Raw genomic sequence first — 115343 nt, 5'->3', positions numbered from 1 at the left:
AATTCAACGTGCAGATTATCTGGTTGAGCTTATTGGAAAACAAGGTATTATTGCGACTATGACGGATGCTAAGCGGGTCTTTTTAACCTTTTATTGTTTGATTGCTAGTACACGCATACAGCAAGGGTTTGAATTTAATGTTGAACCAGCATGGCAAGCAAAACTTGGCGAATATCAGTCGCAAATAGAACAAGTACAAGCACAATGGCCTAAAGGCATGTTGCCAATTAAGTCGGACGAGATTGCCTATTTATGTCAGCTATTAAATATTTTGGGCTGGGAAAAAGCACCTCATCAAAATGTTGATTTATTGCCAGCTGATTTTAAAAAGCGGGTCTTGGCGATTTTGCAGTCATCGTTTAGAAAACATCAAGAACCGGTGCAATTAAATCTAACAGATAGTCCAATTCTTGGAAAATTATGGAAACTTTGTCAACGTTATTACTACGATGATAATATCGTCTTAGATGGTTTTTTCAGTACTAACTTGAGCGTCTTTGAAGAAAACTATTACGAGTTGTATCAAGGTTGTCTAAGGTTTATTGATACGTTGGAAGAAGAACAGTTATTGAAGAAAGTGAAAAACCATAAGACCTTTATCATGGAGCTTGTCATGATTGCGTTGAACAATTTGGATTTTAAAGCACTTGTCCCAAGTATTACGGTAACCGTTAACTTTTCACTAGGAATGTCGTATAATCGGTTCATTGAATCTAATTTACGGGCATTGCCATTTAATAATATTCAGATTAATAATCAATATTCAGAAGAAACGGATATTTATTTATCGGATGTTTTGAGTCGACATGTCCAATCCGACTACATTATTTGGAATAGTCCGCCAAATGCAATTGATTGGGAAGTATTCGGTAATTTAGTGGCACGGATTAAGGAGGCTAAACGATGCGATTAAACTCATTATTGTGGGTGACCCCAATGGTTTTTTCAGCAGTCGCTTTTTTTAATCAGGTTGATACACAAGCCAGTCCTAATGCCGGGATGATGGTTGAAGTTGCGGCAGATAGTCAAGGCTCAGATGGTGATAAGGATAGTGTGAGTGTCGGCTTTTATCGAAAAAAGCCCAAAAAGGATCAGCACTACTCGCTTTTGAATACACCGGTCGATTATGCGCCAACGAGACAGCAATTGAAGCATCTGCCAGTCTATTTTCCACCAGTTGACGTTGAGAATTATTATTTAGGGCAACTTTATCGGAACATTTCCGGGACGTTAATTTTTGGTGGGCGTGTCCCATCACGGACATTATTAAAACGACCATTAAGTGAATAATCGTGTTAAGAAAAAGCTAGTCCATATCGGGCTAGCTTTTTTTGATGTCAAGTTAAGCGGTTTTAATCCGCATGATAATCAATGACCTTAATAAATTTAGAAAAGATTTTTTAAATATTTATGCATATTTTATGTAAGGTGTTTTTGTCACAAATTACGCGTATTTAACAAACATCCATTATGTAATCTTTATTTTTGATAGCTGTTAGTAACGCTAATAGGTAAAAAAATTAATCATAACAGGTCAAATCGGTATGGATTTAAAACGGTTTGTGAGACTAAAAACTAACTAGTTACCCTGGACAAGTAGCGTATCAAATAACCACATAAAAACCTTGATATAATAATGTTTTCATAACTTTTTCAACTTGCGTTACACGATATATTATTATAAACTTTGTTCGTATTAACAGTTGTCAATTTAAATGCACACTAACGAAATTAATTAAAACTGATGATATATTTTGGAGGAGGAATGAAGTTTGCGTAAAAACTTAACGGCGTTGATAGTCGGATGTATGACATTAATCGGTTTTGTTTATTTTCAGGTGAATATGAGTCAAGCCGCCAAAGACATTCAAAAAAGTGAGACGCAAATGTCTTCGAATAAGCAGTCGGCTAGTCAACAGTCTTCAAAAAAGGAGAGCGTGATCCAAAAGAAACAACCTTTGGAACCAATTCAACCATTGAGAACAATCGCGATTGATGACGGTATTCATAATTGGCAAGAGGTTTCGCAAGCAACAATTGAATCGATTCCAGTAGGTGATAAACAGACGCTAAACTATACGTTTGGTAATGATGATGGCACGCTAGAGGAACAAAAAAGTGCTGACAGTTCAACCTTGACTAAGGGATGCCGCCTAAGATGAATATCTTTTTAGTGGATAATGGCCGTAAAATACCGTTTTCTTATTTTCCGGCCCGTGGCTTAACCAGTTCGTATGATTATGCATTAACCAAGGAAAAGGATCAAACCGGTCAATCGATTGGTGATACGTCGATTAGTAGACATTTTAATTCGTTTAAGGTATACCGTGGAACGGATTCAAAAGGACAAGCAGTATTGAAGGCTGAAGGACAAGTGCAGTATCTGATAGATACCTATCAAGTTGAATTAGTCCTACGACCATCGCTGAAGAAGCCAGTCATTCAACAAGAGTTGTATATTGCCAATGATAGTTATCTTTTACCAAGAGAGGCAGGCATCTTTTTTGCAAAAGATACTGCTTTAAATGGTAACGATGGCGCCCCAGTTTACGCCCAGGCAGATAATGCGGGATTATCTATTGCAAATGATGGGTATAAACTCTTCATGAATATGAATACGGCAGATGGGCCACTTCATTATATGGCAACCGATTTTTCTAAAAGTGGATTGGCATATGATTCTTCAAACTATGATTATCGACATTATCGACCAGCTACTTTTAGTGGTGTGGGGCTTGAGGCGGATAATCTTGCTGAAGGTGGCACCGATCAGATTGCTGGTGCTGAGGACGCCACCAAGATTTTGATTCATAAAAAGCAAGTGGCATTAGACAAGCAAGTCCGCAATGAAACGATGGGTGAAAAAGACTATCAAACAACAACGACGGTTCATCCAGATGACACGATAGATTATCGCATCCGTTTTTCAGCAGATGATAAGATGACTGACAAAATATCGACAACTGAGTTACAAGATACGTTACCTAAAGGTTTAACGCTGGTCCCTGATTCTATTTTGATTAAATACAGTGACGGAACGAGTGAAAAGGCGAGTGACTTAAAGGCTGTTAAACTCCATGCGTTAACTGCGGGACAGCATGCTGATATTGAATATCAGGTGAAAGTCGCCCATGATCAGATACCAGATATCGATTTAAAAAATACAGTCACTTCCAAAACGGCAATTGCTGATAGTACAACGGTTTTAAGAGGCGCAACTGATGCGACCGTTAAATCAGCTAAACCGGCTAAGGGGCAAATTACTTTCCATTATATTGATTGGGCAACAGGTAGTCCGATTGGCGCTAAAGCGGTGACGGTCAAAGGATTAATTGGTAAGCCAGTTTCTGAAGCGACACTCGCTGATGTCAGTGGGCATCAAGATCCTAACCAAATTCGACCAGCAAATATTTCAAGCTATGTCCCAGTCGACTATACGGACCAAGCGGATTTGAGCACGGCTAAGTTCTACCGGATTAAGGATGTTGATCCGCTAATTACTGCCACGCCGCAAGATTATACGTTCCGTTATGAACGTTCTCGCCTAGCGATGACGGTACCGGCTGACATGAACTTTAACCCCACTTCTGATACGCAAGCGGAACGGACGTATTATCTACCAGGACAACGTGAAGGTGATAAGAAGGTGCCGTATGGGGTTGAAGTTTCCGATTATTGGGGTATTAACGACTGGCAATTAGGTGTCTCTCAGACAACGCAATTTACCGGCCAATATACAGACCATTATCAAAAGACGCGGGATGTTCAACTAGATAATGCGCAGCTTCAATTTAATAATGCTAATTTCAAGCTCGTTCAAACTGATGGCAATAATAGTCAGCAAAATAACGATCAGATTGAAAGTATCGCGGCGTTCAGTTTGATCCCAGGTGATAAGCCCAAAACGTTAGTGACCTACCACAAACGTGGGCAGTATCGACATCAACAAACTGATAATAAGGGGAACCTAACCTATGATTTACCAGGTTATTCGATCTATCAGTACCGCTTTGGCGATCCCCAAACGGCCGATTATAGCATCGGTCTTCACGTCCCACAAACAACCAAACGGTATCAAACGCATTATCAAACAACCCTAAAATGGCATTTAACGGTTGCGCCATAATGTGATTAGACATTGCATTTTATGCAGTGTCGATACATAGATTTTTAGAAAGAGAATAGAGGAAAGTTAAATTGAAAAATAAAAAGCAACAGGTATTAGCATTAAGCCAATGGTATTTTGAAACGAGTGTTATTTCGAAGCAATTAAATAGTTTGTGTCGGACGCGCTGTATGACGTTTGAGCAGTTCTTATTTTTAGAACAACTTGTGCAATATGGGACGCAATCACCTAGCGAATTGGCGGTTAAGTTTAATACATCGGGTCCTATTGTGACTCGAAAGCTCAATACGTTAAAGGATAAAGGTTTGATTAAAAAGACTCGTGGGACACGATTAGATCAGCGAGTAGTTAGTATCTCAATGACAGAACAAGGAAAAGTACTCTACGACCAATTATCTGCAGAATTAGCAAGTTGGTACCAACAACAACAGGCCACAGAAACTGCGACTTTTAAACGTTTCTTTCTAGTTGGCTAAATTAGAATTAATCAAAAGGGTGACAACAAAAGTGATTTTGTTGTCACCCTTTTTTGCTAGGTGGCGTGCCGCTTTTATAATCGGTTATTTTTTGTTATATTGAGGTTAATAAGCGAAAGTAGGTGACTGTGATGAGAATCGTCGTAATTGGTTCAGTAGCAGCAGGGACGAGTGTTGCTGCTAAGGCCCGGCGGAACAATGAGGATCACGAAATTGTGGTCTACGAAAAAGGAACCGATATCTCGTATTCAGTTTGTGGCATGCCATTTTATCTCGGGGGTGAAGTTGAAGCGCTCGATGACTTAATTCCGCGGGACGCATCTTGGTTTAAAACCCGTTTTAACGTTGATATTATAACGGCCACAGAAGTCGTTTCAATTGATGAGGTCCACCAAACGCTACTGGTCAAGCATTTACCGACTAATGAAATTGTTGAAGATCACTATGACAAGCTGGTTTTAGCAACCGGTGCAGCACCACGCGTGATCGCACCATTTGATCAAGGTTATGACAATGTTTTTACACTGCATCATATGAACGATACCCGTGCAATTGATGACTATCTCAAAACGAAATCTATTTCCAATGTGCTTATTTTTGGAACGGGGTATGTTGGTCTTGAAATGGCGGAACAATTCCATCGACGGGGATTATCAGTGACCCTTGTGCAACGCAGTCGGCAAATCATGACCAATTATGATGGCGAAATCGCGTATCGCGCCGAACAAGTGATCCTTGAAAATGGCGTGAATGTCATTAAAGGCGTGACGACTGAGTCACTGGAAGTCGAAGAACAACGAATTACCGCCGTGAAGTTGAGTGATGGCACCCAATTACCAGCCGATTTAGTACTATTGGCAACGGGGGTTATCCCACAAACGCAATTAGTCCATCATATGGGAATTGCCAAGGGGACCTCTGGCGCAATACAAGTGACCGATAGAATGCTAACCTCGGTCCCAAACATCTATGCGGTGGGGGACGTTGCCGAAAGCTTTTCCTTAATTGACGGGTCACCACTTTACCGACCAATGGGCTCAACTGCCAATAAGATGGGACGGATTGCAGGGGATGCAATGACTGGTGGTGCATTAGCACATCGCGGTATTTTAGGCACTGGTATTGTCCGGTTATTTGATACGACAGTTGCCCAGACTGGTTTTACGGAAAAGGTCGCACGGGCAAAAGGTTATGAAATCGATGTGTTATACAATATCAAACCGGGACATGCTGATTACCTAAACGGCACGGAAAATGTCATCAAAGCAATCACCGATCATCAAACAGGACGTTTACTTGGCGCACAAATTATCGGGCAAGATGGTGTTGATAAGCGAATCGATGTCTTTGTGACGGCCATTTCGTTTGGCGCCAAAGTGGCTGATTTGTTCCACCTCGACTTAGCCTATCAACCGCTCTACGCAACAACTAAGGATCCAGTGTTGTATACGGGGATGGCGTTGGAAAATGCGCGCAACGGCAGACCGTTATTATCGCCAATCGAACTCTATCAACAACTAACCATGGGGGATAGTCTGCAGGTGATTGATGTCCGTTCGCAAAAACAATATGAACAACAACATATCGAAACAGCGATCAGTATGCCCTTAGGTGAAATCAGAAAACGAATTGCTGAATTAGATCCTACGATGCCGACAGTTGTTTATTGCAACAAGGGTGTTACGGGGAATGCTGCGCAAAACTTACTATTAAATATGGGCTTTGAGACCGTTTATAATCTGAGTGGCGGTCATAAGAATTACCAGTTGGTTAAAACCTACTTACAACAAAACGGATAATATCAAAGGAACCTGTCGGATTAAGACACGGTTCTTTTTTTATCGGTATAGTTCGAAATGATTAACTAATGTGATAATCATTGTTGCCAACCGCGCTATTATACAAGCGTAATCGTTAATTATGCTATTTAAGATATACATAAAATATACACCTTTGGTATATAGCTGTAATTTAGGTTTGATAGAATCGAAGCTAAGACAGATATAGGAGGCAGTAATGGTGAAAATGAAACGCGTATGGCAATTTGGGGCAGTGAGCTTAGCTAGCATGGTGTTGTTAGCAGGCTGTTCATCGAAATCAAACAAGGAAGGTCAAGCAACGGCGAGCACAGGGGCAGTTGGTCTTTCCGTGAAGAGTGGGGTCTATGTGGTGCCCGACGGTAAAAAGGCGAGTGACAGTAAGAAATATTTGGCTTTAAACATCAAAATTGATAATAAAACCAAAAAGGCCCTATCAGTATCATCATATGACATGAGCTTATATGATAAAGACGGTAATAAAATGGCCGATACCAGTGTCTACGATGATGATAATGGGTTCCAAGAATTAGAAAGTGGTAATATTTCTGGTGGTAAGAGTACAACCGGCTATGTTGTTTTTAACGTTCAAAAAGGCCAAGAATATGAATTGCATTATAAGGGTAACGATGGCGAAGAAAAGCAAAAAGATGTGAAGGTCAAGATTGATGCCGACAAGTATCCAGATCATACCAAACAAATGACGAAACTCGCTAAGGAATATGTCGACCAAGTTTTCTTAGGCACTAAGGCTGACGATAAAGCGGCCTTAACGAATGATTTACAAAAGGAGCATGACGATTTTAAAACGGCTTTTGCAGAAAGACTAGGTAAACAGTTTGATAATTACAAACCATCAACTGCAGAATTACAAAAAGTGGTCACTAGTTTCAACCAAATCAATGCCAAAAAAGCAACTGTTGAATATTCGGTCGCTGAGATGCTTCCTAAGGCAGCAATCATTTACGTTAAATCGGAAGTGATTAACTTCGATGATGTTGATTTCGAAGCAATTATTGATGATTTTACGGATAAACATGAAGATAAGTATGATGATTATGAAAAAGCGACACAAGATGCCGAAAAATATCTCTTGCAACAATTACCAACCAAATTCGAAAGTGCCAAAGTCAGCACACCAGAATATATGGATGGTGAGGGGTATAAAGTTAAGTTAGTCAAAGAAAAAGGAAAATGGACTATTGATAGCGAAGACAGCTCAGACAACTATGATTTTGGTGAATTGCAAACAGCCTTTATGGGTGGCTTAGATGACTAAAATGAAAGCCGGCTGGAAAAAGATTCTTTTTCTGGGCGGCTTTTTGCTAACGATTGTTTTAGCGTCGGGTTGCTATTGGCGTTATCAATCACTACCGGCGCAGATGGCACGTCTAGAAACGGCAGTCAATAAGCACCAATGGACGGTTGTTGAAAAAATGATACCGCGGTTTGCAAATGGTCGTAAAATTTCTAAAGAAAGTTATCAATTATTTGAAGTACAACTAACAACCAAAAAAGCAAAACAGGTTTTTATGCAACAACTGACAAAACCGACGGCTTATCAGATAGAAAATAAGACGAGCTGGTTCAAACCAAAGAAGTTTTTACCACAAGCGCGCTATCTAAGTTGGTCGGCAAGCGATGTGCCCAGTAAAACGACCACCTATATTAGTGGGCAAAATCAGTTGTGGCAATTATCTAACCAAAGCCATCAGACGCAGCAGGCTTATTTCCCAGGACAATATCAATTGGATTTGACAATCAATAATCAATGTTATGGGAAAGTCACGCAACACCGCCAAGTTAACCTGAATCAGCACAACTATCAACTGAAATTAACGCCCGATTATTTTATAAACCAACCTGATTTTCAAAATCACCGATTAGCTGACGTATTGACCTATTATCAATCGTTAAATCAAAGCATCAATCAGCAATTAGATTTCAGTCACTTGGAGGGTGTAACCGCCAAGGATCGTGCGGAGGTTGCACAGGTATTTGCTATGTTAAAACCAAATCTAAAGGCCTATCAGCAACAATTTCAAGAACTAGCGATGAACGTGGATTCGTTAAAGATAGATGGTGGACAAGAACCTCAAGTTACCTTTGATTTATATATTGATTTAAAACAAGCCGTTCAAGTGATAGCAAAAACGACTCTTGAATTAACCAATGATGATTGACAAAATGCAACGGTCACGATGCAATACAGTACGGATGAAAAGCAGTGGTTGATACAAACGCTCGATTTTGAAACCTACGAGCAAGCACCAAGCGAGTGGGTGCATAAACGACAAGTTCGGTTGAAGCAACCTAATCAGGCTAATTGGCAGGCAAATCAACAACAGGAAACCTAACGTTGGTATTTATATAGGAAGAAAAGTAGTCGTGTAGACAAAGTATGCCTTGTTAACGCGGCTTTTTTTAATGGGGAAAAGTCATGAACAAGTTATCCACCGACTAAGAGGCGGTTGTGGGTAATCAGTGCATAAATACATGTAGAGTAACCAATAATATGCAATTATTTGACCAAAAATGGTCTGAAAGATAATAAATAATAGTTAAAAAATGATGATGAAATTAATGACGACTTATTTAGCGACATAAGTTAACACGGTTGAATAGTATTGATGAATTACTTTAATGACTAGACAATCTTATGAGAGCGGGATTTGTAGCGGTTAACATTTTTGGGAAATGGATGAAATCATTTAATTCGTTAATGATTATGTTTGCTAAAAATGTATTTTTTACTCAAAAAGAATATTTATGCAAAAAAAGGTTTGGAAATGTATATTAAGGCAAAAATCAGAACTAGAAACCGACTGTAGATTAGAATTAGATAATAAAAAGGGGAATTTTGAATAAGAAATTCAATTAAAGACAATTATTTTAAAAAAAATGAACTTTAAGACGGAATGAATATAATTCACAAAAGAGTTTATCAGCAACAAATATAAAGTGCATGAACTAAAAATTGGTTCGCTTAACATTGTATATATAGTTACTGTTTAGCTGTGTTAACTGTATTGGGATAGTATATCGTTTTTTTAATTAACCGTATTCATTGCTGATTTAATAAGTTATTTCAGAGGTGGTAAACTGCATAAATACTTATTGGTGGGTAATAACTTGCATAAAACCCACTTGCAATCAATTAAAATATATTATAGAATTCATTTGTAGTTACATAGTTTATATTTTATGTTAGAAACCATGAATAGTATTAATGATAATCTTAATGATAGTCATATAGTGGTTTTATTTATACATAATTCTTAATTGGATGATATCTAATGAATATGAGTGCTATAGGGATAGAAAATTTTAAATATTCTCGATAGTCAATGAACGAGAGGAGATTTTTTTATGAAGAAGTTAACGACGTGTATAATGTTAGGCGTTATGTTAGTGTGCTTGTTTATTATTCAGAGCAGTAATGTAATCGCAGCGCAACAAGATGTTCCTAAGGCAAGTACAAGTCTAAAGTCAGAATCAAAATTAAAATCTAACTCAAGTTCAACAAAAGACACTAGTGAAATTGTTAGCTCTAAATCAGTATCGAATTCAACTTCGAGTTCAACTTCGAGTTCGAGTGATGAGGCGGAGTCGAGTACAAGTTCGAAATCCAGCAGTAAGTCAACCGAATCGGTTCTTGTTCAATCGAGTTCATCAGGAAAGTTACCTAGTATCGAGAGTGTTAAGGAAGCTAGTGAACAATTAGTTAACGGTAAAAGCACAAGTAAAAGTGTAGGGGTTTCACCAGATGGGTTCAATGATGGTATTACGGATTGGAAGGAAGTGCCACAAAATACCATTGAATATTTACCATTAGATGATCCAGGCGTTAAGTTGGGATATACCTTTGGGAATTCTGATGGGTCACTTAAGAGTGAATATAATTCTAATGATCCAGCGCCTACGACACGTGATTATGTGGATCCTAAGACAAACGTGTTCATATTAGCAAATGGAAAAATTATTAATGGGTTCCATAAAGGAAATCAAGGACTGACTACCTCGTATGGTTACGCTTTAACAACGGAAACAAGTAATCAAAAACAAATTTTAGCTGAGACATCTATTCCTTATTTAATGGATAAAGGTTTTAAAATTTATGACGGAACCACGAGTTATAATAAGCCAGCCTTGAAAGCTGTCGGAATCGCAACTGTAAAAGGTGTCAAACTAAAAGTGGAATTCGTCTTACGCCCATCAGAGGAACAGCCCGTCATTAAACAAGAAATGTATCTTCAAGACGTTGGTACAGGTAATGAAACCGTCAGAATTTTCTACGCAGAAGATACGGAACTTGATGATAATCAAGGACCTGATATCTATGCACAAGGTAACCGAAATGGGATGTACATGACGGAAAAAGGTTACAAATTCATTATGCAAGATAAAATAGCCGATGGACCGGATCATTATCAAGGTATCCATTACCAAACCGCGGGCGCACAGATGGATACGCAATCAAAATATGGGATGGCAGATTATACCTATTATGGATCGTCACTGGGTGGAGCGGATTTGAGTCCGTTTACGGTTGATGAAGGAAGTCTTGTTGCTGGTGCTGGTGATTCTGCGCTTGGCGCGATGTGGGAACCACAAACTTTAGATGCTACTAAGGTCTATCATTATCGTAATGATGTTGGGTTCTTTAATGAGGGTGTGGTTGTGCCGGAAGCCGTAGTGTCATACACAAATAATACGACTACTGATAAAAAGAATCATGTCTTGGATGAGATAACGTTAAATTTTGCAACTCATAATATTGGATTCAAGAGTGTGTGGGATAACATCACAATGACCGCAACGATTCCAGCAGGATTAACAGTAGATCCTAAAACTATGAAAGCTAAATTGAATGATGGTTCGGAAGTTAATGTTGATGTTAAGAGTTATAACGCCTCTACTCATAAAATAACTTATAAGTTACCTAAAGATTTAGCGGATAACGAATGGACCACAGTATCGGTTGACACGAAAATTAATAGTAAGGCCTCTAATAAGACCTTACAGCCAAGCATGGTATCTCAAGGCGGTAAAGCACTTTATAACAAGGCGTCAGCGCAGACAGATATTCCAGTAGAATTGGCACCAACTGTTATTGATAAAACGGTTCGTAATGAAAGTGAAAAAGAAACTGAATATCAGGATACAACGCAAGTTCATGCACGCGATGTTCTAGGATTTAAGCTTAAGTTCACGGTTGATGAGAAGAGTAGCACTATGAAAACAACAGCTCTACTCGATGAAATGGATAAGAAATTGGAATTGGTTAAAGAAACTGGTAAGAAGCCGATTAAAGTTGATTATTCTGATGGGACGACAGCGGAGTTTGATAGTTTAGGGAGCATGACGTTAAAACAAATGGAGCCAGGAGATTCCGCGACGATTACTTACAAAGCGAAGGTTATGGATACCGCTATTGAAGGTGATATTTTAAGCAATAAGGTAACAACGCTTAGTGAATTGCCTGATACAAGTACTACAGCAAGTGAATCTGAAGTTAGCATGGAAACGGTGAAGCCAAAAGACAGTAAAGTGCACTTCGAATATATTGACCGTGCAACTGGAAAAGCTATTAATGATCCAATCACTGTTCAGGGTAAAATTGGTGAACACGTTTCAACCGGAACAATTATTGAAGGTGATCTTAATGGAAGTAAGGATGTAAATAAGATTCGACCAGCGTATATAGAAGGTTATACACCTGTCGAATATACAATTGATGCCAATACAGCGCCTGAAAAATTACTTCAGGATATTGACCCCGCGATTGCAATGGATGAGGTAACCTACAAAATTTACTACGAAAAGGCGCGTTTAGGATTCACAGCGTTACCTAAGAAAATGTATTTTGGTAAGTTCTACGATACTAAGATTGACCGTACTTTCTATATGCCAGCACCTAAAGATCCTGCACCAAAATCAATGAAATATCAGAAAACACCATATAGTGTTGAAATCTCTGATTATTGGGGAATTGATAGTTGGGCGCTAGATGTTAAACAGGTTGGTCAGTTCCAAAGCGATTACAAGGGTGATTCTAATACACCAAGTAAACACGTTGAATTAGAAGGTGCTCGACTTCAATTTAGTAATGCGAAATTTTTGATGACGCATTCTGAAGGGAAATCGACGGAAGGTTCAGGTAAAGGTGATAAGACTGAATCCCTAGATCATTTCAATCTAGTTCCTAATGGCACACCAAGACGCCTTGTAACACATAAAAAAGAGGGCCAATTCTTGCACAAGGATAACACTAATGGCTCTGTTGCAGATGACGGTACTGATAATAGAGTAACGTATGATCGCCCTGGATATGCAGTTTATAAGTATCAATTTGGTGATGAAAAAACAGCGGATTACAGTATTGGATTGTTTGTACCAGGAGCAACGAAGCGATATAACACGACTTATTCGACAACCTTATTATGGAATCTAACGGTTGCCCCATAAAGCACATTTTATAAAGAAGAGGATGTTGAACTGTGAAAATGAAAAGCATAGCATTTGGCCTTTTAGCCGGTTTAGTCGGCTTAGGCTTACAAATGCATTCTGTATCAGCGGCGACTGATGAACAATCTGATTTTGAAATCCAAAGAATTCCGGTCGAAACGCAAGTTAATAATGACGTTAATTACTTCGATATGCAGATCCAACCGGGTAAGAAACAAGTCATTATGATGAAGGTTAAGAATTATACGGATCATAAAGTGAAGGTTAAATCAGAACTCAGAAATAGTATGACGCAAGTCGGTGGGGGCGTTAACTTCGTTTCTACAGCTAAGGGTTTGGATGAAAGCTTGAAATATCCACTAACAAGTATTGGGCATGTTGATAAGAAGGATCGTGTCATCACCCTTAACCCATTAGAAACAAGAACAGTTTCGGCAACGATTAAGATGCCAAGTGATGGTTTCCGCGGGTTAGTCTATGGGGACTGGCATTTCCTTGAAGAAACGACAAGTAAGAGTAAAGATTCTCATGTTTCTAGTAATTACGCCTACTCAATGGGGATTGCCCTACGTGGCGCTCACTACAAGGTTTATCCAGAGTTGAAGTACGACAGCGTTAAACCAATGCTTTTCCAAAAACATGCGGCAATGTCAATTAATCTTCGGAACACGCAACCAATGATGCTCCAAAATGTGCAAATGAAGGCCGTTATCACCAAACAAGGTGTCTTTTCACAAAAACGGATTTTTAGCGTTAATAATAGTAAAATCGCACCAAACTCAATTGTGACATTACCGGTTCAATGGCAATTTGATGAATTGAAACCAGGTAAATATAAGGTTCAAGTTCAGGTCAAAGGTGAAAATGACTGGAACAAGTTACCAATGACTTGGAAATTCATTAAGAATATCAAAGTGGATAAGAAAGCCGCTGATAATATCAATGATAAGATTATGCGCAAACCAATCAATAAGTGGTTCTACATTAGTATGGCAACTGGTGGGTTGATGCTGATTTCACTTGTTGAGTTACTGAAATTACTATTAACGGGAAGTAAATAATATGTCATGGCTTAACGGACGGAAGAATAGTTGGCTAATCATTGCTATTTGTTTCATAACGGCCGGTTTATTGTTACAACCGATGAGTGTCGAAGGGAAAAAGGCCAAGTATAAGTCGCCAGATGAAGATCCGGTAACTATTACGATTTTACCTAAATTACCGAATGATAATATTGGGGGGAAATATCTCGGTTACTTCAATTTGCCTCAGCAAAAGAAGCAACAACGTGTGGAAAAGATTAATGTTTTTAATCCAACCAACCAGACAATTAGACTCAAAATTAAGGTCGTAGATGCCGCAACCAATAATAATGGATCAATCGACTATACAAAGGCGCGTCAACCTGAAAAGGGCTTGTTGAAACAAGCTGGGAGTCAAGTAATTGAGGTCCCTAAGAGTCTGATGATTAAACCACAAGAAAGCATCGATATCCCGATTAAGATTGATAAACCAACTGCCTTTAGTGGGATTAAAGCATCAGCGATTCAAATCTTAGCGAGCGATGAAGAAGCTAGTCAGGCGGCTGTTCAAAACGAGTATGTTTATACAATCGGAGTGCTGCTTAATGGTCGTAGGTTAACGAAGAAGGATGTTCAACCGCTTAAGATAGATCAGATCGATGTTCAAAAATCTGGTGATCGAGCAACGGCAATTAAATTCCATTTTGAAAATCAGATGCCGATGTATCTCAAGCAAATGAATTTGAAGACGACGTTAGTAAATCAGAAAGTAGCCTTCTTTAAATATGAAAAGTACCAAAAGGATATGAAGATTGCGCCTAGTTCTAAATTTACCGATAACTTAGCCTTAGGGGGCAAGCGATTGGTGGATGGTTATTATCGCTTAACCGTTGAGAATCAAAACGACGAGTATCAGAAAAAACAAACGAGCTATGTGCGGATTAAGAACAATAAGATTGAATTTATCCAAAAGAACACTTACCAAAAAGAACAACAACAATTCCTACGATGGCTTGCTGCTGGGATCACCGCGCTAATCATTATCGTGATTGGTACTTGGGTGATGATTAAACGAAAGAAGGCAAAATGATGAAACGCTTATGGATAACGAGTTATGTTAATCAAACCAATTATCGCAAGGTTAAGTGGGGCATGATTGCACTCACCGTTGTGTTAGCAGCTGCATTTATCGTTAGCACGTACTTTGCAATTCGGGTTTACCAAGACTTCAATAGTTTCACAACGATTACGATGAATTAGTAATCACTATAAAGACTGATTGCGCTGGCCGAATCACTAATGGTTATCAATCATAGTGTCATTTTAAAAACGACGCCTGGCAGTAATTGGTTTGTGGGAAAATCAATTGCTGATCAGGCAAACTAACTTACTTTGTTTATAATCTTAATCGCAAGATTAAGCTATAAAAAACCGCGGTGCTTGCATCGCATCTATATAAATTCTAGGGAGGAATTTCATATGAAATTTACGAAATTAACAAGTGCTGCATTAGCCGGCGCAACAGTATTAAGCATTTTGGCTCCAGCGACAACAACATTTGCCGCAACTCATGAAGGTGGCGTCATCGATAATGGTGGGACACCATTAGCACAAACTGACAAAACAGAAGTTGGTATCTCATTCGGTGATAACATCGATAACGGGAATACTGGTTTCTTACGCCTTCAAAAAGTGCCTAAGGTTTTAGATTTTGGTAACCACGCAACTTTTGACAAAGCATTCACAACATTCACAGCCGATGGTAAAAACTACGCCAATGACAAGAATAACCAACATGCGTCATATGACAACTCAGTTGCTAGCAAGACACCACTCTTAAATGCTGGTAGTGATACAGCGCTTAACGAAGTTGCTAACAAAGCATGGGTCACAGTTGTTGATAAACAAGTGACACGTCAACATGCAGACGGCATGGATGCTGCCACAACTCAAAAAGCTGGGGATTGGGATTTAAAAGTATCAACTGCTGAACCATTGAAAACGACAAGTGGTCAAGAAATTGATGGTGCTAACCTCTTATTCAAACATACTAAATATGCATTGACATCTGGTGTTTATGAACTAACAAACTCAGATCAAGATAAGACTTTTGCGAAAGATCTTGCTGATTATAAAGCAAGTATCGCAACACCACCGGCTACTCCTAAAGCCGACGGTGATGATGGCGATGGTGATGGTGGCGATCCAGCGCCAGCACCATCAGCTGGGGATGTTGCAATCAATGAAACTGCTAAAGATGCAATCACAGATACATTCTCATTATCACTAGCAGCACCAACAAGTAAGTTGGATACTGCAGCCGGTACAGTAGGTAAAGCAGATACTGATACAGGTACAGGTGCTAACGTCTTCGCATGGGCACCAGAAGATATCCAATTAGTTATGCCAACAGATGCTGCAGTTGCAAATGCAATCTACAAGACATCATTAATATGGACATTGGAAACTGGTAAATAAGTATTTAGGTGCAACGAGCTAATATTAGCTCGTTACACATACATAGATGAATTAAATTCATCGATAGTTTAACTTGGGAGGAAGTGGCGACATGGATTATTTGAGCCAGTGGTATATTGAATACCGATCAGTGTCATCTAACTTGAATGCGATTTGCCATAAACACGATATTAGTTTAGAACAATTTTTATACTTAGAAAGACTTGTTATGGAAGGTACCCAATCACCGAGTGAGTTGGCAATGGTATTTAAAATATCGAGTCCGATTGTGACCCGTAAGTTAAATGTCTTGCAAGACAAAAAAATGATTGAAAAGCTACGTGGCGAACGCCAGGACCAACGCTTAGTCAACATTACAATTACCGATGAAGGTCGCAAGATCTACAAGAAGGTTAATCGCGATATTACCGAATGGGAAGAGCACCGTCAAAGCACGGCGGTTCCAACTTTGGGTCGTAGTTTTCTTGGACAACAATAAGAATAGACTGGAAATAGGCGACTGCGAAATAGCGGTCGCTTATTTTTTTGGACTAATCCAGTTGACCGTTACAAATGAACGTGTTAAGTTAATGCTATTCAATAAAATCATTGATTATCGGGAGGGATGGATAGTGGAAGAACAGATATTACAATATCGAGATGCCGTTTATGAGCAAGTCGTCAAGGTAGGGAAATCATTAGGGAATGTGACGCGCTTGCGGATACTAGATTTATTGGTGCAGGGTCCCAAAACGGTTGAAAATTTAGCCAATACGATTGGGTTAAGCGTTGCGACAACGTCACGCAATTTACAGATTTTGAAGAAGGCGCGCTTGGTTGAAATTGAACGACATAAAAATTTTGTAACCTACCGCTTAACGTCAGATCAGATTAAGCAGCTTATATCGTTATTAGTCACGGTCGCAGAACAGTCACAGCCTGAATTGGCAGCCATTCAGACAACGTTCAAGCAACAAACTGGTTCACCACAGGCGTTAACGATTTCGGCGTTAAAAGCGAAATTAACCGCTGAATCAACGTACTTAGTTGATCTTAGACCCAATGATGAGTATGAGACGCAACACTTGCCGGGAGCGCATAATATCCCATATGATGAGTTACCACAACATTTAGCCGAATTACCGCAAGATAAGGAAATTGTTGTCTACTGTCGCGGTCGGCTATGTGCTTATGCCAATGTCGCTAGTCAGGCGTTGCATGATGCGGGTTTCAAAGTGGCGACCTTTAATCAATCGGTGTGGGAATGGAATCAGTTGATGAGTTCCTAAAGTTGACTTACAAAAAGTAAGATGATATATTATGAGTATCAATTCAACGGAAACGTTGATTAACTTTTGAAGAGGAAGGCGATTGTGATGACAGCACAAATTTTAAATGAAGCCAATTTTAACGATGAGATTAAAGAAGGGGTCACACTAGTCGATTTTTGGGCAACGTGGTGTCCACCATGTAAGATGCAAGGACCAATTGTTGAACAGCTAGCAGATGATTATGCAGGAAAGGCTAAAATTGCCAAAGTTGATGTTGATCAAAATCAAAATTTGGCAGCGCAATTTGGCATTCAAGCCATTCCAACCTTATTAATCATGAAAGACGGTCAATTACAAGAACAACTAGTTGGGTTGCAACGTAAAGAAGCATTAGCGACAAAACTAGATGCCACATTAGCATAAATAAACATTTAAAAAGGATGACGGCGAAGGTACTTTGCTGTCATCCTTTTTTATTTAGTAGTAAGTTCTAAAATTAATTCGAGCAGAAAAAACTTAAAGCAGTCTCTTTTAATGCTAGTAGCTTTTTGGGGAAGGTATTGGATCAGCAATAATCCTACCTAATAGGACTATTGCTAACTAATTTATAAGAATATATATTTTATTATAAAAATGTCTATTATAAATATAACAGAGTATAATATATATAAACTAAGGAGCTTAGTTAAGCATTTTAGCCAAAAATTAATATAATGGGGATAATTACTATGAGTTCAAATAATAATATAGTTAATAATATCGGAGAACAAATTAAACAATTAAGGCAAAGTAAAAAAATAAGTGTAGAAAAATTATCAGAATTATCAGGACTAAGTTCACTAACTATAACAAAGATAGAGAATGGAAAATCGAATCCAACAATAAATACTTTATGGAAGTTAACAAAATGTCTAGAAGCCCCACTAATGTCTCTATTTAAAAATAGAGGAAGTAATGTCGTTTTTTCAACTGAAAATCATGGTTATTTTTTAGAAGATGAAAATCACAAGTGGGAAGTCGAACCAATTGTAGGTCAATTTGATTTCGAGGTATATAAAGTTCGGCTAAAAGCTAATAGTAAGTATTATCTAGATAGCCAGACTTCTAATACTTTAGAGGTGATAACTGTACTATCAGGGACATTAAATCTTAGAGTTGAGCATGATAGTTATATTGTTCATGAACACAATACAATTTACTTCATAAATAATAATTCGCATGAGTATATTAATGATACTAATGAAGATATTTTGATGAACATAGTTGTAAAATATGAGAACCTATAATATAATATGCAATTATATACTATAATATATAATTGCATATTTTGGAGGGTTCATATGAGAGAGAGTACAAGAGAAGAGTGTAGAGGTAACTGTATTACTTCTAGGAATTATATTTGTCGCAACAAATTTAAGAGCACCATTAACTGCAGTTGGCCCTTTAACAGGTTTAATTAAGGACAATATTGGTATTTCTGGAACTATTGCGGGATTTTTAACGACAATTCCGTTATTGGCTTTTGCTATTTTATCACCAGTGGCACCCAAAATAGCTGAAAAATTGAGTCTAGAATATACTATTGGTTATTCTACAATCGTATTAGTTATAGGGTTATTTATTAGATCAATTCCCCAAACAAGCACTTTATTATTTGGAACTATTTTAGTAGGTAGTGCAATTGCCATGTGTAACGTATTAATTCCAAGTTTAATAAAAAGAGAATTTAATCATCGCTTAGGCCTAATTACTGGTATTTATTCAATTAGTATGAATTTATGTGGGGCAATTGCATCTGGAGTTAGTTTTCCATTAGCTAATAATCTAAATCTAGGTTGGAATAATTCACTTAGGATTTGGCTTATTTTGGCTTTAATTGCTTGTATCGCATGGATTCCACAATTGAAAAGACATGATAAACCAGATAAGATAGAGGAATTACCTATAGAGAATAGTATTTGGCATTCAAAAACTGCGTGGCAAGTTACTATATTTATGGGCCTACAGTCACTAGTATTCTACGTGTTAGTCGCGTGGTTACCTGAAATGCTTATTCAAAAGGGATTCACTGCAGAACAAGCTGGTTATTTATTGTCAATGATGCAATTATTTTTATTACCATTTACATTTATAATTCCAATTATTGCTGGGAGGGTCAAAAGACAGAGTAAAATTGCCATAAACACATCAATCCTAATGTGTTTATGAATTAGTGGGCTTTTTATAAATAATACTATTATTATAGGAATTGCTTTTATTGGAATCAGTGGTGGCTGTGCATTTGGACTATCAATGATGTTTTTTAACCTAAAAAAAGAAATGCAAGAGAAGGGGCAGAACTATCAGGCATGGCTCAATCAATTGGTTACTTGTTAGCTGCAATTGGCCCAACTCTCTTTGGCTTTATGCATGATATGACTCATAATTGGAATGTATCATTAATTATTTTAATTGTGACTGCTATTTTATTAGGGGGATTTGGATTCTTTGCTGGTGAAGATAAATATATAAATTAAAATTATGACAGATGTTTTTACCAAATAAATAGAAACGTTAGTATGGGTAACAAATACCCCAAAAGTTAAAGTAAATAGTTAGTTGTCTTTTCTAGGTGGCACATTGTCGATATTTTATCGGCGATGTGCCGCCTAGTTTCATTTTTTTAGGAAAAAATAAACCACACCTTTTAGGTGCGGGAGTTAGAATTAGCTTCAGCATTAAAAATCCCTTTCGCTATAGAGAATGGCTACCAACCAAATCTAAAAGCGAAAGGGATTTTTATCATGTCTCAAGTAAAAGACGATAGTAGTTTAGCAGCACATACCAGATGGCAGTGTAAGTATCACATAGTGTTTATCACAGACATATTTTTAGGAATTGATTCTTTTGTTTAGTGTAAGTTATTCTGAACGAATTAAAATCGAAATTTTTTGTGAGCTAGAACTGTCCAATACTTAAATAGAATAGGTTAAAGTACATTAGTGCTCAAAATATGACGACTATGTTACTCAGAATTAACCGAACTTTGATTGAAGCGCTTAACCGAGGCGATATTACCAGATTATGTTGACTAATTTATTAAAAAATTTAGATCAAATTTGCAATCTATCTATTTTAAATAATCCGTCATGACTGCTTTAAAGAAGTCGATGTGTTTGAGGTACATTTCTTCGTCAACGTATTCGTCGATCATATGACTGGTATCATTGCCGGGGCCGACAACTGCCACTGGTAAGTTGGGGTTATTCTTAGCAAAGTGGGCGGCATCAGTACCACCAGCAACGTGCATCAGTGGATAAGCTTGGGATAACTTTTGTGCGCCGATTTTTTGAACACTTTGAATGAATGGTGCCTGTGGATTACTTTTAACCGGTGGTTGGTTATTAATGACAGTTAATGCTAAATTCATGTCTGTTTGTTGGTTAAGTTCAGCAATAATGGCATTGAGATCGGCAATGACTTGGTCGCCAGTTAATGCGGGGGTCGTGCGAACGCGGCAAGTGAGTTCTGCGTGACCGGGGACCGAATTAATTTGTTCACCACCATTGATTAAGGTTGTGACGGGAACAATATCGCCGAGGACATCATCGATGGGATGCTTTTGATCGAAGTATTGTTTTTGTCGATTGTAGTAGGTGAGCAAATGGTCAATTGCGTTAATACCGAGTTCGGGCATTGAACTGTGGGCTGTTTTACCAGTCGCCGTCACTTTAAAATCAAGGGAACCGTTGTGGGCGAAAATCAGAAAATGTTGTTCATTGGTTTGATTAGCTCTGAGTAGTTTTTGGACGATTTCTGTGGGAAATTTGTCGCTACTGTTTGCCAAGGCTTGTTTATCAACGCCAGATGGTTCGGCAACTAATAAGGCTGTCAAATTATCGGCATAACCTTGGGTTGTTAAAGTTTGGGCACCAGTTTCGTTCTTTTCTTCATCGACTGTTGCAAGGAGTTTGATTTGACCATTTAATGGGACATTTTCATCGTGTAATTCGATCATTGCAATCACAAGAGCGGCCAGTCCAGATTTCATGTCAGTTGCACCCCGACCGAAGAGTTTACCATCGCGAGCGGTTAGGGTGAAGGGATCACTCGTCCATTTGCTGCGATCGCCGATGCTGACGACGTCCATATGACCAGTCACGCCGAGGACTTTGTCGGTTGCTTCACCTAGATAGGCCACTAAGTTTTCGCGGCCTGGTTTAGAAGCCACTTTTTCAGTCTGGATACCGTGTTGTGTGAATAGATCGGCTAAGTAGTCGGCAATCACACCTTCTGCTTGGTCTGTTGTATCAATTGAGACCAGTTTTTCTAAAATTGCGATTTTTTCAGTTTTTTTCATCATCAAAAGACCTCCAGATAAGATTCAATATGCATTATAGAGCCCGTATTTAGGGAAAGCAACGGACATAAATTAAGAAATTCTGCAAATAAAGTGCATATTGAAAAAGCCGTCACAGTTAATGTGACGGCTTTTTGTTTGTCTGATCTGTGAAGGCTTCTTTAAAAAACTGACCAGCACTCGAGAAGACTTGGCCTTTTTTCCAGATAATGTTCGTATTGACGGTTAGTGGTGGATTAAACGGAACGAATTTTAAGCCGTTGTCCTTAGTATTGATAATGCCGTCGATGCACAATGCGGCGCTGTTACTGGTTTTGACCAATAATGAGGCGTTATATAAAAGCGTATAGGTTCCGACAATATCAAGTTGATCAAGGTTAGCACCAAACCAATTACTAATTTGTTGACGGACGAGGGATTGTCCCGAAATTAATAAGGGATATTGCGCCAAGGTTGCTGCATCAACGGTCGAGTGCGCCGCGATTGGGTGGTCGTCGGCAACCAGTACGCCCCAATGGTCTGATACGGGTAAGCGGACGAATTCATAGCGCTGCTTATCAACCGGATCAATGACGAGCCCAAAATCGAGCAAGCCTTGATCAATCCGTTCTTTAACCTCATCGGCAGTGCCGCTGAATAATTGCAGAGTGATATCAGGGTAGCGTTGACGTAAATCATTGATAATCATCGCGATTAATTGAAAGGCCTGCGTTTCACCGGCGCCAATGCTGATGGTCCCACTGACGACCTGATTATGCGTTAAGTTATTTGTCGTTGTATCAACTAAAGATAAGATTTCGCGTCCGCGTTTTTGCAGGTAAATGCCATCGGTTGTTAATGTGATTTCGCGATTGCCACGGGTGAAGAGTTGAACGCCTAATTCAACCTCCAAGTCCTTAAGTTGTTTAGAGAGCGTGGGCTGTGATAAGTGGAGGACCTCAGCAGCCTTACTGATTGTTTTCTCCTGGGCAACGGTTAAAAAGTAATTTAAAACACGTAAATCCATAATACTTCTCCTATTGATAAAAGTTATAGCTAGCTATTCGATATGAGTATTAGTCATTGTTAGTTTAGCGAAGTATACTGAAAACAGCAAGTAAAGAAGCGCGCTAAAAGGAGGTAATCAAGGTGGACTACTCATTGCGAACGAGAATTGCGAATCAACCGATTTACCATGATTCGGAGTTGCTTAAAGAAATTCATTTGGTCAAAGGCAATAATGAGCGATTAGTGATGGAAATGAATACAGGCTATCACGATGCAGCCGAAGTACGGGCGTATTTAAAGTGTATTACGGATCAAGAAATAGATGAATCAGTGACAGTGTCATTACCCTTTTATACGGACTACGGTAAACATATTACCTTTGGTAAAGAGATTTTTATTAATAATAATGTTCTATTCGTTGATTTAGGTGGGATTACGATTGATGATCACGTGTTGATTGGGCCGCGCGCCTCATTAATTACCGTGAATCATTTGGAAAATCCAGCCGATCGGCGTGGGTTATTCGTTAAACCAGTTCATATCAAACAGAACGCATGGATTGGCGCGGGGGCAACAATTCTCCCCGGTGTGACAGTCGGCGAAAATGCGATTGTGGCTGCCAACGCAACGGTCACCAAAGATGTACCAGCTAATATGATTGTCGCCGGCACACCGGCAAAAGTCATTCGTCAAATTAAAGCAGAAAAGGAGTTTTAACATGTCAATTCAAAATAAAGTCGTTATCATTACAGGTGCCTCATCAGGTATCGGAGCAGCAACTGCCAAATTATTAGCAAGCAAAGGGGCCAAGGTTGTTTTGGCCGCTCGTCGCAAGGATCGGCTCCAAGCCTTAGTGGCAGAAATCGGGGAAAATGCAATTTACCAAGCCACTGATGTCACTAATCGAGACCAGATGGCAAGCTTAGTCCAATTAGCACTCGATCGGTTCGGTCGCGTAGATGTCTTATATAACAATGCTGGCGTCATGCCCCAAGGAAATCTGAGCGAACGCAATTACGATCAATGGCAAAAGATGCTCGATATCAATATCATGGGTGTTTTAAACGGGGTCGGTGCGGTTTTACCAACGATGCAAGCCCAACAAGATGGGTTGATTATCTCAACTGATTCGGTTGCCGGACATGTCGTTTATCCAGCTTCTGCCGTTTATAACGGGACAAAATATGCTGTACGCGCCATTATGGAAGGGTTACGCCAAGAAGAAAAAGATAACGGCATCCGCTCAACGATTGTCTCACCAGGTGCTGTTAAAACAGAATTGGTCAATACAATTGGCAACACGGCTGTTTTCGAAGGCGTTAAGCAATTAATGGATGCCCCAGAAGAATCAGCGTTGGCCCTCAATCCAGAAGACATTGCCAATGCAGTCTTATATGCGATTGACCAACCAAAACATGTGGTAGTCAGTGAATTCTTGATTCGCCCAGCTAAACAACAAGTTTAATTGATTAAAGAAGACGTTCTGTGGAGCGTCTTTTTTATGTTGATGAGATGGATGACAACAGCTTTTTGAAATGAAAAGTCGTATAATAACAGTATTCTAAATGAAATTGGAGATCATAATATGGCAGAATTGATGCGTTTTTATCAAAGCTTTCAACCGGAACATTATCAAGTTTTTCTAGATATTAATCGGGCTCAAAAACGATTTAGTGGTCGGACAACAATTACCGGGACCGCTAAGGATGCGGTGGTCTTAATTCATCAAAATGGTTTGGTGATTGAAACGGTAAGTGCTGCGGGGAAGAGCGTGCCATTTACAGTTGATAATGACGCGAATGCCTTGAAGGTCGAAGTGGGCCAACCAGGCGAAGTGACATTGGTCATTTCATACACGGCCGCTTTAACGGATTCGATGATGGGGATTTATCCTTCTTATTATCAAGTCGATGGGGTGCAAAAAGAATTGATTGGGACGCAATTTGAAACCAACTTTGCGCGCCAAGCTTTTCCATGTGTCGATGAACCAGAAGCCAAAGCCACTTTTGATTTAGCAATTAAATTTGACGAACACGAAGGCGAAACGATTCTCAGCAACATGCCTGAAAAAGAAGTCATCGATGGCATTCATCATTTTGAAACGACAGTTCGGATGTCAACGTACCTTGTAGCGTTTGCTTTTGGTGAACTCCAAGGTGCACAAACGAAGACGAAGAGTGGCGTTCAAGTAGGCGTTTTTGCCACTAAGGCTCATCAAGCCAACGAACTCGACTTTGCATTGGATATTGCCAAACGCTCAATCGAATTCTTCGAAGATTTCTACCAAACACCATATCCACTTCCACATTCATGGCAGTTGGCCTTGCCCGACTTTTCAGCCGGTGCAATGGAAAACTGGGGCTTAGTCACTTATCGAGAAGCTTACTTATTGCTCGATCCAGATAATACGGCGCTAACAACGAAACATCGTGTAGCAACCGTGATTGCCCACGAATTGGCGCACCAATGGTTCGGCGATTTAGTGACAATGCAATGGTGGGACGATCTCTGGTTAAACGAAAGTTTTGCTAATATGATGGAATACGTCGCCATCGATGCACTTGAACCTGATTGGCACATTTGGGAAAGTTTCCAAACCTCAGAAGCATCATCCGCTCTACAACGAGATGCAACTGACGGCGTGCAATCAGTCCACGTGCAAGTTAACAATCCTGCTGAAATCGACGCCTTATTTGACGGCGCGATTGTTTATGCTAAAGGTGCACGGATGCTCGTGATGGTCCGTGCTTTAATTGGCGATGATGCCTTACGCGCAGGTTTGAAGGCTTACTTTGCAGCCCATCAATTCGGGAATGCAACAGGGGCTGACTTATGGGCCGCACTTGGCAAAGCCGCTAACTTAGACGTCGGCGCTATTATGAATTCATGGCTCGAACAACCAGGTTATCCAGTGGTAACGGCTAAAGTCGTTGACGGACAATTAACGCTTAGCCAACAACAATTCTTCATCGGCGAAGGCCAAGAGGTTGGTCGGCAATGGCAAATTCCATTGAAGAGCAACTATGCGGCTGCACCATTGTTGATGACTGACCGCAAATTAGTGCTTGGCGATTACGCGCAATTACGTGCCGCTAATGGACAACCATTCCGTTTAAATATGGGTAACGAATCACATTTCATTGTTAACTACGATCAAACGCTATTCGACGATATTTTAAAAGATAGTGCTGAAATGGCACCAATTTCACAACTTCAGTTGCTACAAGATTTACGGTTATTGGCTGAAGGACGTCAAATTAATTACGCAGATGTCGTTCCAGTTCTAGCACCGTTTGCTAAGAGTAATTCTAACTTAGTGGCTGATGCACTTTATACAGTTGCTGGTAATTTGAAGAAGTTTGTCACAGCCGGTGAAACAAGCGAACAACACTTGCGGACTTTCTTTGATCAATTGAGTAAAGCACAAGTCGCACGCTTAGGTTGGACGGTTCAACCAACAGATACCAATGATGATCAATTGATGCGGCCAACAGTTTTAAGTGCAGCCTTGTATGCTAAGAACCAAGCAGCGATTGATGCTGCGCACACATTATTCCAAGTTAACCAAGATCAGTTGGCAACTTTACCAGCTGCTATTCGGGTACTAGTCTTGATGAATGAATTGCAAAACTTTGGTAATGCTGTGCTTTACAGTCAACTCTTAGAAGCTTATCGTCAAACTAGCGATGCCAGCTATAAGAACGACTTGAGTGCCGCCTTAACACGGACGACTGATCCTGAATTAATCACCACTTTAATTAGTAAATTTGAAGATGCTGGTACAATTAAACCGCAAGATTTACGGGCTTGGTTCCGAGGCTTACTCGCTAACGATGCGAGTCAACAAGCCACTTGGGATTGGATTCGCAATGATTGGCAATGGCTAGAAGATACAGTCGGTGGCGATATGGAATTTACAACTTATATCACATCAATCGCTGCAGTCTTCAAGACACCAGAACGCCTAGCGGAATTCAAAGCCTTCTTCGAACCTAAATTAGACACCCCAGGCTTAACCCGGGAAATAACGATGGACATTAAGGTGATTGAAAGTCGCGTGGCCTTGATTGAAAGTGAAAAAGAAAAGGTTAATGCGGCAATTGCAAAGCTTTTATAGTTAAACGATTTTATCGCAAAAGTGCATGTTGTATTACTGCCGATAACAATTATGTTGGGATTACGCAAGCATTCGACCGATTTATTTTTACAGTATAAGAAAAAGCCCCTGACAAAAGTCGGGGGCTTTTTCTATGTTCTAGAGATCTTCGCCATTGCTAGCAATGACATTTTTGAACCAGTAGAACGAGTCTTTACGGCTCCGTTCGAGCGTACCGTTACCGTCATCATCTTGGTCGACGTAGATGAAGCCGTAGCGTTTTGACATTTCAGAGGTAGAGGCACTAATTAAGTCGATTGGGCCCCACATGGTGTAGCCCATTAGGTCCACGCCGTCTTGAACGGCCTCTTTCATCTGTGCGATGTGTTTGCGCATGTAGTCAATACGATAAGGGTCATGAATTTGACCGTCAGCTTCAACCTTATCGATTGCGCCTAAGCCATTTTCGACGATGAATAGTGGTACACCATAGCGTTCCCAGAGATTCTTGAGGGTAATCCGTAAACCGACGGGATCAATTTGCCAACCCCAGTCGCTTGATTCGAGATACGGATTTTTTTCACCGAGAATTAAGTTGCCAGCTGTTTTTTCACCGGCGGGTCTAGCTGAGCTGACCATTGACATGTAATAGCTGAAGCTTAAATAATCGACCGGATAATCTTTGATTAATTGTAAGTCGTCAGGTGCCATTTCAAGTTCGATGCCGTGGTCGTTGAAGTAACGGTTCATATAGTTGGGATATTCGCCACGGACCTGAACATCTGTGAAAAAGAGATTCAATTCATCATCTTCTTGCGCTTGACGGACATCGACTGGGTTCGATGTTTTAGGATAACTTTGCATCCGCGCCAACATTGAACCAATTTTGGCGTTTGGCATTAATTCGTGACATTGTTTAACGGCGATACTGCTCGCAACAAATTGATGATGCAGCGCTTGATAGCGCAGTTATAATTGCTCATTTGGGGAGAGGGTATCGTCAACCGCGCCGGTACCAGTGAATCCCCAAGTTGCGGCATTAATTTCGTTAAAAGTCATCCAGTATTTAACTTGATGTTGATAACGTTTGAAGACCGTTTCGGTATAACGGTTAAACGCAGTGATGGTTTCGCGACTGGCCCAACCGTTATATTTCAGTGTCAGTGCAAGCGGCATTTCATAATGGGAGAGGGTCACGACTGGCTCGATATTGTATTTTTTGAGTTCAGCGAAGACGTTATCGTAGAAGGCTAAGCCTATTTCATTGGGTTGCGCGTCATCGCCGTTTGGAAAAATACGAGCCCATGCGATACTTATTCGAAAAGCCTTGAAGCCCATTTCGGCGAATAATGCGATGTCTTCTTTGTAGTGGTGGTAAAAATCGATTCCGTGCCGTTTTGGATAAAGGGTATCGGTTGGATCGTCAATTGCGACTTGAATGCTGTCTTTAGTCACGGTGTTCATTGAAAAATTCTGGCGATCGGTCGCTTTTTGGACGACTTCGGCGGTCGTGAGCCCCTTGCCGTCGATATTCCAGGCACCTTCAATTTGATTAGCCGCGGTTGCACCACCCCATAAGAAATCTGGTTTAAAGCCGGTAATTGGTTGTTTTGAATACATAATTGTCCCTCCAAAAATTAAAATGTTTGGCCGTTATATAACACGCTACCGTTGGTTTTAATGACATTTTGATACCAGTAGAAAGAATCCTTTGGTGTACGGGCTAATGTGCCGTTACCATCATTGTCGCGGTCAACGTATACGTAACCGTAACGCTTGTCCATTTCACCTGAACCGGCGCTGACTAAATCGATACAGCCCCAGGAAGTGTAACCGATACAGGGTACGCCGTCGGCAATTGCTTGGCCCATAGCGGTGATATTTTCTTGCAGATAACTGATACGGTAGTCGTCGTGAATTTGACCATCAGCAGTGACTGTATCACGTGCACCTAGGCCGTTTTCAACGATAAACAGTGGTTTTTGATATCGATCATAGAGTTGATTCATTGTCGTCCGTAAGCCAAGACCGTCAGTTTGCCAGCCCCATTCGCTTGTTTTGAGATATGGATTTTTAAGCGAGGCGAAGACGTTACCTTCAGTTTGTTCATTCACCACTGGATCAGCACTAACTAAACGAGATGAGTAATAACTAAATGAAATGAAGTCGACTGTATTGGCTTTGAGAATCGCCTCATCATCAGGTCCCATTGCTAATACGATATTTTTGGCTTTAAATAACCGCTTGGCATAGTTCGGATAAGCACCACGTGATTGCACATCGATGAAGAAGTAGCCTTCGCGATTGGTTTCAAGTGCTTTGAAGACATCCGCTGGATTTGGCGTATTCGGATAAGTTTCGCCAGCGGCTAGCATGCAGCCAATTTGATTATCTGGATCGATTTCATGTGCAAGCTTGGTTGCTAACGCTGAAGCCACTAATTGGTGATGGGAAGCTTGGTATTTAATTTGATCTGGATGAGCAGCATCGGAAATGTCCATGCCACCGCCTAAGAACGGAATGTGGAGAATCATGTTGATTTCGTTAAACGTTAACCAATAGTGAACTTTACCTCTATAGCGTTTAAAAAGCACCGAACAAAAGCGCAAGTAGTGGTCGATCATCTGGCGATTGGCCCAGCCGTTACACTTATCCATCATCGCTAGTGGGGTATCGAAATGGTTGATGGTCACGAGTGGTTCAATGTTGAGCTCGCGACACAGATCAATCACGCGATCGTAAAAGGCGAGACCGGCTTCGTTAGGTGTTAAATCATCACCATTTGGGAAAATACGAGGCCAGCTAATTGATAGCCGATAGGTTTTAAAGCCCATCTCAGCCACCAAGCGCAGGTCTTCTTCATAATGATGATAGAAATCAACGGATTTGTGACTTGGATAGAAGTCGTATTGAGTCGCTTGCGCTTTTTTAGGATTCATTAGGGCTTCCCAGCGGCCATGGTGAGCATCTGGCAAAATATCAACGAGCGACAAACCTTTGCCGTCGGTTTGGTAAGCACCTTCATATTGGTTAGCGGCAGTTGCGCCGCCCCAGAGAAAATCTTTTGGGAAAGGGGTGTGATTAGTCATCTTTAGTCTCCTTTGAATGTTATTTTAAAGTTAAGAGTTGATCGCCAGTAGACACAGTTCCGGTTGAAATCAGAGGTGCCACTGAATCGTACAAATTACCATTAGTAATGATGACCGGTGTCGCGATTTCGTAACCGGCCGCTTGAATGGCTTCAATATCGAAGGTTAATAATAAATCACCGGGGAGGACTGCTTGCCCCTGTTTCATATGTACCGTAAATGGTTTGCCCTCAAGTTGGACGGTATCCATCCCGACATGCATTAAAATTTCAGCACCGTGTTCAGAATTAATACCAATTGCGTGTCCAGTTGGAAAGACGAGGCTGACTGTTCCGGCAACGGGTGCGAAAAGTTGGCCATCAGAAGGAATGATTGCCACCCCTTTGCCCATGACAGCTGATGAGAAAACAGGATCTTTTAGTTCTGAAAGAGGTATTACGGTGCCACTAAGGGGACTAGTAATGATTTCAGGTGTTACTTTGGCAGGCGCTTCTGTCGGAGGAGTAGGTGCCATAGGAGCAGCGGGTTCAACGGTTGCCACTTGATCTTCCTTAGAAATGCCGAAGAAAAGTGTTAATAATAATGCAATTACGAAGGCAACAGCGGCAGCAATTAGCGCACCGTAAACGGTCATATCGAGACCGGTCTTTGGATTGATAAAGTTCGGAATACCGAAGACACCGAGTCCACCCACGAGGTAGCCGCGAGTGCCAAATAAGCCGAGTAGCAATCCGCCGACTGCACCACCGATACAACTGAAGATGAATGGCTTTTTACGTGGCAGTGTAATCCCGTAAATTACGGGTTCTGTGACACCGAAAATCCCAGAGATGAAAGATGACCAGCCTAAGCCTTTGAGCTTTTTATTTTTCGTTCGTAATGTGATGGCTAAAACAGATCCGATTTGTGCAAAGGATGCGGCAAAGACGAGCGTTAAGATCGTGTCGTAACCTAATGTGGAAATATTGAGAATTGCCAGTGGCACAATCCCCCAATGAAGGCCAAAGATAACGAGCACTTGCCAGAGGCCACCAAGCACTGCCCCAGTAACCACTGGACTGAATTGATAGAGCGCATTACTACCAGCGCCTAATAGATCACCAAGCCAAGTTGACAGTGGACCAATCACTAAGAAGGTCACCGGCACAACGACGAGGGCCGTACAAAACGGTACTAAGAATGTCCGAATCACTTCGGGTAAGACTTTTTTGAAGAAGGGTTCAACTTTTGAGGTGAACCAAACAGCAACCACGATTGGGATGACGGATGACGCGTAACTCATCATAATCACCGGAATACCGAGGAATGTTGTGTAAATTGGTGATTCAAATAGCGTACCGGCAAACAAAGTGTAAAGTGGTTTAGCGCCTGTTTGTGCCAGCGCTGAAGGGACTCGTCCCACGATTGACGGGTAAACGAGGGAGGCCCCAATCACCATACCGAGGAACGGATTGACTTTGAATTTCTTGCTGGCACTGTAGCCTAACATAATTGGGAAGAAATAGAAGAATGAATCGCCGAGCGCAAATAGAATTTGATAAGTGCCAGATTTGGTGGTGAGCCAACCGACTGCGACAAAGAGGGCGACGAGCCCTTTAATCATCCCGGTTGCCGCTAAGACGCCAAGCGTTGGTGCGAAGATGCCAGAAATTAAATCGATGAATTTATCGAGTAAACTCATTTTAGGTTGTTGGTCGTCATCATCAGGGACGATGCCTTCACCGGCAATATTGCCGATTTTCAAAAGTGCGTCATAAACGTCAGCGACTTGATTACCGATAACGACTTGGTATTGACCACCACTTTGGACAACCGTCACAACGCCGTCCATATTTTTTAAAATATCAGTGTGCGCCTTTTTTTCGTCCTTCAATTTGAAGCGCAAGCGCGTCGTACAGTGGACAACGCTGCGGATATTTTCGGGTCCGCCCACGTTTGCCAAGATGTCTGTTGCAAGTTGTTCGTAAGCCATGATAGTACCTCCTTAGATTAATAATTGTTAAAACAAAAACCCAGCTAATGAATACAGCCTAAAAATAGGTTGCATTCGTTAACTGGGTTAATGCCTGATCGAATCAGTAACACACCATTTTATTCAGTTTGTTGATGCTGGGTGACACGCCAGATATGCAATAATAAGTAAACTTCTTCGTCGGATTGTAAGGCCCAATCTATCTCAAGTTTCAAAAATGCCGTAATTTGTTGGACAACTTGATACGCTTGTGGATAACGTGTGATCATCATAGCAAGTAGTGCCGGATCAAGTTGTGTGTCTGTTTCTTGCGTCTTTTTGAGACGTCGAATGATGAAGTAGCGAAGATGGGAGATGAAGCGACTGTAATTGAACGACTCTTCGTCTAGCACAATGCCGTAGTTTTTTTGGACGATACCAATGATGTTAGCGACCAACTTGGCCATGGTCATCGTGTCTTCGATTTCACTGTCGCCGTTTTTGATATTTACAAAATGATAAGTGAGGGGCACTGCTTCACCATCAGGTAGTTTGAAGCCTAATTTTTGATTGATCAGTTGAATAGTCTGCTGCGCAGTTTTATATTCAGTTGGAAATAAATTACGTAATTCCCAGAGTAATGATTGATCGTTTAACGTGACATGGGCGTTGATGCGTTTAACGGCGAATTGGAGATGGTCCGCTAGAATCAGATATTGGCGATCGTTAATCTTAGTATCTAATGCTGGCTCAACTAACGTAACGATTTCGGACATAATGGTTAGCATTTTTGCATTGATTTCTGTTAGTGCCTGAACTTGGGTTGCATCGAACCCCTTTGAACCGGTTGCGATAAAACGGCGTTCAATCTTTGATTCATCGACCAAGTCGCCAGGGTGTTTGCCAAAACCAACACCGTTGCCGATTACAATCCATTCAAGCGCTTGGCCGTCTTCAACGAGGGCAGCATTATTATTAAAATTTTTTTGAAATTTCATCTTACTCTCCTCTTTTTTGCACGGCAAGAAAAAGACCCACTAATTCAACACAGTCTATATGTGTGAAGAGATAGTAGGTCATGCCTGATCGAATCAGTAACACGCTATTTATATGATTACTATAAGCTATTTATGTAAACGTTATCAAATGATAAATTAATTAATTTAAAAATAGCCCTTGTCTTGAAGTGTACTTTAAGGTCTATACTTCATTTTGTTGATTAGAGATTAAACGAAATGGAAGTTATTAAAATGAAAAAGACAAACAAGAAGGTTATTTTAGCGATTATCCTCATCAGTTATTTTATGATTTTATTGGATAATTCAATTATTTTTACAGGGACGGTTAAAATTGCCGCCGAATTAAACTTAAGTCAAACAACATTATCGTGGGTCACAAATGCTTACTCACTAACGTTTGGTGGTTTGTTATTACTTGGCGGTAGTATTGGTGATATTATTGGCCGTAAGCGGGTTTTCATGATTGGACTGACAGTTTTCGCGGTAGGGTCATTATTAGTTGGCCTTGCCAATAGTGCGGTGATGATTATTTTAGCCCGGGCATTTCAAGGCATTGGTTCAGCAATCTTGGCACCAACGACTTTGGCACTCTTAATGGACAGTTTTTCAGGCGAAGCAAGAACACGCGCGATTGCGGCTTATGGTGACACAGCTGGTATTGGTGCTAGTATTGGGTTAGTTATTGGTGGTATTTTTGCCAGTCTACTATCTTGGCGGGACGGCTTTTTCATCAACGTACCGATTGCGATTATTATGATTGGTTTAACGGTTCTTTTCATACCAACCACTCAAGCCACACAAGCTAAGCGATTAGATTTAATCGGTGCACTGACGTCGATTATTGGGATGACGGCACTTGTTTATAGCCTAGTTGGCCAACAAGGTCGCTTACTAGCATTGTTAGTAGCAGTCGTTTATCTGGCAAGAAGCACGAACGAAACAACCAATGATGCCATTGCGCTTGTTTGCTGATCGCGAACGACTAGGGGGCTATATTGCGCGCTTCTTCTATCTGGGTGCAATGTTGAGTATGTGGTTTTTGACACCTCAAATTATGCAAACCCATTTAGGTTTTACGCCCCTTCAAGCAGGGATTGGCTTTTTCCCCTTAACGGTGGTTAATTTCATCGTTGCCTTGCAAGTTTCAAAATTAACAACGCGCTTTGGTAATACGAAATTACTAACCGTGGGGATTGCAAAGACCGCAATTGGGATGTGTGCCTTAGGCTTTTTCTCAGAGCAAGTTGGCTATGCGCTAGGTATCGCGGTTCCCATGATCTTGATGGGGATTGGACAAGGTTTAACACTCAGTCCATTAACGGTCGCCGGTGTTGCCAATACGTTACCTGCAGATGCTGGCGCAGCTTCGGGCGTGGTCAACATGGTCCATCAAATTGGGGGTTCAATCGGGATGTCGTTTATTGTGGCTGTTTCAGCGACTTTTAAAAACGGCCTAACAAGTTACCACGTGGCAATGGGGTTAGCGACCGTTCTCTTGATTGGTGCGTTGCTCGCGGTGATCGGCTTAATTTTACCAACACTTAAAAAGGAGTCTGAATGATGAAAAAAATCTTAATTATTGGTGCAACAGGTTCAATTGGTTCAGAAGTTACCGCACATTTATTAGACGAAACGGATGCGCAACTCACTTTATTAGCGCGCCACGTTAATCAGCCTAATCAAGAACGCGTCACGTGGGTTCAAGGAGACGCGACCAATCTCGTGCAACTCGAAAAAGTAATGCGTAATCAAGATGCTCTTTTTGTAGCGGTCAGTGGTCAATTGCCCCAAGTAGCCAAGGCAGTCGTGACAACGATGACTAAATTGCAGATTCATAAACTGGTTTTCATTGCTTCTATGGGGATTTATAATGAAATTCTAGCTAGCATTGGTGCTTCGGGTAATCTGGCCTCTAATGGGATGTTGCAAGCCTATCGCAAAGCCGCGGATATTGTCACGGAGAGTACTTTGAATTATACTGTGGTTCGACCCGGTTGGTTTGATCAAGGTAGCCATGATTATGAAGTGACTGGCCGCAATGAACCTTTTGGCGGGCATGACGTTTCTCACTGGGCAATTGCTGATTTAGTCCGGCGGGTGCTTGAAGACGAGCAATTATATGCACGAACAAGTGTCGGCATTAACCGGCCACAATAAAGGAGTTACGTGAGATGAATATTAAAGAAGCGAGTCAACAAACAGGCGTTACCGCGACAACCATTCGTTATTATGAAAAAGAGGGCTTAATCCCAGCGATTGATCGCAACGATGTTGGCGTGCGAGCGATTGACGACCGAATTATTAGAAGAATTAATTTCGTAAAGACAATGCGTGCAGCCGGGATGAGTATCGAAGCGCTTAAGGAATATATTCGTTTATTTGATGCCCAAGAAGATAATACAGCTCAGCAGTTTAAACTGTTGAACGAACAAATCGCAATTATGGAAGAAAAGCGCGATGACCTTCAAACGGCAATTGACCATCTGCGTTGGAAGGTTGATCACTATGAAGATCATATGGCAGTCACAGAAGAAGAATTAAGAGAGGTTGAAAAAAATAGAGCTGATCAGTAATCACTGAAGTTGGGGCAGTTTATACTGTGCCAACTTTTTTTAAAATTAATTGTTAGGTTTTTGCTGACACAACCTAACTAACGCGTTAAACTAATTTTCGTTAGGTTAACCGATATCAAAACTAACTAATTATGAAAGCAGTGATCAATATGACAAATGAAACACAAGAAACCATGGCGTTATTCGCTAAACTCGTTCAATCGCGGTATTTTGTGGCATCGGCATGGATGACGGTCGGCAAAGAAAGACGGCGCGATTTTATGAATACGAAGGGTAAATCACGATTATTGAATTTATTGGCCGCTAAAGATGGGCTAACGAATGCTGAAATTACAGAATTACTAGATATTCGTCCTAGTTCAGTGAGCTTGCAAGTTAAGGCACTTGAAGAAGATGGCTATGTTACACGCCAAGCATCAGCAGCAGATAAACGCGTTTCCCTCATTTTCATTACGGATAAAGGACGGGACTCAATCGAAAAAGGTGATTTGGAAACTGATAAATTATCAGAAACAATTTTGGCTGGCTTAAGCGAATCTGAAATCAATGAATTACGAGTGATTTTAAGCAAAATTGCTAATAATGTACAACAAACACAGTTTGATTCAGCCTTTTTCGAATACGGGCACCATATGCGTCATCAAAATCACGGCGATTGGAATCGTTCACGATTCCCTTGGTAGGAGGTTGTTATTATGCAACAAATGAGAGTCGCACCATCTAAAAGTCAATTTAGTTTCAAAGATTTTCTAGGTTTAATTAAGAATACAAAACCTAAATATTGGCAGTTGTTCTTGGGTTTAGCATTAGGGCTAGTTGCAACTGGTGTTCAGTTAGCGGTTCCTAGTTACGCTAAACAATTGATCAATAGTTTTTCAAAACAATTTAATATTTACATGTTGATTGGGATTGTTGTTTTATTCATCTTGAGTGCGGTGATCAGTGCCGCTTCGGGATCGCTACTCGGTTTTTTCGGGGAGGATGTTATCCAGAAATTACGGAATAACATTTGGCATAAATTATTGCATCTTAGAGTGAGTTATTTTGATGACGTGAAGTCGGGCGAAATGACATCACGGTTGGTGAATGATTCAACTCAGATCAAAGATTTATTATCACGATCATTTCCCGGGTTAGTAACAGCCATTTTCACAATTGTGGGGGCATTCGCTATTATGCTCTTCATGGATTGGAAAATGACTTTAATCATGGCCTTTTCAGTGCCATTGGTTATGGCTGTGATGTTACCAATTGCGAAGAAGTCACATGCCATTGGCCACACCCGCCAAGATGAGTTAGCGCGTTTCAACGGCGAAACGGATGAAACATTGAGCGAAATCCGCTTAGTCAAATCATCAAATGCAGAACAACAAGCCAGCCAACAAGGGCAAACAGCTATTGGTAGCCTTTATAAGATTGGTTTACGGGAAGCCATTTATGATTCTGTTGCGGGTCCGATTATGACCGCGGTCATGATGGGCTTAATTGTTGGTATTTTGGCTTATGGGTCAGCGCGAGTTGCTCAAGGCACAATGACAATTGGCGCGATGTTCTCATTTTTAATGTACTTATTCCAATTAATGGGGCCAGCCGCAACACTAGGGCAATTCTTTACAACGCTCTCAAAGGCTAGTGGTTCGACAGAACGGATTCAAGAATTGATGCAAGAATCTGAAGAAGATTTTGATCATGGAACGGCGGTAGATGTCGAAGGTCAAACATTGAAAGTTGAATCAGTTGATTTTGGTTATGAAGATGATCAAACGATTTTACATGATTTATCATTTGAAGCGAAACCTAATACGGTAGTCGCTTTTGCAGGCCCTTCCGGTGGCGGAAAATCGACAATCTTCAGCTTATTAGAACGGTATTACGAACCAAATCAGGGTGCAATCAAGATTGGCGAAACGTCAATTAACGATGTTTCCTTAGCGGATTGGCGGAAACAAATCGGTTTCGTCAGTCAGGATTCAGCTATTATGGCGGGGACAATTCGAGATAACTTAACTTATGGGTTAACCGGCGAATACGCAGACGCACAATTATGGGCTGTATTGCAGTTAGCCTTTGCTGAAAAGTTTGTGCGTGAGATGCCTGAAGGCCTTGATACAGAAGTCGGTACTCGGGGTGTTAAAGTTTCGGGTGGTCAGCGGCAAAGATTGGCAATTGCGCGCGCCTTTTTACGCGATCCTAAGATTTTGATGCTAGATGAAGCAACGGCCAGCTTAGATTCTGAATCAGAAGCAATGGTTCAAAAAGCTTTAGAAACCTTGATGGAAGGTCGAACGACCCTCGTCATTGCGCACCGTTTAAGTACAATTGTCGATGCAGATCAGATTTACTTCATCGAAAACGGACACGTTTCAGGTGCGGGTAAACATCAAGAATTAGTTGCTAACCATGAACTCTATCGAGAATATGTGGAGACACAATTTAATCAAGACTAGAGTGTGTCATTAACGGTCAGCTTCCGAGCATTAGCACAATGACGTGAATGAACGATAGTGTCGTTCGTTTGCGGCATAGCGCTAAGCGGAAGAAGCTGTTAATGAAAGCACGTTTAAAAAAGCGTGCGTCATTAACTGATTATTTTAGCTCTTCCAAAAACAGAGTAGCGTCCGAATCAATTGGACACTACTCTGTTTTTGGTTTTGGGTTATAATAGTAGAAAAGAGCAACAATTTAGTGCATAATATATCAATATTTGTTAGCTATTGGAGATTATAATATGAATGAATTTTACCTAGTGGCGCTACTGTTAGTCGGCGTCATCGTGGTCAACGTGGTCAAGCAACTTGTACCACGGATACCAGAAGCCTTTTTATTAATTGCGATGGGCTGGGGCCTATCGTTTATGCCAGTGTTCCACAACTTTCAGTTGGAACCTGAATTTTTCATGTTACTGATTATTGCACCGTTGATGTTTATCGATGGGCAAAAGCAATCGTTTGCCAATATTCGTAAAAGATTCCGAGGGATTTTCCTACTCTCGGTTGTCTTAGCCGTTGTTACAGCAGCGGTAGTTGGCGTTATGACTAAGCAAATTGAGGCCCAATGGACATTCCCATTGGCGCTTGCGCTGGCCGCAATCGTCACACCGACCGATGCAGTCGCGGTCAAATCAATGACCGGTAACAATGATATGCCAAAGGGTGTCGGTGAAGCACTCGAACTTGAATCGCTATTTAATGATGCGACCGGGTTAGTGATGCTGGACCTTGCTTTGTCAGTGCTCTCAAAAGGGACGTTCTCGGTTGTTGAAGGGATTGGACACTTCCTATTTGTAGCTGTTGGTGGGGTGGTCGTCGGTATTATTGGCGGGGTCTTATTGGTAATGCTTCGCTTTAACTTGAATCGACATGGTAAAAATCCGGAATTAACGACGATTCCGATTAGTTTATTGACGCCATTTGCGATTTACTTATTAGCAGAACATTTTGGCGTTTCCGGAATCTTAGCGGTGGTCGCAACCGGGATTGAACATAACTGGGAAGCTGATCGTTTACGATTAACATCAACTAACGTTCAACTCACTTCACGAACAATTTGGAATATTCTAGCGGATATTCTCAATGACTTTGTTTTCTTAATTTTAGGGATTTCGTTACCAGAAGTTGCTCGAAATGTGACGCAAATGGGTTGGCAGGGTGCTGCCGCTTTATTAGGGGTCAGTGTTTTAATCTACGTTGTCATGTGGATTGTGCGCTATGTTTGGGCATTACGTGGGGATAGTGCTTCAATTTCAGCTTTCTTTGGTGATCGAAAAAGTGATGAGCGGCCATTTTTTGCCCGTTTATTCGCAGTCAGTGGGATTCACGGTACAGTGACGTTAGCGATGGCATTCTCATTGCCAAATACGATTGCAGGGCATGCCTTTCCATATCGGGACGAATTAATTGCGATCGCGACTTTCGTCATTTTAATCAGTATGGTGGTCAGCTCGATTGTGCTGCCACGTAAGTTGCCACAAAAAACGGAAGCTTATACGATGGCCGATTTGGATCATATCCGCAATAAGATGGTCGATTACGTTATTTTACAAATGCGTTCTCAAATTGAAGATCATGCCGTTCGCGAAGCACTAACGGATCAGCTCCAATCACAAAAGAGCAATCGATTAACAGTGGATCGCGCGCAGTCGACTGCTAACTATAATGCATTATTGAGTGAAACTAAGGAAGTCGTGGATAACTTCCTTCATTGTGACGATGTTAATAATCGCTATAGTCCAGAAATCGTTAATATTTATGACAAAATATTACGACGCGTACTGGTCGAATCAAAACGTAATCACTTTACCTTGCGAATGAAACATTCTATTAAGCATTGGAAAAAGGAAGTATTGTGGCATACAAGTCATCGCGTGATTACGCATGAACAACAACGCCGTTTCCGGGATGCGCGAATTGCCGAAAACCCTGAATTGTCAGAACAGATTAAACAACGTGAAGTAATGCGGGATGATTTATTAGCACTTAATAATGAAGTGACAGATACGATTGATCATTATCTCGATACGGTTCTAGAAAATCGCTTGAAGCAAAAGCATAGCGATAATGATTTCGTTTATCTGGTTCGTCGTACGATGAATCATTTCTGTGCGCACATCAAACATGATTATCAAAAGAGTGCAGCAACAGTACCAGATATTTTATACGTTCAAGCATTCCAACATGAGTATGATTTCGTGCAACAAGGCATCAACGCTGGTTATATTAACCAATCGATTGCCGGTGTATTGTATACCGAAATTAATCAAGCACAGTTATTACAACTGCAACAATTCCAAGAAACAGAAGAGATGGCGTTGATTGAAGCTTAATCAATAGTAACTAAAAAGAGCCGTTCAGATTAAAATCTGAACGGCTCTTTTTTTATAATTATTCAAACATTTTCTTAGTAGCGCGCATCAATGTCTTGATATCACGATCGTAACGTGGTGTGTCGACTAATTTCGCCATTGGAATCCCAGCAAAGTGGTAAGCTGCAATTTCGCCAGAACGAACAGCACTTTGTTCAGTGAAAATCATCTGATAAGGTTGTTCAACAAATTCACCAGTGAAGGCTAAGTTGGTTGAATGTTCAGGAATGACCTCTGGACGATCTGTCTTGGCACGATTGTTGAAGAGTGCTGAAGCATATGGCATATAGACAGGGATGTTGTTGATGACACTGTCCATAATTTCGGCTTCCTTTTCGCGGATATTGATTGGACCAGGGTCGACCTTAGCTAATTGACCAATCAATTCTTGTAGCATTTCCTTACCAGTCATTTCGATGTAAGGTTTGTCCACGAATTCACCACTCCGACGTGGATAGAGGAAGTAACCCCAGATAACCGCTTCATTTGGTTTTTGAGTTGTGAAGTGAGGTTGATGGTGAACAACAATCGACATATTAACATCTTTTTGACCAAGTGGTGTGATTGGTTTCGTTGATAGGAATGAGTTTAAGGCATTCCCTGGAATTTGAGTGGTAATGCGTTCGATTTCGTTTAATAAAATATGGTTTTTAGTCGTTAAAGTAAAGCTGACCCATTCACTGGCATTGCGGTCAGCGAAGAATTTATCGGCATTACCGAGGTTGTAGAATTTAGAAGCAATTTGTTTCCACAAACCGGCAGCAGCACCGTAATCCATATTTTCAGGAGCTGGTGTGTTGTAATCACCAAGTGTTGCAGAATCAGTGATTGAACCGTTCGTGAAGATAACAGCAGTATCGTCATCAACCGTGATGTGTTCAACTTCATCTGTTTCAGTATTGGTCATCGTCATACCAGTAACCGTGATTTCATCGGTCATCTGAGTCTCTTTAAAGTCTAAATCAGTGATTCGACGGTTGAGAATGATGCGGCAACCTTGATCTTTTAAGTAGTTAATAAGAGGTAACATGATACTTTCGTATTGATTGTAACGTGTCCGGTTAACACCGACTAAGTGTTCAATCTGTGTGAATTCATAAATCATTTGGTGCATATACCGGCGTAATTCTTGTGCGGAACTTTGTGTTCTGAAAGCAAAGGTTGTTTCCCACATGTACCAGAAGTTAGTTTGGAACATATGTGGATCATCCTTGAAGTATTCGGCAATTGAAACATTGTCTAGTTTTTCTTCTTCAGAGTCGGGCATCATAATTAATTTGGTCATTAATAACCGATCTTTATTATTGAAGCCGAGGTGACCAGCATCCAAAATACCTTTGCTACCTTCCAATAAACGGGCCTTGTCGAACGTGCGGTGTTGCGCGTCGAATGAACGGGTATCTTCTTCAGCTGTCATATTAGGTTCAGTTGCTGAAGGAATCCGACCTAAAAGATCCATTAAATCGACGTAAGTCCGGTAATTAAGCATCCGGCCACCACGGGCAACGTAACCTTTAGTATTTTCTAGTGGATGTTTCTTGTTCCAGTATTCATCGGTTGTTTCGGAAACAGGTGCACCATCGTTTGAACCATGGTCATCTAATGAGTAGAATGTAATAGCATCACCAGACCAACCGCCTTCTTGAATTAAATAGACTGCTGCGGCCATGTTTGAAAGGCCAGCGCCAATCATGATTGCTTTTTTCTTGATCATATGAAAAACCTCCTAGATTCAGTTTAGAAATTACTAGCGATTAACGACTTTCAAACTTTTCGTAATCAACTGAATCATCTCTAAATAGTTCCATTTTTTTAGCAACTAAGCAAGCACCGGTGACTGTGATCCCTGCAAGTACAAGACTGCCTAATAAGAATTTCTTCATGATATTCGCTCCCTTCCATTAACTACCTTGGATATCTATATTATACTGCGAATTGAAAAAAACAAAAAGGTAAAACCCTTACAGAAATGCTGATAAGGATTTAATAAGGCCAAATGCCCTATTAAATAAGGGAAAAGGGGACTAATTAAGTTTAGGTTAAGTCGCTGTTAATTATTTCCTGGGAAATGAAAGGTTTGTCAAAATAAAGCGCCAAATAAGGATGCTAGAGAATGTCGCGCGTTTATTGAAGCGGGGTGTGAGATAATAGCTAGGCAATCAATGGTTATTAAATGATACTCGTAGTGACAGGAGGAATAGTATGAACATTGGTCACCAAATCAAACAAAATAGATTGAAACGAGAATGGACCCAAGAATACTTAGCCCAGCTGTTGAATGTATCACGTTCAACAGTCTCAAACTGGGAAGTTGGGCGAAACTACCCCGATTTAGAAACGATTGTGGCGATTAGTGATTTATTTACTATTTCTCTTGATAAATTATTACGGGAGGACAGTGTCATGACCAAAGAAGTTTCGAAACGGATGCACATGAACAAGTATTATAAAATCGTCTTGACGATGATTGCAGTTATTTTATTAGGATTGGTGATTAGTAACCGACGTTTAAACCAATTGGAACAACGGTATCGGGAGAATTTAAGCCATTATGGCTGGCAATTAATGCCTAATGGAATTTCTGAAGCTAAAAGAAATGCTTATGAAATTAAAAGTAAGGGTGCTTCATATTGGACCTATATTGTTCCAGCAGGCTTAAATCCAATTCCATTTGAGGAATATAAAGTCAACGTGATTGCACGCCAAAACAAACACGTTGTTGATGTTTTAGATAGTCAGCATATTACCGTCGTCTTTTCGAAGTCAAATGATGCCAAACTAAAGTATCAAGGTAGTGTTCAAGTTAATCTAGCAGGTGAATTGATTGCTGATCAACCACGGTTAACGAGTGCTAAGAAGGCGTATTTTAAAGCGTATTTGAAGCAACGCCAAAAGACTTATCAAGCATTAATTCAAAATAGTCTTCAGAAGAAACAAGAGATCATTACTAAACGGTAGTTAATTTAAATTTAACGGGTAAAAGTGCTTGACCTCAAGTCAGCTTGAGGTTGTAAAGTAGTCTTATCGATTAGAAAAAGGAGACTTTTAAATGCAAAAATTATCTGCCTTAACGGCCCCAATGACCTTAAGCAACGGTGTTACAATTCCAGGATTAGGTTATGGCACATACCAAACACCTAACGAAGAAACGAAAAAAGCGGTTTTAGAAGCTTTATCAGTTGGCTATCGGCATATCGATACAGCTGCCGTTTATGGTAACGAACAAGGTGTCGGTGATGCTTTGAAAGAAAGTGATATTGCTCGTGAAGATATCTTTGTGACAAGTAAGTTATGGAATACGGAACGTGGCTATGACGCTACTAAGGCTGCATTTGCGAAAACAATTGCGACATTAGGTGTTGATTATTTAGATTTATATTTGATTCATTGGCCAGCAAATACCAAACAATTTGGAGCTAAAGCGGCCGAATTAAACGCTGAAACTTGGCGGGCGATGGAAGATCTATATAATGAAGGCAAAATTCGTGCAATTGGTGTTTCTAACTTTATGCCCCATCATTTAGATGAACTCATGAAGACTGCTGTAATCAAACCAATGGTTGATCAAATTGAAGTGCATCCAGGCTGGCCACAAGCAGAAGCTGTGCGTTATAATCAAGCGCATGACATTTTAGTTGAAGCTTGGGCACCACTTGGTGAAGCAAGTGCTCTTTCTAATGAAACGATTGCGGCAATTGCGACGAAGCACGGTAAAACAGCAGCGCAAGTTTGTCTTCGTTGGGGGATTCAACAAGGTGTGTTACCATTACCTAAGTCAACCCATCAAGAACGTATGGCGCAAAATACTGACATCTTTGATTTTGAACTAACAGATGCTGAAATGACCCAAATTAGTGCCTTGGAAAACTTAGGCGGTCAATGCATGGTGCCAGATGAGGTTGATTTTTAATCAAGCGCAAGGAAGGTTAATATGGCATTATCAATTGGCGAAGTCGCTCAACAGTATGATTTAAGCATTCCGACACTACGGTATTATGAAGAACAAGGACTGTTACCGTTTATTAAACGCAGCCCCGCTGGTCGGCGTGAATTCCGGCAAGCTGATTTGGATTGTTTATGTGATATTGAATGTTTGAAAAAAACGGGCATGCAGTTGAAAGACATTAAGCAATATATCGATTGGCGAACTGCAGGCGATGAAACATTGGACCAACGTTTGGCGCTTATTCAACAACGGCGACAAATGTTGGCCAGTGAGATTGAATCGCTGCAAGCAGAATTAACGAAGCTAGATCATAAAGAATGGTATTACACAAAAGCCAGTGAGGCCGGGACAGAGGCTATTTTTACGGCGGATTGTGATACGGAATACGAACGTGCTCATCAGAATAAGTAATTAAAAAGAGGCGACCTTGATAGGTCGCCTCTTTTTGTTAACAGATAACCAATATTAATGAAGGTTTAAATCCTTTTGCATAATCAAATCGCGTTGCGCATCGTCACCGAGTTGGAAGATATGACCGCCAATTTGCTTAAAGCCTAACTTGGTATAAAAGGCGAGTGCGGCAGTGTTGTGTTCCCAAACGCCGAGCCAAATATGGGCTTTATGGGCCTCTTGCGCCATTTTGATGGCGTATTCGATGAGTTGTGTGCCAAGACCAAGTCGTTTAAATGTTGGTAGGATATAGATGCGTTCAACTTCCATTGAATCAGGATTAGGATTTTCGGTTTGGGCATCGTTACTGTTTAATTTAAGGTATCCCGCGATATTGCCGTTGTGTTTAATAAAGTAGAAGGCTGAATTAGGATTAGCGATTTCTGAACTAAGTTGCGTATCACTGTAGGCAGATTCTAGATAGTCAGCTAAATCCTGCTCTGAATTATCAGCACCAAAAGTATCGGTGAAGGTTTGAATACTGATTGTTTGTAATGCTTTAAGTTGTTTTGAGGTAACTTTTTCAATTGACATGGTAAAACTCCTTTATGGTTTAATAGGGCCGCTGTTGCCCTTTTTTGACTTGTTCCCAGTCGGCGGCAACGTTGGTGCTGACTTTGGTTAATAGTTCGTGTAATACCTGGGTTTCCGCTGTTGTTAGGCCTTGCAGCGCTACCTGATTGGAATAATCGTTCTCCCGTTTAATCTCGGGATAGATGGCTTGGCCGGCTGGGGTTAAATAGAGATGTTTGATTTTGAGATTGGTCTCATCAGCTTGGCGGGTAATTAACCCGGCACGGCTTAATTTTTGAATGGCACGAGTGACAGTAGCGCGGTCAACCTTAATCAGTTCGACCAGGCGCTCTTGAATGATGCCTGGATTTTCCGCAATGCGAACGAGATAGAGATACTGGCCACGGGTTAAATCGAATTTTTTGAATTCAATATTAGCAATCGAATCTAGTGAGCGAGCGATGACGCCAATCGGTCTTAAAATATCTTTCACAATAATGCCTCCCTCTTGTTGAATAGTAGTATAAAATATTTTTATTGTAAATGCAACATAAATTAAAAACAAATTATTAGGGTAATTTGGTGGTCAATGCTAGAATAATGGAGCTGACAGCTATTTTTTAATTTAAAATAGACGAGATTTTTTTAAATAAAAGGATTATAGTGTTGATAGATAACATTGTGGGCAATTGATTCTTGTTAAATTAAGTTAATGGTTAAGTCATTGAATTGTAACAAAAATCTCTATATAATATGGGTATAATTAGATAACGGGCTTAAATAATAGGAGAAAATAAAATGACATTCAAAAAATCGATTATTAGTGCAGTGACAGTAAGTTTGGTAGGGGTAACAATTGCATCAACGCAACCGGCCTTTGCGAGCTCTTCAGCCGCAGCTAAAGAAGCCATTCAAAAAAATCAAGATGACGCGAAAGCGCTGTTAAAACAGATTGCTGCCGCTAACGAAGAGGGCATTAAGCTAGATCAACAAATTAAAGATAATTCTGCCAAAATTGCAACCCAAGAAGCTGTAATTAAAGAAGCAACTGATGAAATTGATAATCTTTCGACTAAGATTGACGCAGCTAAGGAAGAAGTGGCTAAGCGGACAACTGTGTTGGAAGGCCAATTAATCTCACTTCAAAAGACAAGTGGCGACGCTGTTAGTGGCAACGTCTATGTGGATTTTATTCTAAATTCAGACAACCTAACGGATTTGGTGGCCCGGACATTTACCGTTAATAAGTTAAACGAAGCAAGTAAAGAAGCGTTGGCAGATGTTAATGAATCTAAAGCGAAGTTAACCGATTTGAAGGATAACCAAGAAAAAGCTAAAGCTAAACTTGAAGCTGACAAAGCTGATTTAGAAAAGCAAAAAACAAACTTGTTAGACTTAAAGGACAAGGCAACTAAGAATCAAAATGACTTAACGAAAAAATTAACGATAATAAAAAAGCATTAACTGCTTTGAAAGCGGATTATGACAAAGCAAACAAGGCAGAAACTGAAAAAGAACTCAAGGAATTAGCTGCCTCAGCTGCTGAAGGTGAAAAGGGAACGGATAGTTCGGTTGGCGAAGGTAAAAAAGCAACGAGTTCAGCGGGTAATGCTTACGCTTGGGGACAATGTACTTGGTATGTTAAAGCTGTTGCGCCATGGGCTGGTAATAGTTGGGGCAATGGGAACCAATGGGGCGCTTCGGCTGCAGCCGCTGGTTTTACAGTTGATCATAATCCAGCTGCCGGCACAATTATTAGCTTTGCTGCTGGCCAAAAAGTTGGTTCATGGGCAGCAGATCCTTCATATGGGCATGTTGCCTACGTCCAATCATATGATGCGGATAAGAACACTGTTACAATCTCACAAGGTGGCTTAGGCTTTGGTAGTCCTGCTGGTCCTAATACACAAACCGTTTCTAACGCGAGATCATTAACTTATATTCATAAATAATTTAATATTAAAAAAAGATGGTCCCTCTATTATCGGCGGATCATCTTTTATTTTGCAACGCAATGTTTCACGTGAGACATTGCTAATAAGCGCTAGATTGAAGAATGGTACTTTGAATCTGGTATACTGGTTCTAATAATAATTAAGGTGACAAACTAAAATGAGTGGTTTTTGGGGAGGTTAAGGCTTGCGACGATTGTTTAGGTTCTTAAAAGCGAATTTTCAGGCATTCGGACGGCATTGGAGCGTCTATGTATTATTGGTTGTGAGTATCAATCTTGTTTTGACGAGTTTAATTGTGCCGGGACTGACGTGGGGGGTAAACCGTTTATTAGTGGTTAATGGGATTGGATATCTGACCTACACGAACTTCGTTTCAGTATTGACTAAACACCCGCTCGTTTTAATTAGCTTGGTTTTGCTGGTGCTGTTGATTTGCGGGTTAGTCTATATTCAAATGGCTTTTTTATTCCGGCAAATCAAACGAATTCAGGAACAGACGCCAGCATCACAGTGGCAGCTTTTAAAACAATCCGGGCATGACTTATTGACTCTGAAGCCCTTAACAATGCTGATTATGATTGGTTATTTTCTGCTGATTCTACCGTTTGGGCAGATTATTTTTAAATCTGTTTTACTAAATAAAGTTACCATCCCAGCATTTATCATTCAGGATATGTGGACCACACCTAAGATTTGGGGTCCCATCATTTTGGTTTACACGTTAGCATTGATTCTGTCGATTCGCTTAATCACTTTTTTACCGGAGACAATCTTCAATAAAAAATTATCGACAACTCGACTCTTGCAAAAATGTTGGCAAACGACGAGAGGTCGGTTTTGGCGTCTATTAATTAAGGTTGGGGTTCTAGCAATTGCAATTACGCTAGTCGGAGTTTTAAGTCAACTACTATTCTTTAATCTACAACGATATTACGATCAAAATTTACCGCATTATGCACTCTTGTTAGCAATTTTAAATCTTTTTATCCTAGAAATTATCAGTCAGATATTGTTAGCGATGAGTATTGTGATGATTTTACAACTGATCTTAAAACAGGCAGGTTATCTGGTGCCGAGTGAAACACGCGTTAAAGTGATTTTAAAACAGCGGTCACTGAGAATACGAATGCGTCAAGGCGCAGCGATGTTATTGTTGATTTTAGTTGCCGCTGGTGTCGCCTTATACGATTATGCTTATTTAGAAGGTGCGATGGACAACAGACCAGCTTTGATTTCCCACCGGGGTGTTGATGACGGCAATGGCGTTCAAAATACGATTCCGGCCCTCCAAAAAACAGCGCGTGAAAAACCAGACTATGTGGAAATGGATATTCAAGAGACGAAGGATCATCAATTCGTCGTGATGCACGATAACAATCTCGAAGAATTAACCGGCGTTAATCGGACCGTTCATGAGTTAACACTAGCCGAATTGACGGCATTAACGGTTCGCGAGAATGGTTATTCAGCAAAAATACCAAGTTTCGACCAGTATCTGACTGCTGCGGAAAAGGCGCACCAACGATTATTGGTTGAAATCAAAGTTTCGCCTCAAGATAGCCCACAGATGATGACTAACTTTATCAAACGTTACCAGCAACGGCTATTGAAAAATGGCGATCGTATCCATTCGTTGAGCTATCCAGTCGTAGCGGCATTGAAGAAACAAGCACCGCGCTTATTTGTTAGTTTTATCTTGCCGTATAACATCAGTTTTCCAGAAACGCCGGCCAATGCCTATACGATGGAAGCCACAACCTTGAACACGGCCTTTATTGATCAAGCACATGCCAAGAAACAAGCGGTTTATGCATGGACGGTGAACGATTCTGATGTGATGCAACGCTTGTTATTAACCGAGGTCGACGGTATTATCACGGATAACTTGAGTGATTTAAAAGCCGTGGTCGCTGAAAATAATGATCATCCCAGTTATGCGACAAGACTCCTAATTTATTCCAGTCAGTTAGCTGGTTTCAGTGGCGAATCTGAAAATTAAAGCAGGATAAAAGGGCGGTCTAAATGTGTTTAGACCGCCCTTTTTTGAGAGATTTCTCATTGAGAGCGTTTTTGTTTTGGAAATTTGAATGAAGTAGTAGACGACCTTCATATTTTCCGATAAAGTTAATACTTATAGTTAATTTGAGGAGTCGAATGAATTCATGACAGAGAAGATGGCAATAAGCGACAAAATACTATACGGTGGGTTATTAGCTGCCGCAGGGGGCTTTGATTCCTATACTTTTTTAGTACACGGACAAGTCTTTGCCGGCTTACAAACGGGGAACTTAATTTTGTTGGGGACGCATATTGGTCAAATGAAATGGGCGGTATTAATGCAACACATTACCCCTATCCTAGCTTTTATGTTGGGAACGATTTTAACGCGGGTTGTGCAGCATCATTTCAAGGAAGCTGATTCCATTAATAAGCGGCAACGATTGATCTTAGGCGTTGAAATTGCCGTTTTAACGGTGATTGCCGGAATCTCACCATATATTCCAGACTTGTTGGCGAGCGCATCAGTGTCGATGATTGCCGCCGCACAGTTACAAGAATTCCGGGAATTAAATGGGGGACCATTCACTTCATTGATGATGACTGGGAACGTCCGAACACTTGCAGAAAGTCTCTACGATGGTATTTTTAAAAAGAATACCCAAGCTCTTGATAAAGCTTGGGAAATTATAAGAATCATTATTAGCTTTACATTAGGTGCAGTAATGACCGGTCTTTGTGTCTCACTATTGGGTGAACGGACAATTATTTTATCAGCCGTCTTTTTACTTGTAACCTTATTAATTTTGCAGGTGAATCCCCATAAAAAAATCTAATCAAATGGTTTGTCACGGAGGTGGCAAACCATTTTTTTGATTAGAAAAATGTTATAATTAAGCATACTAAAGTAAAGCGAGGTTTGATCATGAAAAAATCCCCCCTACTTATCGGTTTATTAACCATTGCGTTGCTAGCGGGTTGCTCAAATCAACAAGCTAAGCAAACAGCATCAACTAAAAAAGCGACCACGGTTAAGCAACAAACACCAACTAAGCTCCAACCGAAAGTGAGTCTTGAAAAGGCACGTGAGTTGTTTAAACAGCAGTATCCAAACGCGGATATTTCAGAATTGCAGCTAAAAAAGCAACTGAACAAAACGGTTTATCACTTGACGGGTTTGAGTGATACTGAAGAACTAGAAATGCAGATTGATAGTCAAACAGGTGATATCAGCCATTTAACGAAAGAAACCTTAGATACTGATGAACAACATGGTGTGGCTCGTCAAAAAGAGCGGTTTGATTTCAAATCGTTAATGACGCTTGAAGCTGCCCAGAAAAAAGCCCAACACTATTTTGATGGCGACGTCTTAGAGGCGACCCTTGAAAAAGATGATGGCGTTGTTTATTGGGAAATTGAAGGCCATCAAAAGCACCAAAAGATGCAGGTAAAGATCGATGCCACGACTGGTGAAGTGGTCGATACTGAGTTAGATGATTAAAGATTAATAACGGGCAGTCTCCTTTAGCGGGGGCTGCTTTTTTAATGTGGTTAAGCATAATAAAAAGTTAGGCTTTGCTAACTTTTTATTTACTTTAAATTAAATCGGTGTACAATAAACGTGTTACAAGGAATAAATAAAGGGAGTGTGTGTGATGAATAAAGTTAAGGGACCCAAAAAGCATAAGTTGATTGAATATGCTAACGGGCCATCTCTGGAAGAAATTAATGGGACAGTTGAAGTACCTGAGGGCAAAACATTTTGGAAAACATTGTTGGCCTATTCAGGACCAGGTGCATTAGTGGCAGTGGGGTATATGGATCCAGGTAATTGGTCAACTTCAATTACAGGTGGTCAGAGTTTCCAATACCTGTTAATGTCTGTGATTTTGGTGTCTAGTTTAATCGCGATGTTGTTACAATATATGGCGGCTAAGTTAGGCATTGTAACTCAAATGGACTTGGCACAAGCAATCAGAGCGCGAACCAGTAAATCGTTGGGGATCGTGTTATGGATTTTAACGGAACTAGCTATTATGGCAACCGATATTGCGGAAGTTATTGGGGCGGCAATTGCGCTGTACTTGTTGTTTAATATTCCGTTAGTGATCGCGGTCTTTATTACGATTTTAGATGTCATGCTATTATTATTATTAACAAAAGTTGGTTTTAGAAAAATTGAAGCAATTGTTGTGGCGTTAATCGTCGTCATTTTCGTGGTCTTTGCTTATGAAGTGGCCTTATCAAATCCTGATTGGGCAGGGGTAATTGTTGGGTTAGTGCCAACTGCTAAAACATTCGCAACGACGCCCAATGTCGGTGGGATGTCGCCACTAACAGGGGCGTTAGGTATTATCGGTGCTACAGTGATGCCACATAACCTCTACCTCCATTCTGCTATTTCACAAACGCGGAAGATTGATCGCAACAATGAAGAACAAGTTGCGCAAACCGTTCGTTTTTCAACATGGGATTCAAATATTCAATTGACGATGGCCTTTTTCGTTAACGCACTCTTGTTAATCATGGGTGTTGCCGTCTTCAAAACGGGTGCGGTCAAAGATCCGTCATTCTTCGGATTATTTGAAGCTTTATCTGATACATCAACAATGAGCAACGGGATTCTAGCGAGCGTTGCGCGGACCGGGATTCTATCAACTTTATTCGCAGTGGCCTTGTTAGCTTCTGGTCAAAATTCAACCATTACAGGGACTTTAACTGGTCAAGTGATTATGGAAGGTTTCGTTCATTTACGGATGCCACTTTGGTTACGGCGGTTAGTAACGCGCTTGTTATCAGTGATTCCCGTATTAATTTGTGTCATGATGACCAGCAACAAGCCACCATTGGAAGAACATCAAGCTTTGAATACGTTAATGAATAATTCCCAAGTTTTCCTAGCTTTTGCCTTACCATTTTCAATGTTACCACTATTGATGTTTACCGATAGTCGGGTTGAAATGGGTGATCGGTTCAAAAACTCACTCGTGATTCGCGTGTTGGGTTGGTTATCCGTCATTGGTTTAACTTACTTAAATATGTTGGGCTTACCGGGTCAAATCGAAGCGTTCTTCGGCGATCAGGCAACAGCGGCCCAATTAGCATTAGCGGATAAAATCGCCTATGTTTTAATTGCAGCTGTTTTAGCCCTATTGGTCTGGATGATTGTTGAATTATATAAAGGTAATCAACGATTTGAACAGCAACTCGCGGCTCAAGCTGCGGAATAACTTGAGGAGGGGTTAAGATGTCAATTTTAAATATGAGACGGGTATTAGTCGGCGTGGATGATTCAGCAGATGCGCTATTAGCCTTTGAATATGCGATTAAACGGGCCGTTAAGGATGATTTAGAATTAGTCATTGTATCGGTGCTAGAAAATGATGAGTTGAATGTCTACCAGGCTTTGAATAAAGATTATATCCACGGTCAATATAATGATTTGGAAAAACATGTTTTAGATTATCAGGAACAAGCGCGGGCTGAAGGGGTCAAAAACGTCAGAGCAGTAATCGCTGAAGGGGAACCAGGCGAAGCGATTATTAAAGAGGTGATTCCAAAGGTCCAACCCGATTTATTGATTATCGGCTCAAAAGCCAAAGAAGGCATCGCAAAATATTTTGGGAGCCAAGCAGCCTATATGGCTAAATACGCACCGGTACCGGTATTGGTAGTGCGTTAACAGAACACGAAAAAAAGGCGTTGAGACAAAGTAACATGGTCTCAACGCCTTTTTAGGGCCTAATTATGGTAAGCTAAATGCAATTATATAGAAGGAAGTGGAATAAGCGCATGGATGAAGTGGCTGAATTTTGGGATAATTTTGCGGCGGAATACTATCAAATTCAAAAGGAATCGCAAGTGCCGATTGTGACCGATACTGAAAGATTTTTAACAGAACAGCGCTTGTTGCCAACCAATTCGGTTGTCGATTTAGGCGGTGGTAGCGGCAGGTATCTACCAATACTCGCGCAAAATAGTCAACAATACACAATTGTGGATATCTCAGAACAGATGTTGCGTTATGCACAGGTGGAAAACCAAGCGCTATCGGAGCCGCGATCAGTGACTTATCAACAACAATCGGTGGCCGATTTTTGCCAACAAACCCCAGATCAAAGTTATGATTTAGTGTGGATGGCACTCAACCCGGCGGTAACGGCGGACGAAACACTACTCAACATTACGCAAAAAAGTCGGCAGTGGTGTGGTCTTTTACGGCTAACGCAGAATAGCGATGATTTATTTGCGCCACTGGAACAACACTTTGGGATTGCTGAAGAAAACCCCAATATCGAGCCAACGATTATCCCGGCGGTGGCTAAACTGTTAACAAGTGCTGGCTATCAAGTTCGGCAACAAAAGTTTCAATATCAAACAACCGAGACTTTCGACCGGGCATTTTTAGAAGCTTATTATGCGGAAGTACCGCAAGTATTGCTAAAGGCTTATTTGGACCGATTATTCATCGACAAAAAAACACGTGCCAGTACGACAACGCTTGAATATACGTTGTTGTATTGGCACGTGTAAAGGGAGGACATTGATTAGAAGCCAAGTGCAATTAAGCCAGTTGGCAGGTTTTCAACCGGTACGGGATAAAGCGCAAGACCGGTTTTAACCGCGGCCACCAGCAAGCTGTTGAGGACTGGTATCTGATCAGCGCTAATGGTTGGAGATGGCGTTAGTGCGGTGGGCACAATTAGTGCGGTCAATTGCCGGTTGTTGATCCGCGATAAAATAATATCGGGATTCCCCAATTCAGGATCGCTGTGGTAAGTGTTAGTTGCTCGCTCTGCTAAAGCAAGAGCTTCTTGACGTAAGCTGTGACGGCCATCTTTTAGTAAGGTGGTTAGTAATTCATCATCCGTCAACGATTCTGGAGAGGTCTGAATGGTTTGGTCTAATTGGTAATTCACGTTTGTTGCGAGTTCTTTGAAGAGATTGAGATTACCAGGTAAGGTCACCACATAAATAGGGGCCTTTTGTGGGAGTAGTTCGGTGAGATAGCGATCAATTACGCGGAAATAGTTGGTTTGATCGATGAGTTGTTCATTATCCTTGACCACGTAACTGTGGGTTGGACTTGAGAAGCCTTGGACCACTTCACCTTTACGGTCAGTCCCAATGCCTTTTTCAATCGTTGTTGGCGCATCAGCTGGTAATGGGTAGTCGCGAATCACGTTTTGTTGAATGGTTTTAAGACTGAAGCTCGTTTTGTTGAGGTTTAAAATCGTGCCATTTAAACTGAGGGCCAGTTCGGAACTTAATGGCCGTAAATCTGGATGCGCATCAATCGTAAAGTATTCGCTATTAATTGGATAATGCAAAATGAGATGGTAGCATTTATTCTCAGTAATATAGAAGGCAATTGATTGCACATGAGCGAGTTCTTGGGGGGCAATCGATAAGCAGGCTTCAACTTGTTTTAAAAGGCCTGCTTGATCGGGATGATCGGCAAGTAGTTGGTCACGAATCTGTTTAGCATAACTATTCAGTTTTATTTTGTTGGCGCTAAGTGCTTGACCACCTGTATCTAAGTTAATGAATAATGAAACAACAGGCTGACTTGAATCTGTGAGTAACTGCGTTAAACTATCTGGATATAACATAGAAACACCTCCATTTGATTAGTTCAAGCGTATCATATTGAAAAGAAGCAGAGAAGGAAAGTGCTTTCTTTAATTTATGGCGTTGACTTTTAGCGCCTTTGAGTGGGGGATTATGCTAAAATATAGGTAGCTTAATAAGGGAGGATACACGCATGAAGAAACAAACGGCAACAGTTACACCAACCGCAATCAGTAAAAGCATTAGAACGCGTTTTTTTGTTTTACAAATGGTGGTCATTCTCGTTCTCGGAAGTGTCACCGCTAAAATCGTAAGTGGTTTTAACCCGTTAATGACGGATTCGGAAATTCTTAATAAGACAATCTTGATGGCCTTAGGCTCAACGGTGGTCGCATTGATTATCTGGTATGTTTCATATAAATTAATTGCTTTCCAGATTAAACGCCAAGTTATGGATAAGGAACTTGAAGATCGCTATACTTTTAATTTATCTCATGCTGCTAGCAGTTTAAGCTTACACATTGTTTATTTTATCAGTATTGTCGTGATTGTCTGGTTAATGATGAGTGCGCAAAGTGTTCGGGCTGATTTAGACGGGCTGAACCTATTTAAGACGGATCAACCAACCGTTAAACTCGTTGACCAACATAGTATGAAACAGATTAATCGCTTCTATAAGAAGACAGATAATCAGTCAGTTCAATATTTAGGGAGTCAGCAAGACCGTGCTTATTTCAAAGTAGATCAAGCAACCATCAGTTTGCCACTTTCTAAAGTTCAATTTAATGGTCAAGATCAAGGAAAAGTTAAAAATCCATTGAAGATTGAAACTTATCAATTAAAACAACCGGCTAACAAAAAATATTTAAAACCAACTATTTATCTGAGTCAAAAAGGCTTGCCAACGGTGCCAGTGACGAAGATGTATCAGCACTACACGCCAAAATCAAGTGAAACTGTTCAAAAATTAGATATTGAGTAAATTAAACTACCAGATTAGCTAGATTAAACGGCTTTCATTTGGTAAAGTTATAAGTGAGTACTTTTTTAACAAAGGAGATTAATAATATGATTGAAGCAGTAAATCTTAGAGCAGGTATGACGTTTGAACAAGACGGCAAATTAATTAAAGTTTTGGAAGCAAATCACCACAAACCAGGTAAGGGTAATACTGTTATGCGTGTGAAATTGCGTGACTTACGGACTGGTTCAATTGTTGAAACAACAATGCGCCCAGAAGTTAAAGTTGAACAAGCAATGATTGACACTAAAGATGTTCAATATTTATATACACAAGATAACGTGGCTTTCTTCATGGATCTTGAAACATATGAACAATATGAAATTCAAACTTCAGCCATTGAAGCAGAATTGAAATACCTATTAGAAAACATGAACTGCAAGATTCAATTCTTCGGTTCAGAAGTCATCGGTGTTACGTTACCAACAACTGTTAACTTACGCGTTGTTGAAACACAACCTTCTATTAAAGGGGCAACAGTTACAGGTTCTGGTAAACCAGCAACAATGGAAACAGGCTTAGTGGTTAGTGTGCCTGATTTCATCAGTGCTGATGAAATCTTAGAAATTAACACCCAAGAAGGCACATACGTTAAACGTGCAGCAAAATAATAAAGTTTTTTAATTAATGTTTAATGCAAAACAGTTCACCAATTTTGGTGAGCTGTTTTTTAGATGCTTGTTATTAATTGCTTGTGATTTAGCTGATTTTTTATTAGGAAATCCAATAGTGATTTGACAAGTAAGCGCTTCACCGTTATAGTGATAATGTACACGATAGTTATTTAAAGTGGAGGTATTAATAATGACGAAGAAAATAATTCTCGATTGTGATCCTGGGCATGATGACGCAGTCGCAATGATGATTGCTCACGGGAATCCTGAAATCGATTTGCTAGCCGTTACGACAGTTGCTGCTAATCAAACGTTAACTAAGGTAACACGCAATGCATTAGCTGTTGCGACAATGATTGGTATGCACGATGTGCCAATTGCCGCTGGGTGTTCACACCCTTTGATTGAAGAAATTAAGGTTGCAGCAGATATCCACGGTGAATCTGGCCTAGACGGCGTTGTTTTGCCAAAACCCACTGTCGAACTTGAAAAAATTCATGCAGTCGATTTAATCATCGATTTAATTATGAGTCATCCAGCTAAAACAATTACGTTGGTGCCAACTGGTGCTTTAACGAATATTGCGATGGCAGCACGCAAAGAACCTAAGATTATCGACCGGGTTAAAGAAGTAGTCCTCATGGGTGGCGGTTACCACGAAGCCAACGCGAGTGCTGTTGCTGAATTTAACATTAAGTTTGATCCTGAAGCCGCTAAGATTGTCTTCAATGCGGGCTGGCAAGTGACGATGGTGGGTCTAGACTTAACGCATCAAGCCTTAGCGACACCTGATATTGTGTCAGAAATTAAAGCCATTCACACTGAAACATCGGCATTTGTTGTTGACCTATTGGCTTTCTTCCGCGATATGTATAAGAAGGGCCAAAACTTCGATGCCCCTCCCGTTCATGATCCATGTGCGGTAGCCTATGTGATTGATCCAACCGTTATGACTACTAAAAAAGTCCCAGTTGATATTGAACTCAACGGGACGTTAACACGTGGGATGACCGTCGCTGATTTCAGCTATCCAATCCCCGAAGATTGTCAAACATCAGTCGCTGTTAAACTAGACCACGCTAAATTCTGGGGGCTAGTTGAAGATGCGTTGCGGACGATTGGCTAACTTTCTAAGTAACGGGTTACGGTCTTAAGAAGATAATCTTTTGACAATAATGGGTTAACACTTTTGGCGCTTTCCATACAAATTAGGGCAGCGGTGTAAGCAATCTGTGTTGTTTTTTCCCAACCTAGGTTGTTTAAGCGGCTATCAACTACTGCGGCTGTTAACGCGGCACTGGCGCCATTATTGTTAACACGCTTGATTGGAATACCAGCGATTAATTTAGTGTTTCGATTATCAATATAAAATAATCCAGTATGAGGCATTAGAACATAAATATGTTCTATGCCTTTTTTTAGTAGCTTTTTGGCACTTTTTTCAGCAGTTTTAGCATCAGTCACAGATGAGTTAGTCAGCATTGCAAGTTCTTTATCAGTTGTCATTAATGTATCTATTTTAGAAAGTACGTTTTGTAATTTATAACTTTTATTGAGTGAAACAGTTTTAACAAAAATAGGTACTTTGCAATTGTCAAATAGCCAGTCGATTGTCTTTTCAGGTAGGTTAGTATCAATAATACAGTAAGCTGAAGTATTGATTGTGGCTAGTCGCTCGCTAAGGAAATCGGGTGTGATATCATCATAAATTCCCATGTCATCGACACCTACATTCAGAGTGCCATCTGGATCATTGACGTAAAGATAAGAAGATGTACTTTTATCAGGTATTTTTTTTGAATGCTGGATAGCGAGATGATTTTTTTGAGCATCTTCTTCAAATTTTTGCCCATTCAGGTCATCACCATAAACCGTAATAAAATAATTTGGCACTGCAAGTTTTGTTAAATTATGGGCAATATTATAACCAGCTCCACCTAAAGAAAAAGTGATATGCCCCGGATTAGAATTTTGCTGAATAAGTGTTGTATCGGTTAATCCTAGGATATCAATATTAACGCCACCAATAACGGTTACAAAATTTGGCTCGTTAATAATATAACCTTTGCCGGCAATGTAACCTTTTTTGGTGAGGTTAAAAATATGGGCAGCAACGCCAGATCTTGTTAAACCGAATTTATCGGCCAGTTCTTGTTGTGAAATTAATGGATTTTCTTTAATTATTTTTAAAATTTCTTCTTCGCGTTTTGTCATGCTAATCCAGTCCCCATCTAATTAGTAAGTAGCTTAAGTATAGGTTATTAACTACTGTAGGTCAATTTTGATAAACAAAAGTTTATTTTATAAAAAAGTGTTTACAAAACGTTGCAAGCGCTTTATAATGAATTTGCATACAGGAGATAAAGAGACGGAGGTGTCAAAATGGAAGATAAATATGTTGTAGTCGTTGGCGGTTTGAATATGGATATTGCGGGTATGCCAGGTAAAGATTTTATTGAACGTGATTCTAATCCTGGTGAAGTTAACCTGTCCGTTGGTGGTGTTGGACAAAATATTGCACATAATCTAGCTAATTTAGGGGTGCCAACATATCTGATGACGGTTTACGGGGATGATCAATATGGCGCAATATTACATCAAGAATGTGAAACAAATAAAATCAATTTAGATTACGCAGCCGAAATTAAAGGCGCTAATAGTTCAACCTATCTTTATGTAACTGATGGCTCAGGAGACATGTTAGCGGCAATTAATGATATGAGTATCGTTAATAATATTACTCCTGATTTTTTAAAGGAACGATTAGCGGTAATTAATCAGGCTACTTTATGTATTGTAGATGCTAATATTCCACAAGAATCAATTGAATGGTTGGCAGATCATTTGAAAGTGCCGATGTATGTTGATCCGGTTTCAGTTGCTAAAGCACGTCGTTTTGAAAACGCTTTAAATAAAATTGATACGTTTAAACCCAATGAGATGGAAGCCGAACTGCTAACTGGAATTAAAATATCCGATGAAAGCTCAGCTAAAATGGCAGCAGAATATTTAGTTAACCAAGGAATCCGTCATGTCTTTATCTCGCTCGGTGCACATGGCATTCTATGCGCAGATGAAAGGCAAACAGTATTAGTGCCGATTATTAAAGTGCCAATTATTAGTTGTAATGGTGCGGGAGATTGTAGCATGGCAACTATTGCTTGGGCGTATTATCACTTTGGTAAAAAGGCTTCTTTAAAAGAGATTGGTCAATATGCGCAAGCTGCTTCAAGTATTACGGTGGGAAGTGCTTCAGCCGTTTCATCACATTTAACTGCACAAAATGTTATTGATCGTTGTCGACAAGCAGTAAAAATATAATTTTTGGAGGATTTACTAATGGTTAAAAAACAAATTTATTCACTTATCACTTATGATGAAAGCGTAAAAACGATGGAGGCAGGTGCCGATCATATTGGGCTTGTACCAATGCAAGATGGTGGTGTACCAGCACATCGAGTGCCACTAGAAACTGTTGATAAAATTTTTGCTGAAGCCAAAAGACGTGGCGTTATAACAGTAGCAATCATGTTGAACAAAGATCCTAAAGAAATGTTAGATATTGCGAAACGGGTTCGTCCGGACATCCTGCACATTGCTGGGATGGAATATACTGCAGATCAAGCGTTTAGAGATCAATTGAGAGCGGTTTGCCCGGAAACAGAATTAATGCAAGCCGTCTTGGTAGATGGACCGGAAGCGGTGGAACGTGCTAAAGAATATGCAAAATTCTCAGATTACTTATTAACAGATTCTGGTTTAGCTGCAGATACAGGAATTGGTGCGAGTGGCTTAACACATGACTGGTCAATTGATGCGGCAATTGTTGCTAATGTAGATATTCCGGTTATTATTGCTGGCGGCTTAGGACCAGATAATGTTGAAGAGTGTATTAAGGAAATTAAACCTTATGGCGTTGATTCATTAACAAAGACAAGTATTAAATATGATGGTGGTCGTATGGAAAAAGATATCGATAAGGTTCGTGAATTCTGTGAAAGAGCAGACAAAGCAGCCGCAGAAGTTGGTTTATAAAAATTGAAAATAATACGGACGAGTTTAAAGACAGTATCGCTAAAGAAAATGATAACAGCGATTGTTGGGGTATTCCTAGTCTGTATTGGAGTAGCGATTAATAACAACACACAGCTAGGTAATGATCCGGTAGGAATTATCTATGATGGCATTCGACAAGCTGCTCAGCTTTCACATGCGCAGTTAGGTGTAGTTTCCAATTATATAAATATTGGGTTGATTATTATTTTGTTTTTCTTTGGACGGAAATATATTAATGTTGGAACGCTTATCTATCTTGTACCCTATGGCTTGTTTATCAGTATAGGTAGTTATCTGTACACTATCATTTTTGTGGGTAATACATTATGGATACGAGGAGTAGCCGGCCTAGTTGGTTGTTCTTTATATTATCTAGGAATTAGTCTATTTGTTGCTAGTAACATCGGTGTCGATCCTTTTAACGGATTAATGTTAACACTCCGGGACAAAACAGGCTGGAGTATTCGCCGTTCGAAAATAACAATGGATGTTGTTTTGATTATTGCTGGCGTTTTGTTGGGTGGTCGGTTTGGTGCAATCACAATTCTGACGGCATTAACAACAGGACCAGCAATTCAATATTTAAGCCAATTATTTAGCCAATTGTTATACGGTGAGAGAATTTAGGAGGATAAAATGGATTATAAATTAGTTCAAAAGACCAAAGTATTAGTAACCGATGATTTACCTAAAACGATTTTGAGTATTTTGAAAGAAACACAATATAAAAAGCCATTAATTGTTATGGATAGTTTTTTAAAAGAAGTTGTAATTGTAAAAAGATTGCAAGTTAAATTGACGGAGAACAATATTCAATTCTCTATCTATAATAAAGTCGTTTCTGATCCGCCAACAACTGTGGTGGATGAAGGTGCTGAATTTTTTAAGGCGCAAGATTGTGATAGTTTAATTGCAATTGGCGGTGGCAGTGCCATTGATGTTGCTAGAGGAATTAATATCGTTCGTATAAATGGTGGCAAAATTAGCGAATACGTCACAGCAAGTAACGAAATAAAAGATTGCCCCGGATTGATAGCAGTACCAACAACTTCTGGTACGGGGAGTGAATTATCGAATGCATTAATCGTTACGGATACAGAAAATCAGACCAAATTAGCGGTGTTAGCGAATAACGCAGTTAGTGAATTTGCAGTTTTGAACCCTGAATTAGTAATGACATTACCTAAAGGGATGACAATTGCAACGGGCTTAGATGCGTTTTCACACGCGGCAGAAGGTTATACATCAACCTTAGCGAGTCCTGTCACAGATGCGATTTGCGAAAAAATTATGTATTTACTAGTCGAATACTTACCTAAGGTAATTGAAGATGGACAGGATCGAGAAGCACGTGAACGTGTGATGGTCGCTGCTACACTAGGTGGTTGGATGCTAAATAATGCAGGGACACATGCTGGTCATTCCGTTGCACATGTGATTGGATCTAAGTACCATATGCCCCATGGAATGGCTTGTGCTTATGCGTTACCTGGGGTACTTCAATTTATTGCACCAGTTAGAAGTAAAAAAGTAAAAGAAATTGGTTTGATTTTGGGCGCTGAATACCCCGCAGATCCAACAGATACCGAAATTGGTAGAATTACGGCTATTCAATATCGTGAATTTAGAGATAAAGTTCTTGGGATGAAGCCATTCACTGATTTTAATATCTCAGAAGATGAATTGCTAACTAATATAGAAAGTGTCGTTAATGAACGTTTTGCGGGAAATACACCTAAGCAAATTGATCAAGAGGGCGCAATGATGTTATTGAAAAACTTTGGCTAGATAACTGAAAGTGGAGGTTATTATGAGTATATTAATGGGGATAGTCGGATTAGTCTTTATATTTGCGATTGGTTGGTTAGTCAGCTCCAACCGAAAGAAAATTAGATATAAACAAATTGGTATTTTATTAGTTACCCAATTTGTGATTTCCTTCCTGTGTTTACATACATCAGGTGGGGTTAAAGTGTTGGCAGGTATTTCTAATTTCTTTAGTTGGTTAATGGGGCAAGCTGCAGGTGGCGTCGATTTTGTTTTTGGTGGCGTTGTAATTAAGAGTGGCGCTTCAGTCTTCTTCCTCAACGTATTGATGCCAATTGTATTTATTTCGGCGTTAGTCGGCATTTTGAACTATATTAAGGTCTTACCATTTATTATTAAATGGTTAGGAAAAGGCATTAATAAATTATCAGGAATGGGTGAATTAGAAAGTTATTTTGCAGTTTCAACAGCTGTTTTGGGGCAACCTGAAGTTTTTCTAACAATTAAGGAACGAATTCCTAATTTATCACCACAACGTTTATATACAATCTGCGCATCCGCAATGTCAGCGGTAAGTGCGGCAATGTTGGCTTCTTATATGAAAATGGTTCCCGGTAAATTTGTTGTTGTCGCTGTTTTCTTAAATATTTTTTCAGCCCTTATTATTTCATGTATTGTTAATCCGTATGAACCAGAAGTAGAGGATCAAAAAACGATGGAAGCTCATCTCTCCACTGAAAAGGAACCATTCTTCCAAGTTTTAGGTAATTATATTGTTGATGGTTTTCAACTTGCCTTAACCGTAGCAGCAATGTTAATTGGATTTGTATCATTAGTAACGTTTTTAAACAATACATTTGGCTTTTTCTTTAATGTCACTTTCACGGATATTATTGGTTGGGTATTTGCACCTATCGCATTTATTATTGGTGTGCCAGCTGACGATATTGTTAAGGTTGGAAGCTTAATGGCCACGAAGTTAATTACGAATGAGTTTGTTGCAATGGGGAATTTATCACAGATTGCACATTCATTGAGTCCAAAAGCAACAGCCATTATCTCGACTTATCTGGTTAGTTTTGCAAATTTTGGAACGATTGGGATTATTTCAGGATCAATTAAAGCGATTGATCAGAAACAAGGTGCGGTTGTTGCGAAATTTACTATGAAACTATTGTTAGGGGCTACAATGGCTTCAATGTTGACAGGTACGATTGTTGGTATGTATTTTTAAAAATATAGGAGCATCTCTTAATTTTAATAAGAGATGTTTTTTTATTTTGATAAAAAATGGTATACTATCGTATGTAACCGATTGCATAAAAATACAGATAAAGAGGGCGTTTAAGCATGTATAACGCAAAAGAAACGCGGTATGACGATATGATCTACCGGCGTGTCGGCCATTCAGGGCTGAAATTACCTGCAATTTCATTAGGGTTATGGCATAACTTTGGTGAAACAGATAAAGTGGCTACTCAAAAAGAAATTATTTTTGGGGCCTTTGATATGGGCATTACACATTTTGATTTAGCGAATAATTATGGTCCACCAGCCGGTAGCGCGGAAGAAAACTTTGGTCGGATTTTGCACTCAGACTTGAAGCAATATCGGGATGAAATGATTATTTCGTCTAAGGCGGGTTATTATATGTGGCCCGGTCCTTACGGTGAATGGGGTTCAAAGAAGAATTTAATCGCTAGTTGTGACCAATCATTGCAACGGATTCAATTAGATTATGTCGATATTTTCTATAGTCATCGACCAGATCCTGAGACGCCGATTGAAGAAACGGCGCGGGCGTTGGATTTATTAGTCCATCAAGGGAAAGCTCTATATATCGGAATTTCCAATTATTCCGCTGAACAAACAAAAGCGATTACTAAGATTTTTAGAGAACTTGGCACACCATTTATTATTCACCAACCACGTTATAATATGTTGGATCGGTGGATTGAAGATGGCTTAACCGATGTGTTGGCTGAAGAAGGTTTAGGCGCAATTACGTTTAGCCCATTAGCTCAAGGCATGTTGACGAACCGTTATTTAAATGGGATTCCAGCGGATTCACGTGCTGCCCGTCCAGATAGTCCATTCTTATCACCTGAAAAGGTCGACCAAACAATCAGCACGGTTCAAGAACTGAATAAAATTGCGCAACAACGTGGTCAATCATTGGCTGAAATGGCGCTTGCTTGGAACTTGCAACAACCAACCGTTGCGAGTGTCTTGGTGGGTGCTTCTAGATTGAGTCAACTTCAAGATAGTGTACACGCGTTAGATAACTTAACGTTTGCACCTGAAGAATTAGCGGCCATTCAAAAGGTATTAAAATAGTAAAAAGGCGTTAGGACAAATGTAATTTTGCCCTAACGCCTTTTTACTATTCAAATGTGCTTATTGAAACTGACTTCTGCGCTTAGTGTCCTCGTCAAACCGTTTCAAACACACTTTCTTTTTTATTCAGCTGTTTCTGCAGTTGCTGCATTTGCTTGGATTTTGCCAAGAATCGCACGTGAGAACGGTCCCACTACGATTAATTGAAGTGGTAAGGCAACGATAATGTTCATTGCCCAAGCGTGTCTGTAAGCACCGCCGAGATCGTTTGGAATCCCACCTTCGATTAATACACCGAAGAGTGACATACATGTGACCATACCAAGAATCATCAAACATGAAATTGTTAAAATCATGACTAATTTATTGTCCTTATTAAGTGGTAAGCTGAATGCGATCTTTTTAGCGAGTACGCCGATCACGAAAACATCGAGGATGAAAGCTACGATGAACCCAGGAATCAAGCCGGTGATTAAAGCGACAAATGAAAAACTCCCGTGTAAAAATAAGTTATAGATACTCATTCCAAGTACCATTGAGAAACACATTAATGTTGTAAAAATAATACCTTCTTTTTTATTGGTAGGCATATCAATTTCCTTCTTTCTGAAAAGTTAACAGATATAACCGTATCACATAAAAAATTTTGGCGTAAGTTTTTTTTCAGAAAATGAGAAGTTTCTTCATTTTCAATTTCGATCGGAATTTCACCGTTATGGACGGCATGGAAAATCGAAACGAGTAACAATGCACAGACAAAAATCAGTGGGAAGCCCGCAATCACACAAACCGCTTGAACGGTTTGGAAACTGCCGACAAGCACGATTCCGAGTGAAAATAAAATGAAAATGACAACCCAAGCCATCCGATTCCAACGGTTAGGTTGTTCGCCAATCTTCAATTCAAGACTAGTAAATGACGAAACGATGAAGGCTGATGATGAAATGGTTGTGGCTAGGAAAATGAAACAAGATAGACAGAAAATCGCGAGCATGACAATCTTCCAAGGAAGTGTCGTAATGACGGCCGCGATAACGGCGGCTTGGCCTTGTGTGTTCAATAAAGTAACAAGGTCAACTTGACCGGAACTTTGTAAGAAGAGGGCGTAACCGCCGAGGATGGCGTAAAAACTCATACAACTAAGCGCACCATAAGTGGCCATCCCAAGTAGCACTTGGCGAATAGTCCGGCCACGAGAGATGCGGGCGATGAACAAGCCCATCACAGGCATGTAAGATAACCACCAACCCCAATAAAAGAGCATTTCGTGTTGGGCGAAATGGCTATCAGAACCAGTTGCGTTTAAACTGAGTTGCCCAAATTTACCAAATAGATGGAAAAGATTGTGACCTTCAGCACCAATCAGATGACGGGTGGGGCCGATTAATAAAACGAGTAATAAAAAGCCAATCGCGGTGTAAATATGCCAAGCGCTCAGTTTCTTGATCCCTTTATTTAACCCAGCGTAGACGGTTAAAGTGAAGAGAATGAATAAAACAACGAACAAGGCTAGTTTTAACCAGATAGTATCTGAAAAACCAGTCATCGTGCTAAGGACTTTAGAAATGACGGGGATTTCCATCCCAATTGAAGAGCCGATTCCGCCCATAATCCCGAAGACGACAATGAAGTCGATGAGTTGGCGGAGAACCTTTTTGTAAGTTTGAGGGCCTTCTAATAAATCGATGGCGGCACTCAAGCGTTGAACGCGTAAATTCTTAACATAGAGTGCATAGCCAATCGCAATTGTGGCGGTGGCAAAAATCATCCAGGCCATTGGTCCCCAGTTAAACTGACCGCAGACGTTAGCGTAGCGGTAAGCCGCTGCTGAAAAGGGCTTAGCGCCAAATGGTGGATTTTGTAAGTATTGGAGTGGATCCGTGGTGCTGAGCATTAAGATGCTGGCATCAATCCCAGTGGCAAAAACCATGCTACCCCATTGAAAATCGTTATATTCAGGTTTTTCGTTAGGTTGGCCCAAACGAATCCGGCCATAGTGACTACAGCCCAACCAAACTAAAAAGATGAAGTTAATAATATAAATACCTATGTAGAGCCATTGGGAATGGGACGTCATCGTGTCCAATAATTGCGAAATAGAGTGCTGGAGTGTGTCACCTCCTAACATTAGAAATGCGGAGACAATCCCGAACAATAACATCGTGGGGATAAAGACGACTTTATCAACATTCTTACGCTTTAAAATAATGTTCCTCCTGTGTTTGTTAAAGTCTAAGTTGTTTAGTCAAAATAAAAAGCGCCCATACAATTGGTCAACTGACCACCTGTACAAGCGCGTTATTATAACGTATACAAATGAAAAAACAGCCTAACTTGATTTACTTCTTCTTATAGCATAGCACTTATCTGAGATTTGTTAAGGGTGGATTAAAAAGATTAGCAATCAGCGGTGGCAAGCCATTTTAGGTAACCCTGTTCACGATTAATCGCATGTTCTAAAATCAGATAGTGGCCATAATTGGCAGTAATCGTTGCTTGGTTAGGGAAGACAAGCGCTTTGCGGGCCAATAAATGGGTGAGCTTATCGGTGTGCAAGGTTGTTTGTTCCGCAAACATAGCAGGTAAATGTTGATCATTTTTTGATTCGATAAAATAGAGTTTGAGGATGAATTCATCCTTGCTAGCGAGAATTTCACTGGTGGGTGAGTAGCGCCACTCGTTGAAATAACTAACGCCACTAGGGGTAATTGTGTATTGTTTCTTCATGAGTTTAGTGCCAGAAATGAGTTCGATATGGGTAATCAGGTCTTCGGTTTCAAGGCGTTTTAGTTCGGGATAGATTTGACTGTGTTTGGCCTGCCAAAATTCACCAATTTCATTTTCAAAAACGCGTTTGAGGTCGTATCCAGTTTTGGGCGCCTGATTTAATAGACCGAGGAGCAAGTACTGGAGAATATTTTTCTGTGCCATATAGAAGTTCCTTTCTGAGCGAAATCTTAGTTAAAGTATAGCATAGGGGAGCGAAATCGTTGCAATTAGAATATAGTTACTTTTTGTAAGTCTTTTTAATTGAATTTCGAGTCAGTTTGGTATAGGATAGCTGAATTGGGTGTCTAATCAGGCTATTTTCTGAGGGAGATAGCAATAATACTAATAATAGAAGGAGGCCATTTAATGGCTAAGAAATCAAAGATTGCAAAATTAGCAAAACAACGCGCATTGGTCGCAAAATATGCGGATCTACGCGCGACTTTAAAAGCGGAAGGCGACTACGCTGCTTTAGCAGAACTACCAAAGGATTCAAGTCCAGTGCGTCTACGTAACCGGGACTTAATTGATGGCCGACCAAGAAGTTTTATGCGTAAATTCGGCATGAGCCGGATCAATTTCCGGGAATTAGCTCACAAAGGCCAAATCCCAGGCGTCAAAAAAGCAAGCTGGTAAAAAAGTAAGTGCGTTAATTCACGGTTAGCTTTTGAGTATTTGCATAATCAGACGGATAAGCGCCAAAGGCGATTGTCTGGCTGATGTAGCAAAGCGCAGAAAGTTGTGAATTAAAAGCACGTTAAAAGCCAAGCGCAGGAACCTAACTAGAAAAAGAGGTCTCTTCGAGACCTCTTTTTCTATGTCTTGAACTTGCAACGTTTTTTTGATATATTGGTAGGAATTGTTTAACAAGTCAACTAAATTAAATGAGGAGGGTTGAAGATGAGTTATTCACAATTTATCCAAAGTGCGACCGTAAGTGACTAAAGACGTTTTTCAGCAGATTAAATTAATTAGGAGTTTTAAAATGAAAAACGTCTCAAAAAAAAGCCCATCAATCCTATTAATGATTGTGTTGGTGGGATTTCCACAAATTAGCGAATCAATTTTTACGCCTGTCTTACCAATGATTAGTCAGGCCTTTCATGTCAGTGCGCAAACGGCACAATTGACGATGAGCACCTATTTTATGGCCTTTGCCTTTGGTGTTTTATTCTGGGGTTGGTTATCCGATCAGATTGGGCGACGACTAACCATGTTGTTAGGCATCGGCGTCTATCTGTTTGGTAATGGCGGCCTGTTATTAGCCGGTCATTTTAGTTGGTTAATTCTAGCGAGATTAGTACAGGCTTTTGGCGCGAGTGTTGGTTCAGTGGTGACACAAACCATTATGCGTGAATCCTTCAGTGGTGTGCGCGGGGCCCAAGTATTTGCCAAAGTTGGTGCGGCCATGGCACTTGCACCAGCCTTAGGCCCGTTGATTGGCGGTCTTGTCCAAACCTATTTTGGTTATCGCCAAGTTTTCTCGGTGTTAATTATGATGGCGGTTGGCGCGATTTTATACGCGGGTGCATGTTTACCAGAAACGCGGCCAGCTGGTGTGCCGGCACAGGTCAATATCGGGGCAGTGACGAAACGGTTACTAACGGATAAAAAAGTCTGGGTTTACGGGGCCGTGATTAGCGGCATCAACGGCATTCTATTCAGTTATTATGCTGAAGCGCCGTTTATCTTTATCAATCATTTCCATCTCAGCACGGTTCAATATGGCTGGTTAGGCCTTGTGTTAGCCGCTGCTAGCATTTTAGGCGCAATGACTACCAATTACGGCGCACCCAAGTTTGGGGCAGTCATGATGGCTAAAATTGGCTTAGTGCTTGCTTTAGTAGGGAGTCTGTTATTGTTGGTTGCCAGTTATTATGATCAGCTGTTGTTGATGGTCATTTTAATTCTAATCGTCTTTTGGGGGTTAAATACGACTTTACCAGTTGTTTTAAACTTGGCATTAGTCGGTTATGAAGCGGTGATTGGCACTGCCAGTGGGCTATTTAGTTTTGGTTATTACCTTGCAATTAGTGCTTTGACTTACGGCATGAGTTTGTTGCATACAGGCGCAATCAGTCGATTGCCATTGTATATCGTAACGATTGTCGCTGTGATGGCACTTTGGTACGGGTTAGTAATTCGAAATAACGAAGTGTAATTAAAAAGGACTTGAGACAAAATTATTTTTGTCTCAAGTCCTTTTTTGGTGGTTAAGAATGGCGTTGTTGTTCAAGGCCAGCGAGAAAAATATCTAAGCCCAACATGAATTTTTCAGCGGAGTGTTGCTGTTGTTGCCGGTGGTGTTCGAACGTTTTTAAAAAAGCGTCAAAATGATTATCGGCAGCGATTGTTTTCATCTTCAGCGGGAGTTGTGCGAGATAAGGATCCGTTTGACTGAGTGCGCGTTGCTTCATCTCAATTTCCCCCGCGATATCGGCGAAGAGACCTGACATGAAGTGGTCGATGGATTCGATCGCCAGATTACTTTGTTCGGGTGTGAAGCCGGCGTCTAATAAGATTTGTAAGAGGCGGTTAATGAGACTAAGGCGGATTTTGGTCGCAGGGACGGTCCGCAACATTAATTCGGCTGCGTAAGGCTGTTCAAGGTAGGTGGCATAAATTGTTTTGAAGATCAGCTTGATTTGTTCAGTCCAAGGCATAGCCGTCGTCGTTGGTGGAAATTGAATCCCGGCGATAATCTCGTCAGCCATTGCTTGAAGGAGGGCCTGTTTGTTTTCAAAGTGCCAATAAAAAGTCGCGACACCAATGTGGAGCTTGGCCGCAATTTTACGAATTGAGAGCTGTTCAACTGTCCCGCCTGTTTGCATAATTTCAAAGGCAGCGGCCGTAATTTGGGCTGCTGAAATTGTTTGTTTAACCATCTTAATAAACCGCCTTTATTTTTCAGAAAAAAGAATTGTAATTATTTTTAAAATTTGTTAAAGTATTAACTCGAACACTGTTCGATTATACTGTACATGACTTGTACAGGCTAATCAACTTATAGGAAAAAGAGGGATGCGCATGTCGTTATTGAAACAGCACTTGAAGCCATATCTAGGCGTTTTTAGCCTATCTATATTAGCCACCATTATATCTGTTGCGTCTTCACTATGGCAACCAAAACTATTACAAAACGTTTTGGAAGGTATTATGAAAGACGACCAAGATAAAGTGATGCAAATTGGGATTTATCTCATCGTGATTGCCGTTGTCGGTTTAATTGCTGGGGTAGTCAATACGATTACGTCTGCGATTACCGCACAAGGGATGACTGCCGATATTCGGGAAACGACCTTTAGAAAGATTCAAACTTTCTCATTTGCTAACATTGAGAAATTCTCAGTTGGGAATCTTTCGGTGCGCTTAACGAATGATATGACCCAGATTCAAAATGTGATTATGATGTCTCTCCAAACGTTGGTTCGGATTCCGATTCTATTTGTCGGCAGTTTCATTTTAGCGATGAACTCAATTCCGAGCTTATGGTGGATTATCATCCTCTTAGTGGTCCTCGTTTTTGTGATTACCTTTTTATCAATGGGGTCAATGGGGAAACACTTTGGTGCGATTCAAAATTTAATCGATAAGATTAACAACCTCGCTAAAGAAAATTTAATGGGCACGCGGATTGTGAAGTCCTTTGTCCAAGAAGATAATGAAATTAATCGCTTTTCAAAAACCAGTGATCAATTAGAAAAACATACGGCAATTGTCGGGATGCTCTTTTCAGTGATGATTCCTTCATTTATGTTGGTCGCTAACTTGGCAGTTGTTGCTTCAATCTATTTCGTCGGTAACTTAGTCGATACAGATCCGGAAGCAATCGCCGCAATTGCCTCATTTATGAACTACTTAATGCAAATCATGATGTCGATTATTATGGGCGGCATGATGATGATGATGGCTTCTCGTGGGGCAGTTTCGTTGAAACGACTCCAAGAAATCCTCGCCACAGATCCTGACATTGTGTACCCTGATGTGCCAGATCAAGATTTAGCTGGGACCCTGGCTTTTGAGCATGTCAGCTTCCGTTATCCAGAAGATGATCATGATACGTTGAACGATATTAGTTTTGAAATTAATGCGGGTGAAATGATCGGGATTGTCGGCGCAACTGGTGCTGGTAAATCAACGATGGCCCAATTGATTCCACGTTTATTCGATCCAACAAAAGGTGGAATTCGTATTGGCGGGGTCCCAATTAAGGAATTGAACGAACATAACTTACACGATTCAGTGTCATTCGTGCTTCAAAAAGCGATTCTTTTCTCAGGCACGATTGCCCAGAACTTGAAACATGGTAAAAAAGACGCTGATACGGCTGATATGGATCGCGCGACTGGCATTGCGCAAGCCAAGGAATTCATCGAGAAATTAGCCGATACGTATGATGCACCGGTTGAAGAACGCAGTGCCAACTTCTCAGGCGGGCAAAAACAACGCCTTTCAATTTCACGTGGTGTGATTGGCCAACCTAAGATTTTAATCTTAGATGATAGTACGAGTGCGCTGGATGCTCATTCTGAAAAACTGGTAAAAGAAGCCCTTGATCGAGAATTAGCCGATACAACGACGTTAATTATTGCCCAAAAGATTTCATCAGTGGTTAATGCTGATCGAATCTTGGTTTTAGATGAAGGTCGCCTAGTCGGTGTCGGAACGCATCATGAGTTGTTAGAAACAAGTGCTGTTTACCGCGAAATTTTCGAAACTCAAAAGGGAAAGCGAGGCTAAATTATGAAAGAATTTAAACGTGCCATGGTCTTTTTCTACCATTATTTAAAACGCTATAAACCATCTTTTGCGATTATCCTTGTGATGACCGTCTTTGCCACTTATTTACAAGTCAAGGCGCCCGAATATATTGGGGATGCACTGAATGAACTGGTTAAATACGCCACGAAGTTTCAGGTTTTAAAAGCCCAGCATTTACCAACCAGTGGGGCTTCTAAAGATGCTTTTATTGATGTCATTGTGTCGTTAGTCCTTTTTTATGTCTTGAGTTCAGCGGCAACCTTTGTCTCAAGCGCCGCTTTTTCACGCGTCAATGCGTTATCGACCAACCGGATGCGGATTGGGTTATTCAATAAATTACAAAAGATGCAGATTAAATATTTTGATCGTCATTCAGATGGCGATATCCTCAGCCGTTTTACGAGTGATTTAGATAATATTTATAACGCGATGAACCAAGTGTTAAGTCAATTAGTGTCGGGAACGGCCTTGTTGATTGGTTTGTTAATTATGATGTTTAGAAAAGATACCCAATTGGCGTGGGTTACAATCGCGTCAGTGCCAATTTCGTTTATTTTAGCGTGGATCATTATCAACAAAGCGCAAAAATACGTCAATGTGCAACAAGATGAAGTGGGTAAGTTAAATGGTTATATCAATGAAAAAATCACAGGGCAAAAAGTGATTATTACCAACAGCCTACAAGCTGAAACAATTGACGGCTTTGTTGAACATAATGAAAGTGTCCGGAAAGCAACCTTGAAAGGCCAAATTTATTCAGGGATGATTTTCCCATTGATGCAAGGGATGTCACTGGTTAATACGGCGATCGTGATCTTCTTTGGGAGCTGGCTAGCGGTCAACGGGGATATCAAAAAATCCGTTGCTTTAGGATTAGTCGTGACTTTCGTGCAATATTCACAACAATTCTATAATCAAATTGCGCAACTCTCATCAAGTTACAGCATGATTCAATTGGCAATTACCGGTGCGCGCCGGGTCAACGAAGTCTTTGATGAAGATGATGAAATTCGTCCAACTGATGGACAACAATTCAACGGAATTGAACGTTCAGTAACGATGGAACATGTTGATTTTAGTTACTTACCAGGCAAACAAATCCTGCACGACGTGAATATTGAGGTTGATAAGGGCCAAATGATTGCGTTGGTTGGACCAACTGGCTCTGGTAAGACGACGGTCATGAACTTGATGAACCGGTTCTATGATGTGGATCAAGGCGCCGTTAAGATTGACGGCGTTGATATCCGTGACATGGATTTAGACACATTGCGGTCACACGTGGGGATTGTTCTTCAAGAATCAGTCTTATTTGCAGGGACGATTCGCGATAACATCGTCTTTGGGAAACCAGATGCGACTGATGATGAAGTGATTGCAGCGGCGCAACAAGCGCACATTCACGATTTCATCATGACGTTGGAAGATGGCTATCAAACGAAGGTTAGCGAAGAAGACAACGTCTTTAGTACGGGTCAAAAACAATTGATCAGTATTGCGCGGACGATTATCACGGATCCAGCGCTCTTGATTTTAGATGAAGCAACAAGTAACGTTGATACGGTGACTGAAAGCCATATCCAAAAAGCAATGGAAAATGTGATTCAGGGACGGACCAGTTTTGTAATTGCCCATCGCTTGAAAACCGTCTTAAATGCGGATCGGATTATCGTCTTAAAAGATGGCCGAATTATCGAAGAAGGCAATCATCAAGAATTACTAGCACAAGAAGGCTTCTACGCAGAATTATATAACAATCAATTTGTATTTGAATAAGAGTGTGAGTTCAGCCGGTTATATCCTGAGGATTAGCAGTGGATTGCGAATGAGCGACGAAGTCGATCATTTGTGATTCGTAGCTAACCGGAAGGATATGGCTGAAGGAACACGTTTCAAGCCTCCAAAAAATCCCGGTTCAGCCATTTTATATTGGCTGAACCGGGATTTTTTGATTATGCATTTAATGCATTCGGTAAGGTGCCGAGTGCGCTGAGCGTTAAGCGGTGTGTCGCTCTTGAAATAGCGGTGTAGAGGCGGTTACGTCCTACTGTTGGTTCAGTGTAGTAGTCATTGGTTAAGTCGTATAACAAGACGTTATCAAATTCCAAACCTTTAGCGAGTGTTAATGGTAATGTGAAGGCACCACTTTCGGGGAGGGTGGTCGTTTCTGTGGATAAGTGGTGGACATCTTTTAATTTTAAAAGGCGCTCATCAAACTGACCGGCGGGGGTGATAATCGCTAATGTTTGGTCAGTAGGCAGTTGATCAATTTGCGTTTGAATTTGCGCCAGGTAGTCCGCGTCATTAGTCGCACTCAGATAAGTTGGTTGAACACCGTGCGGTTGGACCGCGTGAACATCGGTTAAGTCAGGGAATAACTGACTGAATAACGCGGTAATCGCACCGGATGAGCGGTAACTCGTCCGCAATGCTTGGGTTTTTAGATTAGGAAAAATCGCGGGCAGTTTACTGAATTGAATTTTATGAGGTGTAATACTTTGATGTTGATCACCGAAGATGGTGAATTGCGCCTTGGGGAAAAGCTGTTTAAAAAGGTGTAATGTGCTAGCGTGATAGTCTTGCACTTCATCGATGAAGACTTGTTTAACTTTTGGGAAAACGCGCTGCGTTAAATAACTGTAAACTTGTGCTGCAATTACGGCATCCATAGTTGATTGGCGCGCAATAATTTGTTCAAAGGCCAACCACTGATAATCGTACAATTGCTCAGATAAATCTTGGTAATCATAGCGGACCATTTTTAAAGCGAGCGGTGCTAATGGTTCGTCCTCGCGAATTAAGCGTCCGAAGGTTTGTTGCTGTTCGGTTTCCGTTAAGCTTTCTAAACGCGTTAAAGTCGTGGGGGTTTTGGCGATTGTTATTAATTGTTCCTGTAGATAACTTGTGAGTTGTTGTTGGGTGGCTTGAATGCGTTTGTCCAATGGTGCATCCACCGGCGTCTTCAAGAAAAATTGATAACTAGTAGCGGCGTCAATCGTGAAGGGTAAGCCGCTATTTAATGACTGGAAGTCGCTTGCTTGCAATGTTAGTTGGTCAATAGCTAGGGTAACCGGTTGTGCTGCAATCGGAAGATCTGCCAACTCTTCTGGCAGCAACTGCGCTAATAGTTGTTGCAAAGTGAGGTTGACCGGTGTTTGTTCACCAAGATCTGGTAAAACTTGGGCAATGTAATCCTGAAAAAGACGGTTAGGTGAAATCATCAACACTTCGTTGAGCGCTAGTTCCTTACGTTGCCGATAGAGGATATAGGCAATTCGTTGAAAAATAACGGACGTTTTACCACTGCCGGCAATGCCATCGATTAGGAGGTGGTCAGTCGTTTGTTGGCGAATAATCGCATTTTGTTCTTTTTGAATTGTCGCGGTAATGGCACTCATTTGGGTTGTTTTAGCTTCTTTTAGCGTTGCTAATAATAGTGGGTCTTCAATCGCGATTTGGGTATCGAAGAAATCAATTAATTGGTCAGCTTGAATTTGAAATTGGCGCCGTTGATTTAAAGTTACCGGGATTTGGCGGCCGTTAGCTTGGTAACTCGTGGGGCCGAATGTCTGTTGATAATAAACATCAGCGATTGGTGAACGCCAATCAAAAATAACAGGTTCGCCATCTTGATTGATATAACTAGCTGAACCGAGATAGAAGTCCTCATTGTCAATTTCTTCCGGGAAGGTTAGTGTGATTTTGGCAAAGTAAGGTTGTTCTAAAAGGCGTAACGTTTCGTCTTTTCTAGCAATCAATGAATCGGTTTTGAGGTTGAGCATATCGATTTCTTTATTGATAGTTTCTAGGGCGGCAAAGGTGTCGAGGTTATCGGCATATGAATCAAAGTTGAGTTTAGCTTCGCCGGTGATCTGGGCCTTAATGGTGTTACCGGCCTGATGATTCTGTGATTGGGCATCGTTGATGACCGCTAAAGTGGCCGTTAGTTGTTGATAAATTGTGGTTAAGTGGGTTTGTTCTTGTTCGAAATCGGTTGTCATGCAATCAGCCCCTTACAAAGTTGTTTACCTAGTGTAGCAAGCTAGCTGTGAAAAGAACAGTCTTGTAATCACATGAAAAAGCGCGCATAATTAACTTATGGAAGAGCGGTAATTGCTCTAAAAACGGTAAAAAGAGGTGCCCCCAAAATTAATTTTGGGGGCACCTCTTTTGGTGTCTCTTTGAAAGGGGGCACTCTAGCTGAAACGTGCCATTGAAGCTAGATTTCTGCGCTTAACGACGATTGTCAAACTAGCGATTACATCGCTAATTCGCCACTCTATCTAAAACGTGCCATTCAAAGTATGTTCCTGCGTTTAGCGCCGTACCGCAAATAATCGACTGTGTCGCTTATTCACGATACTGTGCTAATCCTCAGAACATAACCACTTTGAAAGGCACTCTATTCCAAGTAGTCCTTCTTTAATTGTGCTATTTCTTCTGGTTTGAGGGCCATTGCTTGGGCTAAGTAGTTGTCCATATTGCCGTAATGGTGTTCAATCGTTTCTCTGACGAGTTCGAGATGGGCTTTTGAAACGCTTTTGCCATTCATTGCGGCGACTTGGGCGTCATTGCTGCTGATGCGAGTGGGCGCGGTTGTTGTTAAACCTAGGACTTCGTTTGAAAGGACGAAATCATCCGCAATGGTTGCCCAGTCTACGCCTAATGCGCTAAGGATGAGCATTGTACCAATCCCAGTTCGATCTTTGCCAGCTGAGCAGTGATAAAGGACCGCACCGTCATTGCCGTGGTTATTCAATAATACGGTAAAGAGGTCGCGGTAAGCCGCTTGTGCGTGAGAGTCTGTGACTAATTGTTCGTACATTCTGTCCATGCTTGAACGTTCGGGTGTAGCAGGTTCTTTTTTACTAAAGAGATGAAATAATCCCTTTTTCGCTGGTTTTTTAGGGGTGTCTGCTTGATCGGTAAACGGAAATACCGAAAGACGATGATAAGTTAATTGGCTGTCGTCAAATGGATCTGGGGCAACCTTAATTTCATGACGGGAACGGAAGTCAACATCATAAGCAACACCGTAATTTAGGAGGTCCTCAATGTCTGTTGCGGTTAGTGCGTTAAGACTGCCTGAGCGCAGCAATTTATGCCATTTAACGGTCTTACCGTCGACGGTTGGATAACCACCTAGTTCGCGAAGATTATAGCTACGTGTTAAATTTAAAACCCGTTGTTGTTCTTGCATGCCAATCCATCCTTTGTAATAAGTTACTTCTATTGTATAACGAAGATTGATGATATGCACCTTTATTTTGAATGTTCGGAAACTGTTTAAAGACAATTGACCGTAAAATGAGTTTTTAGTAAGAGCCCATTGACCTTTACTGAAAAATCTGCTAATATTTTATCAAATTTTAAATCAGTTAATCATGATGGTTAATACGAACATTTAGTTGATTGATGGCCGATTAAGTTCATGAATGGAGGAAGATTATGTCTGCATGGGAATCAAAATTTACAAAAAAAGGGTTTACGTTCGATGATGTCTTATTAGTACCAGCGGAAAGCCACGTATTACCAAATGAGGTTGATCTAGGAGTGCAACTTGCTAAGAATATCAAGTTGAACACACCAATTATGAGTGCCAGCATGGATACCGTTACGGAAGCACCAATGGCAATCGCTATGGCGCGTCAAGGTGGTTTAGGGGTTATTCATAAGAATATGAGTATCGAACGCCAAGCAGATGAAGTATTGAAGGTTAAACGTTCAGAAAACGGTGTTATTATTGATCCGTTTTATTTAACAGCGGACAAACCCGTCAGTGCGGCTGAAGATTTGATGCGCACATACCGCATTAGTGGTGTCCCAATCGTTTCAAATCTCGATGAGCTTAAGTTAGTCGGGATTATTACGAACCGTGATTTACGCTTCATCTCTGACTTCTCTGCTGAAATCGGAACGGTCATGACTCACGAAGCACTTGTAACGGCACCTGTGGGCACTTCTTTAGAAGAAGCTGAACAAATCCTCCAACAAAACAGAATTGAAAAATTACCTTTAGTTGGTGACGATGGTCGCTTAGCTGGCTTAATCACGATTAAAGATATTGAAAAAGTACAAGAATTCCCCAAGGCCGCTAAGGATCAATATGGGCGCTTATTAGTGGCTGCTGCTGTCGGTGTCACAAGTGATACTTTTGACCGTGCAGAAGCCCTATTAAAAGCTGGCGCTGATGCCATTATCATTGATACAGCGCATGGCCATTCAGCTGGTGTTTTACGTAAAATTGCCGAAATCCGGGCTCGCTTCCCAGAAGCAACCTTGATTGCTGGGAACGTCGCAACAGCTGAAGGCACAAAAGCCTTATATGATGCTGGTGTGGATGTTGTTAAAGTTGGGATTGGCCCTGGTTCAATCTGTACAACTCGGATTGTCGCCGGCGTTGGTGTCCCACAATTAACAGCCATTTATGATGCTGCTAGTGTCGCCCGTGAATATGGTAAGACAATTATCGCTGATGGTGGCATTAAGTATTCAGGTGATATTGTTAAAGCTCTTGCAGCCGGTGGTAATGCCGTTATGCTTGGTAGCATGTTAGCCGGTACTGACGAAGCACCTGGTGAATTTGAAATCTATCAAGGTCGTCGTTTCAAGACTTATCGTGGGATGGGTAGTTTGGCTGCCATGTCACACGGTTCATCAGATCGTTACTTCCAAAGTGGCGTGAATGAAGCAAACAAGTTAGTCCCAGAAGGTATCGAAGGTCGCGTAGCTGCCAAAGGCGCACTTGGCGATGTTATCTACCAATTACTTGGTGGTTTACGTTCAGGGATGGGCTATGTTGGTGCTGCTAACCTCCGTGATTTACAGGACAATGCACAATTTGTTCAAATCTCAAACGCTGGTTTAACAGAATCACATCCACATGATGTTCAAATTACAAAAGAAGCACCTAATTATTCAGCAAGATAAACCTATGTTAAAATGAAGGCGCTGGGGCAAATTTAATTTTGTCGCCGGCGTCTTTTTTATGGGTGGATTTAAAGAATTCTTTACCCTTAACAATCCAATTCTTTGTTACAATAATAGCGAATCACTCAAACGTGTTTAAATTAAATGAGGTAATTAATATGAAAATTCTAATTGTTGATGATGATAAAGAAATTGTTGAACTACTCAGTATTTATGTCAAAAATGAAGGTTATGACCCCATTCAGGCTTTTACCGGCAAGGAAGCTTTGACTAAAATTGCCACTAATCCGGGCATTGATTTAATGATTTTAGATATTATGATGCCGAATATGAGCGGGATTGAAGTTATCAAAGCGGTTCGCAAGGATTCACAAGTGCCGATTTTGGTGGTTTCTGCCAAAACAACGGATATGGACAAAATTCAAGGCCTCATCACAGGTGCGGATGACTATGTATCTAAACCATTCAATCCGCTTGAAGTGATGGCACGGGTGAAATCATTATTGCGGCGCAGCCAACAACAGGTGACAAACGAAGTGCCTGATATTCTAGAAGTTGGGCCACTTGTGATTAAGCGCGATTCACATGAGGTGACAACGATTGCGGGCAAACAAATCCAATTAACGGCGCTTGAATTCGGGATTTTATATCTCTTAGCGAGCCATCCTAACCGGGTCTTTTCAGCGGATGATATTTTTGAACGGGTTTGGAAGCAAGAAAGTATTGTGTCAGCTAAAACCGTAATGGTCCATGTCAGTCATTTACGGGATAAAATCGAAGAAGCAACCGACGGCGAAAAAGTGATTGAAACCGTCTGGGGTGTCGGATATAAGGTCGAGGTCTAATGAACGAATATCAAGTCGGGCAAGATTTTAAAAAAGTACAACTCACTGTCAAAGAAAAGAGTGAGTTGTTTGCTGAGGGGATCATTACGGTGATCCTTTTATTGTTGTTAAATTTATCAATTATGGTCCTATTGCAACAAGCAATCGTCAATAATCCGCAATTGCGCGGTGGTGTTTGGATGATTAAAAATGCGATTGCGATTGGCCCTAATGGTTGGCACATCTGGAGTTGGCAAAACTGGTTTGTGATTTTGATGGGGATTGCGGATGTGCTAGTGGTTTATTGGCGCTTAATTCGCCGCTATCACCAAATGCAGATGTGGCACGTTATTGGTGAATTACATTACATCGCTGATGGTCACTTAGAACACCGCATCAATTTGCGGGTTAATCGCGATTTGCAACGCGTGATTGACAGTGTCAATACACTGGTTGATAGCACCGTTCGCTCAATGGAAGAAGAACGCAAAATTGAAAAGAGTAAGGATGAACTGATCACCAACGTCAGTCATGATTTACGAACACCATTGACGTCCATTATTGGTTACCTAGGTTTAATTGAAGATAATCAGTATCAAACCAAGGATGAATTAACCAAGTACACACACACGGCCTATGTGAAGGCCCAACAAATGAAAGTCTTAGTTGAAGACTTATTCGAATACACAAAAGTTCGGCAAACCTCAACGCCAATTGCTAAAACGACTTTTGATATGGAGCAAATGCTAGAACAGCTAGCGGCTAGCTTTGAATTAGAAGCCCAGAAGAAAAATATGCAGATTACAGTAGAATGCCAACCGGCACCATTGATGATGGAAGCTGACACTGAAAAGTTAGGTCGAGTTTTCAATAATTTGATTGCCAATGCATTGAAGTATGGCAAAGGTGGCAAGCAAATCATTTTATCAGCCGAAAAGGTTGGTCAAGAGGCGATTATCAAAGTCTCCAATGATGGACAACAAATTCCAAGTGACTCATTAAATCAATTGTTCGATCGTTTTTATCGCGTGGAAGCATCACGTTCACAAGAAACCGGTGGGACGGGGCTCGGTTTAGCGATCACGCAAAGTATTGTCGCCTTGCACGGCGGTTATATTTATGCAGATTCCACCCCAGAACTGACTAGTTTTGTGATACACTTACCTTTAAAACTAGGACGTCAGATTGAACCTCAAAATGGCGCCGCTAAAAACAGTTAAGGAGTAGCATTGTGTTTAAAAGAATATTACAGGTTTTAATGACTGGCCTTTTATTAGTGACACCAGTGGCTGTTGCGACAAGTGCAACGCAACAGGGTGTTCAAGCGGCTACGGCCACTAGCACACCGCAGGTTGACGCTAGCGCCGCAATTGCAATCGATCCCCAATCAGGACAGGTTTTGTATGAAAAGAATGCTGACCAAGTCTTACCGATTGCATCGATGACCAAGATGATCACCGCCTATATTGTCTTAGATCAAATTAAACAGGGTAAGTTGAAGTGGGATCAAACGACTAAACCAGACGCTGCCATTTATAAGCTGAGCCAGGACAAGGAGTTAACAAACGTCCCACTTCAAGCTGATAAGGCGTATAGCGTTCGTGAATTATATCAAGCGATGTTGATTGCTTCAGCAAATGATGCAGCAATGATGCTAGCCAATTTAGTGGCTGGTTCACAAAAGAACTTCGTTGATTTGATGCGCCAACAAGTCAGTCAATGGGGCATTAAGGATGCTAAGTTATATTCCGTTTCTGGGTTGAATAACCAGTATTTAACAGGAGAGACGTATCCAGGTAGTGCCGCTGATGCGGAAAACGAAATGAGTGCTTCAGAAGTCGCAATCGTGGCCCAACACTTATTGAAGACTTTCCCAGAAGTGCTAGAAACAACTAAACAAACGGCCTTTACGTTTGGGCCTAAGACGATCGACGAAACGAAGATGGCTACTTGGAACTTAATGTTACCAGGCCAAAATAATGCGCCTAAGGATTACGTTGTCGACGGTCTGAAGACCGGGACAACTGATAAAGCTGGCGATTGTTTTACCGGGACGGCCACTAAAGATGGCCAACGGATTTTAACCGTTGTAATGCACGCTAATGGTAGTGACAAAGGGCGCCGTTTTATTGAAACCAATAAAGTGATGCAATATGTTTTTGATAACTGGCAACAAACGCAACTTGTTAAAAAAGGGGCGACCATCAAACCTTTTGCAACGGCTGATGTGAAGTATGGTCGGACGAAGACAGTCGCGCTTGAAACACCGCAAGCAATTGCAATGTGGGTTCCTAAAGGCACACAAGTTGCTAATATTGATTGGGAGTATCAAGTGGTTCAAGGTGGTCAAAAGCGCCAACTAACGGCTCCTGTTAAGAAGGCAGCCGTCATCGGTAAAGTGACACCGAAGATTGCGGGCGTGACAAACCGTTACTTAGGGACGACACCGCAATATACAGTACAAACCAAGACGGCTGATCCAAAAGCTAATGTCTTTGTCTTAATCGGTACGGGTGTTCGTGAATTTTTCACTAATTTATTTTAATTAAATCAGAGGAATGCTTAAGCGAGAATCGATCGTTTAAGCATTCTTTTTTTAGTGATAATAACGCCGATTTGTCAGCATTATTCAATCGGTTTAGGCTTGAATATGCTATAATTAAACCAATTCATAATGAGTCTAGGAGGACGAAAATGGCTTTAACATTGGATGCATGTACATTAATTTTAAAAGAGCATCATTTACTAAAAAGTGTAGCCCTCAACGGGGATTCAAACTTGAATATGACAGGGATTGCCTATGATTCACGTAAGGTGACAGCAGATACCCTCTTTTTCTGTAAAGGGAATTTCCGCCCCGTATTCTTAACGAACGCTAAAGAAGCCGGCGCGGTTACTTACGTTGCAGAACAACCCATTGTTGAAGGTAACGGGATGAACGCGTTAATCGTGACGAATGTGCAAAAGGCGATGGCTGTCTTGTCAGCTGCCTTTTACGATTATCCACAAGACGACCTCTTCATCGTGGCGTACACGGGGACTAAAGGGAAGACGACTGCTTCTTACTTCACACAATCAATCTTACAAGATGCCACTAACAAAAAAACAGCACTCTTTTCAACAATTGATCGGGTACTGGGACCTAAACCTGAGGACCGTTTTAAGTCAGACTTAACGACGCCCGAAAGTTTGGACTTGTTCCACGATATGCGCCAGGCTGTTGAAAACGGCATGACGCACTTGGTAATGGAAGTGTCATCACAAGCCTATAAGAAAAATCGGGTTTACGGTTTAACATTTGATGTCGGTTTCTTCTTGAACATTTCACCCGATCATGTTGGTCCTAATGAACATCCTAACTTTGAAGATTACTTACACTGTAAATTGCAATTACTCGTTAATTCACGGCACTGTGTGATTAACGCGCAAACACAAAACTTCGGTGATGTGTACGCTGCAGCGACAACGACAACTGAACCAGAAAATATCTACTTATTTGCGGACACGAGTTATCAACCAGCACAACCAGTGGACATTGATTTCCGCTTTGAAAATCAAGCCATGACTTTAGCTGAAAGTCGCTTTAAAGTAACTGCCGTTTCTAAAAAGGCGATTCAATTAGGCGTTTCTGGAGATTATCAATTACGGCTGATTGGCGATTTTAACGAAAGTAATGCGACGGCGGCCATTATTGGTGCAGCCTTAGGCGGTGCTGATTTAATCGCTGCCCAACAAGGCATTCGTCGTTTGCAGATTCCAGGCCGGATGGAAACCCTAGCGGTTGAAGGTCATGGTCAAGTTTACGTGGATTATGCCCACAATTACGCTAGTATGAAGGCGCTATTGAGCTTCCTTCAAAAGGAATACAATCAACCTAAGTTACTAGTGGTTGTTGGGAGTCCTGGCGATAAGGGGGTTTCAAGACGGGCAGGCTTTGCGCAAGTCTTAAACGAATATGCAGATCGTGCGATTTTAACGACCGATGATCCGGGTTATGAAGATCCAGCTGCCATTGCGGCAGAAATTTTAGCCGGTATCGATCAAGATAAGGTTGACACGACGGTTGAAATCGATCGTGCAACAGCGATTAAACAAGCTATCGAAGAAAGCCAACCAGGGGACATTGTTGTATTGGCTGCTAAAGGGGCGGATGCCTATCAGAAGGTGCGTGGTGTCGATACGCCGTATCCAACTGATATGGTGATTGCCAAACAAGTGGCACAACAATTAAGTTAAAAAAGAATGTGGAGGGTTTATGATGAAAAAATCAGTTGTAATGAGTACGGTGTTAGTTTCAGGATTGTTATTATTGAGTGCTTGCGGTCAAAAGCAAGAAGCAAAGAGCTCATCTTCATCTGAATCAAAAGTGACAAGTGTTAAAAAGACAAGTCATTCAAAGAAAGCACAAAGTCAATCATCAGAAGAATCTGTTTCAGAATCGACAAGTGATTCTGAAGTGACGAGCCAAAGTAGTCAAACACCAAGTGCAACTGATTCGACATCAACAGTCAGTCAATCCGCTTCAACACAAAGTAGTCAAGCGACAACTAGTCAAAGTAGTCAAACGAGTCAATCGCAGGCCACTCAGAGTCAAGGTGCGCAACAATCAAGCGCACAGTCATCAGCTAATAGCCAATCATCAGCAACGACTAACCAACCACAAACAAGTCAACCAACAACGACTGTGGATGGCAATCAAGCGATTCGCTTAGTCATGCAACAGGTTGGTCAAACACAAGCGCATTTATCTTACTTAAATAACGGCTTGATTACACATAATGCACAACAAGGCTATTTAATTAATTGCTACGCCCCTAACGAAGATTCACCCCGGGCAGGCTATTTTGTAACACAAGACGGCCAGGTTGAACAAATTTGGTAATCGACTAATAGGAGTTGAGACAGAAATTATTTTGTCGCAATTCCTATTTTTTGATGACGTTCTTTTCTGAAAAAGATTGACAAACTGGCGGACTCCTGTAAAATAATTCAAGTAAAGCGTAACTATTACGATTTAAAAAGGAGAAAGAGATGAATAAAAAACGATTGGGCATAGTCGCTCTTTTATTAATGGTCGCAATGGTGGTTGCCGGTTGTGGTCAGACTAAACAGACTACCAAGGGTATTCAGGTGGTCTCGTCACTAGATTTCTACGGTGAAGCTGCGCAAGCGGTCTTAGGCAAGCACGGGCAAGTAACATCAATTATTAACAGCCCTAGTTTAGATCCCCATTCATACGAACCAACAACTCAAGATGCTAAGAAGGTTGCACAAGCCGATGTTGTGATTGAAAATGGTCTGGGCTACGATCAATGGTTATCCAAGGTGGCAGCCAGTTCGGATTCAGATCAGCAAACAATGATCACCGTTAATAAACTAATGAAACGAACAGATGGCGACAATGAACATTTATGGTATGATTTAGAGACCATGCCAACACTCACTAAACAATTAATCACGCGTTTTAGTAAGATTGATCCAGCGCATAAAGCTGATTTTCAAAAGAACGGTCAAGCTTACTTGAAGAAATTAGCGGGTTTGAAAACACAATTGGCAGGGCTCAAGGCGCAAGCTAAGGGCCAAAAAGTGGCGGTCAGTGAACCAGTCTTCGATTATGCGTTGAAAGAAATGGGTTATCAAGTTGCTAACCAACATTTTGCTAAAGCCATCGAAGACGGTACGGATCCATCACCACAAGATATCGACGCTATGCGTCAACTCATTAAAAAACATCAAATTGCCTTTTTAGTTGTTAACAAGCAAGAAGAAAGTCGGACGATTAAAGAGATGCACCAATTAGCAACGAAGGAAAAAGTCCCAGTTGTTCAGGTGACAGAAACACTACCAGCTAAACAAACCTATTTAACTTGGATGCAGCAGCAATTTGATGCAGTAGGAAAGGCTCAAAACGTAAAATGACAGAATTAGTAAGTGCCAAAAATTTAGGAATGACCTTCAGTAATCGTCAGGTTCTAAAGGATCTTAATTTTAAAATTGAACGTGGTAGCATGACGAGTTTGATTGGTCCTAACGGTGTTGGTAAAACAACCCTCGTGCGAATCTTAATCGGCAGTTTGCAACCGACCGCCGGCGAGTTGACCTTTTTACCGGATAAACAAAGTTTAAATATTGGCTATGTGCCGCAATTTCGGAATTTAGAAGCGGAATACCCACTCTCTATTCGGAGCTTTGTTAGCCTTAACCAATTAACCAAGCATCTGCCTTGGCATACGAAGTCAGAGCACCAAGCGTTAGATAAGATTTTGGCCCAGACGCATTTGACGGCCCTTCAAAAAACAACAGTTGGCAATGCTTCTGGTGGCGAAAAGCAAAAGGCGTACCTCGCGCAAGCTTTAATCAGTGAACCGGATCTCTTGATTCTAGATGAATCAACAGCCAGTTTGGATATTGAAACTAAAGAAGAAGTGATGGCACTAGTGGCAGAGCTAAATCGTCTGCACGGTTTAACCGTGATTTTTGTCACCCATGATCTAGACTTAGCGCGTAAGTATACGGATCAATATTTATTCTTGAAGCGCGGTCAATACGAAATGGGGCCAATGAGTCAATTAGACCCTAACCTAGAATTAGATTAAAGCGGAGGACGGTTGAGTGTTAACTTTTGATTTTATGCGGCATGCGTTTGTCGCCAGTACGTTTATTGCAATTACATGTGGTTTAATCGGGGTCTTTGTTGTCGCTAGAAATATGTCGTTTTTAGCGCATACGCTTGCCGAGATTGGCTTTGCGGGTGCTTCATTTGGTGTCTTCTTAGGCATCGCACCGCTAAACGGGATGTTATTGTTTACGATGATTAGTTCGATTACAATTGGCCAGATGAGTGCCAAGGAATCAAGACGAGAAGCGTCGATTAGTGCGATTTCAAGTTTGTTTGTCGGTCTAGGCATTTTATTCTTGTCGTTATCTAACCGCAATGCGAGTTACGCAACAAATATCTTATTTGGTTCAATTATCGGGATCAGTTTAACGGATGTTTATCAGTTAATTACGTTATCAGCAGTTATTGTAGTCGGCATCTTACTTTTCTACCGGTACTTGGTCTTTGATTCATATGATTCAATTGGCGCCCAAGCACAAGGCTTGAAGACCAATTGGTTATCGATTTATTTCTTAATTCTCTTGGCAATTAGTGTTAGTATTGCGGCCCAAATTGTGGGTTCATTACTAGTCTTTATCTTAGTGACTTTACCAGCGTTCATTGCGAAATATCTCGCTAAGAGTGTGCCGGCAATGTTGGCAGTTTCTGTTGGAGCTGCTTTGTTAGGCGTTTGGTTAGGTTTATGGCTAGGGTATATTACCAACTGGCCAGTAACTTTCTTCATCGCAACGCTAGAATTTATCTTTTACTTTATTGCACTTTTATATCATCAACATGTTAGTCATTAAAAAAAGTCTGGCCACTGGCCAGACTTTTTTTATAGTTACATATCAGCAAGTAATGCTTCTAATTGATCGAGGCGTTGTTCAAAAACATCAAAGGCGCGTTCAAGATAATCGGCGTTCGTCATATCCACACCGGCTTTTTGCATCGTTTCAATTGGGTAACTGGCACTCCCGTTTTTGAGGTAGGTCAGATAGTTGTCGAGTGCACCCGGTTGGTTCGTACTGATTTGATCAGCGAGGGTTGTCGCAGCGGCAAAACCAGTTGCATATTGATAAACGTAATAGTTCATGTAAAAATGGGGAATCCGAGCCCATTCTAAGGCAATTTGAGGATCCTTGGCAACGGCATCACCATAGTAGCGGGCGTTTAAGTCAGCGTAGTAAGTTGACATGAAATCAGCCGTTAGAGGGGTTCCGTTGGCTGCTGCATCGTGAATATAATGTTCGAATTCGGCAAATTGTGTTTGGCGGAAGACGGTCCCTTTGAAACCATCAAGGTAGTAGTTCAACAAGTAGGCTTGAACTTTGGGATCCTTTTGGGTCTTCAAAAGATATTCAGTAAGGAGATTTTCATTCGTTGTGGACGCAATTTCAGCGATGAAGATTGGATAATCGCCATAAACGTAAGGTTGATTGTGACGTGTTAAATAACTGTGGACACTGTGGCCGGTTTCGTGGACCAGTGTGTATAAGTTGTTAAGATCGTCTTGCCAATTCAAGAGAATGAACGGATTAGTGTCATATGCGCCGCCAGAGTAAGCGCCACTGCGCTTGCCTTTGTTTTCAACGACATCAATTTGTCGTTGATCGAAGATTTGGTCCACAATTGGGGTGTATTCAGGCCCTAAGACGGCTAATGCTTCGCGCGCTGTTGCTTGCGCTTGTGGATAAGTGTAGCTCAAAGCGGGTTTGCCTAAAAGTGGTGTGTATAAGTCATACATATGCAATTGCGGTAATGCTAATTGCTTTTGGCGTAATTTAACATAACGATGCAATAATGGCAGATGTTGGTTCACTTGGTCGACTAAGGTTGTGTAGACTGATTCGGGAATGGCCTTAGGCGCGAGGGCTGCTTGGCGCGCACTGTCGTAGTGATGGACTTGAGCGAGGTAGTTGTGCCCTTTGATTTCAGTCGCAAGGGTTGTCGCAAACGTATTTTTGAATTGATCGTAAGTACTATAGAGCGCTTCGAAGACGTCTTGGCGGACCTGGCGATCGGTTGATTGTAACAATTGGCTATAGAGGCCGTTTGATAATTGATGCGTTTGGCCGGTTTCATCGACAACGTCTGGGAATTGAATATCTGAGTTATCCAAAACACTAAAGGTTTGACTAGCAGCACCAAAGATATCGCCAGCAGCGGCAATTAGGGCTTCTTCTTGACCTGATAAGACATGCTCGCGGCTATCAGTGATAGTCTGGATAAAATGTTGATAACTTTTAAGTGCTGGCTCATTGGTCTGCCAGTCAGTTAATTGGTCAACGGGAATTTCGAGGATAGCGGGTTCTAAAAAGGCGGCCGCCGCTGAAACGTCAGCTGCTAAAGCATCGACCTGAGCTTGATAACCTTGATAAGTGGTATTAGTTGTATCCTGATCGTTTTTCATGCTAGCGTAAACGTAGACCGTTTCTAATTGTCTAAAGAGCGTTAGCACTTGTTCAATCGTTATTACGAGTTGATCAGCCGTTTTAAACGGTTGGTTATATTGTTCAAGTGCTGGTAGTGCTTGTTTCAATGCCGCAACAGCTGCCTCAAAATCTGAGTCATTTTTGAAAATGGTACTGAGATCCCAGGTTGAGTTTTCAGGGACTTCGGATCGTGTGGGTAATTTGTGAATTGCCATAATAAACCTCCGTAAAATATGAATAATTAAACATATTCTAGCATAGTTCAGAGATAATTCAGCCACGAAACCTTTCAAAATAAATATTAAAATTGTATAACTTTTCTTAAAAACGATTGTTTGCTTTGATAATTCGGCTATAATGACAACATACATAACATTCGCGCTAGTACAACATAGAAGGGAACCACTTATGCAGAATTCTAACTTTTTTGGCTCAAGAGAAGATAAATACAAAAAAGGCAAACGCCATCGAAAATTAAAAATATTCCTATTAATCATCGTGATTCTCGTCTTTTCAGGTGGCGCGTATGCGATGCGGGTCAGTAGCCAATTGAAGTCTGCAGCTGATAAAATCAATAAATCGGAAGCCACTTCTAAAGCGATTAAAAATAAAAAGGCCTTTTCAATCTTATTACTAGGTGTTGATACCGGTGCTGAAGGGCGAATTGACAAAGGTAATTCAGATACAATGATTGTTGCAACCGTCAATCCTAAAAAAGAACAAGTTAAGTTAGTCAGCATTCCGCGGGATACTTTAGCGGAATTACAAGGCACGAAGTCTTTTGATATGCAAAAAATTAACGCAGCCTATAATGTTGGCGGCTCTAAAATGGCTAAAAAAACTGTTGAGAAGATGTTTGATGTCCCTATCGACTATTACGTAACGATTAACATGGGGGCCTTATCGAAAATCGTTGATGCTGTTGGTGGTGTTGATGTTAACGTCCCATTCTCGTTCAAATATAATACGACCTTTAAAAAGGGTAAGATGCATCTAACCGGGAAAGAAGCGTTAGATTATTCACGGATGCGCTATGATGATAAAGATGGGGACTATGGCCGTCAAAAACGGCAACGCCAAGTCATTACGTCGTTGATTAAATCAGCAGTTTCCTTCAAGTCCCTCACCAATTATGAATCAATCTTGAAGACGCTAGAAGATAGCGTCGCAACGGATCTAAGTTTTGATGACATGGTGGCCATTCAATCTGATTACCGGACAGCGGCGAAATCAATTACTTCTGATTACCTCAAGGGGCGTAATGCAACAATCGATGGCTCATCATACCAAGTGCCAACAACCAGTGAAATTCAACGCGTGTCAGATGTTTTACGGACGTCACTTGGGTTAGAGAAAACGAATATTGATAATGCGGAAACAAAACAAAATGCATTAAACACGAACTTTGCGGCAACGGAATATCAAGATGAATTTACGATTTATCCAGAAAGTGTCCTAAAAGATGGCACGACAACAAGTGAAGCAGCCAGCACGACAACGACTGAAGATAATACCACTCAATATTCCCAAAGTGCACCACAGTCAAACTGGCAACAGCCCCAACAGGAGCAGTCTCAGTGGCAAAGTAGTTACTAAGATGGTTTGATAAAATAACAGTCAAAAACAGCGTCATCAAGTTTACTTGATGACGCTGTTTTTGTTATAACCAGTTTACTTTTAGTGCCGATAACGGTATTATTTGTAATGGTACAAAAAGACAAACAAAGGATGTGGCGGAACGTGTATTTGCTTGTAAATGTGATAGGGTTATTAGTTTTTATTGGAGTCGGCTTTCTTTTTTCAAAGAAAAAGAAGGATATCGATTGGCGCTCAGTTTTAATTATGTTAGTGATTAACCTTGTATTAGCTTGGTTCTTAACAAGTTTTTCAGTTGGTCGGGACATCGTTTTAGGTGCTGCCAACGGGTTTAATTGGCTCGTTCAAGTTGCTTACACGGGGATTGCATTCGCATTACCAAGTTGGGTAAATGTTAAACAGATGGATTTCGTAGCCAGTGTGTTACTCCCCATCCTAATGATTATTCCATTATTTGATATCTTAACTTATATCGGTGTCTTACCATGGATTATCAAATGGTTAGGCCGTGGGTTAGCTAAAATCACGGGACAACCTAAGTTCGAATCATTTTTCGCAGTTGAAATGATGTTTTTAGGGAATACAGAAGCATTAGCTGTTTCAAGCTTACAATTGAAACAAATGAAGGCAGAACGGACATTGACGCTTGCGATGATGTCAATGAGTTGTGTGACGGCTTCAATTATCGGGGCTTACACACAAATGATGCCAGGACAATTTATCTTAACCGCTATTCCGGTCAATATTATTAACGCTATTATTGTGACCAACATTTTAAATCCGGTTAAAGTGACACCAGAAGAAGACACAATCGCCAAAATGGGTGGTAGTGGTTCAGCAGTTGGCGAAGAAGAAGCTGCTGACGGTAAGATTGAACGCGAACCATTCTTCTCATTCTTAGGTGATTCAATTTTAAATGCCGGTAAATTAGTTTTAATCATCACAGCTAACGTCATCGCCTTTGTTGCTTTGGCAGCGTTGATTGATAAAGTATTACAATTATTTAACCCTTGGATTACCCTTGAACATCTTCTAGGAATCGTGATGTTCCCATTTGCCTGGTTGATGGGCTTAGATGTCAGCCACGCCTTTGAATTTGCACAATATATGGGCACGAAGTTAGTAACGAACGAATTCGTTGTCATGGGTAAAGTTCAAAATTCAATCACAACTTTTGCACCACATTATCAAGCAGTTTTAACCGTTTTTGTCACATCATTTGCCAACTTCTCAACAGTCGGCATGATCATCGGCGCCTTCAAGGGCTTAGTTGATCGTGAAAAGAATGATATGATTGCTAAAAACGTCGGCTACATGCTCTTATCTGGGATTTTAGTCTCATTACTCTCTGCTGCAACGGTTGGTTTATTCGTTTGGTAGAAAAAAATAACAAAAAAACTGGATTTGGTAGTGACAAATTCAGCATAAAATAGTATTATAGTAGGGTGCTATTGCGAAGTTGCAATAACATCATACTTTATTGGGCTATGGCCAAGCGGTAAGGCAACAGGTTTTGATCCTGTCATGCGCTGGTTCGAATCCAGCTAGCCCAACTCAAGAATCGTTGAAGAAGTGTTAAGTAGATAACTATTTAACACTTTTTTTGTACGCTAAAAAAAGTAGACGCCCGGACAGAATCCTGTATAATGAGGCAGGAACTAAAAAGGACTTAAAAGGAGTTTGGCATGGCTGATTTAGTTTATCAAACAATTATTGCAGATTTAAAAAAGGCAATTAATGCGGGTGCTTATCCCAGCATGAAATTACCCGACGAAAGAACGTTGACGGAACATTATCAGGTTAGTCGTAGTTCGGTGAAGCGGGCGTTAAACGTTATGGCTAATCAAGGCATCATTTTTAAGAAACGCGGTTCAGGCACCTTTATTAATCCTTTATATTTAAAGAGTGGTTCATTTTTTAATTACAGCGGCTCTAATCTAGGGGTTACCGATAGCTTTAAGGCTGGCGATCGAAAACCGGGAATTAAGTTATTAGATTTCCAAGTCATCAAGCCCAGTGCAGAATTGCAACGGGACTTATTTTTGGAACCAGATGATTTTGTATACGAAATCAAGCGACTCCGGTTGTTTGATGACGAACCGTTCATGATTGAAACCGGGTTTATCCCCATTAAGATTATGCCGGGACTGACCGAAAAAATTATTTCCGGTTCAATTTTTAATTATTTAGAAACGGAAAAAAATCAAGAAGTGACGCGCGCCTTCTTATCAATTTTTGCAGAACCTTCTACGCAAGATGATCAAGATCAGCTGCAACTAAAGCCAACTGAACCCGTGGGCATCATGGAAGGCATCTTCTTTTTGGATGATGGCACGCCATTTGAATTTTCAACAATGCGACTTCATTATCAGTACATGAAATACAATACTTTTGTTTCAGTCAGCGGTCGGGAATAGACCGTTATTTTTATCTTTTTAAAATTGGTACGACCCAATATAATAAATGGTTGACTTTTAGTTTTTATCTAGTATGATAAGTATGTAAGCAGAAACATAAAAGTTGCAAATCACGCAACTTATTCATAAAGTGAACCTATCAGAAGCTTTTTTAAAAAAAGGAGTGCTATTACGATGACAGATTATTCAAGTAAAGAATACCTTGCTAAAGTTGATGCATTTTGGCGAGCAGCTAACTATATCTCAGTAGGCCAATTATATTTAAAAGACAATCCATTATTACAACGTCCCTTAGAAGCAAAAGACGTTAAAGTTAAACCAATCGGACACTGGGGCACAATCTCAGGTCAAAACTTCTTATACGCACATTTGAACCGTGCCATTAACAAGTACGACTTGAACATGTTCTACGTTGAAGGCCCAGGTCATGGTGGCCAAGTCATGGTTTCAAATTCATACTTAGACGGTAGTTATACAGAAATCTACCCAGAAATTTCTCAAGATGTTGATGGGATGAAGAAATTATTCAAACAATTCTCATTCCCAGGCGGCGTTGCTTCTCATGCTGCTCCTGAAACACCTGGTTCAATCCACGAAGGTGGCGAACTTGGTTATTCATTATCACACGGTGTCGGTGCAATTTTAGACAACCCAGACGTCATCGCAGCTGTTGTTGTTGGTGATGGGGAAGCTGAAACTGGCCCATTGGCAGCATCATGGTTATCAAGCACATTTATCAATCCTAAAAATGATGGTGCTGTCTTACCAATCTTGAACTTAAATGGTTTCAAGATTTCTAACCCAACAATCCTTTCACGTAAGAGTGACGAAGAATTAACAAAATACTTCGAAGGTAACGGTTGGGCACCAATCTTTGTTGAAGGCGACGATCCTGAAAAAATGCACCCAGCAACTGCTGCTGCAATGGATGAAGCCATCGAAAAGATCCAAGCGATTCAAAAAGCTGCTCGCGAAAACGGCGATACATCACGTCCAGTATGGCCAATGATCGTCTTCCGCGCTCCTAAAGGCTGGACTGGTCCTAAGACATGGGATGGCGTACCAATCGAAAATTCATTCCGTGCACATCAAATTCCAGTGCCAATTGATAGCACTGACATGCAACATGCCGATGCATTAGTTGATTGGATGAAGTCATATCGTCCAGAAGAATTATTTACAGCTGAAGGTCAATTAAAACCTGAAATCGCTGCAATGGCACCTAAGGGCGACAAACGAATGGCTGCTAACCCAATTACAAATGGTGGGATTGATCCTAAACCACTTCGCTTGCCAGATTACCGTGACTACGCTGTGGATAACACAGAACATGGTAAAGTTGTTGCGCAAGACATGATTGTTTTAGGTGAATATGTCCGCGATATTATTAAAGACAATGATCAAAACAAAAACTTCAGAATCTTTGGCCCTGACGAAACAATGTCAAACCGTTTGAACCACATCTTTGATGTGACAAACCGTCAATGGATGGAACCAATCAAAGAACCAAATGATCAATTCATGGCAACAGAAGGCCGTGTCCTTGATTCACAATTATCAGAACATCAAGCTGAAGGCTGGTTAGAAGGCTATGTCTTAACAGGTCGTCACGGCTTCTTCGCAAGTTACGAATCATTCTTGCGCGTTGTGGATTCAATGTTAACACAACACTTCAAGTGGTTAAGAAAAGCAGACGAACAAGCATGGCGTAACAAGTATCCTTCATTGAACGTGATTGCAACCTCAACTGTTTTCCAACAAGATCACAATGGTTACACTCACCAAGATCCAGGTGTCTTAACGCACTTAGCTGAAAAGAAACCTGAATTCATCCGTGAATACTTACCAGCTGATGCCAACACATTATTGGCAACAATGAATACTGTCTTCCAAAGCCAAGAAAAGATTAACTTAGTGATTGCTTCAAAACACCCACGTCAACAATGGTTCTCAATTGATGAAGCAACTGTCTTAGTTAAAAACGGCTTGAAGATTATTGATTGGGCAAGTACAGATCAAGATGCTGAACCAGACGTTGTGATTGCAGCTGCTGGGACAGAACCAACACTTGAAAGTTTGGCTGCTATCTCAATCTTGCACAAACAATACCCTGACATGAAGATTCGTTTCATTAACGTTGTTGATCTATTGAAACTTCGTTCACCTAAAGTGGATCCTCGTGGCTTAACAGATGAAGAATTCGATATGTACTTTACAAAAGACAAACCAGTTGTCTTCGCTTTCCATGGTTTCGAAGGCTTAGTGCGTGACATCTTCTTCGATCGTCACAACCATAACCTCCATGTTCATGGCTATCGTGAAAATGGTGATATTACAACACCATTCGACATGCGTGTCTTGAATCAAATGGATCGTTACAACTTATCTAAAGAAGTCGCAATTGACGTGCTTGGTGACCAAGCTGGCCAATTCGCACAATCAATGGATGATATGGTTGCTAAACACAACCAATACATTCGTGATGAAGGTACTGATTTACCTGAAGTTGAAGAATGGCAATGGACACCACTCCGTTAACAGAGTGAAAGTGCGTTTGAACCGGTTATCTTCTGAGCATTAACTGGATTTGACGAATTGACGATGTAATCGTCGATTCGGTAAATTTGGTTAAGCGCAGGAAGATGGTTCAAAAAGCACGTTTAAACTATAGAATTCTGCTATCAGAAGAAGGGTCTGAGACAAATCAATTTTGTCCCAGACTCTTTTTTTATGGATTCCTAGTGACTGAGCCTTTATTTTTAGGGTTAATAACGGTAAACTAGAAGACAAGTATAATTTTAGAAAGAGGCGTTTTTATTTATGGCAAAGAACAAAATCCGTGTACGATATGCACCAAGTCCAACTGGGCATTTGCACATTGGGAATGCTAGAACCGCATTATTTAATTACTTATTTGCACGTCACAATAAGGGAACTTTCGTTATCCGGATCGAAGATACAGATACGAAAAGAAACATTGCAGACGGTGAAAACAGTCAGTTAGATAACTTAAAATGGTTAGGCATGGATTGGGATGAAGGTCCAGACAAACCTGGTAACTATGGTCCTTACCGCCAATCAGAACGTCGCGAAATCTATACACCCCTTATTCAAGAATTAGTTGAAAAGGGTCTTGCTTACGAATCATATAAAACAGAAGATGAATTAACGGCAGAACGTGAAGCACAAAAAGCTGCTGGTGAAGCACCTCGTTACGTTTACGAATATGAAGGTATGAGCGATGATGAAATTAAGGCCAGCCAAGAAGCTGCTAGAGCAAAATGCTTGCAACCAGTTGTTCGTCTTCGTTTACCTAAGGATCATGTTTATAAGTTTGATGACATCGTTAAAGGTGAAATCAGCTTTGAATCAGATCGTTTAGGTGGCGACTTTGTCATCATGAAACGTGACGGCATGCCAACTTATAACTTTGCCGTTGTCGTTGATGATCATTTGATGGAAATCACACACGTTTTACGTGGGGACGATCATATCGCCAACACACCAAAACAATTGGCCGTTTACGAAGCCTTTGGCTGGGAACCACCAATTTTTGGTCACATGACATTAATCATCAATACTGAAACAGGTAAGAAACTAAGTAAACGTGATGAATCTGTGCTTCAATTTATCGAACAATATCGCGAATTGGGTTACCTACCAGAAGCGATGTTTAACTTTATTGCTTTATTAGGTTGGTCACCAGTTGGCGAAAGCGAATTGTTTAACCGTCAAGAATTCATCAAACAATTTGATCCAAAACGTTTGAGCAAATCGCCTGCTAGTTTCGATCAAAAGAAACTCGAATGGGTAAATAACCAATACGTTAAACAATCAGATCCTAACAAGATCATGGATCTTTCATTGGACAGCTTGATTAAAGCGGGTAAAATCGCCGAAAATCCTGATAGCAAGACTATCGAATGGGCGCGTCATTTGATCGCGTTATACCAAGATCAAATGAGTTACACAGCTCAAATCGTTGAAATGTCAGATGTCTTCTTCGAAGAACCTGAACAATTAGATGCAGAAGCGCTTGAAGAATTAAATAACGAAACAGCACCGGTTGTTTTGAAGGAATTCAGCGAACGCTTGAAAGATTTGACATTATTCACAGCACCACGGATTATGCAAATTATCAAAGGCATCCAAAAAGATACGAAGATCAAAGGTCGTCTATTGTACATGCCAATTCGGATTGCAACGACGCGCGAAATGCATGGCCCATCATTACCAGATTCAATCGAATTACTAGGTAAAGATCGTGTCTTAGCACATCTTGAAAAAACATTAGCCGAAATTAAATAAAGAAAAAGTGTCACGGATAATTAATCTGTGACACTTTTTTTGTATCAGATATTAAGATTTTACAAGCACTTGGTGTAACCCCTTACATTTAGCTGTATACTAGAAATAAAATAGCGTCAGTAGAGGGATTTAGGATGAAAGTTTTAACTTTTGGTGAAATGTTAATGCGTTTGAAGACGCCGGGGAATCAACGTTTATTACAAGCGGATAGTTTCGAAGCCTCATATGGTGGTGCAGAAGCGAACGTCGCTGTTTCGTTGGCACTTTTAGGGGATCAGGTCGCTTATTTAACGAAGTTGCCGGAGAATCTATTAGGGCAAAAGGGTATGCAAACTTTGCGGGGATACGGTGTTGATACGACTAAGATTCAATACGGTGATGGCCGCTTGGGTTTATATTTCTTTGAAAAAGGTGCCAGTGTTCGTTCAACTAATGTTGTTTATGATCGGGCACATAGTAGTTTTGCGACAATGACCGCTAGTGAATTCGATTGGGCAACGATTTTTGAAGATATTGATTATTTCTATTTCTCAGGGATTACACCCGCCATTTCGGCTGAATTGGCGCAAGCAGCCGAGACAGCTTGCCAATATTGTCAAGCTCACGATATTCCAGTAGTTTGTGATTTAAACTACCGCGGGAAGTTATGGTCACCAGAACAGGCGCAAGCAACGATTAAACGCTTAATGCCGTATGTCACGATCTGTATTGCTCATGATGAAGACTTTGAAGCAACACTCGGAATTCAAGCCTTTGATGGGGATGAGAGTCACGGTATCGCGCAAAAAGAATCTTTTAAAGCAGCGATGCAACAAGTCCGGCAGATTTTCCCTAACTGCCAAATGGTTGCCAGCATCTTACGGAATATTCGGTCCGTTGAAGATAGCGAGTGGCTAGCATTGTTATTAAAGGATGACCAATTCTTTGAAACGGGCACTTATCAAATGCACGTTATGGAAGGGGTCGCTGCCGGAGATGCCTTTGGCGCGGGCTTAATGCACGGGTTATTAAATAACTTTACGCCTGATGAGATGTTGCAATTCGGCTTAGCAGCTAGTGTGGCCAAATTGACGATTGCTGGCGACTTTAATTTAATTGGTGAAGCAGAAATTGAAGCAATCGCACAAAGTGGCGGCGGTGCCCGCTTATCACGATAAATAATGGTTAGCGCTATCAATGTAACCGTTTTAATTGTATAATTAACTTATACAATTAGGAGGTACTGATTATGACAAAAAAAGTAGCGTTTATTACAGGTGCAGCACAAGGAATTGGTAAAGCCATCGCGCACCGTCTTTCAAATGACGGTTTTGCAGTTGCCATCGCTGATTTCAATTTAGAAGGTGCCCAAGCAGTTGCAGCTGAAATTAACGAAACGGGCCGGGCTATCGCAGTTAAGGTTGACGTTTCTGATCGTGATCAAGTATTTGCAGCAGTTGAAACAACGGTTGCTGAACTGGGTGGGTTAGATGTTGTTGTGAATAACGCAGGTGTCGGCCCAACAACCCCAATCGAAACCATTACACCAAAACAATTTGAAAAAGTATATGCGATTAATGTTGGTAGTGTTTACTGGGGCATTCAAGCAGCCGTTAAAGCCTTCAGAGACCTTGGTCATGGTGGCAAAATCATCAATGCTTCATCACAAGCTGGGCAAGTCGGTAATCCAGAACTTGCTTTATATGGTGGCACTAAATTTGCGATTCGGGGGATTACACAAACTGCAGCCCGTGATTTAGCTGATCAAGGGATTACGGTTAATGCTTATTGTCCAGGGATCGTTAAAACACCAATGATGATGGATATCGCACATAAAGTTGGTCAAAATGCGGGCAAAGATGATGAATGGGGCATGCAACAATTTGCCAAAGACATCACTTTAGGTCGCTTATCAGAACCAGAAGATGTGGCAGCCTGTGTTGCTTATTTGGCTGGACCAGATTCTAATTATATGACTGGTCAAGCTTTAATTATCGATGGCGGCATGGTTTTCAATTAAAAATATTAAAAAGGGCACGTACAAGCTAACTTGTACGTGCCCTTTTTAGGTTAGAGTTGAATGATTTTTAAAAGTGCAGCCGATACTTCTTCACGCTTATCTTCAGGGAGTTGCGTTAGGTAATGCACCAACTTTAAGGTTTGAGCACCTGATAGTGCTGGATCGCCAAAAAAGTCAATTAGCTCAATCCCCAATGCTTCGGCAATATCGTTGAGTTTCTTAATTTTTAAGTTATCAACTTCACCGCGTTCAATCCGAGAAATAAAGCTGTAAGAACTGCCAGATTTCTCGGCCAGTTCTTCAATGGTTAGCCCTAGCTGCTTACGGTGTTCGCGAATCATCTGACTAATTGTATCTAGCATTCGGTAAGCTCCTATCATGATTATCTAACTTTAACGATAGAGGTTTCTTTAAATTGTTAAAAGAGCGTAAAAGCTATCTTTTTGTAAAAAAAGTAGCAATAATGATTCGTTAACGGTATAATACAACTATTAATTATCAGATTTTAAGCAGGGGACTGTCAATTTTAAGAACTGGTGGTTAAAAATGATATTGGGGGATATTAATGATGAAAAAGAGTTACAGTCTTATCTTAACGGTTGCGGTGGTTAGCTTATTGGGCGCTTGTTCAGCTAAAGGTGAACAAACAACCAAATCAACTAGTACTAGTACCAGCCATTCTAAAAAAGTGACATCAGTAACCAGCAGTCAAAAGCAAGTCCGTAAAGAAACGACTTCGAGTGTGTCGCGGACAAAACAGCAAGCACAATCACAGTCGCAGACCAAACAAGCAAAGGCGTTGTGGGATAGTAGCAAGAAACAAGCCTTGGCAACCTTTATGAGTGGTTGGGGAACGACGATGGGCCAAACGTATCAATCTTACGATTTAACACGGGATACTGATTATGCTGGTATTCATTTTCCTAGTAAGTTAGCCCAGACCGATTTAGCGGTCGACGATACGCCAGTGACGGCGGCTTGGAGTACTGATGGTACCGGTAGTGCGGACTATAACGTTGTTGCAATCTATTGCGATGTCGATGGCGGGACAGTTGGGGGTCACTTATACTTATTTACGTTCCATAATGGGCAACCAGTGGTCTTGATAAGGGGACACCAGATAACCGGCTCCATTTCAGCGTCACTGCTAATACGGATTTGAAGACGGGCTTTGCCAATATTGTTAGTGGGCAAGGCAGTGGACAGGCAAATACGAGTCAACCGACGACTAGTGCGGTGAGTCCTATTTCGGCAGCCGAAGCACAAGCGATAGTGGCCGCGCAAAACATCCAATACAGAGAAGAACAAGGAGAACCTGCGGGGAATAAAACAAGCTTAGCAGGTGGCGGTATTGTTCTAAAGCAATACGCTGGCGCACAAGGTATCGATATTATTAAGCTAACTCCTAAACCGGGGAACAAGGTTAACATCACCGTTCAAAATGGTTCTCTTAGAGATGGCCAAGCCGGTGAGACGGCACCCATTTCCCAAAATATCACGGTTGATCGCTAAAAAAGAAGAGGTACCGACAATTTCTTGTCGGTACCTCTTTTTGATAGTTCTCGTTTTATTGTCGGGTTCGATCGATTTCGGCTCTGATTTCCTTAAAGCTTTGTTCTGTTTCTTGACCATTATTGACGGCCACCATCATGAAGAGGCTATCGATAAGACTGATTTGGGCGATTAAAGCATGCAGCGCTTCGGCCCGATAATTAGTTTCTTCTGAAATTGAAAGTAAGGTGATATCGCCGAGCTTGGCAAGACTTGAATTACCGAAACTGGTGATGACAATCAGTGGGACTTGGCGCTCTTTTAGAATGCGGGCGAGTTCTAAAGCGTCCTTATTTTGACCACTGTGTGAAATGATAATCGCGCAATCTTGATTAGTTAGTTTTGTCGCTTGCATGAGTTGTAGATGATAATCTTGGTTGAAGACTGTGGGGATGCTGGTTCTGAGGAATTTGTGGTAACCATCTTGGGCCACAATCCCGGAAGCCCCCAAACCAAATAAACTAAGCAGATGGGCGCGGTTGATTAAGGCGACCGCTTTTTGAAGTTGTTCTTCAGTTAATAGCGACCAAGTAGCTTTTAGCGCGTTGCTGTTAGAACTGAAGATTTTTTCGGCCATCGTTGTAAAAGTATCGTTTGCATTGATTTCATGAAAAAGTGGTGAGGTGTTGGCTTCTTTGGCCAGGAGTGCCATCTTGAAGGCTTGAAAATTATCGAAGCCCAATATTTTAGCGAAACGTGAAATTGTCGCGGTGGAGACCCCACAGTTGGCGGCAAATTCTTGAATCGTTAAACGCTGATTGAATTGTGATTCTTGGAAGATGTAGTCAGCGATTTGCTTATATTTTTCGCTAAAATTATCATAATAAGATCGTAATAATGAATCGATTGCTTGCGCCATTGTCGGGACCCCCTAGTAATGATTAGCCCTAGTATAGCATAAAAATAAAAATACGAAAATAATTTTCTATAAAACGCTTGCATTGTGAAAAAAATTTACATATAATGAGTTTGTAAGATAAAAGGATAAGCAGATAGGGGACTTAAAAATGAAATTAGCAATGGTCGGTTTAGGCAAAATGGGTATCAACTTAGTAGCCAACTTACGACGGAACGGTCACGAAGTTGTGGCTTTTGATTTAAATCAAGCAGCGGTTGAAGAAGCCGTTAACTTAGGTGCCACAGCGGCAACGGATTTAGACGATGTTTTAGCACAATTAACGAGTCCTCGAATTGTGTGGGTCATGTTACCAGCTGGTAAACCAACAGATGCCACGATTCAAACATTAAGCGAAAAAATGAATGCCGGAGATATGGTGATTGACGGTGGTAATTCATTCTTTGAAGATTCAGAACGCCATAATGCACTTTTAAAAGAACAAGGGATTCATTTCTTCGACGCTGGCACTTCAGGCGGGATGAGTGGTGCCAACGCTAATGGGAACTTTATGATCGGTGGCGATAGCCCTGAAGCCTTCAAGACAATCGAACCCATCTTTAAATCAATCGCCCAAGAAGATGGCTACCTGTACACAGGTAAAGCTGGGAGTGGTCATTACTTGAAGATGGTCCATAATGGGATTGAATACGGGATGATGCAATCAATCGCAGAAGGTTTTGATGTCTTAGAACATGGCCGTTTCGAATATGACAACGAAGCAGTTGCCAAGGTTTGGAGTAACGGTTCAGTCATTCGCGGTTGGCTAATGGAATTAGCACAATCAGCCTTTTCTAAAGATCCAGAATTAGAATCCTTAAAAGGTGTTATGCATTCTTCAGGTGAAGGTCAATGGACATTGGATGAAGCCTTGAAATTACAAGTACCAACGCCAGTAATTGGGTTATCATTGATGATGCGTTATCGCTCACTTGAAGATGATACCTTTACAGGCAAAGTTGTTGCCGCTTTAAGAAACGAATTTGGTGGCCACGCTGTCGATAAGAAATAATTCGGTTTTAAACAACAAACAAACGAGGTAATTAATGATGAAATATATGATTGGTGCCGATATTGGAACAACAAGTACGAAAGCTGTCCTATATGATCTAAAAGGGAATGTGAAGGCCTATGCTAACGTTGGCTATCCACTATACCAAAATGTACCTGATATGGCGGAAGAAGATCCAGATGAAATCTTCGAAGCTGTTGTGGAAGTACTGGGAAAAGTAATGCGCAAAGGACATGTACAAGCTGGCGAATTACAAGGTGTTAGTTTCTCAGCTGCAATGCATAGTTTAATTTTGATGGATCGTAACCATCAACCGTTGACACGGGCGATTACTTGGGCGGATAACCGCGCTGCTAAATATAGTAACGAATTAAAGGCCAATGGATTAGGGCACGAGATTTATCAACATACCGGAACGCCTATCCACCCGATGGCACCATTATCAAAAATCATTTGGTTGCGTCATGAACAACCAGACCTCTTCAAACAAGCAGCACAATTCATTGATATTAAAACATATGTTTTCCAAAAATTATTCCATACTTACAAGATGGAATATTCAATCGCTTCAGCAACTGGCTTGTTCAATATCTTCAATTTAGATTGGGATCAACAAGCTCTTGAAGTAGCCGGGATTACCCGCGACCAATTACCAGAATTAGTTGAACCAACTGCACAAATTACAGGTTTAGATACAACTTACAGTCAAGAAACGGGTATCAGTAGTGATGTCCCATTTATCTTTGGTGCGAGTGATGGCGTTCTATCTAACTTAGGGGTTAATGCAATCGATCCTGGCGTTTTGGCAGTGACAATTGGGACCAGTGGTGCAGTTCGAGTGGTGGTTGATAAACCAGTCGTTGATCCAAATGGTCGATTATTCTGTTACGCTTTAACCAAGGACAAGTGGGTTGTCGGTGGACCTGTTAACAACGGTGGAATCGTCTTCCGTTGGGTTCGTGACCAACTCTTTGCACCTGAAAAATTAACGGCTGAACAGATGCAAGTATCAACCTATGATCTTTTGACGCAAATTGCTGAAAAGATTCCAGCCGGTTCAGACGGGTTGTTATTCCACCCATACTTGGGCGGCGAACGAGCACCAATTTGGGATTCTGATGCACGTGGTTCATTCTTTGGCTTAACACGTCAACATACACGGGCCCACATGGTACGTGCAGCACTAGAAGGGATTGTTTACAATCTCTACATGGTGATGTTAATGATCGAAGGCGTTGCTGGTAAACCTAAGAGTATTCAAGCAACCGGTGGTTTTGCCCGTTCAGAATTATGGCGTCAAATGTTAGCTGATATCTTCGAACAAGATGTGACGATTCCAGAAAGTTTTGAAAGTTCATGTTTAGGCGCCGCAGTTTTAGGGATGTATTCATTAGGTTTAGTGGATGATCTCTCAGCTGTTAAAGACATGATTGGTGTGACAAATGTTCACGAACCAAAAGCAGAAAACTTCGACGTTTACCGCGAACTAATTCCAATTTGGATTCGCCTCACTCGGGAATTGAGTCCAGAATACAGTGCAATTGCTGATTTCCAACGCAGACATATGCAAGTTAAAGAAGCAACTAAGGATTAAAGATTAAACGTTCAATCACCAAAAGTGGGATTGAGCGTTTAATTTGTTAATTTAATGTAAACGCAAACAAAATAGAAAGTGGGAATGGTTATGGAACTCTTAGTCTTATTTTTAGGCATCATGTTATTATTACTACTCATTATTAAGTTCAAACTGAACACGTTTGTTTCGTTAGTGTTAACAGCAATGGTCGTGGGTGTCGGTTTAGGGATGCCGCTGACTAAAATTGCAACTAGCGTTCAAAATGGGATTGGCGGACAATTAGGCGAATTATCAATCGTCTTTGGGTTTGGTGCCATGATGGGCCGGCTCGTTGCTGATGCTGGTGGGGCGTTTAGAATCGCCCACACATTGATTGATAAATTTGGTAAGAAACGACTCCAAATCGCGATTATGTTGGCGTCATTTATTATCGGGATTGCCTTATTCTTCGAAGTTGGGATGGTCCTATTAGTCCCAATCGTCTTTGCGATTGCCGTTGAAGCGAGCGTACCGATTTTATACTTGGGGATTCCAATGGCTGCCGCTTTATCTGTGACTCATGGTTTCTTACCACCACATCCAGCACCAACAGCCATTACATCTGCTTTAGGAGCTAATGCGGGACACGTTTTATTGTACGGTGTCATCATTGCGATTCCATCTGTGATTATTGCAGGGCCACTCTTTACCAAAGTGGCACGTAAAATGATTCCAGACGCCTTTGCACGCCAAGGAAACTTGACGGCACTTGGTCCTCAGAAAACTTTTAAATTAGAAGAGACGCCAAGTTTCGGTATTAGTGTTGTGACTTCATTATTCCCAGTAATTTTAATGGCGATCACAACGGTTTACCAAATGTTATTCAACGGTGGTTCGCTACCAAAGAATCCAACGTTATTAGATTCAATCATTGGTTTTATCGGGACACCAGCGATTGCGATGACCATTTCATTGTTATTAGCAATGTACACAATGGGCTGGGGTCGTCGTATTAAGACACCAGCAATCATGAAAACAATTGAAGAAGCGGTCAAATCAATCGCCATGTTACTCTTAGTAATTGGTGGGGGCGGGGCCTTCAAACAAATCTTAATCGATGGCGGTGTTGGCGATAGCGTGACAACATTATTCGCGCATGCGAGCTTATCACCACTTGTCTTAGGTTGGTTAATCGCCGTTGTCTTGCGGATTGCGCTTGGTTCAGCAACCGTTGCGTCATTGACAGCAGCTGGTTTAGTCTTACCATTGATGCAATCAGCAGGCGTGAACCCTGCTTTGATGGTGCTTTCAATCGGTGCTGGTAGTTTAGCAGCATCACACGTTAACGATGCTGGTTTCTGGATGTTTAAGGAATACTTCGACTTAAGCGTTAAGGAAACATTGGCAACTTGGACCGTCCTAGAAACATTAATTTCAATTGTCGGTTTAGTTGGCGTATTACTATTGAGTTTAGTTGTCTAAAAAAGTTATTATTCAAAAGAGTTGCGGCAAAATTTATTTTGTCGGAACTCTTTTTTTAATGATTAAGCGGTAGCGCTTGCAACGAGTGGCACGCTCCCCTATAGTTAAAGAGAAGTAAATTCAGGAGGGTTATTGCATGATTGAAAAGAGAGTACTCTCGGCAACCGATGAACCAGCATTTTATGACCTCACCCAATACGCCTTTAATAAACCGGATAGTGAGCAACGGCGGTTATTCTTCCAAAAACTGTATCAGAACAGTGTCGGTTTTGGTGTTTTTGATCAGGGTCATTTGAAGAGTAGTTTATTAGCGACGCCGTTTGATGTTAATTTCAAAGGGCAAACATTTAAGATGAGTGGCATTGGTTATGTTGCCAGTTACCCAGAATTTTCGGGCCAAGGTGGCATCTCTGATTTAATGCACTTAGCCTTTGAACGGATGCAAGCAGATGGGGTTACACTATCTTATTTAGCACCTTTTTCGTATCCTTTTTATCGTCGTTTTGGTTATGAACAAGCTTTCGAGCAAACCTGTTATCAGATTAAAACGGCGAACTTGCCACGTCTTAAATTTGCGCCAGATCAGGGGTACGTTGAACGGTTATCGTTAAGCGCAGCCGTGCCGTTGATCAGTGCCTTCCAACAGCAACATCCGCATAACCAGGTCGGCGGTATCCAACGGGCCGCGTGGTGGTGGCAGTATAATTGTTTGAAGCATACTGATTGGGAAGTAGCCGTTTATACTGACGGCGACCAACAAGTAGCAGGCTATGTGATTTATAGCCGTCAGGCGACAACTCTAGAGATTCAAGAGTTATTGACATCAACGGTTGCCAGTCAGGAACAACTTGTTAAGTTTATTTTCAAACACCAATCGGCCTATCAAACCATTCGCTATGAGAGTGGTTTAACAACTAACTTGGGTGATTTATTACCGGATCCGACAATTGTTGAAACAACAACGGTACCTTATATGATGGCGCGGATTGTGTCGTTGGCTGATTTCTTAGCACGTTATCCGTATGAAGTAGCGGACCTTGAGGCAGTGAAGATTGCTGTTAGTGATGACTTTTTACCCGAGAATAGTGGTGTTTGGCAATTGAGTTTACACGCGGGCCAACCGACGGTAACGAAATTGGCGAGCCAAACGGCGGATATCACAGTAACCATTCAGCAGCTCACCAAGGCAATGATGGGTTACCGCACACTGGCATCGCAAGCGCATTACGGTCAGGTCAGTGGTGATGCGGTCAAAATTGCTCAATTAAGCGCGGCCTTCAATCAGACGCAACCGATGTTGTGGGACTATTTTTAACACAAATAAAAAGAGCACCAAGACATTAGGTCTTGGTGCTCTTTGTGATTAGATTAAGAAGTAGCCAAATGTTCCTAAGATGATTAAGAACAAGAAGTTCATACCAGTAAAGACGACTAAGAATTTACCAATATCTTTACCCCAGCCTTTTTTGAAACGTTTGTAAGCAATTAAGTTAGCAAGTGAGGCGAACATTGTGCCGACCCCACCGATGTTGATGGCTAAGAACATTGCGTGACTGTGGTTGGTGAAGCTTGATAGTAAAATTTCAGTTGGGACATTAGCGATTAATTGACAACTAATGAGGCCTGTAAGATAGGTTTGTTTAGCAGTACCAACAAGTGAACGCATGAAAGTGGCGATTGTTGGGATGTGGCTTAAGTTACCAACTGCGATGAAGAAGCAGAAGAAAGTTAACAATAAACCATAATCGACTGTTTTGAAAAGCTTCGGATCAAATACTAAAATCGCAATGATGACCAAGATAGGTGTGACCCATAATGGAATCAATGAGAAGACTGCTAAGAAAACAACCACTGTGAGGGGGACGAAATACCATAAAGGCCCTTTTTCAACTTCAACTGGATGGAGACCATGGAGTTTGATGGGTTCCTTTGGAAAAAGAAACGTTGTGGCGGTCAACATAATGATACTAACAATTAAGACCGGGATTGAATATTCAAAGAAATGGCGAATCGTCATATGGTAGAACGATACGAGGAAAATATTGTGCGGGCTCCCAAATGGTGTGAGGGATGAACCGAGATTAGCCGAAATCGTGATTAACGTGACAGGTAAAATCGGTGAAAAATCAAGTTGCCGCGCAATTAGGATGAACAACGGTACAAAAGTTAAGACCGTCATATCATTGGTTAGAAACATTGCCCCAACAAAGGTCAATGCCAAGAGCATCTGCATTAAAGCACGTTTGGAATGACTCTTAATAATCAGTTCCCGTGCGAAGTAATCGAGCACATGTAGTCGTTGATAAACTTGGACGAGTGTCATAATACAAAAGACACTGACGATCACGTGAAAATTAACGTAACTAAGATGGGGGCGATTGAAAAATGAGGTGACAATAGCTGCAATCGTTGCGGCGAGAAGTAATTTGTCATCTAAGAAAAAATCTCGGATGTTCAAAGCAATGTTTTTCATATCGTTTAAGTTATCCTCTTTATATTAAGATTAAAAAAGCACTATTCCAATTCTAGACTGTTTTTGGCGATAAAAACAGAAAAATTTACAATATATACATAATTTTTACAATAGCTAGAATCCCATTTTACTAAAGGCGGATGACTATTTAAGCAATTTTTAAGTCATTTAACTGCTAAAGTGCTGCGTAATTCAGTATAATAGTAATAGAAGGAAGCGGTTAATTTTTGATTGCTTCTTGAGCGCAACTCCGCTATATTAGGATTATTATTGATTATTTAAGAAGAAGGTGGCGCACATGAAAGATGCCCCAAGACATACAGTCATATTAGGAATTGTCGCTGCAGTGATTTCAATCATCTGTGGCATGTTAATTTTGTACAGTATTTTACACGTTAGTTTGTGGCTTTCAATTTTAGCGAGTGTCATTATTGGACTCTATCTAGGCTATAACACTTTTTATAGTACCTATTTAGCCGAAATGATTAAAATTGAGGTTATCAATCAAGGTTTGGACAGCAAGGATTTAGCTGAATTGATGCACGGGAATGCCAAGGACTATCCTATTATTCGTGGTGATTTACGATTGATTATTCCACGGCGGAAACGTGCGGAATTATTGGCTAAGCTACGCGATCGGGTAGGCTGAGCGGTTTTGCTTCCGCATTAGAACTGTGTTAACATTAACCTAACTTATTGAAAAGGTGTCGAGAACAATGACAATCGAACGACCATTAATTATGAAGCTTTGCTCTACACATTTGCAGATGACACAGCGTGTAGAGCCTAATATTGATTAAAAGTCATCTATAGAAGAATGCTCACGATAATGTGCGACTTTTAGGTTGCTTATTTTGTGGTGTCTTTTATAGATGGCGGTCGATAAAGTCAGTGATTGTAATCGCGACAGGGGTAGCTATATGCTATCCCTGTTTTTTTATTGGAAAGAAAGTAGGAAGAGACAATGAGTATTTTAAAAGTCGAAGGACTAAGTCAACAATTTTTAGACAAACAACTTTATGATGATGCCGGGTTCCAAGTCAATAAAGGCGAACACATGGGGATTACTGGCCAAAATGGGGTCGGTAAAAGTACCTTGATTAATATTTTAACAGGCGCTATTTTACCAGATGAGGGTAAAGTAACCTGGCAAAAGAACATTAAGATTGGTTATTTGGATCAATATGCCAAATTAGCGCCAGGCCTATCCATTTTTGAATTCTTAAAAACGGCCTTTGCGGATTTGTATGCTCAGGAAGAACGAATGAGTCAATACTACGCCGACTACGCAACGAGTTTAGATGACCAACTACTCGAAAAAGCGGGGGCAATTCAAGAACTTCTTGAAGCTAAAAACTTCTATGAAATTGATACGCGGGTTATGCAAGTTGCGACTGGTTTAGGGATTGATGCGCTAGGGATGGACCATGACGTTTCACAACTTAGTGGGGGTCAGCGGTCGAAGATTATTTTAGCGAAGTTACTATTAGAAGAACCGGATATGTTGTTATTGGATGAACCAACCAATTATTTGGATACCAATCATATCGATTGGCTCAGTGATTATTTGAATAACTTCGAAGGGGCCTTCATTACAATCTCCCATGATTATGATTTCTTGGAACGGGTAACAACCTGTATTGCCGACATCGAATTTGGGAAGATTACCAAATATACCGGAACGCTCCAACAGGCTTTCCGCCAAAAAGCCGATAACCAAGCTAGCTATATGAAGGCTTATGAGAATCAACAAAAGAAAATTGAAAAGACAAAGGCTTATATCCGTAAGTATAAAGCTGGTTCACGGTCAACAATTGCCAAGAGTCGTGAAAAGCAATTAGCTCATATGGATATTTTGACACCCCCAAGTAATCGCGTGAAGGCTAACTTCCGTTTCCCATACCACGTAACAGCCAGTCAGATTCTATTGACGACCAATGATCTAGAGATTGGTTACGAAAATGCGTTATTGCCAGCCTTAAACTTCTCAATTGGTCGGGATCAAAAAGTGGTGCTCAAAGGGTTTAATGGGATTGGTAAGTCGACATTGATTAAAACCATCATTAAAGAAATTCCAGCAATTAGCGGTGATTTTGAAATTGCTAGCACGGTGAAGTTTGGTTACTTCAAGCAGGACTTAAAGTGGCCTAACAATATGGCAACCCCACTCCAATATTTACAGGGCGAATATCCAGAACAAAAGCAAAAGGAACTTCGCCAAGTATTATCCCGGACAGGACTAACTGCTGAAGAAGCGATGAAGCCGTTGAAACAACTCAGCGGTGGCGAGCAATCAAAGGTTAAAATTGCCGAATTGCTCCTAACCTCAAGTAACTTCCTTCTATTAGATGAACCAACGAACCATTTAGACGATGATACGAAGAACGCATTGCGCAAAGCCATCCAAGAATTTGAGGGTGGCGTCTTGCTAGTGACCCATGAAGAGGACTTTTACCAAGGCGATTGGATCGATAAAGTGTTAGATGTTGAGTCCTTGATTAAATCTTGATGATTTATTTTTAATATATACTGTATCTATAACAGACAAGTGTTAAGCTTATGGGGATAAATGACTAACTTAACTAATATTGGCGGAGGTCATATGGATAAAATTGATGTAACAAAATTAACCCAGATGTCGAACTTTGAAGTCGCAGCACTCTTTTATAAATATGCACTGACAAACAGTCGCGGTTTACGGGCGATTAATGTCGGGCGCGGCAATCCGAATTGGATTAATACACAAGCAAGATTTGCCTTTAATCGGATTGTTGAATTTGGGATGAAAGAATCCTTACAAACAATTAACTTAGACGATGGCAATCTTGCTGGCTACACCGATCAAACAGGTATCGCGGAATGCTTCAATCAGTTCTTAGATGGTGATAATCCGGTGGATGCTTTTTTGAAGCAGGCTTTGGCTTATACCCGAGACGTCATGCATATCAATCAAGATGAACTTGTCTTTGAATGGGTCGATGGCGTTATTGGCAACCATTATCCAGAACCATCACGCAGCTTAGTGAATGTTGAAAAGATTTTAAATCGGTATCTAGAAGTAAATCTCTATCGCGGTGAACATCTATCAGACAAGACAAAGGTCTTTCCAACTGAAGGTGGGACAGCTGCGATGGTCTATCTTTTTAATGAACTAAAGGTCAGCCATATTTTAGAGGCGGGTGATACGATTGCGATTAATACGCCAATCTTTACACCGTACTTGCAGATTCCAGAACTAAATGAATTTAAACTACAAGAGTTTAACGTTAGTTCTGATGAATCTGATGACTGGCAATTGGTCGATCATAAATTTGAAGAGTTGAAGGATCCAAATGTTAAAGCCTTTTTCGTGGTGAACCCAACCAACCCAACCTCTAGAGCTTTTAGTGACCATGCGCTAGATAAGTTGAAGGAAGTTGTTGAAGCCAATCCGAACCTCGTGATTATTACGGATGATGTTTATGGGACGTTTGTCGATGATTTTAAAACCATCTATTCAGTTGTGCCACATAATACATTGTTAGTGTACTCATTCTCTAAATTATACGGGGCAACCGGTCAACGGATTGGTTTAATCGCAATGCACGACGATAACATTTTCGATAAGTTGATTGAAGAAATGACAGCAGAAGATCCTGTTATTAGAGAAGCTTTCCGGAAACGGTATTCGTACGTCACAAATAAGCCACATGAAATGAGTTTTATCGATCGAACGGTAGCGGATAGTCGAAACATCGGGTTATACCATGCAGCTGGCTTATCAACACCACAACAGATCACAATGGCGCTTTTTAGTTTGACGAACCTGATTTACGAAGGCAGAGAAGATCCGTATGTGACAGCATCTAAGGAAATTGTAAGTCATCGATATAAGGCCTTTTGGGAATCGCTTGGGTTAGTCGTTAAGACAACCGAAGAAAATGCGGAATACTACACTGTTTTTAGTATCTATAAGTTAGCAGAGTCGAAATACTCTAAAGATTTCAGAGCTTACTTGGAACAAAACTGTAATCATTTAGCATTTGAATGGCGACTCGCAGCGGAATATGGGGTTGTTGTAATGGATGGTGCTGGGATGGGAACCAAGGCGGGGTATTTAAGAATCTCACTTGCTAACCGTCCAGATAAGGACTATGAAACAGTCGGCGGTCGGATTTCTGACTTACTGGCAAGCTACTATACTGAATACTTGCAATCTAAAGCACAATAAGGTGTAATGAAGGGCGTTAGAACAACGATAAGTTGTTCTAACGCCCTTTTTGTGTCCCACTTAGTAGAATTTTATATAGAAGGTATTAGTTGGATTTAATGCTTATAGGAATAAATTAATCATTTAATCAATTTTTTAGTAATAAGTGCTTGACCTAGCCGTATTAAGTTGATAAGATATAAAAGTTGTCAAAAGCGAGCAGCTCAGTAATGAGTAAGGAAATAAATAATTAAAATGTTTTTGAAAAACACTTGTTATTTAATTCTAATCGTGATAACATATTATATGTTGCTTACGGAGCTATAACTTCTAAGTAATAAATAATTTTTAAAAGTGTTTGACAGATGATTGATTACATGATATAATTAAGAAGCTGTTTCAACGCAGTAGATCTTTGAAAACTGAACAAAGTTTTGATAAACCAAATGTGTAGGGTCGCCCTTCGGGGCACAACATATTTGCGAAGTCAATTTCGCTAGCAAATAAATTAAGTAACAAAACAAGAGCTACAAACTTTTAATCGAGAGTTTGATCCTGGCTCAGGACGAACGCTGGCGGCGTGTCTAATACATGCAAGTCGAACGCACTCTCGTTTAGATTGAAGGAGCTTGCTCCTGATTGATAAACATTTGAGTGAGTGGCGGACGGGTGAGTAACACGTGGGTAACCTGCCCTAAAGTGGGGGATAACATTTGGAAACAGATGCTAATACCGCATAAAACCTAACACCGCATGGTGTAGGGTTGAAAGATGGTTTCGGCTATCACTTTAGGATGGACCCGCGGTGCATTAGTTAGTTGGTGAGGTAAAGGCTCACCAAGACCGTGATGCATAGCCGACCTGAGAGGGTAATCGGCCACACTGGGACTGAGACACGGCCCAGACTCCTACGGGAGGCAGCAGTAGGGAATCTTCCACAATGGACGAAAGTCTGATGGAGCAACGCCGCGTGAGTGAAGAAGGTTTTCGGATCGTAAAACTCTGTTGTTGGAGAAGAATGTATCTGATAGTAACTGATCAGGTAGTGACGGTATCCAACCAGAAAGCCACGGCTAACTACGTGCCAGCAGCCGCGGTAATACGTAGGTGGCAAGCGTTGTCCGGATTTATTGGGCGTAAAGCGAGCGCAGGCGGTTTCTTAAGTCTGATGTGAAAGCCTTCGGCTCAACCGAAGAAGTGCATCGGAAACTGGGAAACTTGAGTGCAGAAGAGGACAGTGGAACTCCATGTGTAGCGGTGAAATGCGTAGATATATGGAAGAACACCAGTGGCGAAGGCGGCTGTCTGGTCTGTAACTGACGCTGAGGCTCGAAAGCATGGGTAGCAAACAGGATTAGATACCCTGGTAGTCCATGCCGTAAACGATGAGCGCTAGGTGTTGGAGGGTTTCCGCCCTTCAGTGCCGCAGCTAACGCATTAAGCACTCCGCCTGGGGAGTACGACCGCAAGGTTGAAACTCAAAGGAATTGACGGGGGCCCGCACAAGCGGTGGAGCATGTGGTTTAATTCGAAGCAACGCGAAGAACCTTACCAGGTCTTGACATCCTTTGACCACTCTAGAGATAGAGCTTTCCCTTCGGGGACAAAGTGACAGGTGGTGCATGGTTGTCGTCAGCTCGTGTCGTGAGATGTTGGGTTAAGTCCCGCAACGAGCGCAACCCTTATTACTAGTTGCCAGCATTTAGTTGGGCACTCTAGTGAGACTGCCGGTGACAAACCGGAGGAAGGTGGGGACGACGTCAAATCATCATGCCCCTTATGACCTGGGCTACACACGTGCTACAATGGATGGTACAACGAGTTGCGAGACCGCGAGGTTTAGCTAATCTCTTAAAACCATTCTCAGTTCGGATTGTAGGCTGCAACTCGCCTACATGAAGCCGGAATCGCTAGTAATCGCGGATCAGCATGCCGCGGTGAATACGTTCCCGGGCCTTGTACACACCGCCCGTCACACCATGAGAGTTTGTAACACCCAAAGCCGGTGAGGTAACCCTTCGGGGAGCCAGCCGTCTAAGGTGGGACAGATGATTAGGGTGAAGTCGTAACAAGGTAGCCGTAGGAGAACCTGCGGCTGGATCACCTCCTTTCTAAGGAATAATACGGAAAACCTTGTACATTTGCGAAATCAAAACTTTGTTTAGTTTTGAGAGATCTACTCTCAAACTTTGTTCTTTGAAAACTGGATAATAAGTAATATATTAGTTTTAAAAGCCGAGAAAAACATTGCGTTTTAAAGAGTTTTTTAATAATAGAAATATGAATTAGTTCATATCGCTAAACTCAAATAATAACCCTTTACCGTAGGTAAAGATAGGTTAAGTTATAAAGGGCGCATGGTGGATGCCTTGGCACTAGGAGCCGATGAAGGACGGTACTAACACCGATATGCTTCGGGGAGCTGTAAGTAAGCTTTGATCCGGAGATTTCCGAATGGGGGAACCCAATACTTTTAATCGAGTATTATCATTAAGTGAATACATAGCTTAATGAAGGTAGACGAGGGGAACTGAAACATCTAAGTACCTTCAGGAAGAGAAAGAAAAATCGATTCCCTAAGTAGCGGCGAGCGAACGGGGAAGAGCCCAAACCAAGAAGCTTGCTTCTTGGGGTTGTAGGACAGAACTTTGGAGTTACCAAGTTAAGTTGTAATCGAATCAGCTGGGAAGCTGAGTCAAAGAGTGTGATAACCACGTAGATTAAACAACTTAACCTCCGTTCTGGATCCTGAGTACGGCGGAACACGTG

98 protein-coding genes, 1 tRNA gene, 2 rRNA genes and 2 pseudogenes (2 of these 103 only partly in view) are annotated in these 115343 nt (G+C 40.9%); 81 read left to right on the top strand and 22 right to left on the bottom strand.

The annotated features are described in order from the left end of the window. The 20 genes from LEUCM_RS01460 to LEUCM_RS09930 form a co-directional block, all read left to right on the top strand. A protein-coding gene (locus tag LEUCM_RS01460; protein ID WP_025016093.1) for a helix-turn-helix domain-containing protein crosses the window boundary here: on the top strand, positions 1–913 show its 3' portion. Its footprint begins 530 nt before the window's first position; 913 of the gene's 1443 nt are visible here — the last part of the coding sequence; its start codon lies beyond the left edge, outside the window; it ends in the stop codon at positions 911–913. Then, positions 904–1290, top strand: a complete 387-nt coding sequence (locus LEUCM_RS01455) for a hypothetical protein (RefSeq protein ID WP_016264511.1) — start codon at positions 904–906, stop codon at positions 1288–1290. Before LEUCM_RS01460 ends, LEUCM_RS01455 begins: the two co-directional genes overlap by 10 nt. Positions 1291–1772: 482 nt before the next feature. Next, entirely contained in the window at positions 1773–2162 is a 390-nt protein-coding gene (locus LEUCM_RS01450; protein WP_025016092.1) for a hypothetical protein, read from the top strand. Next, entirely contained in the window at positions 2159–4126 is a 1968-nt protein-coding gene (locus LEUCM_RS01445; RefSeq protein WP_025016091.1) for a WxL domain-containing protein, read from the top strand. Before LEUCM_RS01450 ends, LEUCM_RS01445 begins: the two co-directional genes overlap by 4 nt. Positions 4127–4197: 71 nt before the next feature. Then, a complete protein-coding gene (locus LEUCM_RS01440; protein WP_016264514.1) occupies positions 4198–4602 on the top strand; it encodes a MarR family transcriptional regulator in 405 nt (134 codons plus the stop codon). Between the two features lie 131 nt (positions 4603–4733). After that, positions 4734–6401: an FAD-dependent oxidoreductase gene (locus LEUCM_RS01435; protein ID WP_025016090.1), complete on the top strand. Its 1668-nt coding sequence runs from the start codon at positions 4734–4736 to the stop codon at positions 6399–6401. 217 nt (positions 6402–6618) lie between these two features. Further along, the gene (locus LEUCM_RS01430; protein WP_025016089.1) at positions 6619–7698 is read left to right on the top strand and encodes a DUF4352 domain-containing protein; all 1080 of its coding nucleotides are present in this window, start codon (positions 6619–6621) and stop codon (positions 7696–7698) included. Further along, a complete protein-coding gene (locus tag LEUCM_RS01425) occupies positions 7691–8602 on the top strand; it encodes a hypothetical protein (protein ID WP_025016088.1) in 912 nt (303 codons plus the stop codon). The genes LEUCM_RS01430 and LEUCM_RS01425 overlap by 8 nt, the downstream gene beginning before the upstream one ends. An 18-nt stretch (positions 8603–8620) precedes the next feature. Continuing rightward, positions 8621–8776, top strand: a complete 156-nt coding sequence (locus LEUCM_RS09810; RefSeq protein ID WP_016264518.1) for a hypothetical protein — start codon at positions 8621–8623, stop codon at positions 8774–8776. Between the two features lie 1012 nt (positions 8777–9788). Then, the gene (locus tag LEUCM_RS01420; protein ID WP_025016087.1) at positions 9789–12887 is read left to right on the top strand and encodes a WxL domain-containing protein; all 3099 of its coding nucleotides are present in this window, start codon (positions 9789–9791) and stop codon (positions 12885–12887) included. Between the two features lie 38 nt (positions 12888–12925). Beyond that, positions 12926–13948 (top strand): WxLIP family cell surface protein, encoded by a 1023-nt coding sequence (locus LEUCM_RS01415; RefSeq protein WP_133285964.1) that lies wholly within the window; start codon positions 12926–12928, stop codon positions 13946–13948. A gap of 1 nt (position 13949) precedes the next feature. Next, positions 13950–14999: a WxL protein host-binding domain-containing protein gene (locus LEUCM_RS01410; RefSeq protein WP_025016085.1), complete on the top strand. Its 1050-nt coding sequence runs from the start codon at positions 13950–13952 to the stop codon at positions 14997–14999. Next, positions 14996–15169 (top strand): hypothetical protein, encoded by a 174-nt coding sequence (locus LEUCM_RS01405; RefSeq protein WP_154255236.1) that lies wholly within the window; start codon positions 14996–14998, stop codon positions 15167–15169. The genes LEUCM_RS01410 and LEUCM_RS01405 overlap by 4 nt, the downstream gene beginning before the upstream one ends. Positions 15170–15388: 219 nt before the next feature. Further along, the gene (locus tag LEUCM_RS01400) at positions 15389–16387 is read left to right on the top strand and encodes a WxL domain-containing protein (protein ID WP_025016084.1); all 999 of its coding nucleotides are present in this window, start codon (positions 15389–15391) and stop codon (positions 16385–16387) included. A 91-nt stretch (positions 16388–16478) separates the two neighbouring features. Continuing rightward, on the top strand, positions 16479–16865 hold the full coding sequence (locus LEUCM_RS01395) for a transcriptional regulator, SarA/Rot family (RefSeq protein ID WP_025016083.1): 387 nt from the start codon (positions 16479–16481) through the stop codon (positions 16863–16865). A gap of 133 nt (positions 16866–16998) precedes the next feature. Continuing rightward, positions 16999–17655, top strand: coding sequence for an ArsR/SmtB family transcription factor (locus tag LEUCM_RS01390; RefSeq protein WP_011373927.1), 657 nt, complete (start codon positions 16999–17001; stop codon positions 17653–17655). A gap of 87 nt (positions 17656–17742) precedes the next feature. Continuing rightward, entirely contained in the window at positions 17743–18060 is a 318-nt protein-coding gene (trxA, locus tag LEUCM_RS01385) for a thioredoxin (RefSeq protein ID WP_011373928.1), read from the top strand. Positions 18061–18365: 305 nt separating this feature from the next. Further along, on the top strand, positions 18366–18923 hold the full coding sequence (locus tag LEUCM_RS01380) for an XRE family transcriptional regulator (RefSeq protein WP_011373929.1): 558 nt from the start codon (positions 18366–18368) through the stop codon (positions 18921–18923). Between the two features lie 106 nt (positions 18924–19029). Beyond that, entirely contained in the window at positions 19030–19845 is an 816-nt protein-coding gene (locus LEUCM_RS01375) for a CynX/NimT family MFS transporter (RefSeq protein ID WP_197703331.1), read from the top strand. Positions 19846–19985: 140 nt separating this feature from the next. Continuing rightward, positions 19986–20153 (top strand): hypothetical protein, encoded by a 168-nt coding sequence (locus LEUCM_RS09930; RefSeq protein WP_197703326.1) that lies wholly within the window; start codon positions 19986–19988, stop codon positions 20151–20153. Positions 20154–20746: 593 nt separating this feature from the next. On the opposite strand, the gene LEUCM_RS01370 is transcribed toward LEUCM_RS09930, so the two are convergent. Together LEUCM_RS01370 and LEUCM_RS01365 are read right to left on the bottom strand one after the other, a co-directional pair. Continuing rightward, the gene (locus LEUCM_RS01370; RefSeq protein WP_051524293.1) at positions 20747–21979 is read right to left on the bottom strand and encodes an ArgE/DapE family deacylase; all 1233 of its coding nucleotides are present in this window, start codon (positions 21977–21979) and stop codon (positions 20747–20749) included. A 115-nt stretch (positions 21980–22094) separates the two neighbouring features. Continuing rightward, positions 22095–22982, bottom strand: coding sequence for a LysR family transcriptional regulator (locus LEUCM_RS01365; RefSeq protein ID WP_025016235.1), 888 nt, complete (start codon positions 22980–22982; stop codon positions 22095–22097). 122 nt (positions 22983–23104) lie between these two features. Between LEUCM_RS01365 and LEUCM_RS01360 the strand changes: the two genes are divergently transcribed. The 3 genes from LEUCM_RS01360 to LEUCM_RS01350 all read left to right on the top strand — a co-directional run bounded on the left by LEUCM_RS01360 (position 23105) and on the right by LEUCM_RS01350 (position 27080). Then, entirely contained in the window at positions 23105–23680 is a 576-nt protein-coding gene (locus tag LEUCM_RS01360) for a DapH/DapD/GlmU-related protein (RefSeq protein ID WP_025016234.1), read from the top strand. Between the two features lies 1 nt (position 23681). After that, complete coding sequence (locus tag LEUCM_RS01355; RefSeq protein ID WP_056936440.1) at positions 23682–24428, top strand: SDR family oxidoreductase; 747 nt, start codon at positions 23682–23684, stop codon at positions 24426–24428. A gap of 120 nt (positions 24429–24548) precedes the next feature. Then, entirely contained in the window at positions 24549–27080 is a 2532-nt protein-coding gene (locus tag LEUCM_RS01350; protein WP_025016233.1) for a M1 family metallopeptidase, read from the top strand. Between the two features lie 138 nt (positions 27081–27218). Here LEUCM_RS01350 and LEUCM_RS01345 read toward each other — a convergent pair. The 4 genes and pseudogenes from LEUCM_RS01345 to LEUCM_RS01330 form a co-directional block, all read right to left on the bottom strand. After that, a pseudogene (locus tag LEUCM_RS01345) lies at positions 27219–28679 on the bottom strand (glycoside hydrolase family 1 protein). A 17-nt stretch (positions 28680–28696) separates the two neighbouring features. Beyond that, the gene (locus LEUCM_RS01340; protein ID WP_025016232.1) at positions 28697–30148 is read right to left on the bottom strand and encodes a 6-phospho-beta-glucosidase; all 1452 of its coding nucleotides are present in this window, start codon (positions 30146–30148) and stop codon (positions 28697–28699) included. A 19-nt stretch (positions 30149–30167) separates the two neighbouring features. Then, positions 30168–32120: a beta-glucoside-specific PTS transporter subunit IIABC gene (locus tag LEUCM_RS01335; protein ID WP_025016231.1), complete on the bottom strand. Its 1953-nt coding sequence runs from the start codon at positions 32118–32120 to the stop codon at positions 30168–30170. A gap of 119 nt (positions 32121–32239) precedes the next feature. After that, positions 32240–33097 (bottom strand): PRD domain-containing protein, encoded by an 858-nt coding sequence (locus LEUCM_RS01330; protein ID WP_025016230.1) that lies wholly within the window; start codon positions 33095–33097, stop codon positions 32240–32242. Positions 33098–33349: 252 nt separating this feature from the next. Between LEUCM_RS01330 and LEUCM_RS10040 the strand changes: the two genes are divergently transcribed. The 7 genes from LEUCM_RS10040 to LEUCM_RS01300 all read left to right on the top strand — a co-directional run bounded on the left by LEUCM_RS10040 (position 33350) and on the right by LEUCM_RS01300 (position 40513). Continuing rightward, complete coding sequence (locus LEUCM_RS10040; RefSeq protein WP_307722582.1) at positions 33350–34090, top strand: MFS transporter; 741 nt, start codon at positions 33350–33352, stop codon at positions 34088–34090. Further along, complete coding sequence (locus LEUCM_RS10035) at positions 34065–34679, top strand: MFS transporter (protein ID WP_307722583.1); 615 nt, start codon at positions 34065–34067, stop codon at positions 34677–34679. The genes LEUCM_RS10040 and LEUCM_RS10035 overlap by 26 nt, the downstream gene beginning before the upstream one ends. Beyond that, a complete protein-coding gene (locus LEUCM_RS01320) occupies positions 34679–35275 on the top strand; it encodes an NAD(P)H-binding protein (RefSeq protein WP_025016229.1) in 597 nt (198 codons plus the stop codon). Before LEUCM_RS10035 ends, LEUCM_RS01320 begins: the two co-directional genes overlap by 1 nt. A gap of 14 nt (positions 35276–35289) precedes the next feature. Then, positions 35290–35691 (top strand): MerR family transcriptional regulator, encoded by a 402-nt coding sequence (locus LEUCM_RS01315; protein WP_025016228.1) that lies wholly within the window; start codon positions 35290–35292, stop codon positions 35689–35691. A gap of 149 nt (positions 35692–35840) precedes the next feature. Then, the gene (locus LEUCM_RS01310; RefSeq protein ID WP_016264536.1) at positions 35841–36374 is read left to right on the top strand and encodes a MarR family winged helix-turn-helix transcriptional regulator; all 534 of its coding nucleotides are present in this window, start codon (positions 35841–35843) and stop codon (positions 36372–36374) included. A gap of 12 nt (positions 36375–36386) precedes the next feature. Then, complete coding sequence (locus LEUCM_RS01305) at positions 36387–38138, top strand: ABC transporter ATP-binding protein (RefSeq protein WP_025016227.1); 1752 nt, start codon at positions 36387–36389, stop codon at positions 38136–38138. A 281-nt stretch (positions 38139–38419) separates the two neighbouring features. Continuing rightward, positions 38420–40513 (top strand): cation:proton antiporter, encoded by a 2094-nt coding sequence (locus LEUCM_RS01300; protein ID WP_025016226.1) that lies wholly within the window; start codon positions 38420–38422, stop codon positions 40511–40513. Between the two features lie 58 nt (positions 40514–40571). Here LEUCM_RS01300 and LEUCM_RS01295 read toward each other — a convergent pair whose 3' ends face one another. Continuing rightward, positions 40572–42266 (bottom strand): oleate hydratase, encoded by a 1695-nt coding sequence (locus LEUCM_RS01295; RefSeq protein ID WP_025016225.1) that lies wholly within the window; start codon positions 42264–42266, stop codon positions 40572–40574. A 40-nt stretch (positions 42267–42306) separates the two neighbouring features. Continuing rightward, entirely contained in the window at positions 42307–42435 is a 129-nt protein-coding gene (locus tag LEUCM_RS09955) for a hypothetical protein (protein WP_011373946.1), read from the bottom strand. A gap of 319 nt (positions 42436–42754) precedes the next feature. On the opposite strand from LEUCM_RS09955, the gene LEUCM_RS01290 reads away from it, so the two are divergent. The 3 genes from LEUCM_RS01290 (at position 42755) to LEUCM_RS01280 (ending at position 44909) form a co-directional block, all read left to right on the top strand. After that, positions 42755–43510 carry a helix-turn-helix domain-containing protein gene (locus LEUCM_RS01290; RefSeq protein WP_025016224.1) on the top strand — a complete coding sequence of 252 codons (756 nt, stop codon included), beginning with the start codon at positions 42755–42757 and terminating at the stop codon, positions 43508–43510. Positions 43511–43601: 91 nt separating this feature from the next. Beyond that, positions 43602–44462 (top strand): aldo/keto reductase, encoded by an 861-nt coding sequence (locus LEUCM_RS01285; RefSeq protein ID WP_025016223.1) that lies wholly within the window; start codon positions 43602–43604, stop codon positions 44460–44462. A 21-nt stretch (positions 44463–44483) separates the two neighbouring features. Next, positions 44484–44909, top strand: coding sequence for a MerR family transcriptional regulator (locus LEUCM_RS01280; protein WP_016264542.1), 426 nt, complete (start codon positions 44484–44486; stop codon positions 44907–44909). Between the two features lie 54 nt (positions 44910–44963). Here the strand turns inward: LEUCM_RS01280 and LEUCM_RS01275 are convergent, their stop codons facing one another. Together LEUCM_RS01275 and LEUCM_RS01270 are read right to left on the bottom strand one after the other, a co-directional pair. Then, entirely contained in the window at positions 44964–45482 is a 519-nt protein-coding gene (locus tag LEUCM_RS01275; RefSeq protein ID WP_016264543.1) for a GNAT family N-acetyltransferase, read from the bottom strand. Positions 45483–45501: 19 nt separating this feature from the next. Next, positions 45502–45954 (bottom strand): MarR family winged helix-turn-helix transcriptional regulator, encoded by a 453-nt coding sequence (locus LEUCM_RS01270; protein ID WP_016264544.1) that lies wholly within the window; start codon positions 45952–45954, stop codon positions 45502–45504. Positions 45955–46259: 305 nt separating this feature from the next. On the opposite strand from LEUCM_RS01270, the pseudogene LEUCM_RS10030 reads away from it, so the two are divergent. From LEUCM_RS10030 to LEUCM_RS01235, 7 genes and pseudogenes are all read left to right on the top strand, one after another. Next, positions 46260–47413, top strand: a pseudogene (locus LEUCM_RS10030) (CHAP domain-containing protein). 187 nt (positions 47414–47600) lie between these two features. Beyond that, entirely contained in the window at positions 47601–49415 is a 1815-nt protein-coding gene (locus LEUCM_RS01260; RefSeq protein ID WP_025016222.1) for a glycerophosphodiester phosphodiesterase, read from the top strand. A gap of 163 nt (positions 49416–49578) precedes the next feature. Then, positions 49579–50250 carry a YoaK family protein gene (locus LEUCM_RS01255; protein ID WP_011373954.1) on the top strand — a complete coding sequence of 224 codons (672 nt, stop codon included), beginning with the start codon at positions 49579–49581 and terminating at the stop codon, positions 50248–50250. A gap of 89 nt (positions 50251–50339) precedes the next feature. Next, positions 50340–50915 (top strand): PepSY domain-containing protein, encoded by a 576-nt coding sequence (locus tag LEUCM_RS01250; protein WP_011373955.1) that lies wholly within the window; start codon positions 50340–50342, stop codon positions 50913–50915. 154 nt (positions 50916–51069) lie between these two features. After that, positions 51070–52644 carry an Nramp family divalent metal transporter gene (locus LEUCM_RS01245; RefSeq protein ID WP_025016221.1) on the top strand — a complete coding sequence of 525 codons (1575 nt, stop codon included), beginning with the start codon at positions 51070–51072 and terminating at the stop codon, positions 52642–52644. 17 nt (positions 52645–52661) lie between these two features. Continuing rightward, positions 52662–53096 carry a universal stress protein gene (locus LEUCM_RS01240; RefSeq protein ID WP_025016220.1) on the top strand — a complete coding sequence of 145 codons (435 nt, stop codon included), beginning with the start codon at positions 52662–52664 and terminating at the stop codon, positions 53094–53096. Between the two features lie 110 nt (positions 53097–53206). Next, positions 53207–53947, top strand: a complete 741-nt coding sequence (locus tag LEUCM_RS01235; RefSeq protein WP_025016219.1) for a class I SAM-dependent methyltransferase — start codon at positions 53207–53209, stop codon at positions 53945–53947. Positions 53948–53961: 14 nt separating this feature from the next. Here the strand turns inward: LEUCM_RS01235 and LEUCM_RS01230 are convergent, their stop codons facing one another. Next, on the bottom strand, positions 53962–55026 hold the full coding sequence (locus LEUCM_RS01230; RefSeq protein ID WP_025016218.1) for a baeRF6 domain-containing protein: 1065 nt from the start codon (positions 55024–55026) through the stop codon (positions 53962–53964). Between the two features lie 152 nt (positions 55027–55178). Between LEUCM_RS01230 and LEUCM_RS01225 the strand changes: the two genes are divergently transcribed. The 3 genes from LEUCM_RS01225 to uriH all read left to right on the top strand — a co-directional run bounded on the left by LEUCM_RS01225 (position 55179) and on the right by uriH (position 57746). Then, positions 55179–55967, top strand: a complete 789-nt coding sequence (locus LEUCM_RS01225) for a hypothetical protein (RefSeq protein ID WP_011373960.1) — start codon at positions 55179–55181, stop codon at positions 55965–55967. 86 nt (positions 55968–56053) lie between these two features. Continuing rightward, positions 56054–56617, top strand: a complete 564-nt coding sequence (gene efp, locus LEUCM_RS01220; protein ID WP_025016217.1) for an elongation factor P — start codon at positions 56054–56056, stop codon at positions 56615–56617. Positions 56618–56810: 193 nt separating this feature from the next. Next, positions 56811–57746, top strand: a complete 936-nt coding sequence (gene uriH, locus LEUCM_RS01215; RefSeq protein ID WP_025016216.1) for a uridine-preferring nucleoside hydrolase UriH — start codon at positions 56811–56813, stop codon at positions 57744–57746. On the opposite strand, the gene LEUCM_RS01210 is transcribed toward uriH, so the two are convergent. Beyond that, positions 57743–58834: a PfkB family carbohydrate kinase gene (locus tag LEUCM_RS01210; RefSeq protein WP_011373963.1), complete on the bottom strand. Its 1092-nt coding sequence runs from the start codon at positions 58832–58834 to the stop codon at positions 57743–57745. The genes uriH and LEUCM_RS01210 overlap by 4 nt on opposite strands. Positions 58835–59002: 168 nt before the next feature. Here LEUCM_RS01210 and LEUCM_RS01205 point away from each other — a divergent pair, with 168 nt between their 5' ends. The 6 genes from LEUCM_RS01205 (at position 59003) to LEUCM_RS01180 (ending at position 64780) form a co-directional block, all read left to right on the top strand. Continuing rightward, positions 59003–59941 carry a PfkB family carbohydrate kinase gene (locus LEUCM_RS01205; RefSeq protein WP_025016215.1) on the top strand — a complete coding sequence of 313 codons (939 nt, stop codon included), beginning with the start codon at positions 59003–59005 and terminating at the stop codon, positions 59939–59941. Between the two features lie 18 nt (positions 59942–59959). Further along, entirely contained in the window at positions 59960–60655 is a 696-nt protein-coding gene (locus tag LEUCM_RS01200) for a phosphoribosylanthranilate isomerase (RefSeq protein ID WP_025016214.1), read from the top strand. Between the two features lie 48 nt (positions 60656–60703). Beyond that, on the top strand, positions 60704–61303 hold the full coding sequence (locus LEUCM_RS01195) for a YczE/YyaS/YitT family protein (protein WP_051524294.1): 600 nt from the start codon (positions 60704–60706) through the stop codon (positions 61301–61303). 9 nt (positions 61304–61312) lie between these two features. After that, complete coding sequence (locus LEUCM_RS01190; protein ID WP_025016212.1) at positions 61313–62464, top strand: iron-containing alcohol dehydrogenase; 1152 nt, start codon at positions 61313–61315, stop codon at positions 62462–62464. A 22-nt stretch (positions 62465–62486) separates the two neighbouring features. Then, positions 62487–63677 (top strand): NupC/NupG family nucleoside CNT transporter, encoded by a 1191-nt coding sequence (locus LEUCM_RS01185; RefSeq protein ID WP_025016211.1) that lies wholly within the window; start codon positions 62487–62489, stop codon positions 63675–63677. 116 nt (positions 63678–63793) lie between these two features. Beyond that, entirely contained in the window at positions 63794–64780 is a 987-nt protein-coding gene (locus tag LEUCM_RS01180; protein ID WP_025016210.1) for an aldo/keto reductase, read from the top strand. Between the two features lie 122 nt (positions 64781–64902). Here LEUCM_RS01180 and LEUCM_RS01175 read toward each other — a convergent pair whose 3' ends face one another. The 3 genes from LEUCM_RS01175 to LEUCM_RS01165 all read right to left on the bottom strand — a co-directional run bounded on the left by LEUCM_RS01175 (position 64903) and on the right by LEUCM_RS01165 (position 67711). After that, positions 64903–65370: a DUF2798 domain-containing protein gene (locus LEUCM_RS01175; RefSeq protein WP_016264568.1), complete on the bottom strand. Its 468-nt coding sequence runs from the start codon at positions 65368–65370 to the stop codon at positions 64903–64905. Further along, positions 65328–66941, bottom strand: a complete 1614-nt coding sequence (locus LEUCM_RS01170; RefSeq protein WP_235803819.1) for a BCCT family transporter — start codon at positions 66939–66941, stop codon at positions 65328–65330. The genes LEUCM_RS01175 and LEUCM_RS01170 overlap by 43 nt, the downstream gene beginning before the upstream one ends. Positions 66942–67177: 236 nt before the next feature. Next, positions 67178–67711: a PadR family transcriptional regulator gene (locus LEUCM_RS01165; RefSeq protein ID WP_025016209.1), complete on the bottom strand. Its 534-nt coding sequence runs from the start codon at positions 67709–67711 to the stop codon at positions 67178–67180. A 204-nt stretch (positions 67712–67915) separates the two neighbouring features. Here LEUCM_RS01165 and rpsN point away from each other — a divergent pair, with 204 nt between their 5' ends. Both rpsN and LEUCM_RS01155 read left to right on the top strand, forming a co-directional pair. After that, on the top strand, positions 67916–68185 hold the full coding sequence (gene rpsN, locus LEUCM_RS01160; protein WP_025016208.1) for a 30S ribosomal protein S14: 270 nt from the start codon (positions 67916–67918) through the stop codon (positions 68183–68185). A 349-nt stretch (positions 68186–68534) separates the two neighbouring features. Then, positions 68535–69710, top strand: a complete 1176-nt coding sequence (locus LEUCM_RS01155) for a multidrug effflux MFS transporter (RefSeq protein WP_016264571.1) — start codon at positions 68535–68537, stop codon at positions 69708–69710. A gap of 52 nt (positions 69711–69762) precedes the next feature. On the opposite strand, the gene LEUCM_RS01150 is transcribed toward LEUCM_RS01155, so the two are convergent. Continuing rightward, positions 69763–70434 (bottom strand): TetR/AcrR family transcriptional regulator, encoded by a 672-nt coding sequence (locus tag LEUCM_RS01150; protein ID WP_016264572.1) that lies wholly within the window; start codon positions 70432–70434, stop codon positions 69763–69765. Positions 70435–70576: 142 nt separating this feature from the next. Here LEUCM_RS01150 and LEUCM_RS01145 point away from each other — a divergent pair, with 142 nt between their 5' ends. Further along, on the top strand, positions 70577–72289 hold the full coding sequence (locus LEUCM_RS01145; protein WP_016264573.1) for an ABC transporter ATP-binding protein: 1713 nt from the start codon (positions 70577–70579) through the stop codon (positions 72287–72289). Positions 72290–72292: 3 nt separating this feature from the next. After that, on the top strand, positions 72293–74086 hold the full coding sequence (locus LEUCM_RS01140; RefSeq protein ID WP_025016206.1) for an ABC transporter ATP-binding protein: 1794 nt from the start codon (positions 72293–72295) through the stop codon (positions 74084–74086). Positions 74087–74262: 176 nt separating this feature from the next. Here the strand turns inward: LEUCM_RS01140 and LEUCM_RS01135 are convergent, their stop codons facing one another. Together LEUCM_RS01135 and LEUCM_RS01130 are read right to left on the bottom strand one after the other, a co-directional pair. After that, positions 74263–76311, bottom strand: coding sequence for a HelD family protein (locus LEUCM_RS01135; protein WP_035147362.1), 2049 nt, complete (start codon positions 76309–76311; stop codon positions 74263–74265). A gap of 401 nt (positions 76312–76712) precedes the next feature. Further along, on the bottom strand, positions 76713–77510 hold the full coding sequence (locus tag LEUCM_RS01130; RefSeq protein WP_016264576.1) for a tyrosine-protein phosphatase: 798 nt from the start codon (positions 77508–77510) through the stop codon (positions 76713–76715). Positions 77511–77758: 248 nt separating this feature from the next. Between LEUCM_RS01130 and guaB the strand changes: the two genes are divergently transcribed. The 9 genes from guaB to LEUCM_RS01085 all read left to right on the top strand — a co-directional run bounded on the left by guaB (position 77759) and on the right by LEUCM_RS01085 (position 87471). Beyond that, the gene (gene guaB / locus LEUCM_RS01125) at positions 77759–79240 is read left to right on the top strand and encodes an IMP dehydrogenase (RefSeq protein WP_016264577.1); all 1482 of its coding nucleotides are present in this window, start codon (positions 77759–77761) and stop codon (positions 79238–79240) included. A 158-nt stretch (positions 79241–79398) separates the two neighbouring features. Next, on the top strand, positions 79399–80085 hold the full coding sequence (gene croR, locus LEUCM_RS01120) for a response regulator transcription factor CroR (protein ID WP_025016203.1): 687 nt from the start codon (positions 79399–79401) through the stop codon (positions 80083–80085). Next, positions 80085–81284, top strand: coding sequence for a sensor histidine kinase (locus tag LEUCM_RS01115; protein ID WP_025016202.1), 1200 nt, complete (start codon positions 80085–80087; stop codon positions 81282–81284). The genes croR and LEUCM_RS01115 overlap by 1 nt, the downstream gene beginning before the upstream one ends. 11 nt (positions 81285–81295) lie before the next feature. Then, positions 81296–82609, top strand: a complete 1314-nt coding sequence (locus LEUCM_RS01110) for a serine hydrolase (RefSeq protein WP_025016201.1) — start codon at positions 81296–81298, stop codon at positions 82607–82609. Positions 82610–82758: 149 nt separating this feature from the next. Further along, positions 82759–84300, top strand: a complete 1542-nt coding sequence (locus tag LEUCM_RS01105) for a UDP-N-acetylmuramoyl-L-alanyl-D-glutamate--2,6-diaminopimelate ligase (protein WP_056936437.1) — start codon at positions 82759–82761, stop codon at positions 84298–84300. A 22-nt stretch (positions 84301–84322) separates the two neighbouring features. Continuing rightward, positions 84323–84946: a hypothetical protein gene (locus LEUCM_RS01100; RefSeq protein ID WP_025016200.1), complete on the top strand. Its 624-nt coding sequence runs from the start codon at positions 84323–84325 to the stop codon at positions 84944–84946. Between the two features lie 149 nt (positions 84947–85095). Continuing rightward, positions 85096–85983 carry a metal ABC transporter solute-binding protein, Zn/Mn family gene (locus tag LEUCM_RS01095; RefSeq protein ID WP_025016199.1) on the top strand — a complete coding sequence of 296 codons (888 nt, stop codon included), beginning with the start codon at positions 85096–85098 and terminating at the stop codon, positions 85981–85983. Further along, complete coding sequence (locus tag LEUCM_RS01090) at positions 85980–86660, top strand: metal ABC transporter ATP-binding protein (protein WP_025016198.1); 681 nt, start codon at positions 85980–85982, stop codon at positions 86658–86660. The genes LEUCM_RS01095 and LEUCM_RS01090 overlap by 4 nt, the downstream gene beginning before the upstream one ends. Positions 86661–86694: 34 nt before the next feature. After that, the gene (locus LEUCM_RS01085; RefSeq protein ID WP_011373994.1) at positions 86695–87471 is read left to right on the top strand and encodes a metal ABC transporter permease; all 777 of its coding nucleotides are present in this window, start codon (positions 86695–86697) and stop codon (positions 87469–87471) included. Positions 87472–87506: 35 nt separating this feature from the next. On the opposite strand, the gene pepF is transcribed toward LEUCM_RS01085, so the two are convergent. After that, the gene (gene pepF, locus LEUCM_RS01080; protein ID WP_025016197.1) at positions 87507–89306 is read right to left on the bottom strand and encodes an oligoendopeptidase F; all 1800 of its coding nucleotides are present in this window, start codon (positions 89304–89306) and stop codon (positions 87507–87509) included. Between the two features lie 199 nt (positions 89307–89505). Here pepF and LEUCM_RS01075 point away from each other — a divergent pair, with 199 nt between their 5' ends. From LEUCM_RS01075 to LEUCM_RS01040, 8 genes are all read left to right on the top strand, one after another. Next, positions 89506–90693 (top strand): LCP family glycopolymer transferase, encoded by a 1188-nt coding sequence (locus LEUCM_RS01075; protein ID WP_035147014.1) that lies wholly within the window; start codon positions 89506–89508, stop codon positions 90691–90693. 144 nt (positions 90694–90837) lie between these two features. Beyond that, on the top strand, positions 90838–92073 hold the full coding sequence (locus tag LEUCM_RS01070) for a NupC/NupG family nucleoside CNT transporter (RefSeq protein ID WP_011373997.1): 1236 nt from the start codon (positions 90838–90840) through the stop codon (positions 92071–92073). Positions 92074–92174: 101 nt separating this feature from the next. Further along, positions 92175–92246 (top strand) — tRNA-Gln (locus LEUCM_RS01065). Between the two features lie 132 nt (positions 92247–92378). Beyond that, positions 92379–93110, top strand: a complete 732-nt coding sequence (locus LEUCM_RS01060; RefSeq protein WP_011373998.1) for a GntR family transcriptional regulator — start codon at positions 92379–92381, stop codon at positions 93108–93110. A gap of 174 nt (positions 93111–93284) precedes the next feature. Next, entirely contained in the window at positions 93285–95648 is a 2364-nt protein-coding gene (locus LEUCM_RS01055) for a phosphoketolase family protein (RefSeq protein WP_011373999.1), read from the top strand. Positions 95649–95930: 282 nt separating this feature from the next. Next, complete coding sequence (gene gltX, locus LEUCM_RS01050) at positions 95931–97418, top strand: glutamate--tRNA ligase (RefSeq protein WP_016264585.1); 1488 nt, start codon at positions 95931–95933, stop codon at positions 97416–97418. A gap of 134 nt (positions 97419–97552) precedes the next feature. After that, positions 97553–98575, top strand: coding sequence for a sugar kinase (locus LEUCM_RS01045; RefSeq protein WP_016264586.1), 1023 nt, complete (start codon positions 97553–97555; stop codon positions 98573–98575). 71 nt (positions 98576–98646) lie between these two features. Further along, a complete protein-coding gene (locus tag LEUCM_RS01040) occupies positions 98647–99417 on the top strand; it encodes a (S)-acetoin forming diacetyl reductase (RefSeq protein ID WP_016264587.1) in 771 nt (256 codons plus the stop codon). 50 nt (positions 99418–99467) lie between these two features. On the opposite strand, the gene LEUCM_RS01035 is transcribed toward LEUCM_RS01040, so the two are convergent. Further along, positions 99468–99779: a helix-turn-helix domain-containing protein gene (locus tag LEUCM_RS01035; protein ID WP_011374003.1), complete on the bottom strand. Its 312-nt coding sequence runs from the start codon at positions 99777–99779 to the stop codon at positions 99468–99470. A gap of 203 nt (positions 99780–99982) precedes the next feature. Between LEUCM_RS01035 and LEUCM_RS01030 the strand changes: the two genes are divergently transcribed. Continuing rightward, the gene (locus tag LEUCM_RS01030) at positions 99983–100579 is read left to right on the top strand and encodes a DUF4767 domain-containing protein (RefSeq protein ID WP_025016195.1); all 597 of its coding nucleotides are present in this window, start codon (positions 99983–99985) and stop codon (positions 100577–100579) included. Beyond that, a complete protein-coding gene (locus LEUCM_RS01025; RefSeq protein ID WP_011374005.1) occupies positions 100576–100929 on the top strand; it encodes a hypothetical protein in 354 nt (117 codons plus the stop codon). The genes LEUCM_RS01030 and LEUCM_RS01025 overlap by 4 nt, the downstream gene beginning before the upstream one ends. Positions 100930–100984: 55 nt before the next feature. Here LEUCM_RS01025 and LEUCM_RS01020 read toward each other — a convergent pair whose 3' ends face one another. Continuing rightward, on the bottom strand, positions 100985–101827 hold the full coding sequence (locus tag LEUCM_RS01020) for a MurR/RpiR family transcriptional regulator (protein WP_011374006.1): 843 nt from the start codon (positions 101825–101827) through the stop codon (positions 100985–100987). A 148-nt stretch (positions 101828–101975) separates the two neighbouring features. On the opposite strand from LEUCM_RS01020, the gene gnd reads away from it, so the two are divergent. The 4 genes from gnd (at position 101976) to LEUCM_RS01000 (ending at position 107227) form a co-directional block, all read left to right on the top strand. Further along, positions 101976–102875 carry a phosphogluconate dehydrogenase (NAD(+)-dependent, decarboxylating) gene (gene gnd, locus LEUCM_RS01015; RefSeq protein ID WP_011374007.1) on the top strand — a complete coding sequence of 300 codons (900 nt, stop codon included), beginning with the start codon at positions 101976–101978 and terminating at the stop codon, positions 102873–102875. 37 nt (positions 102876–102912) lie between these two features. Beyond that, positions 102913–104469 (top strand): gluconokinase, encoded by a 1557-nt coding sequence (gntK, locus tag LEUCM_RS01010; protein ID WP_025016194.1) that lies wholly within the window; start codon positions 102913–102915, stop codon positions 104467–104469. A gap of 90 nt (positions 104470–104559) precedes the next feature. Beyond that, positions 104560–105912: a gluconate:H+ symporter gene (locus tag LEUCM_RS01005; protein WP_016264591.1), complete on the top strand. Its 1353-nt coding sequence runs from the start codon at positions 104560–104562 to the stop codon at positions 105910–105912. A gap of 136 nt (positions 105913–106048) precedes the next feature. Continuing rightward, positions 106049–107227 (top strand): GNAT family N-acetyltransferase, encoded by a 1179-nt coding sequence (locus tag LEUCM_RS01000; protein ID WP_025016193.1) that lies wholly within the window; start codon positions 106049–106051, stop codon positions 107225–107227. Positions 107228–107275: 48 nt separating this feature from the next. On the opposite strand, the gene LEUCM_RS00995 is transcribed toward LEUCM_RS01000, so the two are convergent. Then, on the bottom strand, positions 107276–108385 hold the full coding sequence (locus LEUCM_RS00995) for an SLC13 family permease (RefSeq protein ID WP_011374012.1): 1110 nt from the start codon (positions 108383–108385) through the stop codon (positions 107276–107278). A 298-nt stretch (positions 108386–108683) separates the two neighbouring features. On the opposite strand from LEUCM_RS00995, the gene LEUCM_RS00990 reads away from it, so the two are divergent. The 5 genes from LEUCM_RS00990 to LEUCM_RS00970 form a co-directional block, all read left to right on the top strand. Further along, positions 108684–109034: a hypothetical protein gene (locus LEUCM_RS00990; RefSeq protein WP_011374013.1), complete on the top strand. Its 351-nt coding sequence runs from the start codon at positions 108684–108686 to the stop codon at positions 109032–109034. 315 nt (positions 109035–109349) lie between these two features. Continuing rightward, positions 109350–110894: an ABC-F family ATP-binding cassette domain-containing protein gene (locus LEUCM_RS00985; RefSeq protein WP_025016192.1), complete on the top strand. Its 1545-nt coding sequence runs from the start codon at positions 109350–109352 to the stop codon at positions 110892–110894. A gap of 93 nt (positions 110895–110987) precedes the next feature. Beyond that, positions 110988–112595 carry a bifunctional aspartate transaminase/aspartate 4-decarboxylase gene (locus LEUCM_RS00980; protein WP_016264593.1) on the top strand — a complete coding sequence of 536 codons (1608 nt, stop codon included), beginning with the start codon at positions 110988–110990 and terminating at the stop codon, positions 112593–112595. Positions 112596–113111: 516 nt separating this feature from the next. Further along, positions 113112–114685: ribosomal RNA gene (locus LEUCM_RS00975) — 16S ribosomal RNA — on the top strand. Positions 114686–114911: 226 nt separating this feature from the next. Continuing rightward, positions 114912–115343, top strand: a 23S ribosomal RNA gene (locus LEUCM_RS00970) (it continues 2487 nt past the right edge of the window). The 16S and 23S rRNA genes sit together here, the layout of an rRNA operon.

The organism is Latilactobacillus sakei subsp. sakei DSM 20017 = JCM 1157 (assembly GCF_002370355.1).
GTDB classification, from domain to species: domain Bacteria; phylum Bacillota; class Bacilli; order Lactobacillales; family Lactobacillaceae; genus Latilactobacillus; species Latilactobacillus sakei.
This window is presented reverse-complemented; position numbering and strand designations above follow the sequence as displayed.

Excerpts from the sequence above, each read along its gene's own strand:
- LEUCM_RS01030 (WP_025016195.1), top strand. The coding sequence starts at position 99,983 with ATGATGAAAAAGAGTTACAGTCTTATCTTAACGGTTGCGGTGGTTAGC.
- LEUCM_RS00995 (WP_011374012.1), bottom strand. The coding sequence starts at position 108,385 with ATGAAAAACATTGCTTTGAACATCCGAGATTTTTTCTTAGATGACAAA.
- LEUCM_RS01420 (WP_025016087.1), top strand. The coding sequence starts at position 9,789 with ATGAAGAAGTTAACGACGTGTATAATGTTAGGCGTTATGTTAGTGTGC.
- LEUCM_RS01305 (WP_025016227.1), top strand. The coding sequence starts at position 36,387 with ATGCAACAAATGAGAGTCGCACCATCTAAAAGTCAATTTAGTTTCAAA.
- LEUCM_RS01145 (WP_016264573.1), top strand. The coding sequence starts at position 70,577 with ATGTCGTTATTGAAACAGCACTTGAAGCCATATCTAGGCGTTTTTAGC.
- LEUCM_RS01210 (WP_011373963.1), bottom strand. The coding sequence starts at position 58,834 with ATGACAAAACGCGAAGAAGAAATTTTAAAAATAATTAAAGAAAATCCA.
- LEUCM_RS01165 (WP_025016209.1), bottom strand. The coding sequence starts at position 67,711 with ATGGCACAGAAAAATATTCTCCAGTACTTGCTCCTCGGTCTATTAAAT.
- LEUCM_RS01335 (WP_025016231.1), bottom strand. The coding sequence starts at position 32,120 with ATGGCTTACGAACAACTTGCAACAGACATCTTGGCAAACGTGGGCGGA.
- LEUCM_RS01315 (WP_025016228.1), top strand. The coding sequence starts at position 35,290 with ATGAATATTAAAGAAGCGAGTCAACAAACAGGCGTTACCGCGACAACC.
- LEUCM_RS01000 (WP_025016193.1), top strand. The coding sequence starts at position 106,049 with ATGATTGAAAAGAGAGTACTCTCGGCAACCGATGAACCAGCATTTTAT.
- LEUCM_RS01045 (WP_016264586.1), top strand. The coding sequence starts at position 97,553 with ATGAAAGTTTTAACTTTTGGTGAAATGTTAATGCGTTTGAAGACGCCG.
- uriH (WP_025016216.1), top strand. The coding sequence starts at position 56,811 with ATGACGAAGAAAATAATTCTCGATTGTGATCCTGGGCATGATGACGCA.
- LEUCM_RS01255 (WP_011373954.1), top strand. The coding sequence starts at position 49,579 with ATGACAGAGAAGATGGCAATAAGCGACAAAATACTATACGGTGGGTTA.
- guaB (WP_016264577.1), top strand. The coding sequence starts at position 77,759 with ATGTCTGCATGGGAATCAAAATTTACAAAAAAAGGGTTTACGTTCGAT.
- LEUCM_RS01405 (WP_154255236.1), top strand. The coding sequence starts at position 14,996 with ATGATGAAACGCTTATGGATAACGAGTTATGTTAATCAAACCAATTAT.
- trxA (WP_011373928.1), top strand. The coding sequence starts at position 17,743 with ATGACAGCACAAATTTTAAATGAAGCCAATTTTAACGATGAGATTAAA.
- LEUCM_RS01085 (WP_011373994.1), top strand. The coding sequence starts at position 86,695 with ATGCGGCATGCGTTTGTCGCCAGTACGTTTATTGCAATTACATGTGGT.
- LEUCM_RS09955 (WP_011373946.1), bottom strand. The coding sequence starts at position 42,435 with ATGAAGAAATTCTTATTAGGCAGTCTTGTACTTGCAGGGATCACAGTC.
- LEUCM_RS01140 (WP_025016206.1), top strand. The coding sequence starts at position 72,293 with ATGAAAGAATTTAAACGTGCCATGGTCTTTTTCTACCATTATTTAAAA.
- LEUCM_RS01425 (WP_025016088.1), top strand. The coding sequence starts at position 7,691 with ATGACTAAAATGAAAGCCGGCTGGAAAAAGATTCTTTTTCTGGGCGGC.
- LEUCM_RS01435 (WP_025016090.1), top strand. The coding sequence starts at position 4,734 with ATGAGAATCGTCGTAATTGGTTCAGTAGCAGCAGGGACGAGTGTTGCT.
- LEUCM_RS01170 (WP_235803819.1), bottom strand. The coding sequence starts at position 66,941 with ATGTTATTGTTCGGGATTGTCTCCGCATTTCTAATGTTAGGAGGTGAC.
- LEUCM_RS01250 (WP_011373955.1), top strand. The coding sequence starts at position 50,340 with ATGAAAAAATCCCCCCTACTTATCGGTTTATTAACCATTGCGTTGCTA.
- LEUCM_RS00990 (WP_011374013.1), top strand. The coding sequence starts at position 108,684 with ATGAAAGATGCCCCAAGACATACAGTCATATTAGGAATTGTCGCTGCA.
- LEUCM_RS01020 (WP_011374006.1), bottom strand. The coding sequence starts at position 101,827 with ATGGCGCAAGCAATCGATTCATTATTACGATCTTATTATGATAATTTT.
- LEUCM_RS01205 (WP_025016215.1), top strand. The coding sequence starts at position 59,003 with ATGGAAGATAAATATGTTGTAGTCGTTGGCGGTTTGAATATGGATATT.
- LEUCM_RS01400 (WP_025016084.1), top strand. The coding sequence starts at position 15,389 with ATGAAATTTACGAAATTAACAAGTGCTGCATTAGCCGGCGCAACAGTA.
- efp (WP_025016217.1), top strand. The coding sequence starts at position 56,054 with ATGATTGAAGCAGTAAATCTTAGAGCAGGTATGACGTTTGAACAAGAC.
- LEUCM_RS01370 (WP_051524293.1), bottom strand. The coding sequence starts at position 21,979 with ATGATGAAAAAAACTGAAAAAATCGCAATTTTAGAAAAACTGGTCTCA.
- LEUCM_RS09810 (WP_016264518.1), top strand. The coding sequence starts at position 8,621 with ATGCAATACAGTACGGATGAAAAGCAGTGGTTGATACAAACGCTCGAT.
- LEUCM_RS01225 (WP_011373960.1), top strand. The coding sequence starts at position 55,179 with ATGAAGAAACAAACGGCAACAGTTACACCAACCGCAATCAGTAAAAGC.
- LEUCM_RS01355 (WP_056936440.1), top strand. The coding sequence starts at position 23,682 with ATGTCAATTCAAAATAAAGTCGTTATCATTACAGGTGCCTCATCAGGT.
- LEUCM_RS01240 (WP_025016220.1), top strand. The coding sequence starts at position 52,662 with ATGTCAATTTTAAATATGAGACGGGTATTAGTCGGCGTGGATGATTCA.
- LEUCM_RS01200 (WP_025016214.1), top strand. The coding sequence starts at position 59,960 with ATGGTTAAAAAACAAATTTATTCACTTATCACTTATGATGAAAGCGTA.
- LEUCM_RS01235 (WP_025016219.1), top strand. The coding sequence starts at position 53,207 with ATGGATGAAGTGGCTGAATTTTGGGATAATTTTGCGGCGGAATACTAT.
- LEUCM_RS01455 (WP_016264511.1), top strand. The coding sequence starts at position 904 with ATGCGATTAAACTCATTATTGTGGGTGACCCCAATGGTTTTTTCAGCA.
- LEUCM_RS01365 (WP_025016235.1), bottom strand. The coding sequence starts at position 22,982 with ATGGATTTACGTGTTTTAAATTACTTTTTAACCGTTGCCCAGGAGAAA.
- LEUCM_RS01035 (WP_011374003.1), bottom strand. The coding sequence starts at position 99,779 with ATGCTAGATACAATTAGTCAGATGATTCGCGAACACCGTAAGCAGCTA.
- LEUCM_RS00980 (WP_016264593.1), top strand. The coding sequence starts at position 110,988 with ATGGATAAAATTGATGTAACAAAATTAACCCAGATGTCGAACTTTGAA.
- LEUCM_RS01295 (WP_025016225.1), bottom strand. The coding sequence starts at position 42,266 with ATGATCAAGAAAAAAGCAATCATGATTGGCGCTGGCCTTTCAAACATG.
- LEUCM_RS01340 (WP_025016232.1), bottom strand. The coding sequence starts at position 30,148 with ATGACTAATCACACCCCTTTCCCAAAAGATTTTCTCTGGGGCGGCGCA.
- LEUCM_RS01130 (WP_016264576.1), bottom strand. The coding sequence starts at position 77,510 with ATGCAAGAACAACAACGGGTTTTAAATTTAACACGTAGCTATAATCTT.
- LEUCM_RS00985 (WP_025016192.1), top strand. The coding sequence starts at position 109,350 with ATGAGTATTTTAAAAGTCGAAGGACTAAGTCAACAATTTTTAGACAAA.
- LEUCM_RS01060 (WP_011373998.1), top strand. The coding sequence starts at position 92,379 with ATGGCTGATTTAGTTTATCAAACAATTATTGCAGATTTAAAAAAGGCA.
- LEUCM_RS01055 (WP_011373999.1), top strand. The coding sequence starts at position 93,285 with ATGACAGATTATTCAAGTAAAGAATACCTTGCTAAAGTTGATGCATTT.
- gltX (WP_016264585.1), top strand. The coding sequence starts at position 95,931 with ATGGCAAAGAACAAAATCCGTGTACGATATGCACCAAGTCCAACTGGG.
- LEUCM_RS01185 (WP_025016211.1), top strand. The coding sequence starts at position 62,487 with ATGAGTATATTAATGGGGATAGTCGGATTAGTCTTTATATTTGCGATT.
- LEUCM_RS01105 (WP_056936437.1), top strand. The coding sequence starts at position 82,759 with ATGGCTTTAACATTGGATGCATGTACATTAATTTTAAAAGAGCATCAT.
- gnd (WP_011374007.1), top strand. The coding sequence starts at position 101,976 with ATGAAATTAGCAATGGTCGGTTTAGGCAAAATGGGTATCAACTTAGTA.
- LEUCM_RS01310 (WP_016264536.1), top strand. The coding sequence starts at position 35,841 with ATGACAAATGAAACACAAGAAACCATGGCGTTATTCGCTAAACTCGTT.
- LEUCM_RS01280 (WP_016264542.1), top strand. The coding sequence starts at position 44,484 with ATGGCATTATCAATTGGCGAAGTCGCTCAACAGTATGATTTAAGCATT.
- LEUCM_RS01245 (WP_025016221.1), top strand. The coding sequence starts at position 51,070 with ATGAATAAAGTTAAGGGACCCAAAAAGCATAAGTTGATTGAATATGCT.
- croR (WP_025016203.1), top strand. The coding sequence starts at position 79,399 with ATGAAAATTCTAATTGTTGATGATGATAAAGAAATTGTTGAACTACTC.
- LEUCM_RS01115 (WP_025016202.1), top strand. The coding sequence starts at position 80,085 with ATGAACGAATATCAAGTCGGGCAAGATTTTAAAAAAGTACAACTCACT.
- rpsN (WP_025016208.1), top strand. The coding sequence starts at position 67,916 with ATGGCTAAGAAATCAAAGATTGCAAAATTAGCAAAACAACGCGCATTG.
- LEUCM_RS01275 (WP_016264543.1), bottom strand. The coding sequence starts at position 45,482 with ATGTCAATTGAAAAAGTTACCTCAAAACAACTTAAAGCATTACAAACA.
- LEUCM_RS10035 (WP_307722583.1), top strand. The coding sequence starts at position 34,065 with ATGATGCCATTGCGCTTGTTTGCTGATCGCGAACGACTAGGGGGCTAT.
- LEUCM_RS10040 (WP_307722582.1), top strand. The coding sequence starts at position 33,350 with ATGAAAAAGACAAACAAGAAGGTTATTTTAGCGATTATCCTCATCAGT.
- LEUCM_RS01380 (WP_011373929.1), top strand. The coding sequence starts at position 18,366 with ATGAGTTCAAATAATAATATAGTTAATAATATCGGAGAACAAATTAAA.
- LEUCM_RS01330 (WP_025016230.1), bottom strand. The coding sequence starts at position 33,097 with ATGAAATTTCAAAAAAATTTTAATAATAATGCTGCCCTCGTTGAAGAC.
- gntK (WP_025016194.1), top strand. The coding sequence starts at position 102,913 with ATGAAATATATGATTGGTGCCGATATTGGAACAACAAGTACGAAAGCT.
- LEUCM_RS01395 (WP_025016083.1), top strand. The coding sequence starts at position 16,479 with ATGGATTATTTGAGCCAGTGGTATATTGAATACCGATCAGTGTCATCT.
- LEUCM_RS01135 (WP_035147362.1), bottom strand. The coding sequence starts at position 76,311 with ATGACAACCGATTTCGAACAAGAACAAACCCACTTAACCACAATTTAT.
- LEUCM_RS09930 (WP_197703326.1), top strand. The coding sequence starts at position 19,986 with ATGGCTCAATCAATTGGTTACTTGTTAGCTGCAATTGGCCCAACTCTC.
- LEUCM_RS01350 (WP_025016233.1), top strand. The coding sequence starts at position 24,549 with ATGGCAGAATTGATGCGTTTTTATCAAAGCTTTCAACCGGAACATTAT.
- LEUCM_RS01075 (WP_035147014.1), top strand. The coding sequence starts at position 89,506 with ATGCAGAATTCTAACTTTTTTGGCTCAAGAGAAGATAAATACAAAAAA.
- LEUCM_RS01040 (WP_016264587.1), top strand. The coding sequence starts at position 98,647 with ATGACAAAAAAAGTAGCGTTTATTACAGGTGCAGCACAAGGAATTGGT.
- LEUCM_RS01320 (WP_025016229.1), top strand. The coding sequence starts at position 34,679 with ATGAAAAAAATCTTAATTATTGGTGCAACAGGTTCAATTGGTTCAGAA.
- LEUCM_RS01150 (WP_016264572.1), bottom strand. The coding sequence starts at position 70,434 with ATGGTTAAACAAACAATTTCAGCAGCCCAAATTACGGCCGCTGCCTTT.
- LEUCM_RS01180 (WP_025016210.1), top strand. The coding sequence starts at position 63,794 with ATGTATAACGCAAAAGAAACGCGGTATGACGATATGATCTACCGGCGT.
- LEUCM_RS01285 (WP_025016223.1), top strand. The coding sequence starts at position 43,602 with ATGCAAAAATTATCTGCCTTAACGGCCCCAATGACCTTAAGCAACGGT.
- LEUCM_RS01445 (WP_025016091.1), top strand. The coding sequence starts at position 2,159 with ATGAATATCTTTTTAGTGGATAATGGCCGTAAAATACCGTTTTCTTAT.
- LEUCM_RS01290 (WP_025016224.1), top strand. The coding sequence starts at position 42,755 with ATGAACATTGGTCACCAAATCAAACAAAATAGATTGAAACGAGAATGG.
- LEUCM_RS01415 (WP_133285964.1), top strand. The coding sequence starts at position 12,926 with ATGAAAAGCATAGCATTTGGCCTTTTAGCCGGTTTAGTCGGCTTAGGC.
- LEUCM_RS01005 (WP_016264591.1), top strand. The coding sequence starts at position 104,560 with ATGGAACTCTTAGTCTTATTTTTAGGCATCATGTTATTATTACTACTC.
- LEUCM_RS01410 (WP_025016085.1), top strand. The coding sequence starts at position 13,950 with ATGTCATGGCTTAACGGACGGAAGAATAGTTGGCTAATCATTGCTATT.
- LEUCM_RS01430 (WP_025016089.1), top strand. The coding sequence starts at position 6,619 with ATGGTGAAAATGAAACGCGTATGGCAATTTGGGGCAGTGAGCTTAGCT.
- LEUCM_RS01175 (WP_016264568.1), bottom strand. The coding sequence starts at position 65,370 with ATGCCTACCAATAAAAAAGAAGGTATTATTTTTACAACATTAATGTGT.
- LEUCM_RS01230 (WP_025016218.1), bottom strand. The coding sequence starts at position 55,026 with ATGTTATATCCAGATAGTTTAACGCAGTTACTCACAGATTCAAGTCAG.
- LEUCM_RS01195 (WP_051524294.1), top strand. The coding sequence starts at position 60,704 with ATGATAACAGCGATTGTTGGGGTATTCCTAGTCTGTATTGGAGTAGCG.
- LEUCM_RS01090 (WP_025016198.1), top strand. The coding sequence starts at position 85,980 with ATGACAGAATTAGTAAGTGCCAAAAATTTAGGAATGACCTTCAGTAAT.
- LEUCM_RS01100 (WP_025016200.1), top strand. The coding sequence starts at position 84,323 with ATGAAAAAATCAGTTGTAATGAGTACGGTGTTAGTTTCAGGATTGTTA.
- LEUCM_RS01095 (WP_025016199.1), top strand. The coding sequence starts at position 85,096 with ATGAATAAAAAACGATTGGGCATAGTCGCTCTTTTATTAATGGTCGCA.
- LEUCM_RS01190 (WP_025016212.1), top strand. The coding sequence starts at position 61,313 with ATGGATTATAAATTAGTTCAAAAGACCAAAGTATTAGTAACCGATGAT.
- LEUCM_RS01155 (WP_016264571.1), top strand. The coding sequence starts at position 68,535 with ATGAAAAACGTCTCAAAAAAAAGCCCATCAATCCTATTAATGATTGTG.
- LEUCM_RS01300 (WP_025016226.1), top strand. The coding sequence starts at position 38,420 with ATGAATGAATTTTACCTAGTGGCGCTACTGTTAGTCGGCGTCATCGTG.